86 protein-coding genes and 1 pseudogene are annotated in these 102,548 nt (G+C 65.7%); 49 read left to right on the forward strand and 38 right to left on the reverse strand.

The features are described from left to right. The 3 genes from AC1DR7_RS08330 to AC1DR7_RS08340 form a co-directional block, all read right to left on the reverse strand. The coding region (locus AC1DR7_RS08330) for a transglycosylase SLT domain-containing protein (protein WP_478076443.1) at positions 1-709 on the reverse strand (709 nt) is incomplete at its 3' end. Between the two features lie 102 nt (positions 710-811). Further along, positions 812-1,744, reverse strand: a complete 933-nt coding sequence (locus AC1DR7_RS08335) for a hypothetical protein (protein WP_457318386.1) — start codon at positions 1,742-1,744, stop codon at positions 812-814. 201 nt (positions 1,745-1,945) lie between these two features. Beyond that, positions 1,946-2,584 carry a response regulator gene (locus AC1DR7_RS08340; protein ID WP_256775283.1) on the reverse strand — a complete coding sequence of 213 codons (639 nt, stop codon included), beginning with the start codon at positions 2,582-2,584 and terminating at the stop codon, positions 1,946-1,948. A 78-nt stretch (positions 2,585-2,662) separates the two neighbouring features. Here AC1DR7_RS08340 and AC1DR7_RS08345 point away from each other — a divergent pair, with 78 nt between their 5' ends. After that, positions 2,663-6,241 (forward strand): ATP-binding protein, encoded by a 3,579-nt coding sequence (locus tag AC1DR7_RS08345; RefSeq protein WP_457318387.1) that lies wholly within the window; start codon positions 2,663-2,665, stop codon positions 6,239-6,241. Between the two features lie 3 nt (positions 6,242-6,244). Here the strand turns inward: AC1DR7_RS08345 and AC1DR7_RS08350 are convergent, their stop codons facing one another. Together AC1DR7_RS08350 and AC1DR7_RS08355 are read right to left on the reverse strand one after the other, a co-directional pair. After that, entirely contained in the window at positions 6,245-6,622 is a 378-nt protein-coding gene (locus tag AC1DR7_RS08350) for a c-type cytochrome (protein ID WP_457318388.1), read from the reverse strand. Next, the gene (locus AC1DR7_RS08355) at positions 6,622-8,298 is read right to left on the reverse strand and encodes an electron transfer flavoprotein-ubiquinone oxidoreductase (RefSeq protein WP_478052571.1); all 1,677 of its coding nucleotides are present in this window, start codon (positions 8,296-8,298) and stop codon (positions 6,622-6,624) included. The genes AC1DR7_RS08350 and AC1DR7_RS08355 overlap by 1 nt, the downstream gene beginning before the upstream one ends. Before the next feature lie 427 nt (positions 8,299-8,725). Here AC1DR7_RS08355 and AC1DR7_RS08360 point away from each other — a divergent pair, with 427 nt between their 5' ends. Beyond that, entirely contained in the window at positions 8,726-9,889 is a 1,164-nt protein-coding gene (locus AC1DR7_RS08360; protein WP_457318390.1) for an acyl-CoA dehydrogenase family protein, read from the forward strand. Positions 9,890-10,039: 150 nt separating this feature from the next. Here AC1DR7_RS08360 and trmL read toward each other — a convergent pair whose 3' ends face one another. Beyond that, positions 10,040-10,516 (reverse strand): tRNA (uridine(34)/cytosine(34)/5-carboxymethylaminomethyluridine(34)-2'-O)-methyltransferase TrmL, encoded by a 477-nt coding sequence (gene trmL, locus AC1DR7_RS08365; protein WP_256775278.1) that lies wholly within the window; start codon positions 10,514-10,516, stop codon positions 10,040-10,042. Positions 10,517-10,559: 43 nt separating this feature from the next. After that, complete coding sequence (locus AC1DR7_RS08370) at positions 10,560-11,027, reverse strand: XAC0231 family protein (protein WP_457318391.1); 468 nt, start codon at positions 11,025-11,027, stop codon at positions 10,560-10,562. Positions 11,028-11,430: 403 nt separating this feature from the next. Here AC1DR7_RS08370 and AC1DR7_RS08375 point away from each other — a divergent pair, with 403 nt between their 5' ends. The 4 genes from AC1DR7_RS08375 (at position 11,431) to AC1DR7_RS08390 (ending at position 16,797) form a co-directional block, all read left to right on the forward strand. Continuing rightward, positions 11,431-14,295 (forward strand): M16 family metallopeptidase, encoded by a 2,865-nt coding sequence (locus tag AC1DR7_RS08375; protein ID WP_457318392.1) that lies wholly within the window; start codon positions 11,431-11,433, stop codon positions 14,293-14,295. Between the two features lie 101 nt (positions 14,296-14,396). After that, on the forward strand, positions 14,397-14,714 hold the full coding sequence (locus AC1DR7_RS08380; protein WP_256775275.1) for a DUF4156 domain-containing protein: 318 nt from the start codon (positions 14,397-14,399) through the stop codon (positions 14,712-14,714). A gap of 114 nt (positions 14,715-14,828) precedes the next feature. Next, positions 14,829-15,845, forward strand: coding sequence for a 3-oxoacyl-ACP synthase III (locus AC1DR7_RS08385; protein WP_038691210.1), 1,017 nt, complete (start codon positions 14,829-14,831; stop codon positions 15,843-15,845). Positions 15,846-15,906: 61 nt separating this feature from the next. Beyond that, on the forward strand, positions 15,907-16,797 hold the full coding sequence (locus AC1DR7_RS08390; RefSeq protein ID WP_478051389.1) for an alpha/beta fold hydrolase: 891 nt from the start codon (positions 15,907-15,909) through the stop codon (positions 16,795-16,797). Between the two features lie 137 nt (positions 16,798-16,934). Here AC1DR7_RS08390 and AC1DR7_RS08395 read toward each other — a convergent pair whose 3' ends face one another. Continuing rightward, positions 16,935-17,360 carry a YkgJ family cysteine cluster protein gene (locus tag AC1DR7_RS08395; protein ID WP_137191336.1) on the reverse strand — a complete coding sequence of 142 codons (426 nt, stop codon included), beginning with the start codon at positions 17,358-17,360 and terminating at the stop codon, positions 16,935-16,937. A gap of 103 nt (positions 17,361-17,463) precedes the next feature. Between AC1DR7_RS08395 and oleC the strand changes: the two genes are divergently transcribed. The 3 genes from oleC to AC1DR7_RS08410 all read left to right on the forward strand — a co-directional run bounded on the left by oleC (position 17,464) and on the right by AC1DR7_RS08410 (position 20,343). Then, positions 17,464-19,119 carry an olefin beta-lactone synthetase gene (gene oleC, locus AC1DR7_RS08400; protein ID WP_478076444.1) on the forward strand — a complete coding sequence of 552 codons (1,656 nt, stop codon included), beginning with the start codon at positions 17,464-17,466 and terminating at the stop codon, positions 19,117-19,119. Then, entirely contained in the window at positions 19,116-20,126 is a 1,011-nt protein-coding gene (gene oleD, locus AC1DR7_RS08405; RefSeq protein ID WP_457318711.1) for a 2-alkyl-3-oxoalkanoate reductase, read from the forward strand. The genes oleC and oleD overlap by 4 nt, the downstream gene beginning before the upstream one ends. A 61-nt stretch (positions 20,127-20,187) precedes the next feature. After that, positions 20,188-20,343: a DUF1328 domain-containing protein gene (locus AC1DR7_RS08410; RefSeq protein ID WP_038691201.1), complete on the forward strand. Its 156-nt coding sequence runs from the start codon at positions 20,188-20,190 to the stop codon at positions 20,341-20,343. A 98-nt stretch (positions 20,344-20,441) separates the two neighbouring features. On the opposite strand, the gene ddlA is transcribed toward AC1DR7_RS08410, so the two are convergent. Continuing rightward, positions 20,442-21,542 carry a D-alanine--D-alanine ligase gene (ddlA, locus tag AC1DR7_RS08415; RefSeq protein ID WP_457318709.1) on the reverse strand — a complete coding sequence of 367 codons (1,101 nt, stop codon included), beginning with the start codon at positions 21,540-21,542 and terminating at the stop codon, positions 20,442-20,444. Between the two features lie 144 nt (positions 21,543-21,686). Between ddlA and AC1DR7_RS08420 the strand changes: the two genes are divergently transcribed. From AC1DR7_RS08420 to AC1DR7_RS08435, 4 genes are read left to right on the forward strand one after another with little or no spacing between them, the layout of a single operon-like run. After that, positions 21,687-22,328 carry a ubiquinone biosynthesis accessory factor UbiJ gene (locus AC1DR7_RS08420; protein WP_256775270.1) on the forward strand — a complete coding sequence of 214 codons (642 nt, stop codon included), beginning with the start codon at positions 21,687-21,689 and terminating at the stop codon, positions 22,326-22,328. Next, positions 22,325-23,983 carry a ubiquinone biosynthesis regulatory protein kinase UbiB gene (ubiB, locus tag AC1DR7_RS08425; protein ID WP_457318706.1) on the forward strand — a complete coding sequence of 553 codons (1,659 nt, stop codon included), beginning with the start codon at positions 22,325-22,327 and terminating at the stop codon, positions 23,981-23,983. Before AC1DR7_RS08420 ends, ubiB begins: the two co-directional genes overlap by 4 nt. A gap of 1 nt (position 23,984) precedes the next feature. After that, entirely contained in the window at positions 23,985-24,569 is a 585-nt protein-coding gene (locus AC1DR7_RS08430) for an O-methyltransferase (RefSeq protein ID WP_457318705.1), read from the forward strand. A 55-nt stretch (positions 24,570-24,624) separates the two neighbouring features. Next, positions 24,625-25,356 (forward strand): pseudouridine synthase, encoded by a 732-nt coding sequence (locus AC1DR7_RS08435; RefSeq protein ID WP_457318718.1) that lies wholly within the window; start codon positions 24,625-24,627, stop codon positions 25,354-25,356. Between the two features lie 229 nt (positions 25,357-25,585). On the opposite strand, the gene AC1DR7_RS08440 is transcribed toward AC1DR7_RS08435, so the two are convergent. Then, positions 25,586-26,146, reverse strand: a complete 561-nt coding sequence (locus AC1DR7_RS08440; RefSeq protein WP_457318704.1) for a DUF2059 domain-containing protein — start codon at positions 26,144-26,146, stop codon at positions 25,586-25,588. 139 nt (positions 26,147-26,285) lie between these two features. Between AC1DR7_RS08440 and arfB the strand changes: the two genes are divergently transcribed. The 7 genes from arfB to AC1DR7_RS08475 all read left to right on the forward strand — a co-directional run bounded on the left by arfB (position 26,286) and on the right by AC1DR7_RS08475 (position 35,286). Further along, complete coding sequence (arfB, locus tag AC1DR7_RS08445; RefSeq protein WP_256775266.1) at positions 26,286-26,717, forward strand: alternative ribosome rescue aminoacyl-tRNA hydrolase ArfB; 432 nt, start codon at positions 26,286-26,288, stop codon at positions 26,715-26,717. Positions 26,718-26,763: 46 nt separating this feature from the next. After that, positions 26,764-27,324, forward strand: coding sequence for a lysophospholipid acyltransferase family protein (locus AC1DR7_RS08450; RefSeq protein WP_236546331.1), 561 nt, complete (start codon positions 26,764-26,766; stop codon positions 27,322-27,324). Between the two features lie 151 nt (positions 27,325-27,475). Continuing rightward, positions 27,476-29,632 carry a peptidyl-dipeptidase Dcp gene (gene dcp / locus AC1DR7_RS08455; protein ID WP_256775265.1) on the forward strand — a complete coding sequence of 719 codons (2,157 nt, stop codon included), beginning with the start codon at positions 27,476-27,478 and terminating at the stop codon, positions 29,630-29,632. Positions 29,633-30,163: 531 nt separating this feature from the next. Next, positions 30,164-31,951: an endonuclease gene (locus AC1DR7_RS08460; RefSeq protein WP_457319329.1), complete on the forward strand. Its 1,788-nt coding sequence runs from the start codon at positions 30,164-30,166 to the stop codon at positions 31,949-31,951. Between the two features lie 70 nt (positions 31,952-32,021). Next, entirely contained in the window at positions 32,022-32,360 is a 339-nt protein-coding gene (cutA, locus tag AC1DR7_RS08465; protein WP_256775967.1) for a divalent-cation tolerance protein CutA, read from the forward strand. Next, entirely contained in the window at positions 32,360-34,732 is a 2,373-nt protein-coding gene (locus AC1DR7_RS08470; RefSeq protein ID WP_457319330.1) for a protein-disulfide reductase DsbD family protein, read from the forward strand. The genes cutA and AC1DR7_RS08470 overlap by 1 nt, the downstream gene beginning before the upstream one ends. After that, positions 34,729-35,286: a TlpA family protein disulfide reductase gene (locus AC1DR7_RS08475; RefSeq protein WP_457319331.1), complete on the forward strand. Its 558-nt coding sequence runs from the start codon at positions 34,729-34,731 to the stop codon at positions 35,284-35,286. The genes AC1DR7_RS08470 and AC1DR7_RS08475 overlap by 4 nt, the downstream gene beginning before the upstream one ends. 223 nt (positions 35,287-35,509) lie before the next feature. On the opposite strand, the gene AC1DR7_RS08480 is transcribed toward AC1DR7_RS08475, so the two are convergent. Together AC1DR7_RS08480 and AC1DR7_RS08485 are read right to left on the reverse strand one after the other, a co-directional pair. After that, positions 35,510-38,143 (reverse strand): excinuclease ABC subunit UvrA, encoded by a 2,634-nt coding sequence (locus AC1DR7_RS08480; protein ID WP_478076445.1) that lies wholly within the window; start codon positions 38,141-38,143, stop codon positions 35,510-35,512. 61 nt (positions 38,144-38,204) lie between these two features. Further along, a complete protein-coding gene (locus tag AC1DR7_RS08485; protein WP_478051280.1) occupies positions 38,205-40,769 on the reverse strand; it encodes a methyl-accepting chemotaxis protein in 2,565 nt (854 codons plus the stop codon). Between the two features lie 209 nt (positions 40,770-40,978). Here AC1DR7_RS08485 and AC1DR7_RS08490 point away from each other — a divergent pair, with 209 nt between their 5' ends. From AC1DR7_RS08490 to AC1DR7_RS08500, 3 genes are all read left to right on the forward strand, one after another. Continuing rightward, positions 40,979-41,800, forward strand: coding sequence for an arylamine N-acetyltransferase family protein (locus AC1DR7_RS08490; protein WP_478051279.1), 822 nt, complete (start codon positions 40,979-40,981; stop codon positions 41,798-41,800). Between the two features lie 149 nt (positions 41,801-41,949). Then, complete coding sequence (locus AC1DR7_RS08495; RefSeq protein WP_478051278.1) at positions 41,950-42,798, forward strand: AraC family transcriptional regulator; 849 nt, start codon at positions 41,950-41,952, stop codon at positions 42,796-42,798. Beyond that, positions 42,789-43,895 (forward strand): alpha/beta hydrolase family protein, encoded by a 1,107-nt coding sequence (locus AC1DR7_RS08500; protein WP_457321032.1) that lies wholly within the window; start codon positions 42,789-42,791, stop codon positions 43,893-43,895. The genes AC1DR7_RS08495 and AC1DR7_RS08500 overlap by 10 nt, the downstream gene beginning before the upstream one ends. 34 nt (positions 43,896-43,929) lie before the next feature. On the opposite strand, the gene AC1DR7_RS08505 is transcribed toward AC1DR7_RS08500, so the two are convergent. Beyond that, the gene (locus AC1DR7_RS08505; RefSeq protein WP_457321034.1) at positions 43,930-44,553 is read right to left on the reverse strand and encodes a M23 family metallopeptidase; all 624 of its coding nucleotides are present in this window, start codon (positions 44,551-44,553) and stop codon (positions 43,930-43,932) included. A 231-nt stretch (positions 44,554-44,784) separates the two neighbouring features. Between AC1DR7_RS08505 and AC1DR7_RS08510 the strand changes: the two genes are divergently transcribed. From AC1DR7_RS08510 to AC1DR7_RS08535, 6 genes are all read left to right on the forward strand, one after another. Next, entirely contained in the window at positions 44,785-44,928 is a 144-nt protein-coding gene (locus tag AC1DR7_RS08510) for a hypothetical protein (protein ID WP_457319600.1), read from the forward strand. After that, positions 44,925-45,104, forward strand: a complete 180-nt coding sequence (locus AC1DR7_RS08515; RefSeq protein WP_256775977.1) for a hypothetical protein — start codon at positions 44,925-44,927, stop codon at positions 45,102-45,104. The genes AC1DR7_RS08510 and AC1DR7_RS08515 overlap by 4 nt, the downstream gene beginning before the upstream one ends. Before the next feature lie 55 nt (positions 45,105-45,159). Then, positions 45,160-45,768: a biliverdin-producing heme oxygenase gene (locus tag AC1DR7_RS08520; protein WP_457319603.1), complete on the forward strand. Its 609-nt coding sequence runs from the start codon at positions 45,160-45,162 to the stop codon at positions 45,766-45,768. A gap of 188 nt (positions 45,769-45,956) precedes the next feature. Continuing rightward, positions 45,957-48,191, forward strand: coding sequence for an ATP-binding protein (locus AC1DR7_RS08525; protein ID WP_457319601.1), 2,235 nt, complete (start codon positions 45,957-45,959; stop codon positions 48,189-48,191). Further along, positions 48,188-48,661, forward strand: coding sequence for a response regulator (locus AC1DR7_RS08530; RefSeq protein WP_256775979.1), 474 nt, complete (start codon positions 48,188-48,190; stop codon positions 48,659-48,661). The genes AC1DR7_RS08525 and AC1DR7_RS08530 overlap by 4 nt, the downstream gene beginning before the upstream one ends. Then, the gene (locus AC1DR7_RS08535) at positions 48,654-51,074 is read left to right on the forward strand and encodes a hybrid sensor histidine kinase/response regulator (protein ID WP_457319602.1); all 2,421 of its coding nucleotides are present in this window, start codon (positions 48,654-48,656) and stop codon (positions 51,072-51,074) included. The genes AC1DR7_RS08530 and AC1DR7_RS08535 overlap by 8 nt, the downstream gene beginning before the upstream one ends. Before the next feature lie 245 nt (positions 51,075-51,319). Here AC1DR7_RS08535 and AC1DR7_RS08540 read toward each other — a convergent pair whose 3' ends face one another. The 4 genes from AC1DR7_RS08540 to AC1DR7_RS08555 all read right to left on the reverse strand — a co-directional run bounded on the left by AC1DR7_RS08540 (position 51,320) and on the right by AC1DR7_RS08555 (position 54,993). After that, a complete protein-coding gene (locus AC1DR7_RS08540; protein WP_478051282.1) occupies positions 51,320-52,147 on the reverse strand; it encodes a trypsin-like serine protease in 828 nt (275 codons plus the stop codon). 121 nt (positions 52,148-52,268) lie between these two features. Continuing rightward, positions 52,269-52,799, reverse strand: coding sequence for a Cif family virulence factor (locus tag AC1DR7_RS08545; protein WP_478051277.1), 531 nt, complete (start codon positions 52,797-52,799; stop codon positions 52,269-52,271). A 91-nt stretch (positions 52,800-52,890) separates the two neighbouring features. Continuing rightward, positions 52,891-53,979, reverse strand: coding sequence for a DUF5694 domain-containing protein (locus AC1DR7_RS08550; RefSeq protein WP_457320332.1), 1,089 nt, complete (start codon positions 53,977-53,979; stop codon positions 52,891-52,893). Between the two features lie 132 nt (positions 53,980-54,111). After that, the gene (locus AC1DR7_RS08555; RefSeq protein WP_457320340.1) at positions 54,112-54,993 is read right to left on the reverse strand and encodes a LysR substrate-binding domain-containing protein; all 882 of its coding nucleotides are present in this window, start codon (positions 54,991-54,993) and stop codon (positions 54,112-54,114) included. Positions 54,994-55,110: 117 nt separating this feature from the next. On the opposite strand from AC1DR7_RS08555, the gene AC1DR7_RS08560 reads away from it, so the two are divergent. Next, positions 55,111-55,986 (forward strand): aldo/keto reductase family oxidoreductase, encoded by an 876-nt coding sequence (locus AC1DR7_RS08560; RefSeq protein ID WP_457320330.1) that lies wholly within the window; start codon positions 55,111-55,113, stop codon positions 55,984-55,986. A 24-nt stretch (positions 55,987-56,010) separates the two neighbouring features. Here AC1DR7_RS08560 and AC1DR7_RS08565 read toward each other — a convergent pair whose 3' ends face one another. After that, on the reverse strand, positions 56,011-56,496 hold the full coding sequence (locus AC1DR7_RS08565) for a YybH family protein (RefSeq protein ID WP_478076446.1): 486 nt from the start codon (positions 56,494-56,496) through the stop codon (positions 56,011-56,013). Positions 56,497-56,661: 165 nt separating this feature from the next. Between AC1DR7_RS08565 and AC1DR7_RS08570 the strand changes: the two genes are divergently transcribed. The 3 genes from AC1DR7_RS08570 (at position 56,662) to AC1DR7_RS08580 (ending at position 59,866) form a co-directional block, all read left to right on the forward strand. After that, on the forward strand, positions 56,662-57,525 hold the full coding sequence (locus AC1DR7_RS08570; RefSeq protein ID WP_457321871.1) for a Smlt3025 familytype IV secretion system inhibitor: 864 nt from the start codon (positions 56,662-56,664) through the stop codon (positions 57,523-57,525). Between the two features lie 126 nt (positions 57,526-57,651). After that, positions 57,652-58,515 (forward strand): Smlt3025 familytype IV secretion system inhibitor, encoded by an 864-nt coding sequence (locus AC1DR7_RS08575; protein WP_478051281.1) that lies wholly within the window; start codon positions 57,652-57,654, stop codon positions 58,513-58,515. Between the two features lie 25 nt (positions 58,516-58,540). After that, the gene (locus AC1DR7_RS08580) at positions 58,541-59,866 is read left to right on the forward strand and encodes a Smlt3024 family type IV secretion system effector (protein ID WP_457321218.1); all 1,326 of its coding nucleotides are present in this window, start codon (positions 58,541-58,543) and stop codon (positions 59,864-59,866) included. A 187-nt stretch (positions 59,867-60,053) separates the two neighbouring features. Here the strand turns inward: AC1DR7_RS08580 and AC1DR7_RS08585 are convergent. Then, positions 60,054-60,266: pseudogene (locus AC1DR7_RS08585) on the reverse strand (S24 family peptidase); the annotation flags it as partial. A 572-nt stretch (positions 60,267-60,838) separates the two neighbouring features. Next, on the reverse strand, positions 60,839-61,276 hold the full coding sequence (locus tag AC1DR7_RS08590) for a hypothetical protein (RefSeq protein ID WP_457321216.1): 438 nt from the start codon (positions 61,274-61,276) through the stop codon (positions 60,839-60,841). A gap of 1,082 nt (positions 61,277-62,358) precedes the next feature. On the opposite strand from AC1DR7_RS08590, the gene AC1DR7_RS08595 reads away from it, so the two are divergent. From AC1DR7_RS08595 to AC1DR7_RS08605, 3 genes are read left to right on the forward strand one after another with little or no spacing between them, the layout of a single operon-like run. Continuing rightward, complete coding sequence (locus tag AC1DR7_RS08595; protein ID WP_478052939.1) at positions 62,359-64,746, forward strand: hypothetical protein; 2,388 nt, start codon at positions 62,359-62,361, stop codon at positions 64,744-64,746. Continuing rightward, positions 64,746-65,786, forward strand: coding sequence for an ATP-binding protein (locus AC1DR7_RS08600; protein WP_478052938.1), 1,041 nt, complete (start codon positions 64,746-64,748; stop codon positions 65,784-65,786). The genes AC1DR7_RS08595 and AC1DR7_RS08600 overlap by 1 nt, the downstream gene beginning before the upstream one ends. Next, complete coding sequence (locus AC1DR7_RS08605; protein ID WP_478076447.1) at positions 65,776-66,738, forward strand: TniQ family protein; 963 nt, start codon at positions 65,776-65,778, stop codon at positions 66,736-66,738. The genes AC1DR7_RS08600 and AC1DR7_RS08605 overlap by 11 nt, the downstream gene beginning before the upstream one ends. A 962-nt stretch (positions 66,739-67,700) precedes the next feature. Here AC1DR7_RS08605 and AC1DR7_RS08610 read toward each other — a convergent pair. Continuing rightward, complete coding sequence (locus AC1DR7_RS08610) at positions 67,701-68,030, reverse strand: hypothetical protein (RefSeq protein ID WP_478052401.1); 330 nt, start codon at positions 68,028-68,030, stop codon at positions 67,701-67,703. Positions 68,031-68,275: 245 nt separating this feature from the next. Here AC1DR7_RS08610 and AC1DR7_RS08615 point away from each other — a divergent pair, with 245 nt between their 5' ends. Beyond that, entirely contained in the window at positions 68,276-68,599 is a 324-nt protein-coding gene (locus AC1DR7_RS08615; protein ID WP_478052400.1) for a hypothetical protein, read from the forward strand. A 783-nt stretch (positions 68,600-69,382) separates the two neighbouring features. Here the strand turns inward: AC1DR7_RS08615 and AC1DR7_RS08620 are convergent. Both AC1DR7_RS08620 and AC1DR7_RS08625 read right to left on the reverse strand, forming a co-directional pair. Then, positions 69,383-69,763, reverse strand: coding sequence for a hypothetical protein (locus AC1DR7_RS08620; protein ID WP_457320745.1), 381 nt, complete (start codon positions 69,761-69,763; stop codon positions 69,383-69,385). A 439-nt stretch (positions 69,764-70,202) separates the two neighbouring features. Then, complete coding sequence (locus AC1DR7_RS08625) at positions 70,203-74,699, reverse strand: NACHT domain-containing protein (protein WP_478076448.1); 4,497 nt, start codon at positions 74,697-74,699, stop codon at positions 70,203-70,205. A gap of 1,110 nt (positions 74,700-75,809) precedes the next feature. Here AC1DR7_RS08625 and AC1DR7_RS08630 point away from each other — a divergent pair. Beyond that, complete coding sequence (locus AC1DR7_RS08630; protein WP_478052478.1) at positions 75,810-76,250, forward strand: hypothetical protein; 441 nt, start codon at positions 75,810-75,812, stop codon at positions 76,248-76,250. 275 nt (positions 76,251-76,525) lie between these two features. Here AC1DR7_RS08630 and AC1DR7_RS08635 read toward each other — a convergent pair whose 3' ends face one another. Continuing rightward, the gene (locus AC1DR7_RS08635) at positions 76,526-76,924 is read right to left on the reverse strand and encodes a hypothetical protein (protein ID WP_457322459.1); all 399 of its coding nucleotides are present in this window, start codon (positions 76,922-76,924) and stop codon (positions 76,526-76,528) included. Positions 76,925-77,403: 479 nt separating this feature from the next. On the opposite strand from AC1DR7_RS08635, the gene aroQ reads away from it, so the two are divergent. The 4 genes from aroQ to accC are packed head-to-tail and all read left to right on the forward strand — an operon-like array spanning position 77,404 to position 80,196. After that, entirely contained in the window at positions 77,404-77,853 is a 450-nt protein-coding gene (aroQ, locus tag AC1DR7_RS08640; protein WP_457321189.1) for a type II 3-dehydroquinate dehydratase, read from the forward strand. Positions 77,854-77,855: 2 nt separating this feature from the next. Next, on the forward strand, positions 77,856-78,272 hold the full coding sequence (locus tag AC1DR7_RS08645; protein ID WP_457321187.1) for a lysozyme inhibitor LprI family protein: 417 nt from the start codon (positions 77,856-77,858) through the stop codon (positions 78,270-78,272). 54 nt (positions 78,273-78,326) lie between these two features. After that, the gene (gene accB / locus AC1DR7_RS08650; protein WP_256775991.1) at positions 78,327-78,818 is read left to right on the forward strand and encodes an acetyl-CoA carboxylase biotin carboxyl carrier protein; all 492 of its coding nucleotides are present in this window, start codon (positions 78,327-78,329) and stop codon (positions 78,816-78,818) included. A gap of 10 nt (positions 78,819-78,828) precedes the next feature. After that, on the forward strand, positions 78,829-80,196 hold the full coding sequence (gene accC, locus AC1DR7_RS08655; RefSeq protein WP_256775992.1) for an acetyl-CoA carboxylase biotin carboxylase subunit: 1,368 nt from the start codon (positions 78,829-78,831) through the stop codon (positions 80,194-80,196). A gap of 737 nt (positions 80,197-80,933) precedes the next feature. Here accC and AC1DR7_RS08660 read toward each other — a convergent pair. From AC1DR7_RS08660 to AC1DR7_RS08675, 4 genes are all read right to left on the reverse strand, one after another. Continuing rightward, the gene (locus tag AC1DR7_RS08660; protein WP_457318166.1) at positions 80,934-81,983 is read right to left on the reverse strand and encodes a hypothetical protein; all 1,050 of its coding nucleotides are present in this window, start codon (positions 81,981-81,983) and stop codon (positions 80,934-80,936) included. A 176-nt stretch (positions 81,984-82,159) separates the two neighbouring features. After that, positions 82,160-82,897, reverse strand: a complete 738-nt coding sequence (locus tag AC1DR7_RS08665; protein ID WP_457318167.1) for an alpha/beta fold hydrolase — start codon at positions 82,895-82,897, stop codon at positions 82,160-82,162. Beyond that, positions 82,897-83,268 (reverse strand): hypothetical protein, encoded by a 372-nt coding sequence (locus AC1DR7_RS08670; protein ID WP_256776658.1) that lies wholly within the window; start codon positions 83,266-83,268, stop codon positions 82,897-82,899. The genes AC1DR7_RS08665 and AC1DR7_RS08670 overlap by 1 nt, the downstream gene beginning before the upstream one ends. Next, on the reverse strand, positions 83,265-84,221 hold the full coding sequence (locus tag AC1DR7_RS08675) for a hypothetical protein (RefSeq protein ID WP_457318168.1): 957 nt from the start codon (positions 84,219-84,221) through the stop codon (positions 83,265-83,267). Before AC1DR7_RS08675 ends, AC1DR7_RS08670 begins: the two co-directional genes overlap by 4 nt. 183 nt (positions 84,222-84,404) lie before the next feature. Between AC1DR7_RS08675 and prmA the strand changes: the two genes are divergently transcribed. The 3 genes from prmA to fis all read left to right on the forward strand — a co-directional run bounded on the left by prmA (position 84,405) and on the right by fis (position 86,685). Further along, on the forward strand, positions 84,405-85,325 hold the full coding sequence (gene prmA, locus AC1DR7_RS08680; protein WP_457318169.1) for a 50S ribosomal protein L11 methyltransferase: 921 nt from the start codon (positions 84,405-84,407) through the stop codon (positions 85,323-85,325). Positions 85,326-85,378: 53 nt separating this feature from the next. Further along, complete coding sequence (locus tag AC1DR7_RS08685; protein WP_457318181.1) at positions 85,379-86,296, forward strand: DUF3426 domain-containing protein; 918 nt, start codon at positions 85,379-85,381, stop codon at positions 86,294-86,296. Positions 86,297-86,409: 113 nt separating this feature from the next. Next, positions 86,410-86,685: a DNA-binding transcriptional regulator Fis gene (gene fis / locus AC1DR7_RS08690; RefSeq protein ID WP_038685853.1), complete on the forward strand. Its 276-nt coding sequence runs from the start codon at positions 86,410-86,412 to the stop codon at positions 86,683-86,685. Positions 86,686-86,724: 39 nt separating this feature from the next. Here fis and AC1DR7_RS08695 read toward each other — a convergent pair whose 3' ends face one another. From AC1DR7_RS08695 to AC1DR7_RS08730, 8 genes are all read right to left on the reverse strand, one after another. Next, the gene (locus AC1DR7_RS08695) at positions 86,725-87,330 is read right to left on the reverse strand and encodes a hypothetical protein (protein WP_457318170.1); all 606 of its coding nucleotides are present in this window, start codon (positions 87,328-87,330) and stop codon (positions 86,725-86,727) included. An 84-nt stretch (positions 87,331-87,414) separates the two neighbouring features. Beyond that, positions 87,415-88,398 carry a phosphatidate cytidylyltransferase gene (locus AC1DR7_RS08700; RefSeq protein WP_256776663.1) on the reverse strand — a complete coding sequence of 328 codons (984 nt, stop codon included), beginning with the start codon at positions 88,396-88,398 and terminating at the stop codon, positions 87,415-87,417. 14 nt (positions 88,399-88,412) lie between these two features. Further along, on the reverse strand, positions 88,413-89,045 hold the full coding sequence (locus tag AC1DR7_RS08705; protein ID WP_256776664.1) for a lysophospholipid acyltransferase family protein: 633 nt from the start codon (positions 89,043-89,045) through the stop codon (positions 88,413-88,415). Positions 89,046-89,081: 36 nt separating this feature from the next. Then, complete coding sequence (locus AC1DR7_RS08710; RefSeq protein ID WP_457318171.1) at positions 89,082-89,507, reverse strand: hypothetical protein; 426 nt, start codon at positions 89,505-89,507, stop codon at positions 89,082-89,084. Next, positions 89,504-90,835 carry a phosphatase PAP2/dual specificity phosphatase family protein gene (locus tag AC1DR7_RS08715; RefSeq protein ID WP_457318172.1) on the reverse strand — a complete coding sequence of 444 codons (1,332 nt, stop codon included), beginning with the start codon at positions 90,833-90,835 and terminating at the stop codon, positions 89,504-89,506. The genes AC1DR7_RS08710 and AC1DR7_RS08715 overlap by 4 nt, the downstream gene beginning before the upstream one ends. Then, a complete protein-coding gene (locus tag AC1DR7_RS08720) occupies positions 90,832-92,586 on the reverse strand; it encodes a bifunctional alpha/beta hydrolase/class I SAM-dependent methyltransferase (protein WP_457318173.1) in 1,755 nt (584 codons plus the stop codon). Before AC1DR7_RS08720 ends, AC1DR7_RS08715 begins: the two co-directional genes overlap by 4 nt. Positions 92,587-92,621: 35 nt before the next feature. Then, positions 92,622-93,227: a CDP-alcohol phosphatidyltransferase family protein gene (locus AC1DR7_RS08725; RefSeq protein WP_457318174.1), complete on the reverse strand. Its 606-nt coding sequence runs from the start codon at positions 93,225-93,227 to the stop codon at positions 92,622-92,624. 76 nt (positions 93,228-93,303) lie between these two features. Continuing rightward, positions 93,304-95,817 (reverse strand): tetratricopeptide repeat protein, encoded by a 2,514-nt coding sequence (locus AC1DR7_RS08730; RefSeq protein WP_478052942.1) that lies wholly within the window; start codon positions 95,815-95,817, stop codon positions 93,304-93,306. A 259-nt stretch (positions 95,818-96,076) separates the two neighbouring features. Between AC1DR7_RS08730 and purH the strand changes: the two genes are divergently transcribed. From purH to purD, 4 genes are all read left to right on the forward strand, one after another. After that, positions 96,077-97,660: a bifunctional phosphoribosylaminoimidazolecarboxamide formyltransferase/IMP cyclohydrolase gene (purH, locus tag AC1DR7_RS08735; RefSeq protein WP_457318176.1), complete on the forward strand. Its 1,584-nt coding sequence runs from the start codon at positions 96,077-96,079 to the stop codon at positions 97,658-97,660. 17 nt (positions 97,661-97,677) lie between these two features. Beyond that, the gene (locus AC1DR7_RS08740; protein ID WP_256776671.1) at positions 97,678-98,544 is read left to right on the forward strand and encodes a hypothetical protein; all 867 of its coding nucleotides are present in this window, start codon (positions 97,678-97,680) and stop codon (positions 98,542-98,544) included. Next, on the forward strand, positions 98,541-99,467 hold the full coding sequence (locus tag AC1DR7_RS08745; protein ID WP_457318177.1) for a hypothetical protein: 927 nt from the start codon (positions 98,541-98,543) through the stop codon (positions 99,465-99,467). The genes AC1DR7_RS08740 and AC1DR7_RS08745 overlap by 4 nt, the downstream gene beginning before the upstream one ends. An 80-nt stretch (positions 99,468-99,547) precedes the next feature. Continuing rightward, positions 99,548-100,834 carry a phosphoribosylamine--glycine ligase gene (gene purD / locus AC1DR7_RS08750; RefSeq protein ID WP_457318178.1) on the forward strand — a complete coding sequence of 429 codons (1,287 nt, stop codon included), beginning with the start codon at positions 99,548-99,550 and terminating at the stop codon, positions 100,832-100,834. 91 nt (positions 100,835-100,925) lie between these two features. Here purD and AC1DR7_RS08755 read toward each other — a convergent pair whose 3' ends face one another. Both AC1DR7_RS08755 and AC1DR7_RS08760 read right to left on the reverse strand, forming a co-directional pair. Then, complete coding sequence (locus tag AC1DR7_RS08755; RefSeq protein WP_457318179.1) at positions 100,926-101,324, reverse strand: hypothetical protein; 399 nt, start codon at positions 101,322-101,324, stop codon at positions 100,926-100,928. Between the two features lie 10 nt (positions 101,325-101,334). Beyond that, entirely contained in the window at positions 101,335-102,105 is a 771-nt protein-coding gene (locus AC1DR7_RS08760) for an RHS repeat-associated core domain-containing protein (RefSeq protein WP_457318180.1), read from the reverse strand. Positions 102,106-102,548 lie beyond the last annotated feature (443 nt).

Below are 102,548 nucleotides of genomic sequence, written 5' to 3' on the forward strand. Positions count from 1 at the left end.
CGCCGGCGGTCTGCGCCGGCGACGTGGCCGTCTGCGTCGGGGCAGACGGTGCCTGCTGCTGGGCCGGGCGCGCGTGGCCTTCGGTGAGCGGGGCGACGTGCTTTTCGGGGATGCTGATCGCATCGTACTTGCGGTCGTAGTACTGGGCGAAGCTGGCGGCCAGGTCGTGGTCGTTCATCTTGCGCATGTCGGCACGGCTGTGGCCGGTCAGCGCTTGGACGTCATCGCCGATCTGCGCCATGATCCGCGGCCGCATGTCGATCTGCTCGCCATGGCGGTCGCGCACCACGCCGAACGTGCCGGTGGCGATCGCGGTCTGGATCGAGCCGTAACCGGCCTCGCCCTGCTGGTGCGCCAAGTACAGGTCCAGCCCGGTCGGCTTGTCTTCGCCGGACAGGTACGGATGCCCGGTGCGGTCGTGCCGCTTCTGCATGTCCGTCAGGTTGCGCTGGAACATCTCCGCGGCCGCTTCGGTGTTACGGGTCGGATCGAACTCGTGACCTTTCAGGCCGTAACGTTCTGCGGTGGACGGCAGGAACTGGAACAGGCCCTTGGCGTGGGTGGTCTTGTTCTCGGCGCGCTCGTCGAAGCGGCCGCCGGTTTCGATGTGCGCAAACCGCAGGAAATCCTCGCTCGGGATGCCCTTGCGCTGTGCGACCTGCTCGATGATGTCGAGAACTTCCTTTTTACTGTAGTCACGCTGTGCCATGACGTCTTCCTCTGGGGTTGTTGGAGCGGCCTATGCCGCAGTACGCCAACCGGACTCATCCATGAGTCTTCAACATGTCGGTCAACAGGTCCTGCTTGCTGCTTACTTCTGTACGTATGCCTTGGCGGCCGGATCGTAGGCGTAGGTCGCCGTGTCCTGCGGGCCCATCGGACGCGTTGCATCCGGCCCGTCGAAGGTGGTGCCGGTGCGGGTGACGCGGATCGCGGGCAGATCGCTGCCGGCCACGGCGCTGAAGGCCAGTTCGCCATCGCTGCCGATGCACGGCATGGCCTGGCCTTCGTCGCAGGCGGCGGCGTTGTCTTCGCCGGTGGTGACCGAGCCCAGGTAGGCCCAGACGCGGTCGTCCTGTTTGTCCTGCGCGTAGTCCGGGTTGAACACCAGGATGCTGTAGCCATCAATGCTGGTGCCGGCCTCGAAGCTGCTGGTCGGTACCGCCAGCAGCAGCTTGCCACCGGCGGTGCGGTGTTCGACCGGCTTGCGCTTGCTGTCGATGGTGGGCGGGTTGCCGTAGGCGCCGACCTTGCCGATCGAGCGTTCCATGCCCTTGAACACCCAGGGCTTGTCGGCCTTGGTGCCGGTCAGGGTGAAGGTGGCTTCGGTCAGCGTTACCTGGGTCTCCGGGCCGGCCTCGTCTTCGCCCGGCTTGCCGTACTTGGCCACGGTGTTCCAGGCAAAGCCGGTGTAGTACCTGGTGCCGCCCAGTTCGAAGGCATGGCCGAACCAGAAGGTCGCGACCGCGCCATTGGCAACTTCATATGACGTCGCGCCATCGCCGTCGACCTGGTAGATGAAATACAGCACGCTGCCGGCATCGGGCGGCGTGGCGGTAGCGGCGGGAGTAAGGGTGCTCTGCATCGGGGCAACATCCTGTCGTGGCGCGGAGGCGCCCTGTGGTGACGCGGTCGAAGGCGAGGGGCTGCATGCGCTGGCGAGCAGCGCGACCAACAGGCCGACCAACGCCACGCGCACGCGCGGACGCACAAGGCTCGGACTGACGGCGGGAAGGAAGTTCATGCGCCTCTCCATGGATCTGCGGGCATCGGGCAGGAAGGCCGACGCGTAAGACGCCCCGGCCCATGACGGGGGAGCGTGGTAGATGAGCCGGCCGATTCCTTCGACCTCGCATTAGGAACTCATCCAGCGACATCATGGCATATCTGCCAACCCCGTCACAAGGGGAGGGGAATGCGTTGAGCTAAAAGTGTGACCGATTTATCAGATTTCGCCGTCGCGCAGGTAGTCAAACAGCTCGGCATCGCCCTTCAGGCCCAGCTTCAGCATGGCATCGCCCTTTTGACGGCTGATCGTGCTGACGCTCTTGTGCAGCTGCAGGGCGATCTCTTTCACGGTCAGTCCGCTGCCGAGCAGGCGCAGCACTTCGACCTCGCGGGGCGAAAGCGGTTTGGTGCTGATCTCATCGACGTTGTGCGTGCCGATCGCGTCAATGCGCTCCTTCAGCGTGCGGCTCACGTAGGGCAAGCCGCGCTGCACGGTCTGGATGGCCAGCGGCAGTTCTTCCATCGAGGAGGTCTTGTCGACCAGACCGAGCACGCCGATGGAGACCACCATGCGCAGGATCGCCAGGTTGTTGGAGACGCTCAACATCAGCACCGGCAGGTCCGGGAAACGACGGCGGATCATGCCGATCATGGCAAAGCCGTCGGCCTGTTGGCTGCCCGGCATGGAGTAGTCGGTCACCAGCACATCGCAGGGCTGGGTGGTCAATGCGGTGAGCAGTTCGTCGGCGCTGCTGGCCTCGGCCACCACCACACCCACGCCGCTGGCTTCGATCACCGCTTTGGTGCCGATACGGACCACCGGGTGATCGTCAGCGATGATGATGCGCAGGGTCATGGACTAGTATGGTCGCCTAGGCGGACGCCGCTCGGGCCGTGCCGTGGTGGAAACATCATTCTACGGAGATAAGACCGCATGCGTACTCCGGTTGCCCGCTGGCTGTTGCTGCTGGTCCTTGCCCTCGTGCCGATGCTGGCGGTGGGGGCGGACGCGCCGGCCGCGCCGGCGTCGCTATCATCCCGCCAGAGTGAATGGCTTGGTCGGCACCCTACCATCATCCTGGGCATTTACGACAGCGGCTGGCCGCCGTTCGAATCGATGCACGATGGACGTCCGCAGGGCTTGGGTTACGACTACCTGAGCCTGCTCGCGCGGCGCCTCGGGGTACGGGTGGACGTGCGCAGGTACGGCAGCTGGGCCGAGGTGCTCGATGCCGCCTGTCGAGGCGAAATCGATGTGGTGATGAACATCACCCTGAGCGCCGACCGCACCCGATGCGTGGTTTACACCCGTGCCTACATGGATGCGCCGCTGGCCGTGGTCGGGCGCCCCGATGACACCCGCACCTCCACCGACCCGGACCTGCATGGGCTGCGCGTGGTGACCGAGCGCGACTTCGTCACCAGCGACCAGGTGCGCGCGCGCTTTCCGGCCGCGTTGCAGGTCACCGCCGCCGATACGTTGACCGCGTTGAACATGGTCGGCCGCAACGAAGCCGACGTATACATCGGCAACGCGTACGTGGCCAACATGCTGATCGACCAGCACGCGATGCGCCAGGTCACCCTGCTGCGGCCCAGCGACCTGCCACCGGAGCGTCTGCACTTCGGCGTTCCCAATGCCAAGCAGCCGCTGGCCGAAGCACTGGATGGCGCGCTCAGCGAAGTCACCCGCGGCGAACACGACGCACTGGCCCAACGCTGGCTGCATCCGCTGCAGTGGTCCACCCGGTCGCGGCTGATCCTGGGCAATGCCGAGAAGCAGGTGCTGGCCACGCCGCTGCGGATGGCGTTCGCGCCCAACGCCGCGCCGCTGGCCTTCATCGATGCCGCCGGACAGCCCAGCGGCGTGGCGGGCGACTACCTGCGCCAACTGCGCATGGTCGGCGCGCACCTGGCGCAGGTACCGGCGCACGACTGGTTCGAGGTGCGCGAGCAGCTGCGCAAGGGCGAGGTCGACGTGATCATGGGCATTCCCAATGATTCGGCCTACCTCGGGCCGGACTGGGTGTTCAGCCAGCCCTTCATCACCGTGCCCAACGTGATCGTGGTGCGCGCCGACAGCCCCTCGGTACTGGCCCTGGCCGATCTGGACGGGCGCAGCATCCTCTTGTCCGATCCCGAGCGCCTGCGCGGCTACGTGCTGCAGCACGCGCCGAATGCGCGCATCGTGCCCGCGCGCAGTGCCGAGCAGGCCTTGGCGCGGCTGGCCCACGGGGACGCCGACGCCTACATCGGCAATCTGGCCACCACCGATCGCATCGTGCGGGAGAAATACCCCGCGCAGTTGCATGTGACCGCGCCGGCTGGCTTCTCCGACCGCCTTTCGCTGGCGGTCAAGCGCCAGTACGCGCCGCTGGCGACCACCTTCGACCGCGTGCTGGTCAACCTCAGCCCGCGCGAGCATGAAGCCATTCGCGGTGACTGGCTGTCGGCCGAGTACCACAGCGAGGTGGACTGGCGTTCGATCGCGCGCTGGGCGGTGCCGCTGGCGCTGGTGCTGCTGACCGCCATCCTGGTGCACGGCTGGGGCTACTGGCGGCTGCGCCGTGAGGTCGGCATGCGCCGGCGCCTGGAGCAGCGCCTTGCCGGGGTGACCGACAACCTGCCGGCCACCGTGTATCAGGCGCGGCGCGACAGCCGTGGCGAGTTCTCCTTCCCGTACATCGCCGGCGACCTGGAAGCGCTGTTCGGCTTGAGCGTGGCCGATGCGATGGCGGACGAGAAGCGGCTGATGGCCTGCATCGATGCGCAGGATCGCGAGCGTGTCCGCCAGGCGCTGGACCACGCCGCACGCGATTTCGCCGCGCTGGACATCGAGTTCCGCACCAGCCCACACGGCAGCCTTCGTTGGGTGCGCTCGCGCGCGCTGCCCTACGCGGTCGATGCCGGTGAAATCCTGTGGAGCGGGTACTGGGTGGATGTCACGGAGGCACGTGCACAGGCCGATGCGCTGGCTGCCGCCAAGGCTGCGGCCGAGCACGCGACCGCGGCCAAGTCCGATTTCCTGGCCACGATGAGCCATGAGATCCGCACGCCCATGAGCGGAGTGCTGGGCATGCTTGAAGTGCTGGCCCATACCCCGCTCGATGGCGAACAGCGGCGCATCATCGCGGTGATCGAGGACTCGGCGCAGATGCTCCGGCACATCCTTGACGACATCCTGGACTACTCGCGGATCGAAGCCGGCGCGCTGCGCCTGGAACTGCAGCCGCTGGCGCTGCGCGGCCTGCTCGACAACGTGCAGCAGCTGCTGTCGCCGCAGGCCGCGGCCAAAGGGCTGACACTGCAGCTGCAGGTCGATGTGGCGGTGGCGCCGATGCACCTGGGCGATGGCATGCGCCTGCGCCAGATCGCGTTCAACCTGCTCAGCAATGCCATCAAGTTCACCGAGCAGGGCGGCGTTGCCATCGCGCTGGGCGTGACCGACGAGGAGGATGGCGCGCAGCGGCTGCGTCTGGCGGTGACCGACACCGGTATCGGCATCTCACCGGGGCAGCGCGAGCGCCTGTTCAAGCCCTTCGCCCAGGCCGATATCGCCACCACCCGCCAGTACGGTGGCACCGGGCTGGGCTTGAGCATCTGCCAGCGGCTGGTCGCCTTGATGGGCGGCAGCCTGGAACTGCACAGCGTGCCCGGGGAGGGTACTGAAGTGGTGGTGCACCTGCTGTTGCCGCGGGTGCCGGCGATGGAGTCCGATGCGGCCCCGGCACGCGACGGCGAGCCGTTGGGTGCGTTGCCGGAGACGCTGCGGCAGTACCGCGTGCTGGTGGTGGAGGACCATCCCACCAACCAGGCGCTGATGCGCTGGCGGCTGCAGCAACTCGGCCTTGCCTACGCGCTTGCCGCGCAGGGGCAGGACGCGCTGGCGCTGCTGGAGCAGGAACACTTCGACCTGGTGATCACCGATTGCCGGATGCCGGTGCTGGACGGCTACGCCATGACCCGGCGCCTGCGCGAACGCGAACTGGAGCGCGGCCTGCCGCGGATGCCGGTGATCGCATTGACTGCCAGCGCGCTCGCCGAAGACCTGCAACGCTGCCGCGAGGCCGGCATGGACGATCTGCTGGCCAAGCCTGTCGCGCTGGCCACCTTGCGCCAGGTGCTGCTGCGCTGGCTGCCCGGCCACGAGGAAACGCCGGTGGCCGTCCCGCAGGCGACACCGTCGGGCGCGATGCCGACGCGCACGGCGATCGTGCAGCGCTTCGGTTCCGAGCATGTGGCCGGCGTGATGATCGAGAGCATGCGCAGCACCACCGAAGAGGACCTGCGCCGCGCCCAGGCGGCTCGCGCGCAGGGTGACAGTGACACGGTGGCAGAGGTGCTGCACCGCATTGTCGGCGGGCTGGGCACCCTCGGTGCCGGTGTGCTGGTGGAACAGGCGCGTTCGCTGATGCAGCAGGTCGGCGTGCACGGCGTGGATGCCTGCGGCGAGGAACTGGAGCGCTTCGATGCCGCCCTGCGCACTTACCTGGCGTCGCTGCAACAGGACTGACGGTCAGCGTGCCTGCTGCAGGTACTCGATGACCTGACGCCGCCGTTCCGCATCGGCGGTGGCATTGACCATCCGCGACCCCGGCACAACGGCGGCCGGCGCGCGCAGGAAGGTATCCAGGGTGTCCGTGCTCCAGGTGATGTCGGCCTGGCGCATTGCAGTGGAATAGGGATAGTCGGCCAGGCTGCCGGCGCGACGCCCGACCACCCCGTGCAGGTTGGGACCGAAACGATGCACGCCACCCGGGGTGACGGTGTGGCATCCGGCACAGATCGCGAACGCGCGCTGCAGCTGCTGTTGATGCACCTGCTCGGGCGTCTGCGCAGTGCGCGTGCACGCACACAGGCACAGCGCGACCCCGAGCAGGCAGGCGTGTCGCATCACATGCCCGTGTAGTTCGGGCCGCCACCGCCCTGCGGGGTCACCCAGACGATGTTCTGGGTGGGGTCCTTGATGTCGCAGGTCTTGCAGTGCACGCAGTTCTGCGCATTGATCTGCAGCTGCTCCTGGCCCTGCGCACCGACGAATTCGTACACCCCGGCCGGGCAGTAGCGCGCTTCCGGGCCGGCATACTCGGCCAGGTTGATCCGCACCGGCACGCTGGCGTCCTTGAGCGTGAGGTGACTGGGCTGGTCTTCGGCATGGTTGGTGCTGCTCAGGAACACCGAGCTGAGCTTGTCGAAGGTGAGCACGCCATCGGGCTTGGGATAGACGATCCTGGCGTGCTTGTCGGCCGCCTCCAGACAGGCGTGGTCCGGGGTGCTGTGGCGCAGCGTCCACGGCGGGTTGCGGATGCCGAGCTTGGGCAGCAGCCACTGCTCGATGCCGGTCATCAGCGTGGCCACGGTCTGGCCCTTCTTGAACCACTGCTTGAAGTTCTTGGACTGCTTGAGCTCCTCATGTAGCCAGCTGGTCTCGAACGCGGCCGGGTAGGCGCTGAGTTCGTCGTGCTGACGATCGGCGGCGAGCGCATCGAACGCTGCATCGGCGGCCAGCATGCCGGTCTTGATCGCCGCATGGCTGCCCTTGATCCGGCTGACGTTGAGGAAGCCGGCCTCGCAGCCGACCAGCGCGCCACCGGGAAACACCGTCTTGGGCAGCGACATCAGGCCGCCGGCGGTGATCGCGCGCGCGCCGTAACCAATGCGCTTGCCGCCTTCCAGGTGCTTGCGGATGGACGGGTGGGTCTTGAAACGCTGGAATTCTTCGAACGGGCTCAGCCACGGGTTCTTGTAATCCAGGCCGACCACGTAGCCGATCGACACCTTGCCGCCGTCGGCGTGGTACAGGAACGCGCCGCCATAGGTGGCGTTGTCCAGCGGCCAGCCGGCGGCATGCACCACCAGGCCCGGCTCATGCTTGGCCGGATCGATCTGCCACAGTTCCTTGATGCCGATACCGTAGGCCTGCGGGTCCTTGCCGGCATCCAACTGGTAGCGCGCGATCAACTGGCGGCCAAGGTGGCCGCGCGAGCCTTCGGCAAAGATCGTGTACCTGGCATGCAGTTCCATGCCGCGTTCGAAATTGGGGCCGGGGGTGCCGTTCTTTTCGATGCCCATGTCGCCGGTGGCCACGCCCATCACCGCGCCTTCGGCGGTGTAGAGGACTTCGGCGGCGGGGAACCCGGGGAAGATCGACACTTCCAGCGCTTCGGCCTGCTGCGCCAGCCAGCGGGTCACCTCGCCCAGGCTGACAATGTAATTGCCGTCGTTGTGGAAGCACTCCGGCAGCAGCGCATGCGGGGTGCCGCGCGCGCCGGTTTCGCTGAGGAACAGGAACTCGTCACGGGTGACTTTCTGCTTCAGCGGCGCGCCGCGCTCGGCCCAGTCCGGGAAGAGCTCGGTCAGCGCGCGCGGGTCCATGATCGCGCCGGACAGGATGTGCGCACCCGGCTCGGAACCTTTCTCCAGGATGCACACGGACAACTCGCGGCCGGCCTCGATCGCGCGCTGGCGCAGGCGGATCGCGGTGGCCAGGCCGGCGGGGCCGGCGCCGACGATCACCACGTCAAATTCCATGGCTTCACGCGGGGGCAGGACGGGGGTCTCTTCGCTCATGGGGGTGCGTAACTCTTGGGTAGTGCCGTCGGCCAAAGCCGCTGGCGGTTGCCTGGGAATCGCGCGCGCGGCAGACGGCGCAACTACTGGATCAGGTGTGCAGGGTAGCCGGACGCGGCGTTTCCGCCTAGATCGCCGACGTTGACGCCACGTGAGTGCGTGCTTCACGCATGCCGATGGTGCGGCGCACCAATGCCGATGCGCCCGCAATCTTGAGTGGGGGTAGCGCCACGTGTCGTCCGCTGCGCACGGCGCTCATGGCGCCTGCCAGCCAGCCAGCCACGCACGGCGTGGCTCTACCTGGGTGGGCCGCCGGCAGCACCTGCGGTCGCGTCATTGCCGCGGCCGTGCTGCGGCGTGCCTTGGCCGGATGCGGTGCAGCGACCACAATGGCCCCCTGTTTGATCGCCTTCATGCCCGGGTAGCCATGTCACTGAATCCGTACGACCTGTTTGATGTCCGCGCCCTGCTCACCGATGAGGAGCGTGCCGTGCAGGACACGGTGGCGCGCTTCACCGACGCGCGCGTGCTGCCGATCATCGGCGACGCGTTCGACCAGGGCCGCTTTCCGGACGAGTTGATCCCGGAAATCGCCGCGCTCGGTCTGCTCGGCTCCAGCCTGCCCGAGCAGTACGGCGGTGGCGGGCTCAACGCGGTCAGCTACGGCCTGATCTGCCAGGAGCTGGAGCGCGGCGATTCTGGCCTGCGCAGCTTCGTCTCGGTGCAGAGTTCGCTGTGCATGTACCCGATCTTCGCCTACGGCAGCGAGGAACAGCGCACGCGCTGGCTGCCGGACATGGCCGCCGGCAAGGTGATCGGCTGCTTCGGCCTGACCGAGGCGCATGGCGGTTCGGATCCGGCGGCGATGAAGACCCGTGCGGTACGCGATGGCGGCGACTGGGTGGTCAACGGCAGCAAGATGTGGATCACCAGCGGCCCGGTGGCCGACATCGCCATCGTCTGGGCGCATACCGAAGACGGCATCCAGGGTTTCGTGCTGGAGAAGGGCATGGCCGGTTTCACTACCCAGGAAATCAAGCACAAGATGAGCCTGCGTGCCTCGCTGACCGGTGCGCTGTTCTTCGACAACGTACGCGTGCCAGAGCGCAACCGCCTGCCCAACGTGCAGGGCCTGAAGGGCCCGTTGGGCTGCTTGAACCAAGCCCGATACGGCATCAGCTGGGGCCCGATCGGGGCCGCGGTGGCGTGCCTGGACGAGGCGCTGAACTACACCAAGCAACGGGTGCTGTTCGGGCGCCCGGTGGCGGCCACACAGAGCGCGCAGATCAAGCTGGCCGACATGGCCCGGCGGATCACCACGGCGCAGTTGCTGGCGCTGCAGCTGGGGCGGTTGAAGGATGCCGGGCAGCTGCATCCGCAGCAGGTCAGTCTGGCCAAGTGGAACAACTGCCGCATGGCGATAGACATCGCGCGCGAATGCCGCGACCTGCTCGGCGGCGCGGGCATCACCACCGAACACATGGCGATTCGGCACGCGCTGAACCTGGAATCGGTGATCACCTATGAGGGCACCGAGACCGTGCACCAGCTGGTGATCGGGCGCGAGCTGACGGGCATCAACGCGTTTTAAGGGTGTCGGCTTAAGGGTGTCGGCGGTGTCGGGAGCCGGCCAGCGGCCGGCACTACCGTTGAACGGGCCACTTGAGCAACGGTCAGGTGCTACGCGGCCGGCAGGTGCCTGTGTCACCGGTAGGTGCCGACCGTTGGTCGGCACGGCGTGCTATTCCCCGCCGGCGAACCCGTTCTGGCGCCATGCCTCGTACATCACCACGGCGACCGTGTTGGACAGATTGAGGCTGCGGTTGTCCGGCTGCATCGGCAGGCGCAGGCGCCGACCATCGGGGAGTGCGTCAAGCAGGTCCTGTGGCAGGCCGCGGGTTTCCGGGCCGAACAGGAAGGCATCGCCGTCTTCGAACTGCTGGGTGTCGTAACGCACGCTGCCGCGGGTACTGAGGGCGAACAGTCGCCGGGGTGCGATGGTCTGCAGGGCGGTAGCCAGGTCTGGATGCACCTGCAGTCGAGCGTATTCGTGATAGTCCAGGCCGGCGCGTTTGAGCTGCTTGTCGCTCAGGTCGAAACCGAGCGGCTCGATCAAATGCAGCCGCGCGCCGGTGTTGGCGCAGAGGCGGATCACATTGCCGGTGTTCGGCGGGATTTCGGGTTGGAACAGGATGACGTGGAACGTGGGCGCGGTCATCGCCGCAGTTTACGCGGCTGCTGCGCGTTACCGCAGCAACCGGTTACGGACGGACCAGCACCTGGACAGCGGTTTCCAGCGCCAGGGCCTGCAGATCGGCGGCCGACGGACGCACCTGCAGGGCCGGCAGGTTGACGATCACGTCGCGGGCGACGGCGGTGGCGGCGGCGGTCAGGGTGGCGACGTAATCGCGATCGTTGACCTGTTCGGCAGCCAGGGCCTGGCGCTGTTCGGCGGTCGGGCGCACTTCCACCGAGGCCAGCGTGGTGACGCGGCGGCTGCCGGCCAGTTCGGCGCGGTAGTCGGCAATCAGGCCAGCGGTCGGGCGGACTTCCACCAGGGCCAGGGTCGGGATGGCGCTGCTGCGCTCGACCTCGGCCTGGGCAATCTGGTCGGCCGACGGGCGGACCTGCAGGGTATCCAGGGTGGTGATGGCGGCGGCCTGCACGTTCGAAGCAAACGCGGAACCGGCGGCGAGGGCGATGGCGATGGCGAGGATCTTGGTGTTCATGGCGGGCCTGTTTAGTGTTGGTGGGCAGTGGTGTGGTAGTAAGGTAGTACACCGGTTCGGGGCTTGCAAGAACAATCTGCACTTTCTTTATTTTGTTCAGCGCGGAGTCAGTTTTGTTCTGTTCTTCGCGTTGCCCCACCCAGTACCAAGCAGGCGCCGTGCCAACTTTTAGTGGTTGATTTAAAAGGGTTTTGTGTTTGATTCAGGGTGTCCGCTGTCCGGACACCTGTCCGCGCCGGGCGCGCCTTGGTCCGCGGCCTGGTGCTCAGCAATGAGTGAGCAGGCCTATCAAAGGCGCCCAGGGGCAGGAAGTTCCCCGATACCGGCAATGACTGTTGGCGGATGCCGCGGGTGCCCGCCACGCGCTAGCATCGGTCTTCACTTTCATGACCAAGGAAACGGAATGACCGTCCAACTCCGCCCGCGTGCCGCGCTGCTGGCTGTAGCGCTCTCCGCCGCCCTGGGCAGCTTCGTGCCGGCGCCTGTGCTGGCCAAGCCCGCCACGCCGGCCAAGGTGGACATTCCGTTCGAGCAGTTCACCCTTCCCAACGGCCTGCGCGTGGTGGTGCACACCGACCGCAAGGCCCCGATCGTGGCGGTGAACATCTGGTACCACGTGGGCAGCAAGGACGAACCGGCGGGGCGCACCGGCTTCGCGCACCTGTTCGAACACCTGATGTTCCAGGGCAGCGAAAACCACAACGGCGAGTACTTCGAGCCCTTCAAGCAGGTCGGTGTGACCGGCCAGAACGGCACCACCAACACCGACCGCACCAATTACTTCGAGAACGTGCCGACCACCGCGCTGGACATGGCGTTGTGGATGGAGTCAGACCGCATGGGCCATCTGCTGGGTGCGATCGATCAGGCCGCGCTCGACGAACAGCGCGGCGTGGTCCAGAACGAAAAGCGCCAGGGCGAAAACCAGCCTTACGGGCAGGTCTGGGAAAAGCTGACCCGCGCGATGTATCCGGAAGGCCACCCGTACCACCACAGCGTGATCGGGTCGATGAACGACCTCAACGCGGCGTCGCTGGATGACGTCAAGACCTGGTTCCGCACTTGGTACGGCCCCAACAACGCGGTGCTGGTGCTGGCCGGCGACATCGACTTGGCCACCGCCAAGGAAAAGGTCGCCAGGTACTTCGGCGACATCCCGGCCGGTCCGAGCATGGCCCAGCCGAAGGTGGACGTGGCCAAGCGCGAGAAGAGCACGCGTGAAGTGATGACCGACAAGGTGCCGCAGGCGCGCATCTACCGCGCCTGGAACGTGGCCCAGGTCGGCACCACCGACCTGGACCAGCTGCAGCTGTTCGCCCAGGTGCTCGGCGGTGCCAAGTCCTCGCGTCTGGACCAGCGCCTGCTGCACCAGGACAAGCTGGTGGACAACATCAGCGCCGGCGCCTACAGCTCGCAGCTGGGGTCCAACTTCGTGGTGATGGCCACCGTGAAGCAGGGCGTGGACCCGGCCAAGGTCGAAGCGATCATCGACGAGGAAATCAAGCGCCTGGTCAAGGATGGCCCGAGCGCCGATGAACTGAGCCGTGGCAAGACCGCCTTCCGGGCCGGCTTCATCCGTGGCATCGAGCGTATCGGCGGCTTTGGCGGCAAGGCCGATGCGCTGGCCGAATGCACCGTGTTCGAAGGCGATCCGGGTTGCTTCCGCCGGTCGCTGGCGACCATCGATGCGGCCAGCGCCGACGACGTGCGCAGCGCCGGTGCCAAGTGGCTGGGCGTGGGCGACCACACGGTGGTGGTGGAGCCGGGCGCGCGCGTGGCGCTGGCCGAATTGCCGTCCGAATCGCCCAAGCCGTTCACCGTACCGGCCGTGGATCCCAAGTTCACCACCCTGCCCAAGCAGGTCGACCGCAGCACCGGCGTACCGCAGACCAAGACCTTCCCGGAGCTGAAATTCCCGCAGCTGCACCGCGCCACGCTCAAGAACGGCACCCAGGTGATCCTGGCCGAACGCCACGACATTCCGGTGGTGCAGTTCAGCTATGAATTCCCCGGTGGCTTCACCGCCGACCAGGGCCGCAAGCAGGGCACCGCCAACTTCACCATGGACCTGATGGGCGAAGGCGCCGGCAAGCTCGGCGCACTGCCGTTCGCCAACGCCGCCGATGCCCTCGGCGCCAGCCTGGGTGCGTCGGCATCGCTGGACAGCGCCAGCGTCTACCTGTCGGCCTTGAAGGAAAACCTGGCCCCGTCGCTGGCCCTGTATGCGGACATGCTGCGCCAGCCGCGCTTCGAGCAGGGCGAGATCGACCGGGTCAAGGCGACCTGGATCGCCGGCATCCAGCAGGAGAAGGTCAACCCCAGCGCGGCGGCGATGCGCGTGATGCCGACCCTGTTGTACGGCGCCGGTCATCCGTACGCGATTCCGTTCACGGGCAGTGGCAATGAAGCCGACATCCAGTCGCTGACCCGCCAGGACCTGGTCGATTTCCACCGTGACGCGCTGCGTCCCGAGCAGGGCACGCTGATCGTGGTCGGCGACACCACCCTGAAGGAAATCGTGCCGCTGCTGGAGCGTCAGTTCGGTGACTGGAAGGGCCAGGGCACTGCCCCGCCGGTCAAGGCGCCGGTCGACGTGGCCCGCCCGACCCACGCCCGCGTGTACCTGATCGACCAGCCCGGCGCCGTCCAGGCCAACCTGTTCGCCAGCCAGGTGGTCCCGTCGGCGATGGATCCGGGCAGCACCCGCTTCGACATCGCCAACGGCGTGCTCGGCGGCGACTTCACGTCGCGCCTGAACATGAACCTGCGTGAGGAGAAACACTGGTCCTACGGTGCCGGCAGCAGTGCCAGCAACACCCTGGGCCAGCGCCCTTGGGGTGCCCGTGCGCCGGTGCAGATCGACAAGACCGCCGAGTCGATGCGGGAAATGCAGAAGGAGATCCGCGACTTCGCCAGTGGCGCCAAGCCGGCCACTGCCGCCGAAGTGGCGCGCATCCGCAACATCCAGACGCTGAGCCTGCCCGGCGCGTATGAAACCGCCAGTGCGGTGCTGGGCACCATCAGCGGCATCGTGCGTTACCAGCGTCCGGACGACTATGTGTTCAAGCGCAAGGCCGAGATCGAGGCCATGACCCCGGCGCAGGTGCAGCAGGCGGCGGCCACGCTGGACCCGAACACCCTCACCTGGGTGGTGGTCGGTGACCTGAAGCAGACCGAGAAGGAGGTCCGCGCGCTGAACCTGGGCGAGGTCCACGTGATCGATGCAGATGGCAAGGTAGTGCCGGCCGCTGGCCGGCAACCTCGCTGACCTGCCGAAGCAGGGGGCCGGGCTTCGGCCCGGCACCCCATCACCCCCGATTCAGCCGTTTCCCGCACACTCCTTTCTCGTCGCCCAGCCAGGTCTCCCACATGCGCGTTCTTCTGCTTTCCCTGCTCACCCTCAGCGCCACCGCCTGCACGTGGGTGCCGATCGAACCGGTAGGCAAGACCGTGCGCGTGCTGCCTCCCGGCCAGGTGCCGAGCGGCTGCCAGAGCAAGGGCGAGGTGGTGGTGACGGTCAAGAGCAAGGTGGCCTTCTACAACCGCAACCCCCTGCGCGTGCAGGAAGAACTGGAAACCCTGGCACGCAATGAAGCCCCCAGCGCCGGGGCCAATGCCGTCCAGGCCAGTGGCCAGCCGGCCGATGGCAGCCAGCGTTTCCTGGCCTTCCAGTGCCCGCCTCGCTGAACCCTTCAGCGCCCGGCCGCGCACCATACGCCCAAGCGTGAATTCGTAAAGGTGCGGTGAAGGCAAGGCCGGCTTACAATAGCGCCCCCTTTGCCTGAGCCTTGGCGCTAACTGATGCTCTTCAAGAATGTCTCTATCGCCGGCCTGGCGCACATCGACGCGCCGCACACGCTGACGTCCAAGGAAATCAACGAACGTCTGCAGCCGACGCTGGATCGTCTGGGCATCCGTACCGACGTGCTCGGCGATATCGCCGGCATCCACGCCCGTCGTCTGTGGGATGCGGACATGCTCGCCTCCGATGCGGCGACCCTGGCCGCCCGCAAGGCGCTGGAAGATGCCGGGATCGGCGCCGACAAGATCGGCCTGCTGGTCAACACCTCGGTCAGCCGCGACTATCTGGAGCCGTCCACCGCCAGCATCGTCTCGGGCAACCTGGGCGTGGGCGATGAGTGCATGACCTTCGACGTCGCCAACGCCTGCCTGGCCTTCATCAATGGCATGGACATCGCTGCGCGCATGCTTGAGCGCGGTGAGATCGACTACGCGCTGATCGTCGATGGCGAAACCGCCAACCTGGTCTACGAGAAGACCCTCGAGCGCATGGCCCTGCCGGGCGTGACCGCCGATGACTTCCGCAACGAGATGGCCGCGCTGACCCTGGGCTGCGGTGCCGCCGCCATGGTGATGGCACGGACCGAACTGGTGCCCGACGCGCCGCGTTACCGCGGTGGCGTGACCCGTTCGGCCACCGAGTGGAACCAGCTGTGCCGCGGCAACCTGGACCGCATGGTCACCGACACCCGCATGCTGCTGATCGAGGGCATCAAGCTGGCCCAGAAGACCTTCGTGGCTGCACGCGAAGCGCTGGGCTGGGCGGTGGACGAACTGGACCAGTTCGTCATCCACCAGGTGAGCCAGCCGCACACCGCCGCGTTCATCAAGAACTTCGGCATCGACCCGAAGAAGGTCATGACCATCTTCGGCGAGCACGGCAACATCGGTCCGGCCTCGGTGCCGATCGTGCTGAGCAAGCTCAAGGAACTGGGCCGGCTGAAGAAGGGCGATCGCATCGCGCTGCTCGGTATCGGCTCGGGCCTGAACTGCTCGATGGCCGAAGTGGTCTGGTAACAAGACCGCTACGTTGAATCCAAGGGCCGGTACTACCGGCCCTTTTTACAGGTGCGATTGCATGCCCCAGCTTCCCGGTTACCCCGCTCATCCGCACCGCTTCGAGGTGCGCCCCGGCCTGTCGATGAACTATCTCGACGAAGGTCCGCGCGATGGCGAGGTGGTGGTGATGGTCCACGGCAACCCGTCGTGGAGCTATTACTGGCGCACGCTGGTGGCGGGGCTGTCGGACAAATACCGTTGCATCGTGCCCGACCACATCGGCATGGGCCTGTCGGACAAGCCCGATGACGCGCATTACGACTACACGCTGCAGTCGCGCGTGGACGATCTGGACGCGCTGCTCAGGCACCTGGGCATCATCGGCCCGGTGACCTTGGCCGTGCACGACTGGGGCGGCATGATCGGCTTTGGCTGGGCGCTGTCGCACCACGCGCAGGTCAAGCGCCTGGTGGTGCTCAACACGGCGGCATTCCCGATGCCGGCTGCGAAGAAAATGCCGTGGCAGATCGCGCTGGGCCGTCACTGGACGGTGGGGGAGTGGATCATCCGCACCTTCAACGCGTTCTCCGCCGGTGCCTCGTGGCTGGGCGTGGAGCGCAAGATGCCGGCCGACGTGCGCCGCGCATACGTGTCGCCGTACAACAGCTACGCCAACCGCATCAGCACCATCCGTTTCATGCAGGACATCCCCCTGTCGCCGGCCGACAAGGCGTGGTCGTTGCTGGAGCGCTCCGGCCAGACGTTGCCGTCGTACGCCGACCGCCCCGCCTTCATCGGCTGGGGCCTGCGCGACTTCGTGTTCGACCACCACTTCCTGGCCGGCTTCCAGGCCGCGCTGCCGCAGGCCGAGGTGCACGCCTTCGAGGATGCCGGGCATTACGTGCTGGAAGACAAGCACGAGGTGCTGGTGCCGAAGATCCGGGCGTTTTTGGACGCAAACCCGATTTGACCGGGGTGACGACCAACGGTCGTCACCTACCCAGCAACCGGTGGGTACCGACGTTTGATCGGGTCGGAACCCACCCGTAGAGCCGACCGTTGGTCGGCTGCCCTTCGCGCCGGGCCATCACCCCCGGACGCACACCCTCACGCCGCGATCGGCGCCTGCGGCGCCGGCGAGCTGCCGTTGTCGTCGGGATGATCATCGTCATTGTCCGCCGCGTCCCGCCAGCGCCAATCGGCCAGGGTCAGGGCCGGCATGCCGTGCGCAACCCGCGCTTTGTCACACTGTGGGCTGGCCTTGCCGTACTCCCACGAGGCGTCCACTTCGCGGCACACGCTGGGGCGGTTGGGGTGGATGCTGCAGCGCGAATAGACCCCGATCTCCGCATCCAGCGCCACGCAGTAGACCGGCTTGGACAGGGTGCCGCGCATGCACAGCCGGTGCGGGTCCAGCACCTGGGTCAGTTCGTGCGGCACGCCGCCGGGGGTGACCTCGTCCGATTCCATCCAGTGGAACGCCACACGGTACTGGGTGCAGCAGGCGCCGCAGGTGAGGCAGGGATGGGACATGGGGGACCGGCCTTGGGCGGCAATCGAGCAGGAGGGAAGGCCGCGAATTTTCCATGCCGTGGCCGCCCGCGCAAGATTTTTCTGCAGCGGCGACAATGAACGGATGAACGCCGCCACCAACATTGCCGCGCGCCTGCCCGAGCTGGCCCGTGAACGCCCCGACCAGATCGCCATCCGCTGCCCCGGAAAGCCCGGTGCAGGCGGCATGGCCGCCTACGACGTCACCCTCGATTACCGCACCCTCAACGCGCGCAGCGACGCCATGGCCGCCGGCCTGGCTGCCCACGGCATCGGCCGCGGTGTGCGCGCGGTGGTGATGGTGCGGCCCTCGCCGGAGTTCTTCCTGCTGATGTTCGCGTTGTTCAAGAACGGCGCAGTGCCGGTGCTGGTCGACCCCGGTATCGACAAGCGCGCCCTCAAACAGTGCCTGGACGAGGCGCAGCCGCAGGCCTTCATCGGCATCGGCCTGGCCCACGTGGCGCGGCTGGTGCTGCGCTGGTGCCCGGGAGCGAAGACCCTGGTGACCGTCGGCCGGCGCTGGGGCTGGGGCGGCACCACGCTGGCCCGGATCGAGGCCGAGGGCGCGCGCGCGCCGCAGCCGATGGCGTCCACCGAGGGCGACGACGTTGCCGCGATCCTGTTCACCAGTGGCTCCACCGGCGTGCCCAAGGGCGTGGTCTACCGCCACCGGCACTTCGTGGGCCAGGTGGAGCTGCTGCGGTCGGCCTTCGGCATGGAGCCCGGTGGCGTGGACCTGCCGACCTTCCCGCCGTTCGCCTTGTTCGATCCGGCGCTGGGCCTGACCTCGGTGATTCCGGACATGGACCCGACGCGCCCGGCCAAGGCCGACCCGCGCAAGCTGCTCGATGCGATCGCCCGCTTCGGGATCACCCAGCTGTTCGGTTCACCGGCGCTGATGCGGGTGCTGGCCGACCACGGCCAGCCGCTGACGGGCGTGCGCCGGGTGACCTCGGCCGGCGCGCCGGTGCCGCCGGACGTGGTCGCCCGGATCCGCCGTCTGCTGCCGGCCGACGCCGAGTTCTGGACGCCGTACGGCGCCACCGAGTGCCTGCCGGTGGCGGTGATCGAAGGCCGCGAGCTGGAAAGCACCCGCCAGGCCACCGAAGCCGGGGCCGGCACCTGCGTCGGGCGCGTGGTGGCGCCCAACCTGGTGCGCATCATCGCCATCGACGACGCGCCGCTGCCGGACTGGTCGCAGGTGCGTGAGGTGGGCGTGGGCGAGGTCGGCGAAATCACCGTGGCCGGTCCCACCGCGACCGACAGCTACTTCAACCGCCCGCAGGCCACTGCCGCGGCCAAGATCGGCRAAGTGCTCGCCGATGGCAGCGCGCGCGTAGTGCACCGCATGGGCGATGTCGGCTACTTCGATGCGCAGGGTCGGCTGTGGTTCTGCGGTCGCAAGACCCAGCGCCTGGAAACCGCGCAGGGGCCGATGTACACCGAACAGGTCGAACCGGTCTTCAATGCGCTCGACGGCATCGCCCGCACCGCGCTGGTCGGCGTCGGTGCGGCGGGTCGCCAGCGCCCGGTGCTGTGCGTGGAGCTGCAACCCGGCGGTGCCGATACCCCTGCGCTGCGCGAACGCCTGCGTCGCGAGGCCGATGCACACCCGCACACCCCCCGCATCGAACAGTTCCTGATGCATCCCGGCTTCCCGGTGGATATCCGCCACAACGCCAAGATCGGCCGCGAGAAGCTGGCTGTCTGGGCCGCAACCCACGTGGACACGCGCGCATGAGAATCCTGGTGACCGGTGGGGGTGGCTTCCTTGGGCAGGCGCTGTGCCGTGGGCTGGTGCAGCGGGGCCATCAGGTGCTCAGCTTCAACCGCGGCGACTATCCGCCGCTGGCCGCACTGGGCGTGGGCCAGATCCGCGGCGACCTGGCCGATGCCGATGCGGTGCGCCACGCGGTGGCCGGGGTCGATGCCGTGTTCCACAACGGCGCCAAGGCCGGCGCGTGGGGCAGTTATGACAGCTATTTCCAGGCCAACGTGGTCGGCACCGACAACGTGATCGCTGCCTGCCGCGCGCATGGCGTGGGCAAGCTGGTCTACACCTCCACGCCGAGCGTGACCCATCGCGCCACCCACCCGGTGGAAGGCCTGGGCGCCGATGAAGTGCCCTACGGCGAAGACTTCCAGGCGCCGTATGCGGCCACCAAGACCCTTGCCGAGCAGCGCGTGCTGGCCGCCAACGATGCCACCCTGGCCACCGTGGCACTGCGCCCGCGGCTGATCTGGGGGCCGGGCGACCAGCAGCTGGTGCCGCGCCTGGCCGAGCGTGCGCGCGCCGGTCGGCTGCGCTTTGTCGGGGACGGCAGCAATCTGGTCGATACCACCTACATCGACAACGCTGCGCTGGCGCACTTCCTTGCCTTCGAACACCTTGCCCCGGGCGCGGCGTGCGCGGGCAAGGCGTACTTCATCTCCAACGGCGAACCGCTGCCGATGAAGGAACTGCTCAACAAGCTGCTGGCTGCGGTCGGCGCGCCAGCGGTGCACAAGTCGATCAGCTTCAAGACCGCCTATCGCATCGGCGCGGTGGCCGAGCGGCTGTGGCCGCTGTTGCGCCTGCGCGGCGAACCGCCGATGACCCGCTTCCTTGCCGAGCAGCTGTGCACCCCACATTGGTACAGCATGGCGCCGGCGCGTCGGGACTTCGGCTACGTGCCGCAGGTGAGCATTGACGAAGGCCTCACGAGGCTGAAGTCTTCATCGCACGCACAGGACGCCATCACTTCCTGAACACCGCGGTTTGGTGAAGATTGCAGCACGCCAATCCGGCACGCATTACGCGAGGATCGACATGCTGCATTACGCCGTTATCTTTTTTGTCATCGCCATCATCGCGGCGGTGCTTGGCTTCTCCGGCATCGCCGGTGCCGCCAGCAACATCGCCTGGATCCTGTTCGTGGTCTTCCTGATCCTGGCGGTGGTGTCGATGTTCCGCAAGCGAGGCTAGTCCGCCGGGCAGCCCGCGCTCCCTCTCTCCGGCGCGGGTTGCCCAGCCATTGCCTTGTGACGGCCCGGCGTGCGAAAGCGCGTCGGGCCGTCGCCGTATCAGGCGGTGATCGAGCTGCGCAGCGCCTGCTCCTGCGCATGCCGTTGCAGGGCCAGGTCCAGAAGGCGGCTGATCAGGGCCGTGTAATCGAGCCCACTGGCCGCCCACAATTTGGGATACATGCTGATTCGGGTGAAGCCCGGCAGGGTGTTGATCTCGTTGATGACCACCTCGCCAGCAGGGGTCAGGAATACATCCACCCGCGCCAGACCGGCGCAATCCAGCGCCTGATAGGCGCGCACCGCGATGTCGCCGATGCGCTGCTGGTCGGCGTCGCTGATGGCCGCCGGCACCACCACGTCCGCACCGGTCTCGCTGATGTATTTGGTGTCATATGAGTAGAACGCGTCGTGCAGCACCACCTCGCCGCACACGCTGGCCTCGGGGCGGTCGTTGCCCAGTACCGCGCACTCGATCTCGCGGCCGTCGATGGCCGTCTCCACCAGCGCCTTGTGGTCATAGGACAGCGCCAGCGCGAGAGCCTCATGAAATTCCCGCGCGCTGTCCACCTTGCTCACCCCGACCGACGAGCCCTGGTTGGCCGGTTTGACGAACAGCGGCGAGCCCAGCTGCGCGACCAGCGCGGCGTAGTCGGCGTTGGCTGCGCTGGCCCGGTTGAAGCAGGCGAACGGTGCCACCGCCAGCCCGGCGTCGCGCAGCAGGCGCTTGGCCACGTCCTTGTCCATCGCCACCGCCGAGCCGAGTACGCCGGAGCCCACGAACGGCAGGTTGGCCATGCGCAGCAGGCCCTGCAGCGAGCCGTCCTCGCCCAGCGTGCCGTGCACGATGGGGAACACGACATCGATCTGCTCCAGTGCGGTGGCCGGATCGGTCGGCACCAGCTGCTGGCGCGCCACCCCGGGGCGCACGGCCACCGCAATGCCCGAGCGGTTCAGGGCGATCCGCGCCGGGTCATCGGCGTGCAGCAGGAAGGCCTGCGGGTCGCTGACATGCCACTGGCCCTGCTTGTCGATCCCGATCAGGGTCACGTCGAAGCGCGTCTTGTCCAATGCGTCCACGATGTTCCTGGCCGACTGCAGTGACACTTCGTGTTCGGCCGAACGGCCACCGAAAATGATGCCTACCCGGGTCTTGCCCATGCCTGTTGCCGCTCCTGCGCCTGGTGTGTGGGTCCATAGCATGAACCGGTCAGCGGCCTGCAGTGGAACCGGCCTTCATGCTCGCGTCAGCCTCGGCGCACGTACGGCGGTCCGGCGCTGCCATGGGCCGAGTAGAATGCAGCGATGGCCCGTTCCTTCCTCAGTTCCCTCAAACCGCTGGCCGGCAATGCGCTGCAGCTGGCGCTCAACCGCGCGCTGGCGCTGGACCCGGACACGCGCAGCGCGCTGGGTGCGCTGGATGGCCGGCACATTGCGCTGACCCTGGAATCCCCTTCGCTGGCGATGCGTATCGGGGTCGACGGTGAGCGCCTGACCGTGGGCCCGGTGGATGCGCAGCAGGAGCCGGACCTGGCCGTGCGCAGCACCCTGGGCGGCGTGCTTGCGCAGCTGCCGTTCCTGGCCAATGCGCGCCGCGGCGGTGACGCCCCGGCCGGGCGGGTCAAGGTCTCCGGCGATGCCGAGCTGGCCCGGCGCCTGCAGCAGTTGGCCAGCCGTTTCGATCCGGACTGGCAGCAGCCGTTCGTGCGCGTGTTCGGCGAGGTGCTGGGCGTGCAGATCGCCAACAGCCTGCGCTCGGCGCTGCAGCATGCGCGCCGTGGCGCGTCCGACCTGGCGCACAGCGCCGCCGAATATGTCACCGAGGAGTCCCGCGACGTGGTACCGCGAGCAGAACTGGAAGCCTTCCACGACGACGTGGATGTGATGCGCGACGATGTGGAACGCATCGCCGCCCGGGTACAGCGCCTGCGCCAGGTGCGCGCATGAAGGCGATGTTCCGCGCCACCCGCATCGGCCGGGTGATCCTGCGCTACCGCCTGGATGATCTGCTGCAGGACACCCCGCTGGAGCGCTGGCTGCGCCTGGCCAAGCCGTTCGTGCCGCGCGCCTCGGCCGATATCGCCGCGCAGTCGCGCGGTGCCCGGCTGCGCCTGGCGCTGCAGGACCTCGGCCCCATCTTCGTCAAGTTCGGGCAGATCCTGTCCACCCGCCGCGACCTGATCCCGGCCGATGTGGCCAACGAGCTGACCCTGCTGCAGGACCGGGTCAAGCCGTTTGACGGCGCGACCGCCCAGCGCATCGTCGAGCAGGCGCTCGGCCGCCCGGTCAGCGAGGCGTTCGCCAGCTTCGACCTGCAGCCGCTGGCCTCGGCCTCGATCGCCCAGGTCCACGCGGCCACGCTGGCCGACGGCCGCCAGGTGGTGGTCAAGGTGCTGCGCCCGGATATCGAACGGCAGATCGATGCCGACATCGCGCTGCTCACCTCGGCCGCTGCGCTGGTCGAGCGCGCCCATCCGCGCGCCGACAAGATCCGCCCGCGCGAAGTGGTGGCCGAGGTCGAGAACACCCTGGCCGCCGAGCTTGACCTGCAACGCGAAGGCGCCAACGCCAGCGTGCTGCGCCGCAACTGGATGGATTCGGACGACCTGTACGTTCCGGAAGTGATCTGGAGCCACACCGCCGAGCGCGCGCTGACCCTGGAGCGGGTGTGGGGCATTCCGTCGGATGATATCGTCGCGCTGGACAAGGCCGGCATCGACCGCAAGGCGCTGGCGGCCAAGGGCGTGCGGGTGTTCTACACGCAGGTGTTCCGCGACAACTTCTTCCACGCCGATGCGCACGCCGGCAACATCTGGGTCGACCTCGATCCGGCGCGCCGCGACAACCCGCGCTTCATCGCGCTGGACTTCGGCATCATGGGCCAGCTCTCGCAGGAGGATCAGTACTACCTGGCCGAGAACTTCATGGCGATCTTCAACAAGGATTACCGGCGCATGGCCGAGCTCCACGTTGAAGCGGGCTGGATGCCGGGCAACGTGCGTATCGACGAGCTGGAAGCGGCGGCGCGTTCGGTGTGCGAACCCTACTTCACCCGGCCGCTGTCGCAGATTTCGCTGGCCGAGGTGCTGATCAAGCTGTTCCGCGTGGCCCAGCGCTATGAACTGACCCTGCAGCCGCAGCTGATCCTGCTGCAGAAGACCCTGCTCAACATCGAAGGCGTCGGCCGCCAGCTCGATCCGGAACTGGACATCTGGGCGGTGGCCCGGCCGGTGCTCGAACGCATCCTGCGCGAGCGTTACAGCCCGCGCCGGGTACTGAAGGAGCTGCGCAAGCGGCTGCCGGAAATCATGACCCACACCCCGGACATGCCGCGCCTGGTACACGCCTGGCTGAAGCAGCAGGTGGAAGGCGGACACGAGCTGTCGATGCGCTCGCAGGACCTGGTCGCGCTCAACACCAACCTGCAGAAGCTGCAGAAGCGCGCGGTCGCCGCGATCGCCGGTGTCGGCCTGCTGATCGTCGCGGCGGTGCTGTACGGCATGCAGCCGGGCGGCTGGTACTTCGGTGATGCACCGGTGTGGAGCTGGGTGAGTGGCGCGGCCGGTCTGTTCTCGTTGGCCAGCGCGTGGTGGCGCCGCTGAGATGACGCTGCAGGCACTGAAGGACGAACTGGCCCGGTTCGGCGCCGACCACGATGCCAGCCATACCGAGCGTGCCCAGCGCATGCTCAACATCACCCCGGACACCGGCGAGCTGCTGGGTGTGCTGGTGCGTGCCACCGGCGCGCGGCGGGTGCTGGAGATCGGCACCTCCAACGGCTATTCCACGCTGTGGCTGGCCGAGGCCGCTGCGGCTGTCGGCGGGCAGGTCACCACGCTGGAGTACGCCGCCGACAAGATCGCCCTGGCGACGGCCACCTTCGCGCGCAGCGGCCTGGCCGCGCAGATCGAGCTTATCCACATCGATGCGGGTGTGTGGCTGGGTGCCGCAGCCGAGGCCAGCATCGACCTGCTGTTCCTGGATTCCGAACGCAGCCAGTACCTGGGCTGGTGGCCGGACCTGCGTCGCGTGCTGCGTCCCGGTGGCTTGCTGGTGGTCGACAATGCCGTCTCGCATGCCGAACAGATGGCGGCCTTCGAGGCACAGGTACGCCGCGATCCGCAGTTCCATTGCGTGCGGGTGCCGATCGGCAACGGCGAACTGATCGCGGTGCGTGACGTCGCCTGAATCGCCTTTGTTGGCGCTGCCTGCAGTGGGCGGGGATAATCGGTCGGTGAACGACATCGATACCGACACCGCAACCGACCTCGCGCCCGCAGTGGCGCCCCTGCAGTTGCTGCACCTGGACGACCGCCTGGCCGTGGTCAACAAGCCCGCCGGGCTGATGGTCCACGACAGCAAGCTGGCCCGTGGCGAAGACGACTTCCTTGCCGACCGCCTGCGCGACCAGCTCGGCAAGCCGATCTTCCTGGTCCACCGGCTCGACCGCGCCACCAGCGGCTGCCTGCTGCTGGCCTTCGACCGCGAAAGCGCCAGCGTGCTCGGCAAAGCGCTGATGGGCGGCGATGTGACCAAGGATTACCTGGCGATCTGCCGTGGCTGGCCGGCCGAAGACATCTTCACCGTCGACCATGACCTCGATGGCGGCCCCGGCAAGCCGGTGAAGAAGCAGGCCATCACCCATTTCCAGCGGGTGGCCGTGGGCGAGATCGCCGTGCCGGTGGGCGAGTTCGAGACCTCGCGCTATGCGCTGCTGCGCTGCCAACCGCAGACCGGCCGCTTCCGTCAGATCCGCCGCCACCTCAAGCACCTGTCCCACCACCTGATCGGCGACACCAGCCATGGCGATGGCCGCCACAACCGCAGTTTCCGCATGCAGGGCATCCACCGCATGCTGCTGCACGCCGAACGCCTGCGGTTCCCACACCCCGATGGCACCGCGATGGACGTCAGCGCGCCGGCGGAGGGGGAGTTCCGCAAGGCGATGGATCTGTTCGGCTGGGACGCGGCCTGACCCGCGTAGAGCCGACCGTTGGTCGGCTGCCTTACATGCGGTGCCCGGGACATCTGCAGCCGACCAACGGTCGGCATGCTTTACATGTGGTGCCCGGGATCGTGCAGCCGACCAACGGTCGGCATGCTTTACATGCGGTGCCCGGGATATCTGCAGCCGACCAACGGTCGGCATGCTTTACATGCGGTGCCCGGGATCGTGCAGCCGACCAACGGTCGGCTCTACGGGGTCACTTCTTCGCCGGGGCCGGCTTCTCGTTCATGATTTCCTCCAGGTCCTTCTGCAGGTCCACGAACAGCGGCTGCATCTTTTCCTGGATGGCCACCATCACGTTCTGCATCAGCGCCGGGGTCTTGTCGAGCAGACTCTGTCCGGCCGAGCTCTCGTAGAACTCGGCCATCGCCAGCACGTCTTCCTTGCTGAAGCTCTTCTTGTAGAGGTCCACGTACATCGGCCGCAGCTGCTGCCAGGACAGCGCCTGGCGGATGGTCTGGGTGGTGCGTGCCTCCATGCGCTTCATCTGTTCCTGCTGCTGCGCATCGAGCTGGCGCTGCTGGGCGACCTGCTGGAACTGCTGGCGCTGCATCGCCTCGATCTGCGGCAGCATGCTGTCCAGCATGGTCTGCGCGCGCGAGGCGGCCAGCAGCCGGTTGATGTCGGCATCGGACGGCGGCGCGGCGATGGCCGGGGCCACGGCGGCAAGGCCCAGGGCGAGTACCAGGCCCAGGCGGATCAGGCCACGACGGGGACGGGTCGGGCCGGTAAGGGTCAGCGGACGGATCGAAAGCATGTGCGGAGCATCCTGCGTTGCATGGAGTCCCGAGGATACCCGCCGGGATGTCATCAGGCTGCATTTTGCGGACGTTATCGGCGTCATCGGGGATGTTGGGCTCACCCTCGGCACGCGTCCTGCCTTTACAATGCCGCCCATGGGTACCGGACCAGTCACCGTCAGCGCACATCTGTCGATTCCCGACGCGGAAATCGTCGAGCGTTTCGTGCGCGCCAGTGGCGCCGGCGGGCAGAACGTCAACAAGGTGTCCACCGCGGTGGAACTGCGTTTCGACGTGGCCGGCTCGCCGTCGCTGCCCGAACCGTTGCGCTCGCGCCTGTTGGCCCGGCGCGACCGACGCATGACCGGCGAGGGCGTGCTGGTCATCGATGCCCAGCGTTTTCGCACCCAGGACCGCAACCGCGAGGATGCGCGCGAGCGCCTGGCCGAGTTCATCCAGGCCAGCCTCAGCGTGCCCAAGCCGCGCGTGGCCACCAAGCCGTCGTACGGGGCGAAGCTGCGCCGCCTGGATGAAAAAAAGGGCCGCGCGCAGATCAAGCGCGGCCGCACCACACGCAATTGGGAGTGATTGCTTGAACAACCGAAGTCCGCTGTTGCCGGCCGTTCCGCCCAACATGCCGCAGGTCAAACCCAACCGCTTCCTCCGCTGGCTGGCGCGCTGCACGTTGCGCCTGGGTGGCTGGAAAGTGGTGGGCACCTTCCCGGACGTGCCCAAGCTGGTCTTCATCATTGCCCCGCACTCCTCCAACTGGGACGGGTTCTGGGGCATGGCGGCCAAGATCGCGCTGGGCATGCAGGTCAAGGTGCTGGGCAAGGCCTCGTTGTTCTGGTGGCCGCTGTCGCCGCTGCTGCGCGCCCTGGGCGTGATCCCGCTGGACCGCAGCTCGCCGCAGGGCACGGTGGAACAGGCGGTCAGCCTGATCCGCGGCTCCGAACGCATGTGGTATGCGATCACCCCCGAAGGCACCCGCAAGGCGGTGACGCACTGGAAGGCCGGGTTCCTGAAGATCGCGCGGATGGCCGACGTGCCGGTGCTGGCGGCTTACTTCCATTACCCGGAAAAGACCATCGGGATCGGCCCGCTGTTTTATTCCACCGGCGATGATGCCGCCGACATGGCCGCCATCCGCGACTACTACCGGCCCTGGCAGGGCAAGAACCGCGGCACCGTCTGAGGCCGGACCGGGCCGGGAGACGCCGGCCCCGTTCACGGCGGGCGCCGCACAGCCATGCGCCACGTCCGGCACATGCCGCTTCCGGGCAATCGGAGTAGGGTGATCGGCTGCGGTTTTCCGCAGCCGCATCCCATTCCAAGGAGCCCGTTTCATGTCGCGTACCGTAGTTTTGGCCGCTGCCATCAGCCTGGCGCTGGCGGCTTGTTCCGGCAAGGAGTCCACCCCCGTGACCGATACCCCGACCCCCGCCGCGCAACAGCCGGCCGATGCGTCCACCAACCCCCTGTTGAGCGCCAGCACGCTGCCGTTCCAGGCGCCGCCGTTCGACAAGATCAAGGACAGTGACTACCTGCCGGCCTTCAATGAAGGCATGAAGCAGCACCTGGCCGAAGTCCGCAAGATCGCCGACAACCCCGAACCGGCCACCTTCGACAACACCGTCGAAGCGCTGGAGCGCAGCGGCGAAACCCTGACCCGCGTGTCGCGCATCTTCTTCGGCCTGGTCCAGGCCGATACCAACGAGGCGCGCCAGAAGATCCAGGAAGAAGTCGCCCCGAAGCTGGCCGACCACCAGGACGAGATCAACCTCGACCCGAAGCTGTTCGCCCGCATCAAGAGCGTCTACGACCAGCGCCAGTCGCTGGGCCTGGACCCGGTGCAGCTGCGCCTGGTCGAGCGTGACTACCAGGAATTCGTGCGTGCCGGCGCGCAGTTGAACGATGCCGACAAGGCCTCGCTGCGCAAGCTCAACGTGGAAGAAACCACGCTGGCCACCCAGTTCCACACCCGCCTGGTGGCCGCCACCGCCGCCGGTGCGGTGGTGGTCGATGACAAGGCCAAGCTGGCCGGCCTGGACGAGGATGCGATCAACACCGCCGCCGCCGATGCCAAGGACCGCAAGCTGGACGGCAAGTACGTGCTGCCGCTGCAGAACACCACCCAGCAGCCGGTACTGGCCTCGCTGAGCGACCGCGACCAGCGCGCCGCCGTGCTCAAGGCCTCCGAAACCCGCGCCGAGAAGGGCGATGCCAACGACACCCGGCAGACCGTACAGCGGCTGGCCCAGCTGCGTGCGCAGAAGGCCAAGCTGCTCGGCTTCGACAACTACGCCGCCTACAGCCTGGCCGACCAGATGGCCAAGACCCCGGCCGCCGCGCTCAAGCTGCTGACTGACACCGTGCCGGCAGCCACCGCCAAGGCGCGTGGCGAGATCGGCGAAATGCAGAAAGTGATCGACGCCCAGAAGGGCGGTTTCAAGCTGGCCGCGTCCGACTGGGACTTCTACGCCGAACAGGTGCGCAAGGCGCAGTACGACCTGGACGAGTCGCAGATCAAGCCGTACTTCGAGCTGGACAACGTGCTGCAGAACGGCGTCTTCTACGCCGCCACCCAGCTGTACGGCATCACCTTCAAGCCGCGCACCGATATCCCGACCTACCACGCGGACATGAAGGTCTACGAGGTGTTCGACAAGGACGGCACGTCGCTGGCGCTGTTCTACACCGACTACTTCAAGCGTGACAGCAAGTCCGGTGGCGCCTGGATGGACGTGTTCGTCGAACAGGACGGCCTGACCGGTGCCAAGCCGGTGGTCTACAACGTGTGCAACTTCACCAAGCCCGCCGCCGGCCAGCCCGCGCTGCTCAGCTTCGATGATGTGACCACGATGTTCCATGAGTTCGGCCACGCGCTGCATGGCATGTTCTCCAAGGTGAAGTACCCGTCCATCGCAGGCACCAGCACCTCGCGCGACTTCGTCGAGTTCCCCTCGCAGTTCAACGAGCATTGGGCGCTGGACCCGAAGGTGTTCGCCAACTACGCCAAGAACTACAAGACCGGTGAGCCGATGCCGCAGGCGCTGGTCGACAAGATCCTCAAGGCGCGCACCTTCAACCAGGGCTATGCGACCACCGAGTACCTGTCGGCGGCGCTGCTCGACCTGGCCTGGCACACCCAGCCGGCCGACGCGCCGCTGCAGGACGTGGCCCCGTTCGAAGCGGCGGCGCTGAAGAAGTTCAAGGTCGACCTGCCGCAGGTGCCGCCGCGTTACCGCACCACCTACTTCGACCACATCTGGGGCGGTGGCTATTCGGCCGGTTACTACGCCTACTTCTGGGCCGAGGTGCTGGACCATGATGCTTTCGAGTGGTTCAAGGAGCATGGCGGCCTGACCCCGGAGAACGGGCAGGTGTTCCGCGACAAGATCCTCTCGCGCGGCAACAGCGTGGAACTTGCCGATCTGTACCGCGAGTTCCGCGGCAAGGATCCGTCGGTGGAACCGCTGCTGGTCAACCGCGGGCTGAAGTAAGGGCGCGAACGATAGGGGTGGGTGCCGACCGTGGGTCGGTACACCGCCTGCCGGCGCAGGCTGAAAACGAAAACGGCAGGGGAAACCCTGCCGTTTTCTTTTGGACGGCGGCTTCGCCGGGGGCTGCCGCGCGCTCGAGGGCCCCGTAGCGACCGGTAGGCCCCTGGCGCAAATGTCCCCCGGCCTGGCGGCCTCCTCCTTKATTTTGCCCAGGMSCCTACCGGCCGCTAMGGGGCTCGGCTTGCGGTAATCARATAGAAGCCAGGCGTTTTGACGCTGGTCGGTGGGTCGGGCGCTGGGCCCCATGCCCTTGGAGGCGAAATAAAGGAGGAGGGGGCGGCCGCAGGCCGACACCGGGGGACATTCGCCGGAAAGGGCMTGGGGGCCCAGCGCCCGACCCSCCGACCGACCGCCGCCCCCCATTTTCTTGACGTACGTCTCACTGCGGAAGGCCAATCCCGACATATCGATAGATGTGTCATCTGGATTGATTAGATTCGGCCGGCGATACCCAATCACAAGGAGACGTAGATGAGGTTGCTCACACCGCTGTCCCTGGGATGCCTGCTGGCATTGGCCGGCACCGCCCAGGCGGATGTATTCATCAATGAACTGCACTACGACGACAGCACGCCGGCCGGCGATGTCGGCGAGGCCATCGAGGTAGTGGCCACCGCCGGGGAGGACCTCAGCGGCTACCGCCTGTACCTGTACAACGGCAGCAACCCGTCGGCGGCAGCGGTCTACGCCAACAACGCGATCCCGTCCGGCACCGCGGCCGGTTGCGGCAAGGCCACCCTGGCCACGGTCACCTACCCCAGCAACGGTATCCAGAACGGGTCCAACGACGGCATCGCCCTGGTCGATGCCAGCGGCAAGGTCGTCCAGTTCATCAGCTACGAAGGCACCATCACCGCCGCAGGCGGCCCCGCGGCCGGCCTGACCAGCCAGAACATCCCGGTCAGCGAGAGCAACAGCACCGCCCCGGGCACGTCCCTGCAGCTGACCGGCAGCGGCAGCCAGTACACCCACTTCACCTGGGCCGAATCGGCCGGGCAGACCTTCGGCGCGTGCAACAACGGCCAGACCTTCAGCGGCACCGGCGGCAGCGGCCCCAATACCCCGCCCTCGGTCAGCGCCACCACCCCCGAACAGGGCGCCAGCACCTTCCCGTCGGCCGCCGATCTCAGCGTGACCTTCAGCGAGACGGTCAACCTGGCCAGCGGCGCCTTCGTGCTCAGCTGCGGGCAATCCGGTACGGTGCCGCTGACCCACGCCAGCAGCGGCAGCCGGTTCACCCTGTCCACCAACACTGCGCTGATCGCCGGCGAAGCCTGCCGCTTCGACATCCGCGCCACCCGCGTCAGCGATGCCCAGGGCGCCCATCCCGCTGCCGATACCCGCATCGCCTTCACCGTGGCCACCACCACCGGCAATCCGGACCCGGGCAATCCCGGTAATCCCGGCGAGTACTACTCGCGGGTCAACACCAGCAACCCCAGCCAGCTGCGCTGCTCCCTGCACGAGACCATCAAGGGCCACACCGCCTACCCGTACAGTGGCTCCGGCACCAGCACCTGGACCATCCTGGAGATCGCCGATGAGGATCCCAACAACAGCGGCAAGATCCTCGATGCCTACCGCAACCACAGCTACACCAAGGTCAGTGGTCGGGCGGGTACCGGCAGCGGCCTGACCTACAACCGCGAGCACACCTGGCCGAACTCGCTGGGCTTTGCCAGCACCACCGGCGACAAGGGCCTACCGTATGCGCCCTACACCGACACCCACATGCTGTACCTGACCGATGCGCAGTGGAACGCCGACCGCGGCAACAAGCCGTTCGGCAAGTGCGACAGCAACTGCGGCGAGCGCGCCACCGAGGCCAACAATGGCGTGGGCGGCGGCAGCGGCGGCTACCCGGGCAATTCCAACTGGGTGCGTACCCCCGACGGCAACACCGGCACCTTCGAGGTGTGGGGCCGACGCAAGGGCGACATGGCGCGGGCAGTGATGTACATGGCGATCCGCTACGAGGGGGGCAAAGACGCCAAGACCGGCCAGTCCGAGCCGGACCTGGAACTGACCGACGACCGCAGCAAGATCGTCAAAACGGCCGCATCGCCGGCCTACATGGGCCTGCTCTCGACCCTGATCGAGTGGCATCTGTCCGACCCGCCGGATGCGGCCGAACGCGCCCGCAATGAAGTGATCTACAGCTTCCAGGGCAACCGCAATCCGTTCATCGACCACCCCGAATGGGCCACCCCGGGCCTGTTCACCTCGGCCAAGCCGACCAGCTGCCAGCTGCTCAACTGAGCCCTCCCGACCGGCGCCGCAATGGCGCCGATCGGACCATCCGGGTCTGGCGGTCCTATACTCGGCGGTCATGTCGACCGCCGATCCCGTCTTTCTGCTGTTCACCACCTGCCCCGACGCGGACACCGCGACGCGGTTGGCGCGTGCCCTGGTGGAAGAACGCCTGGCCGCGTGCGTCACCCGCCTGGACGGGGCGCACGCCACCTACCGCTGGCACGGGGAGATCAACGAGGACCACGAGGTCCAACTGCTGATCAAGACCACCGGCAGCCGCCTGGACGCGGCCATCGCGCGGCTGCAGGCACTGCATCCGTATGAACTCCCGGAGTGCATCGCGGTCGAAACCCGCGCTGGCCTGCCGGCGTACCTGGATTGGATTCGGGCACAGACCCGAGAGGAAATTGATTGATGACGCTGTTTCGTCGTGTTGCCGCGCTGTGCGCGTTGTTCGTGGTGGCCCTGCCGGCGCTGGCCGTCAGCGAGAAAGACCTGCTGCCGGTGGACGAGGCGTTCGGGCTGACCGCGCAGGCGCGTGATCGCGACCGCATCGAGGTCAGCTGGAAGATCGCCCCGGGCTACTACCTGTATCGCCACCGCACCACCGTCAAGCCCGACGCCGGCTTCAGCGCCGAGGCGCTGCAGATGCCCGCCGGCAAGAAGCACCACGACGATTTCTTCGGCGAGGTGGAAACCTACCGCGAGCGGCTGACCGCCGTATTGCCGGGCAAGGCCGAGGACGGCACCGACACGGTGACGCTGGAGATCCGTTACCAGGGCTGCGCCGATGCCGGCGTGTGCTATCCGCCGCAGAAGCGCAGCGTGAAGGTGAAACTGCCCGGCGGCACCGCCGGTGCCGCCTCTGCATCGGCCGCGACCGCGCCCGCACTGACCGCGCCCTCGCCGTTCAACAACCCGCTGGCCGGCAACGCCGGCAGCGGCCTGCGCCTGCCCGGCACCAGCAGCAGCCAGTCACTGCCGCTGCCGTCCGAGCGCGCGTTCGGCTTCGATGCGATCGTCGACGATGGCAATACCGTGCTGCTGCGTTTCAGCCCGGCACCGGGCTATTACCTGTACCGCGATCGCACCTCGCTGAAGCTGGAAGGCGCCAACGGCATCCGCCCCGACAAACCGCTGTGGCCGGCGGCCAAGTCGCACCGCGACGAGCACTTCGGCGATGTGGCGGTGTATTTCGACCAGGTCGACGTCAAGCTGCCGCTGCGCCGCAGTCGCGCCGACGCGCAGGACACCACCCTGGTGATCACCTTCCAGGGCTGCCAGACCGACGGCATCTGCTATCCGCCGATGACCCGCCGGGTGAAGCTGTCGCTGCCGGCGGGCAAGGTCAACGCCACTGCAGGCGAGGCGGCGCACACCAATGAAGTGATCGCCCCGCTGCCGGGCAAGGACAAGCGCGCGCAGGCACGTGAACGCGACAGCGCCGGCCTGGCTACCCAGCCGATGCTGATCCGCCCGAACGCCCCGGCCACCGATGCGACCACTGCCGTCGGCAGGCCCGATGCCAGCGCCGACAACGCGCAGCGCACCCGACCGCCGGGCGACGATGCCGCGCCGACCACGCTGATCGGCGCGCTGCTGCTGGCGCTGGTGGGCGGGCTGATCCTCAACCTGATGCCATGCGTGCTGCCGATTCTGTCGTTGAAGGTGCTCGGCGTGGCGCAGAGCGGTGAAAGCCGCCAGCGCGCGCGCAGCCATGCGCTCTGGTACACCGCCGGCGTGCTGGTGGCCTTCGCCGCGATCGGCGCGCTGGTGCTGGCCCTGCGTGCCGCCGGCCAGGCTGCGGGCTGGGGCTTCCAGCTGCAGCACCCGTGGTTCATCGCCGCGCTGGTGTACCTGATGTTCACCGTCGGCCTGAGCCTGTCGGGGGTGTTCACCCTGGGCGGCAGCCTGGGCGGCATCGGCCAGTCGCTGGCCTCGCGCAGCGGTCCGGTCGGTGATTTCTTCACCGGCGTGCTGGCCTGCGTGGTGGCCAGCCCGTGCGTGGCCCCGTTCATGGGCCTACCGCTGGCCTACGCATTCACCGCCAGTACGCTCCCGGCGATCCTGGTGTTCCTGGCGCTCGGCCTGGGCCTGGCGTTGCCATTCCTACTGATCGGCTTCGTCCCCTCGCTGGCCAAGCGCCTGCCACGCCCCGGCGCGTGGATGGAAACACTCAAGCACGTGCTGGCCTTCCCGATGTACGGCACCGCACTCTGGCTGCTGTGGGTGCTGGGCAAGCAGCGCGGGGTGGACGCGATGACCCTGGTGCTGGGTGGGCTGGTGGTACTGGCGCTGGCGCTGTGGTGGTTCGAACGCAGCCGCTGGCGCAGCCAACGCGTGGGCGGCCTGCTGGCGCTGCTGCTGCTGCTGGCCGCGCTGGTGCCGGTGTGGGGCGTGACCCGCCTGGTGCCGCCGGCCAAGGCCGCGGCGGTCGCCAGCGACAACGTGGTGGCCTATTCGCCGCAAATGCTCGACCGGCTGCGCCAGGACAACCGCGTGGTGTTCGTCAACATGACCGCCGACTGGTGCGTGACCTGCAAGGCCAACGAGCGCACGGTGCTGGGCACCGATGCCTTCCACGACACCCTGCGGCGTACCAATGCGGTGTACATGCGCGGCGATTACACCAACGTCGATCCGGAAATCACCGCGTTCCTGGATGAGCACAAGGCCGTGGGCGTGCCGCTGTACGTGGTGTACGGCCCCGGCGCGCCGCCGACCGTGCTGCCGACCGTGCTGACCCAGGCGATCGTCGAAGAAGCCCTGCTGCGCACCGCCCGATGAGCCTGCGGCCGCCACGCCAGACGGTGGTGGTGGCCGCGTTTGCCGCGCTGGTCGGGATCGGCACGGGGGCGTGGTTCTTCAACCGCACGTTGCCAGAGCCCCCGGCGCTGCCACCGCGCGTGGTGGCGGCAGGAGCCGGCATCGGTGATGCCCTGCCGCCCATCACGCTGCCGGATATCGATGGCCGCACGATCGACCTGGCCAGCCTCCGCGGCCGACCGCTGCTGATCAACGTCTGGGCCAGCTGGTGCGCCCCGTGCGTGGAAGAAATGCCGGCCCTGGCCACCTTTGCGGCCGGGCAACCGGCGGACGGCGTGCAGGTGGTCGGGCTGGCGCTGGATACGGCCGATGAAGTGCGCGACTTTTTGACACGGGTGCCGGTGGGCTACCCGATCGTGCTGGATACGCCCGGCCCGGCCGATGCAAGCGTGCGTCTGGGCAATGCGCAGGGGTTGTTGCCCTACTCGGTGCTGGTCGCGGCCGACGGGCGCATCGTCAAGCAGAAGCTGGGCCCGTTCCAGGCCGGTGAGATCGAGGCTTGGGCAAGGCACTGAAGGGCAACGCGGCGCATTGCAGGCGCTGGGGCCGCGATGCATGGCGTCGCGTTACCGTTTGGCCGGGTCTTGACCCCTGTCGCGACACGCCCAACAACGACGAGATCAACTCTCTTTAGCTTCTGGGCTGGGGGACGCTACGCCAGGGGCCTACCGGCTGCGACGCGGCCCCAACGCTCGCGACAGACCCGAACGAAGGCACAGCCCAGATGTAAGAAGGACCTTATTTGAACCAGCGCCGCAGGTAACGCGCGGTCGCGCCGGTGGTGGCGCGGCTGACCTGCGCGGGCGTGCCTTCGGCGACGATCGTACCGCCCTGCTCGCCCGCGCCCGGGCCGACGTCGATCACCCAGTCCGCATCGGCGACCACGCGCAGATCGTGTTCGACCACCACCACCGTGTTGCCGGCGTCGACCAGCCCGTGCAACTGCGCCATCAGCTTGTCCACATCGGCCGGATGCAGGCCGGTGGTGGGCTCGTCCAACACGTACAGGCTGCTGCCGTGCTGACTGCGCTGCAGTTCGGTGGCCAGTTTGATCCGCTGCGCCTCGCCGCCGGACAGCTCGGTGGCCGGCTGGCCCAGCCGCAGGTAGCCCAGGCCGATATCGCGCAGCAACTGCAGCGGGCGCTGCACCGGCACTTCTTCGGCGAAGAACAGCAGGGCTTCCTCCACCGTCATCGCCAGCACTTGGGCGATGTTGCGGCCGTTCCATTCCACTTCCAGGGTCTTGGCGTTGTAACGCTGGCCGTGGCAGGTCGGGCATGGCGCATAGACACTGGGCATGAACAACAGCTCGACATGCACGAAGCCTTCGCCTTCGCAGGTATCGCAGCGGCCTTGGGCGACATTGAACGAGAATCGGCCGGCGCTGTAGCGACGTGCCTTGGCCATCCGCGTGGCGGCGAACAACCGGCGCACGTGGTCGAACAGCCCGGTATAGGTGGCGAGGTTGGAGCGCGGCGTGCGCCCGATCGGTTTCTGGTCGACGTTGACCAGACGCTTGATCGCCTTGGCGCCGGCATGCAGGCGGCCACGGGTGCGTTCGATGCTGCTGGGCACCGGCAGCTCGCTGTCCACCTCTTCCACCACCGGCTCGTGGCCGAGGTGCTCGCCGACCAGCTCTACCAGTGCCTGGCTGACCAGACTGGATTTGCCCGAGCCGGACACACCGGTAACGGCAGTGAACGCGCCAAGCGGGAAGCGTGCATCCAGGCCATGCAGGTTGTTGCGGTGGATGCCGCGCAGTTCGAGCCAGCCCGAGGGCGTGCGCGGCGTGCGCCGTTCACCGCGGCCGGTCTCGAACAGGTACGGCGCGGTGACCGAGGCCTTCACCGTGCGCAGGCCGTCGGGCGGGCCGCTGTAGAGCACCTGCCCGCCATGCTGGCCGGCGCCGGGACCCACGTCGACCAGCCAGTCCGCCCGCCGCAGCATCTCCAGATCGTGCTCGACCACGAACAGCGTATTGCCACCAGCCTTGAGCTGGTCCAGCGCGCGGTACAGCGCCTCGCCATCGGCCGGATGCAGGCCGGCGGTGGGCTCATCGAGCACGTACACCACGCCGAACAGGCTGGAGCGGATCTGCGTGGCCAGGCGCAGGCGCTGCAGTTCGCCGGGCGAAAGCGTCGGGGTGGCGCGGTCCATCGACAGATAGCCCAGCCCCAGGTCCTGCAGGGTGGCGATGCGCTCGACCAGGTCGTGGGCGATGCGTTGAGCGGCGATGCGCTTTTCTTCGGACAGATCCGGGGTGCGGCGCACATCGCTCCCGCCCACGTGCGAGGGGCCACCGGCAGCCGCGCGCGCCCGCAGCGCCTTGCGACCGGCCGCGCGGCTACMGGTGGCCGCCGTGGTGGGCGCATCGAAGCGGCCTTCGGCGGCTGGGCGCAGCGCATCGGCCATGGCACTGAGCGAGAGCTGCGACAGCGCGCCGATATCCAGCCCGGCAAAGGTCACCGACAGCGCCTCGCGCTTGAGCCGTTTGCCGTCGCAGACCGGGCAGGCGGTGCCGACCATGTAGCGGGCCACGCGCTTTTTCATCATCGCGCTCTGCGTGGTGGCGAAGGTGTGCAGCACGTAGCGGCGTGCACCGCTGAAGGTGCCCATGTAGCTCGGCTCTTCCTTGCGGCGCAGCGCGGCGCGGGTTTCGGCCGGAGTGAAACCGGCATACACCGGCGCCACCGGTTGCTCTTCGGTGAACAGGATCCAGTCGCGCTGCTTCTTGGGCAGGTCGCGCCACGGGATGTCCACGTCGTAGCCAAGGGTGACCAGGATGTCGCGCTGGTTCTGTCCATGCCAGGCCGGCGGCCACGCGGCGATGGCGCGTTCGCGGATGCTCAGCGACGGGTCGGGCACCATCGACTGCTCGGTCACCTCATACACATGGCCCAGGCCGTGGCAGTTCGGGCAGGCACCCTGCGGGGTGTTGGGCGAGAAGTCTTCGGCGTACAGCATCGGCTGCCTGGCCGGATACGTGCCGGCACGCGAATACAGCATGCGCAGCAGGCTGGACAACGTGGTCACGCTGCCCACGCTGGAGCGCACGCTGGCGGTGCCGCGCTGCTGCTGCAGCGCCACCGCCGGCGGCAGGCACTCGATCGCATCCACGTCCGGCACGCCGACCTGGTCGATCAACCGGCGCGCGTAGGGCGACAACGACTCCAGGTAGCGGCGCTGCGCCTCGGCATACAGCGTGCCGAAGGCCAGCGACGACTTGCCGGAGCCGGAGATGCCAGAGAACACCACCAGCGCATCGCGCGGGATGTCGACATCGACATCCTTGAGGTTGTGTTCGCGGGCACCACGGACGCGCACGAAGGCGTCCGTGGCGGCGGAGGTGCGGGGCTTGCGACGGGTGCTCATGCACGCAGGATAGTGAGCGCACGCGCAAGCGGCCAGTGAAGGGACGTGAGTGCCGCGTGTGCTATGCCGCCGCCCTGGCGACCCGACGGGTGCCGGAACGCTCCACCACGAAGGCGTCCACCGCCTCGGACAACAGCGCCGCCTGGCGTTCCATCGCATGTGCCGAGGCCGAGGCTTCTTCCACCAGCGCGGCGTTCTGCTGGGTACTGCCATCCATCTGCAGCAGCGTCTGCCCAACCTGTTCGATGCCGGCGCTCTGCTGCTGCGAGGCGGCCGAAATGCTGGCCATGATCGCGCTGACCTGCTGCACGCTGCCGACGATCTGGCCCATGGTCGCGCCGGCCTGGTCGACCTGGCGGGTACCGGCGGCGACGGTGTCCACCGAGGCCTCGATCAGGCCCTTGATCTGCCGCGCGGCATCGGCGCTGCGCTGGGCCAACAGGCGTACTTCGCTGGCCACCACCGCGAAGCTGCGGCCCTGCTCGCCGGCACGCGCCGCTTCCACGGCGGCATTGAGGGCGAGGATGTTGGTCTGGAAGGCGATCCCGTCGATGACGCTGGTGATGTCGGCGATGCGATGGGAGGCCTGGGCGATCTCACGCATGCTGACCACCACCTGCGCTACCGATGCCCCGCCCTGTTGGGCGATACCCGTCGCCTGCAATGCCAGCTGGTTGGCCTGCTGGGCGGCATCGGCGTTCTGGCGCACGGTGGCGGTGAGTTCCTCCATCGACGAGGCGGTCTCTTCCAGATGCGCGGCCTGGCGCTCGGTGCGCCCGGCCAGCTCCTGGTTGCCGGCGACGATTTCTCCCGCCGCACCGTTGATGGCCTGCGAGGCCTGCTGGATGCGCGCGACGATATCGGTGAGCTGCTGCACGGTGGCATTGGCGTCGTCGCGCATGTGCGCGAACACGCCCTGAAACTCCCCCTGCATACGCACCCGCAGATCACCCTGGGCCAGCGCCGACAGCAGCACCTGCAACGCCGACAGGTTGCCCTGGAAGGTATCCAACAGGCGGTTGATGCTGACCGCCAGGGTCAGCAGGAAGCCCTGCTTACCGTCGGTTTGGATGCGGCCATGCAGCTGGCCCTGCGCGGCCGCGTCGACCAGCGCGGCCACTTCGGTTTCCACCGTGGTTTCCAGGGCGCGGCTGCGCCACTCCACCGCCGCACCCAACAGCTGTCCGCCGTCGATGATCGGGGTGACCACCAGCTGGTAGCGGGTGCCGGCATGTTCGATCTCATGCTGGGTGGAGGCGGTGCCGTGCAGTTCGGCGTGGATGCGGGTGAACACCGGATGCAGCGTCTGCGCCGGTTGCCCGCGCCACTGCCCTTCCGGCACTGCCAGTTCCACCAGCAGCGCATGATTGAGCAGGCTGATCCGGCCGTCCGGATCGAGCACCATCACCCCGGTCTGCGCGCTGTCCAGCGCCTGTCGCGCCCGCGCGTTGTCGCGTGCGGTGGCGCGCTCGGCCTCGATCCGCTCGCGCAGACGCTGCTGCATGTGCACCAGCCGCTGGGCCAGCTGGCCGATCTCATCATGCGGGTTGTGGACGGTCAGCACCGTGTCCAGGCGGTCTTCGGCGATGGCTTCGGCAAAACGCAGGGTGTCGGCGATCGGGCGGCGCACCGCGCGCAGCACCAACAGCAGGCTGCCGATCAGCACCGTCGCAACCAGGGCCAGGGTGCTGCCGAACAGCAGCGTCATCGCGTGGGCCTGCGATTGCTGGCGGCCACGTGCGACGTCCAGTACCGCACCCTGCGCGCGCGCCAGCTGTTGCAGCGCTGGCGCGATCTGCGCGGCGGTATCGGTCAACGCGGCGGCCTCGACATCCAGGCCGACGCGGGCGGCCGTGTAGGCGAGCAAGGCGCCCTGATAGGCGTCCATGCCGCTGCGCAGGGCGTCCTGCGTGGCAGCGGGCAGGGCGGATGCGGACAGCGCCAGCTCGAACGGCAGCTTGGTTTCGCTGGCACGGTCGGCATGCGCCGAATCGCCGGTGAGCAACAGCAGGGCCTCCTCGCGGCGCATCGCCTGCCAGTGCGCGGTCAGCGCCGCTGGGGCGGTGTCGCCCAACAGCGTGCTCACCGCGTCGGCGCTGGCATCCAGCTGCGCGCGCAGGCCGGCCTCGCCACGGCCCATCTCGTCGGCCCGCGCGTTCAATGCGGTGATGCCGTCGGCGAACGCATGCGCGCGCTCAGCGAGCGTGCGCAGGGCCGTGGCGGTGCCCGCATCGTGGGGATCGCGCTGCAATTTCGCCAACGACTGCTGCAACTGCTGCTGGGCCTGCTGCAATGCGTGGCGGTCGGCATCATCGAAGGTGGTGGCATAGCGGGTCTGCAGCCGACGGGCGTCGGCTACTTCCGTGGCCAACGCAGCCGCCAGCGCCGCATCCTGCTGGTGCGCGGCAAAGGTCGACGCGGCGCGCTCGCTGTTGTGGCCGGTCCACGCATAGACCAGTGCCACCACCAGCAGACCGCTGCCGCAGATCACCAGCGCGGCCTTGAGTTTGCGTGCGACACTGAGCCTGCGCAGAGACGCGATACCGCGTGCGAAGCGATGGAATGGGGGCCGTTGGCCCAGGCGGGCAAGCGACGCAGACAGGCGGTGGGGGACGACCGACATCACGCACTCCAGGCAGAAGGACGCATCGGTATCGGCCGGAGTTGCGTGGACTTTAGGCCTTTCTATCCAACCGCCCACGCACGCGATGGGGTGCGCCCGTTGTAACCGGCGCAGACGACGGCAAGATGACCGCAGGCGGACAATCGGCGCGCTTGACCTCAACCGCGGTTGAGCCGCCACAGTGGCGGCACCCCTACCCCGATGGCCGACCGATGGACCTGCACACCCGCAACGCCTACCTGGCCCGGCTGGGCCTGGCCGCCCCGCCGCCGCCCACCCTGGCCACCCTCGCCCTGCTGCAGGCCCGGCACAACGCCACATTCCCGTTCGAGACCCTGACCACGCTGCTGCGCGATGCCGTGGCCATCGATCTGCCCAGCGTGCAGCACAAGCTGCTGCACGACGGCCGTGGCGGTTATTGCTACGAACTCAGCGGCCTGTTCCTGGCGTTGCTGCAGCAGCTGGGGTTCGACGCGCGCGCGATCGCCGCGCGGGTGGTGATGGGACAGACCAATGACACCCCGACGCCACGCACCCACATGCTGGTGCTGGTGCGGATCGAGGCGGTGGACTACAGCGTCGATGTCGGCTTCGGTGGCAACACCCCCACCGGCCCGCTGCGGCTGGACAGCCGTTTCGCGCAACCGACGCCGCATGAGCGCTACCGGCTGGATCTGCACGATGGGGACTACCTGCTGCAGGTGGAGATCGACGGCGCGTGGCGGCCGCTGTATCGCTTCGACCTGCAGCCGCAGGCGGCGATCGATCACGTGGTGGGCAACTGGTATGTCTGCACCCATCCGCACTCCTCCTTCCCCGGGCAACTGCGGGCAGCGCTGGCCGGCCCCGGCTGGCGGCGAACGCTCGGCGCCGGTGTCTACACCGTGCACCGCAGTGGCCAGCCCAGCGAGCGCCGGCGGCTGACCGATGTGGACGACGTGCTGGTGGTGCTGCGCGATGCGTTCGGCATCACCGTGCCACCGCATCCGCGCCTGCGCGAGGCCATCGCGGCGTGGCTGCGCGGCGTGGCGTGAGCGCCTCCTGAGACCTCGGCCGACGCTGCCTGCCGCGCATTCCCTGCGCTGGCGGCGAGGCTGGCACGCACCGATGCACAGCAAGAACGGCCAAGCGCCCGTCCCCACGCTGGGCTACGCTGCGTGCCTGTGCAGCGGGAGGGAACCGCATGAGTGCGGCACGCAGGGCCCTGTGGTACATCGAAAGCCACCACGCCGCGCCGATCGCGCTGGCCGACATCGCCGCCGTGGTCGGCCTGTCGCCGTTCCACCTGTCGCGGCTGTTCCAGGCCAGCACCGGCACCTCGCTGGTGCGCTACCTGCGCGGCCGCCGCCTGAGCGAGGCGGCGCGACGATTGGCCGGCGGCGCCAGCGACATTCTGGAGGTCGCACTCGACGCGGGCTATGGTTCGCATCCCACCTTCACCCGTGCCTTCGGCGAGCAGTTCGGGCGCACCCCCGAGCAGGTGCGCGCGCAGGGGCTGGGCGATATCACGCTGGTCGAGGCGATCAAGCTCGATGACGTGCCCCAACCCTGTGTGCAGCCCCCCAACATCGTCGACGCCGATGCGCTGCTGGTCGCCGGCATCGGCGCGCGGCATCGCGGTGCATCGGTGGCATCGATTCCTTCGCAATGGCAGCAGCTGGCGATGCAGTGCCCACGGGCACCGGCGGTCAGCTACGGCGTGTGCTGCAACAGCGACGAGGAAGGCAGCTTCGACTACATCGCCGGTATCGAGGTGCCGGGTTTCGCCGACCTGCCCCCGGGCTGGCAGGCGATCCGCATCCCCGCGCGGCGCTACGTGGTGGCCTGGCATGCCGGGCATATCTCGGCCATCCGCTCGACCTGGTACTGGCTGTTGAACCACTACCTGCCGTCGGCCGGGCTCAGCCTGGCCGACGCCCCCGAACTGGAGCGCTACGACGCGCGCTTCGATGACACCACCGGCCACGGCGGCATGCAGATCTGGCTGCCGCTGGCCGACACCCCACACACCGGAGACACCGCATGCGCCTGACCCTGCCACTGCTGTTGCTGCTGCTCGCTGCCGTGAGCGCCTCCGCGGTGGCCGCGCCGCCGACGGTGCCTGTCGGCGAACGGCATGGCGTGGCCCACCTGCCCAGCGCGGCAGTGCGCGATGCCGCCGGGCGCGACGCCCTGCGCTACACCGTGTGGTATCCGGCCACGCCGGAGGCACGCGAGCGCCCGATCGTCATCGGGCCGCCGGATGCACCGCTGTTCACCGTGGGCAGCGCAGCAGCCGATGCCGGTATCGTCTCCGGCCGCCTGCCTGCCCTGCTGCTGTCGCACGGCAACGGCGGCAGCGCGCGGATGATGGGCTGGTTCGGTATCGCGATGGCGCGCGCGGGCTACCTGGTGATCGCGGTGGATCACCCCGGCAACAACGGCATCGACCCGATGACACTGGCCGGCAGCATCCTGATCTGGGAGCGCGCCGAAGACCTCAAGGCTGCACTGACCGCCGTGCAGGCCGACCCGCAACTGGGCCCGCACCTGGATGCCCGCCGCGTGGGCGTGGCCGGCTTCTCGGCCGGTGGCTTCACCGCGCTGGCCGCTGCCGGTGCGCGCGTGGACCTGGCACGGCTGATCGCGTTCTGCCGCGCACAGCCCGACGATGGCGTGTGCCGGCCGCAGCTGGAATCGCCGGACACGACCCTGGAGGCACGCATCGCCGCCGCCGCATCGCCTGCGCTGGCGCCATACATGGCGCGTGCCGCTGACGACCACGGCATCCCCGGGATCGGCGCGGTGTTCCTGATGGCCCCGGCGATCGTGCAGGCCTTCCCGCCGGACCAACTACGGAAGCTGCAGCAACCGATGTCGATCCTGGCCGGGGATGCGGATGAGGTAGCCCCGCCGGTCACCAACGCCGAGGTGGTCGCCGCGCTGAGCCCGTCTGCCGGGCTGCGCACCGCGCCCGACGTGGGCCATTACGATTTCCTGGCTACCTGCACCGATGCCGGGCGGCGGGTCATGCCTGCGCTGTGCACCGGCACGGTACCGCGCGAGGACACCCACGCGGCCGCGATCCTGCAGGCGACCCATCTGTTTGATGAAGCCCTCGTGCCGGAAGGTGCGCGATCCAACCGCTAGCACGTCGGTCGGTCAACGCCGTCGAGCCGCGCACTCATTCGCTGCGCGGTGCGGCGCCGACCGGTGCAGGTTTCCACGCGCGCAACAACGGCAGCGGGTCGTACGCGCCATCGGCACCATAGATGCCCCAGTGCAGGTGCGGCGGCGTGCCCTTGGCATTGCCGCTGTCGCCGACATAGCCCAGCACGGTGCCGGCACTGACCACCTCACCGCGCACCAACCCCTCCCGCCAGCCCTCCAGATGGGCGTAGTAGTAGCGCTCGCGCGCCGGACCCAGCACCCACACCTGGCGCCCGCCCAGGCCGCCCTCGCGGATATCCACCACGACCCCGTCGCTGGCGCTGCGCACGGCAGTGCCGCGCTTGGCGAAGATATCCACGCCGGCATGGGTACGGTCGCGCCCGCGCGGCGCGCCGAAGGTATCGGCGATGCGCCGGGCCTTCACCCCCTCCACCGGCACCGGCAGCGCACGCGGCGGCGGCAGCCGCGACAGGCTCCACAGCGCGCGCGGCACCTCTGCCCAGCGACTGTTCCACAGCATGCCCACCGCCAGCGCGCAGGCGGCCAGGACCAGCAGGCGGATCAGCCAGCGGCGCAGGCGCCGTGCGGGGGACGGGGCCGTGCTGGCGGTCGTTTCGGCGGGTTCGTCGCGGGGCATCGTCGCTCCAGTGCGGGTGCTGCGGGGCCTCGCAGCGGATCCGAACGACAATACAAAGCCAATGTGGGCCCAACATGAAGTAGTGCCGGCCGCTGGCCGGCTGCGCCTGCCGGTGGGTAGTGCCGGCCGCTGGCCGGCTGCGCCTGCCGGTGGGTAGTGCCGGCCGCTGGCCGGCTGCGCTCACGGGGAATCTGCTGAACTGCAGCTGTCGCCCGTGAACATCGACACATCATGAACACCGCATTCAAGATCTTTCTGCTGGTCGGCGCCGTCCTGTATGGGCTGCCGGGCCTGGTGTGGTGGATAAATCACCGCCGCGCCATCCGTGCCCGGCAGGATGTGCCCGCGCTGGGCGCCGACAGGTCGCCAACGTGAGCCTCACCGCCGAACAGCGCCGCATCCTGGATGACATCAACGCCACCCGGCCGATTTCCGATGAGGACGCCAACTGGGCGGTCAATGCCGGTTACGCGGCGCAGGCCGAAGATGGCGACATCGACCTCACCCAGGAAGGGCGCAAGCGGGTCGACTCCACCCGGATCGACCCGTAAAGGCGTGCCAGCGGCCTTGATACGATAGGTGTCCGCCTTCCACTCCTTGCCCCCTGTGCCGTCATCGCAGCCCACCGTCCGTTCCGTACCCGGCGCGTCATTTACGTCACGTGCGCAACGTCTGAAGGCCGCCACCGACCAGGCCCATCGGCGCGTCGATGCGCGGATCCTGGGGATGGACATCTTCGCCAGCCGCGCGGCATTCGCCCGCTTCGTCCGTGTCCAGCATCGTCTGCATGCCGACGTGCAGGGCCTGTACGCCTGCCCGGACATCCTGCAGCGGCTGCCCAGTGTGCAGGGACGGCAACGCATTGCCCTGATCGAACGCGACCTGGCCGATCTCGCCGCAGACGCGCCCGCGGATCACACGGCAGACCCGGTCGCGGGGCCCCTGGCGTACCGGCTCGGCTGGCTTTACGTCGTGGAGGGCTCGGCACTCGGTGGCGCGGTGATCCTGAAGATGGCCGCCGGGCTGGGGCTGCACCCGCACTTTGGTGCGCGCCACCTGGCGCCTGCGCAGGAAGGTGTGGCCACGGCCTGGCGCACGTTCACCGCCGAACTCGATGCGATAGCGCTCGATGAGCGCCAGGAGGCCCTGCTGCTGCAGGGGGCCGATGCCGCATTCGAACGTGTCGCCCGGTATGTCGCCGACGCGTCCGACTGAGGCCGCAGCATTTGCGCGTGCCCTGCACGCGCCTCCGCCGTGCTGCATCGTCACCGGTTCGGCAGACCTGATATGCGAAGCTATGTGCGTCGTGTCACACCAAGAGAGAGTGACCGGTGCTCGCCGGGCAATCGATCGGCGGTGTCCTTCGAGCGGTCTAGTCACGGCAATTGGTGGGGGTCAACAGCATGTCATCCTGGAAGTCCGGCGAAAAACCCCTGGATCTCAGCGGTTGCGCCAGCGAGCCGATACGCACGCCCGGCGCCATACAGCCCTACGGCCTGATCCTCGTGCTGGAGCCGGCATCGCTGGTGGTCACTGCGCGCGCGGTCGCGCGCGAAGAGCTGCTGGAGACATTCGGCGATCCGCTCGGCCAGCCCATCGACACTGTTCTGGGCGGCGCACTGGCGCGGTGCAGGCCGGCCCTGCAAGCCATCGCACAGGACACCTCGCAGTTCCTCGGCGCCCACGCGATCGGCGGGCACGGCGCGCATCATGTGCAGGCCCACCGCGTGGGCGACACCCTCATCGTCGAACTCGAAGCGCCGGTGCCCGGTGAGCCGGGCTCGCTGGAGGATCTGTATCCCTCGATCCGCCACTTCATGGGCGCGATCGAGCGCGCGGCCACGTTGGCCGAACTGTGCGATCTCGCCGCCGCGCAGGTCCGCGAGCTCACCGGCCTGGACCGCGTGCTGGTGTATCGCTTTGACGAAGAGTGGAATGGCGCGGTCATTGCCGAAGACAGGAACGACGCACTGCCCAGCTACCTGGACCTGCGCTTCCCCGAGTCGGATATCCCCGCCCAGGCACGCGAGCTGTACCGGCAGAACCGGGTCCGGCTGATTGCCGACAGCCATTACCAGCCCGTGCCGCTGGTCCGCAGCGCCGCCCTGGCCGATTCCCCGCCCACCGACCTCAGTCCGGTTTCGCTGCGCAGCGTGTCCCCCGTGCACCTGCAGTACATGCGCAACATGGGCACCGGCGCGTCGATGTCGGTGTCGCTGCTGCGCGAAGGCCAGTTGTGGGGGCTGATCTCCTGCCACAACCGGACCCCACGGCGGGTGCCCTATCACGTGCGCACCGCCTGTGAATTCATCGGCCAGATCCTCTCCCTCCAGATCGCGTTGAAAGAACGCGCGTTGGGCGTGGAACAACGCATCGCGCGCCGGGCCATCCAGGTGCGGCTGCTCGCACGCATGGCCGGCGACCAGGATTTCATGGCCGCGCTCGGTCGCGACCAGCGCAGCCTGCTGGCGCTGACCGAGTCGTCCGGCGCGGCGATCGTGCACCGGGGCGAGTGCATCCTGCATGGCGACTGCCCCAGCCAGGCACAGGTGATGCACCTGGTGCAGTGGCTGGCCGCGCAGCAGCGCGAAGGCGATCTGTTCTGTACCGAACGCCTGCCGTCCCTGTGGACGGATGCCGATGCCTTCGCCGACGTCGCCAGCGGCGTACTGGCCATTTCCATTTCGCAGGTGCATGACAGCTACGTGCTGTGGTTCCGCCCCGAGGTCATCCGTACCGTGCGCTGGGGCGGCGACCCGCGCAAGGAAGCGACCGTCGCGCTTACCCCGCGCACGTCCTTTGAAGGCTGGAAGGAAACGGTGCGCCGGCAGTCATCGCCCTGGAACGCGGTCGATCGCGATGCCGCGCTGGAACTGCGCGCGGCCATCGTGGACATCGTGCTGCGCAAGGCCGAGGAAATGGCCGCGCTCAACGAGCAGCTCCTGCGCAGCAACAAGGAGCTGGAAGCCTTCTCCTACTCGGTCAGCCATGACCTGCGCGCACCGTTCCGCCACATCGTGGGCTATTCGGAATTGCTCTGGGCCTCGGCCAGCGACAGATTGAACGATTCAGAAAAGAGATTTCTCGACACCATCGTCGAGTCTGCACAATCTGCGGGAACACTGGTGGATGACCTGCTCAGCTTCTCGCAGATGGGCCGGTCGACGATGGGCCAGATTTCCATGGACATGACCGCCCTGGTCGAGGATGTCCGGCACAAGCTGGACATGGAATATGCCGGACGCTCCATCCAGTGGGCGGTGCCGCCGCTGCCGCGTGTCCAGGCCGACCCCGGCATGCTGCGGCTGGTCTGGCAGAACCTGCTGGCCAACGCGATCAAATTCACCCGCGACACGCCCCAGCCGGTCATCGAGGTGGGGCATCAGCGCACCGACACCGAAGAGGTGTTCTTCGTCCGCGACAATGGCTGCGGGTTCGACATGCGCTACGTGGACAAACTCTTCGGCGTGTTCCAGCGCCTGCACCATTCAGACGAATACGAAGGCACCGGCATCGGCCTGGCCAACGTGCACCGCATCATCACCCGCCACGGCGGCCGCACCTGGGCCGAAGGCGAGGTAGGCGTCGGGGCGACATTCTTCTTCACCATCCCCTTCGCTACTGGAGACAAAGTATGAGAGATCTGCGACCGATCCTGCTCGTGGAAGACAACCCGAAAGACGCTGAACTGACCATGGCCGCCCTCGCCCGCTGCCAGCTGCTGAATGACGTCACCCATGTGCGTGACGGCGTGGAAGCGCTTGAGTACCTGCGTTGCCAGGGCCGCTACGCGGGCGCCATGCATGGCGGCCCGGTGGTGGTACTGCTGGACCTGAAACTGCCCAAGCTCAATGGGCTGGACGTGCTCCGTGAAATACGTACAGACGCCGCGCTGAGCAGCACGCCGGTGGTGATGCTGACCTCCTCGCGCGAAGAACAGGACCTGATCCGCAGCTACGAGCTGGGCGTGAACGCCTTCGTGGTCAAGCCGGTGGACTTCAAGGAGTTCCTGGAGGCCATCCAGGGCCTGGGCATGTTCTGGGGCATCACCAATCAACCACCGCCGCACGGGACCCTGTTCGGCGCCAAGAGCAGAAAAGATGGCTGAAGCAGCACCAGGCACGCCAATCCGCATCCTGATGGTCGAGGACAATGCGCTGGATGCCGAACTCATCACACTGCAGCTGGGCCGCGCCGGGCTGCCCTTTGCCGTTGAACGCACCTGGTCCCACCAGGGAATGCTCGATGCCCTGCGCGGCGGTGCGTTCGACGTCATCCTGGCCGACCATGTACTGCCCGGCTTCGACGGCGACGCCGCGCTGGCGCTGGCGTGCGAGGTCGCCCCGGAAATCCCCTTCATCTTCGTCTCCGGCACCCTGACCGAAGAACTCGCGGTCCAGGCGCTCAGGCGCGGTGCCCGCGACTATGTGGTCAAGTCGCGGCTGCAGCGGCTGCCCGATGCCATCGTCCGCGCCATCGGCGAGGCCCAGGAGCGACGCCGGCTGGCCCGCGTGGAGGCCGAGCTGCACGACAGCCACCAGCGGCTGCGGTTGATCACCGATTCGCTGCCGGCGCTGATCGCCTATTTCGGTCAGGACCACCGTTACCGGTTCGCCAACCAGGCCTATTTCGAATGGCACGGGCGCGACCCGGAAAGCCTGATCGGCATGCACGCGCGCGAGATCGTCGGCGATGAGGCGTTCGCGCAGATGCAGCAGCACCTGGACAAGGTGCTGCTGGGCCAGAAGGTCAGCTTCGAAACGCTGTCCCACCGCAACGGCGCCACGCCGCGCTATGCCCAGGTCGACTGCGTGCCCGAGCTCACCGCCGACGGCACGGTCATGGGGTACTACGCCATGGCCCGCGACATCAGCGAATTGAAGCAGGCGCAGTCGTTGCTGAAAGCCAGCAACGAATCGCTTGAGCGCCAGGTCGACGAGCGCACCTCGGCCCTGCACCGCAGCGAAAGCCGGCTGCAGGCGCTGTTCGAGTCCAGCTTCCAGCACCAGAATCTGCTGACCCTGGATGGCCGCATCATCGACACCAACTCCGCCTCGCTGGCCGCCATCCTGGCGACCAAGCAGGAGGTGCGCGGTGCGGTCTACTGCGAATCGGCGTGGTTTGCCGATACCGAGGGCGTACCGGCGATCGTCTGCCAGGCGGTGCTTGAGGCCGCCGCAGGGGTGGCCTCCCGGCATGAGCTGGAGCTGCGCCTGCCCACCGGCATGCGGGCCTTCGAATTTTCCTTCCGGCCGCTGCTGGACCACCAGGGCAAGGTCACCGCCGTGGTATCCGAAGCGGTGGAGACCACCGCGCGCCGCCAGGCCGAGGAAGCCCTCCGCCAGAGCCAGAAGATCGAGGCCGTCGGCCAGCTCACCGGCGGCATCGCCCACGATTTCAACAATATCCTGACCGTGATCGCCGGCAACGTGGAGTATGCCCAGCTGCTGATCGACCGGCTCGGCGACAGCGCCGGCAATGCCGCGCACTCGCTGGACAACGCACTCAAAGGCGTGATGCGTGCGGCCAACGTCACCCAGCGATTGCTCGCCTTCTCGCGTCGGCAGCCGCTGCGCAATCTGCCGGTGGACCTCAACGCGCAGGTCAGCGACATGCAGGACATGCTCAAGCGTTCGCTCGGCGAACTGGTGCAACTGGAAATGCTGCACAGCCCGGACATCTGGTGCGTGGAGATCGACCCGAGCCAGCTGGAGGCCTCGGTGCTCAACCTGGCCGTCAACGCGCGCGACGCGATGCCCGAGGGAGGACGGCTCACCATCGAGGTGGACAACGCCCATCTGGATGACGATTTCAGCAACCAGAACCCCGATGTGCCGCCGGGCCACTACGCGATGGTGCGCGTGCGCGACAGCGGCCACGGCATGTCCGCCGAAACCAGGGCGCGCGTGTTCGAACCGTTCTTCACCACCAAGGAAGTGGGCCGCGGCACCGGCCTGGGATTGTCGATGGTGTACGGGTTCGTCAAGCAGTCCGGTGGTCACGTGCTGCTCGATTCCGCACCTGGCATCGGCACCACCATCACCATGCTGTTCCCGCGTTCGTCGGCGCCGCTGCCGCATGATCGGCCGCTCGGCGAACCGCGACAGGGACTCTACGAGGTCCTGGAGGACACCACGATCCTGGTCGCCGAAGACAACGACGATGTCCGCGCCTACACCGTGGAAACCCTGCGCCAGCTCGGTTACCGCGTGCTGGAAGCGCATGACGGCCCCTCTGCCATGCGACTTCTGGAGCGTACCGATGTCAGCGTGGACCTGTTGTTCTCGGACATCGTGATGCCCGGCATGTCCGGGTGGGAGCTGGCCAAACGGGCGTTGGCGCGAAATCCCGGCCTGCATGTGCTGTTCACCTCCGGCTACCCGCGCGACCTCGATGCCAGCGGTGCGCTTGGCCGGAACATTGCGATCCTGGCCAAGCCGTTCACCCGGAGCGACCTGGCCGGATCGATCCAGACCGCATTGCAGGAGGACCCGGCCGGGTCCCTCGCTGACGCGCCATGACAAGGCGTTTGACGGGGTACGGCTCATCCCGTCCGGTGGCGGTTACGCGCGTGGCGGAAGCTTCAGCAGCGCTCTGGTGCGCGCGACGGTGTGAATGTTGCGGTGTCGACATGGAAGGCATCCTTGCTTTCGCAGGGTGATGGGGCAAGTGACCTGCAGGAAAGCGATTGCACCCAGCGAACGTCTTTGGTCTGTACCGCAGGATGGCCGCCAGTGCGCTTCACTGCCGGCATCGCGTAACGCGGTCAGTGGGCCGATCCGGATTCGCCAGAAAGTACACCCTCAATCCACCCGCGGTAGTAGCTCAAACGCACGTTGCAGCTGATCTGCCCATAACGCCCGGGCCAGGCCGTCAGCACATTGCCCTCCACGAATTTCCATGAGGCCAGCCCCGCCAGCACCCAATGGCCGCCGTCCTGCACAAGCACGGGACCGCCACTGTCCCCGTTGCCCAGCACGCCTTCCAGGGGTAGCCCCGTGGGCGGCTTGTCGAACACATAGCAGAACCAGCGGTCGTAGGCGCTGGAGACCTGGTTGAACGCGCGCCGCAACTCGCCGCGATGGCTGGCCTTGGGATCTTGCCCGGTGGCACCGGTGCCCGTAGCGCCCTTGCCCAGCATCTTAACGCGCTGGTTGTACTCTTCAGTGCCTTTGTACAGCGCGACAGGCGCCACATCGGTCACCGGGCGCGCCAACTTGATCAGCGCGATGTCATCGCCTGCTGCAAGAAACACCACGATCAGCATGGCCTCGCCGGTCGCCGTCGCCTGATCGATCAAGGCCTGCGGCAGCGGCTTGTAGCCGGCGTGCACGACAACGCGCTCTACGTCCCGGTCGACCCCGTTGATCGCTACCCGCTTGAGATCCGAGTGCTGTGGGATGGTATGGGCGGCGGTGACCACCCACTGCGGCGCAACCAGCACGCCATGGCCTTCACCGGGCATGTCGACCAACGCGGGAAACTCAGACGCCGGCACCCGGTACTGCGCGTCATCGACATCGTCTCGAATGACGATGGCATTGGCCGTTGAGGAGAACAGCAGGAACACCAGGAGCGACAGTAGTCTGTTCATATTCACGGCGGTAGACGTGCTTGAGAGCGTGATCGCCGGGTCCTGAAGATCGAACCCGCGAGGCGAGGTGTGGAGGATGCCATGGCGCGCAGCAGACCGCCGACCATCGGATTCAATGGGCTCAGCCCGCAGGATCGCTTCGCTTGTCTCTGATGGAGTAAACCACCGAGAAGATCTTCCAGCCCTGCTCGGTCCGGACCAGTTGCCACATTTCCTTCCCCCAGTTGGTCTTCGCGCCATTGGCCAGGAACGCGTAGTCAAACGACACCGACGCCACGTCGCCATCGGTGTCGATCTTCACGTTGGAGAACGTCTCCTCCCTAGGCTCCGCAGTGCCAACCACCTCATCGATCAGGGCGACAAAGTTGTTGGACGGAATGCGACGTGCCTTGATCGCGTCAGGCTTCGACGTGCGGATCTCCTTAAGGCGCGCATCCTCCGAGACGAATTGCCAGCCGACGTTCTCTGGCTTGTCGGAAAAGAACAGCGCCATATAGGCCGCCTTGTCCTTGTGGATCAGCGATGTCCGAAACGATTCCACCACCTGCTCGATGGCCCGGATGTCGGAGGCGACATTGCGCGCCGCACTTGCCGGTGCGCAGACGCTGAGTGCGAGGACGAACACAGCCAGCCAACTCATTCTCTTGGACATACGGCCTTCCTGATTCCCGACTGTTTCAGATCATAAGGTGATCGGACAGCGAGCGCTCGACGGCAAACGCTACAGCGGCGTTCCTCCTCACTCAATGCAGCACCTCCTCGGCATCCACCAGCTGCACGTCATGCATCAGGTTGAGGTAGGCCTCGTAATACGGTTTGTGCGATGCGCCCACAATGGCCAGCATGCGCGTGCCAGGCGTCTGCCCGAGCACGTCGCGGATGTTGGCAACCATGCGCAGGTTGCGGGTTTCCCAGTAACCCACGTAATTGCGCCCGAACCCCTGTGGCGATGGCTCGACCAGGGCCGCGCCGAAGTCGCTCATGTAGGTCTGCATCGCGGCCTCCGGGGCGTTGTACGCGCGGTAGATCGCCAGCATCCCGTCGGGGGTGTCCAGATGGGCGTAGAGCGGAATGTCCGCATCGGCGCGGGCCTTCGTGTACGGGTTGTCCCACGCCTTCTGGATGGCTTCACCGGCCGCCGCTTCCACCTCCTTGGGCGAGGTCGCATCGGCGGTGTGGTCATCCACCGCCCACACCCGCTCCAGCCCCAGCCGCGCGGCAAGCGTGGCAGCTACCAGCACGGATTCATCGCGGCGCTGCAGGCGCTTGTCCAGGTAGGCCACCAGTTCATCGGTCAGGCTGTCGGCCGCAATGCGCTGCTGCGGTGCCAGGCGCAACCATTGCACCACCGCCGAGTTGCGTTCACCGGCGGCCAGCCAGAGCGCGGCCAGCCGTCGCCGCTGCGCCGCACTCGGCGTGGCCGGCCAGGTTGCCAGCAGCCGCTCGGCTTCGGCGTTTGCGGCCGGCACGTCCAGGCCTGTCGCGCGCTGGGCCGGGCCGGTATCRACGCAATAGCTGCCGACGCTGTCGGCATAACGCGCGGGAGACCGGCGCATGAAGTCGCACTGCAGCCCGGATACCGCCTCGACGGCGATCGCCTCCGGCTTCCATGCGACCAGGCGCGCCAGCAGCGGTTCCAGCTGCGCCGGTGCGAAGGTTTTCGGCAGTGCCGACAGGTGCGGCGAGCCCAGCACCAGCACCTCGTTGGGGCGGCCGGCCGGCGGCCCCTTCAACTGCTCCGGGTGAAAGCCGGGTTGATAGGCCGGGCCGGCGGCGAGCGCACTGGCGCTGCACAGGCCAAGGAAGACGATGCTACCGATGTATTTGATCATGGTGCCTCCGTGCAATGGCCGGTGCCTTGCCTGTCGGCGATGCTGCTCGCGTTACCACGCGATGGGAAGCCCCGTAGGTCATGGCAACCCTTTCCGCGTTTACTGCATCGCGGCGTACGCACCGCAACACGCTCACCCGGCTTGTGCCTTGATGAAATCGATGAAGGCCCTGAGCGGCGGGGGCACGAGGGTTCGATTGGGGTAGTAAAGGAAAGGACCGGGAAATGACTGCCACCACGACTGCAGCACCGGCTCCAGTACACCGGCGCTGAGAGACGGCTGCAGCCAATCCTCGAACAAATGGATGATGCCGCTGCCGGCTGCGGCAGCCGCTACCGCAAGATCGACGCCCCCTCCAATCTCCACCAGCAGCTGCCCGCGCGGGACGATGGTCACCACTTCCCCGCCCCGCTCGAATTCCCATTCGGACACCGCGCCACTGGGAAACCGCCCGCGAATGCAGTCGTGATCGAACAGATCACGCGGGTGCGCAGGCCGCCCGCGACGGTCCAGGTAAGACGGTGCCGCTGCCGTCGCGCTGCGTTGCACCCGCGGCCCGATCGGCATGGCGATCATGTCCTGCTGCAGGCGCTCGCCATAGCGGATGCCGGCATCGCACCCCGCCGCGATGACGTCAACAAAACTCTCCTGGGTGAGGACCTCCACGCTGATGTCCGGATGCGCGGCCATGAAAGGCGGCAGGATCGCCGGCAATACCAGGCGCGCCGCACTGACCGGCACATTGAGCCGCAGCGTTCCTGTCGGCGTGCTGCGGAAGGCACTGATCGCGTCGGTCGCGGTATCCAGCTCCCGCAGGGCCGGCTCGGCGCGTGCCAGCAGCACCTTGCCCGCATCGGTGAGTCCCACGCTGCGGGTGGTGCGATTGAGCAGTCTCACACCGAGCTGGGCTTCGATGCGCTTGACCGCCTCGCTCAGGTGGGACGCGCTGAGGTCGGCCGCTCTGGCCGCTTCGCGGAAGCCCCCTGCCCGCGCCACCAGGACGAAGGCCTGCATATCGCCCAGCCGCGTGCTCATTGTTCGCCTCTCCGGACAGCCCGTTCGCTTTATATCGGATTGTCGCACAGCCGTCCCGGCCCTAGATTTTCTCCATCCCCGCCAAGAGTTCCCGCCATGACCGACCAGCCCGCTCTGCCCACCTTCACCCTTGGCGATCGTGCCGTTGCCCGCCTGGGATACGGGGCCATGCAGTTGGCAGGCCCCCACGTCTTCGGCCCACCGAAAGACCGCGATGCCGCCGTGCGCGTGCTGCGCGAGGCGGTCGAGCGGGGCGTCAACCATCTGGATACCAGCGATTTCTACGGCCCGCACATCACCAACCAGATCATCCGCGAGGCCCTTCATCCCTATCGCGCGGGGCTGACCATCGCAACCAAAGTGGGCGCCAGGCGCGGTGCCGAGGGCCAGTGGCTGCCGACGATGTCCGCCGCCGAACTCACCCGCGCCGTGCATGACAACCTGCGCAACCTGGGCCTGGAGGTGCTGGACGTGGTCAACCTGCGCTGCATGTTCAACGTCATGGCCCCGGCCGAGGGGTCGATCGCGCCCTCTCTCACGGTGCTGGCCGAGTTGCAGCAGCGCGGCCTCATCCGCCATATCGGTCTGAGCAACGTCACCGCCACCCAGGTCGCGGAGGGGCGCGCGCTCTGCGACATCGCCTGCGTGCAGAACCAGTACAACCTGGTGCATCGCAACGACGATGCCTTGGTGGATGCGCTGGCGCGGGATGGCATCGCCTACGTGCCGTTCTTCCCGCTGGGCGGCTTCAGCCCGTTGCAGTCCACCGCGCTTTCGACCATCGCAGCGAAACTGCACGCTACCCCGATGCAGGTAGCGCTGGCGTGGCTGCTGCGCCGTTCGCCCAACATCCTGCTCATCCCGGGGACCTCGTCGGTGGATCACCTGCGCGAGAACATGGCATCGGCAGACCTTGTTCTCGACGACGGGGACATCACCGCGCTGGATGCCGTCGCGCGGTTGCAGGGCTGACAGCCGTCGGCAGCGCCGCAGACGTCACTCCACGCCTGCGCGTTTCTCCGCCGCGTTCAGATTGTCCATGTCCGAGAAGATCTTCCACGGCTGGCCGGGCATGCGCTGCAATGTCAGCGTGAACTTCCCCACCTCGCCGCCTGCGCCGTAGCGGTATGCACCGATGATGTRCCCGGTGGTGGCGTCGGTGGAATAGGCCAGGGCACGCAGTTGCAATGGCCCGCCACCTTTTCCCTTGAACCCTGCCTCGTAGGCCGCGCGGATGGCCTGCTGACCGCGGATCGGCGGCCGATGGTTCTGCAGCACGAAACCGTCCTCGGCGAACAGCGCTGCAAGCGCGGCCGCATCGCCTGCCCGCCACGCATGCTCGTAGTCGCGCAGCAATCGATCCAGCGGCGATGGCAGCGCGTCGTCGGAAAGGTGGGCAGGCACCGGGACGTCCTGCGCACGCGTCGGCCCGCCCAACAGGGCGAGACCGAGAAACAGCCACGAAAGCGTTGAACCGCGCATTGGTCATGATCTCCCGGCACTGTCGATGGTTTGAATCGAAACGATTTATCGGTCGGGCGCCGCATCGCCAGCGTTGCTCCGGCGGCGCCGCCACCCGGCTTCATGGCTGGTCCGTGGCGCACAGGTTACCTATAGTTGGCGCCACACCAAGCAATGGAATGCTCAATGCGCGTAATGTCATCCGGGCGGTGCCTGGCACTTGCGCTCGCCGTCGCGGTGACCGCCACGGCCTGCACGCGTCCGCCGTCCACCGGCCAGGAGCCGGATGGAACGGTGCCCGGGGCTACGCAGATTGGCCGCACCATCAACGGCCATACCTATTCCGATGCGCCGGTGGATGTGAAGCTGGGGCCGACGACCTTCCGCATTCCCGCCAATTACCTGGACAGCCAGATTGCACCATGGCCCGGCGAAGGCGTCACGCTTGTCATTGAATGGCCGGATATGACACCAACGCCGCCAGGTGCGCGGGCGAATCCTCGGACGAATGATTTCCGGAAGGAGATTGCGGTGTCGATCGATTACATCGACCGGGTTCCCATTGAGACTTCGCTGGAACGGCTTTCCTCCAATGAGGCCATCACCGAAGCCGGCTCAGTGGAGCGGGGAAATCCGAAGAATCGGCTTGATCTGCGCGTGGCACACCCTGAGAAGTTGGGACTTACGCCCTACGCCATCGATGAAGCGAGGATGGCGGTCTACTCTAAGGCATACGAAGCCCGTTACGGAAAGCCGTACGCCCGCAACGCTGCCAGTGAGTATGACTGGTACGTTGCGCGCGATCCCAGAGGCGCTCTGACCACCTTCATCAAGTGCGAGAGCACCTCGTTCCGCGGAGACGGCGTGCGACTGGAGGGCGATCAGGTCGTTGACGAGGAAGGCACTGTTGCAGCCGGGTGCTTCCACTATTTTTCGGATGTCGAGAACAAGCTGTCCATCACCTTGAATTACAAGCGCGCCTTCCTGAAGGACTGGAAGCGCATGGAGGGCGCAGTACGGAACGTACTGGAAAGCACCAAGGCCAATTGACAACTCTAGCCACAGGGGTCCAATGCGTCAGCGCGCAGGTTATGTGCCATGACCCTGAATCCGTCGCTGTCCCATGACGGTCAGTTTGCCTATAGTTGGYTCCAAACCAAGCAATGGACTGTCCCCATGCGCGTGATGAGATCCGGGTCGTGCCTGACGCTGGCGCTTGCCGTTGCTGTCAGCGCCTGCGCGTGCGCAAGGACGCCGCCCACCGAACAGAAAGGGAGTTCAGCCATGTCGGAACCTGCACATACCGGTAGAACCATCAACGGCCATACCTATTCCGATGCGCCAGTGGATGTGAAGCTGGGCCCGACTACCTTCCGCATTCCAGCCAACTACCTGGACAGCCAAATTGCGCCGTGGCCAGGCGAGGGCGTGACCCTTGTCATTGAATGGCCGGATATGACGCCGACGCCGCCGGGGGCGCGTGCGAATCCTCGGACGAATGATTTCCGGAAGGAAATATCGGTGTCGATCAACTACATCGACAGAATTCCCATCGAGACATCCCTGTCGCGGCTTTCCTCCAATGAAGCCGTTACCGAAGCCGAATCGGTGGAGCGTCGCGATCCAAGAGACCGTCTCGACCTTCGCGTAGCCGGGCCGGAGACGTTGGGATTGACCCCCTACGCTATTGACGAGGCGAAGATGGCCGCTTACTCGAAGGACTATGAAGCGCGCTATGGGAAACCGCCTGTTCGCAATCTCGCCTATGAGGACGACTGGTACGTTGCACGCGGCGCGGAGGGTGACCTCACCAGCTTCATCAAATGCGAAAGCCCCACCTTCCGCGGGGATGGTGTGCGACTGGACGGTGGCAATGTGGTTGACGACGCAGATCCAGTTGCGGCCGGCTGCGTACACTATTTCGTGGATGTGGGAAGCAAGCTGTCGATCACCCTTAACTACAAGCGAGCATTTTTGAAGGACTGGAAGCGCATGGAAGATGCGGTGCGGGACGTCCTGACACACACCAAGGTCAGGTAGCCACAGCACCTACAGGGAGTAAGGCATGAGTGGATTGACACAGCGCGACATCAGAATCCTGAGCAGCTATGCCAGCACAGGTAATCGGGAGCTGTATTGGAACTATCTTTCACAGCTGCCCGGTTCGGATGGTTACGGCACGTTGGCACTCGGCGTTGTTCGCAACGACAGCCTGCCAGGCCGCGTAGCCAACAGTTACGCACAGGACTACGCCCAAGCGCAGCACGATAGTGGATCACGCTTCCCCAATGCCGAGTTGAGCGAGCGACAGTGGGAGTCTTTCGGGCAAACGCTGCTCAAGCAGGATCTTGCGCTACGAAAGTACTGGTCTGAGAACGAGCGTCCGGATCTGGCGCTGAATCTTCCTGGCAAGGACGTCATGGTCGCTCACGATCGCGCATTCGAGCAGCATCGCCTCGACCCCAACTGTTGGACACCCCGTGTGCTGCTGCAGGCCGCGTTGGAAAAGAGCGGGCCCCAGAAGCTGGAGCAGATCTGGTCGAACATGCTCGACAACGACTATCTCGGCGGCCCTCGCGTGCGCGACACCAGCGTTGACGCGATTCAGCAGATGGGTTGGGTAGCCGGCGGCGCGTATCTGGGCAGGCTGACCGCACATGAGGTTACGCAGGCCCTCGAAGGCCGCGCCTCGGTCGACCCCAATGTCATCGGCGGCAACAGCGCCTACGCGATGTACTTCGAACGCGACCAGAAGTGGGTCAACGTGAGCAGCGGCGGCGGTCACCTGTCCATGCGGGAGGAAACCCGCCCCCATCGCATCGCCGAACTCGATGATGCACGCGAGGTGCGCCTGGAGCGGCAGCACAAAGCCACCCAGTTCCATGCCGATGACCCCTACCGCAGCATCACCCGCAGTCCGCTGACCGCGTCGGTTGATGGCGTCCCGGGTGAGCGGCACCCGCCGACCCGGCTGGCCGACATCGGCCCGGGCCACCCCGAGTACGGCTTGCTGCAGCAGGTTCGCCAGGGCGTGGCCGCCCTCGATGCGCAGGCCGGCCGCGCGCCCGATGAGAGCAGCGAGCGTCTGACCGCCAGCGTGATGGCCCTGGCCCGCCAGAGCAATCTGGAGCGGGCCGACCACATCGTGCTGAGCGTGCAGACGGCAGACAGCGCTGCCGGGCGCACGGTCTTCGTGGTGCAGGGCGACCTGAACGACCCTGCGCACCGCCGCGCATCCATGCCCACCGACGTGGCCGTGCAGACGCCGGTCGCGCAATCACTGCAGCAGTTGGAGGTGGCCAGTGCGGAGCGCCAGCAGGCGACCGTGCAGGTCCTGGATCAGCAGCAGGACGCCCCGGCCCGCGAGAATCCGGCGGTACGCATGGGGTAGCCGCTTCCAGAGCGAGGCGTTGGCCGGCCGTCACAATCCCCCTGCCGGCCGCCGGTCCCACCTGTCCCGCCAAGCCACGCACACCGGTGTGCGACTCAGCATAGTTAGTGGGAGACCGGCCACCATAAATGGTGGCCAGTCTTTACCTAGGAGCACCACAAGGATCTCGAAGGCGTCGGGCGCCAAGTCAAAGTAACGTCCCAATCGATTCGATTAAACCGGGGCGTGGCTCCAGATGGTGCTCGAACACCTGGAGCGCCTTGCACGTAGGCTGAGTGCCGYCCCAGATGGCAATTTCCAAGTCGCCGGGTTGCGGTTGGACGGATCGGTCAATCACAAGAATGTCGYCGTCGCTGATGCCGACCCCCAGCATGGACCGACCGTCTGCGCCGTACAGGAAGGTTGCCGCCGGACCAAGAGACGGTGCAGATCGACTGCTTCGTCCATGAAGTCGTCAGCGGGGGGAGGGGAAGCCCAAGCGGGCGCGTGCGCCGGCCAAGGGAACGAAATGCGCTGGCCCGTCAATGGCGGCGGCGCCGATTAAGGTGGCGATCGTGTGGGGATTAGTGAGAGGCCCGCATGGCGGGAACTCTGGCTGGGCGTAGTCTCATCGCGAGAGACGGAAATGTTAGTAAAGTTACTAATTGACTGGATGAAAGATTCCCTCCGACGCGTGTTCCGCTGCTGGCCGATCGTGTACAGGGCGGCAGTGCTCCACGGGGCCAACGAAGGGGCGGCACATGCGTTACGCAGCCGTTACGCATGCGCAACACATTGTTCTATCCATGACCAGTCTGCGCGCCACTCGGGGGCCGACAATAGCAGGGCACCACCGACCGGAGCCTGGAAACAGGAGTGGTGCATCGAGGGATCTTTAGATCCATCCCCAGCCTGGTGCGGGATAGGCAGTATAGCTGCCGAAGAGCTTACCGATATTGAAATACCGAGGGCGCCCTACCGGGGCGCCCTTTTTTATCTCCCTACCAACTTGCGCTTGAACAGGGTGCGCACCTTGTAGAGCGCTCCGTGGGTAGGCAAGGTTTGGAGGCCCCGATCGAGCGGGTAGGACGAGATCACTCGGACCTTGATTTCCGAATCTGCATCCACCGATTTTTGGATGGCCGTGAAGACCGCCGCTCCGTCCAGCTCGGTGGTGAACCACTGCTCGCCATTGCGGCTGAAGTGCTGCCGAACGTGGCCCTCCAGGAACTGCTGCTGCATGAAGGGCACCACCTCGAAGCTCAAGGCGTGTCGCCGGCGGCAGATATACCGCCGTTCGTGCCTTACGGGGTGGAAGTGCGGCCCGTTCTCCTTCTCATCGGTAAAGGTGTGCGGGCCGAACGTATAGCGCACCGTTACAGGTGTGCCGTCTAGGTCGATCACGCATTCCACGTCGTTGAGATGGGTCAAGCCGTAGCACGTTCCGCTGTGCCAGAAATCTCTCCAAGCCAATATAAACTCCTTGCCCGCTCGCTACGGTGGCCTGCCCTCTGATTCCCAACACCGATGGTGTAGGGCCTGTCAGCGGCCGATCACGGTCCGCGTTGGGTTCATTATCCAGCCCCCTCCCCCCCAATGCGCCTACCCGCTGATGTGGTGCTTCAGGATCGAGTCCATCAGTTCTCTTGCACCAGCCACCTGTTCATCAGTGAGCGCATGCCTGGAGCCGGCGAAAACGTCTCCGAGTTGAGTGCAGGCTGGCCAGGCTCCTCCGCCAACGCATCCAAGGTTTCTGTGCGGCTCAGCATAGCTAGTGAGAGACCGGACCGGTCACCATAGATGGTGGTCAGTCTTTACCTAGGAGCACCACGAGGGTCTAGAAGGCGGCGGCCGCCTAAGTCAGAGCACCTGTGAGCATCCCAATCGAATCGAATAAACCGGATCGTGGATTAGAACCAACCACCCGCAATCCTTCCAATTTGCCAAGACAATTGATTCTTTTTTTTCTTTAATATCAGCCGCTTGCGAACACAAAGCGCGCGCCTTACTGTAGGCCTACCTGACCCAAGCCCTACGCCTCCCATGGCTGCTATTTCGGCGCTCCGCCAAGACCTTCTCACACGCTACGGCGCTCTTCTCACCTCGGAAGAAGTCGCGCGCGTGCTCAGGTTTAAGAGCAAAGATGCGCTGATGAAGGCGCGCAGAAGGGATGCGCTACCAATAGCGCTATTCAGCATTCCGGGTCGAAAGGGTCTCTTCGCCACCTCGGCTGACGTTGCGTCATGGGTGGAGAGTCTTGGCGCCAGTCATCCCGCAGCAGAGGAGACAGCGACCGAGGAGACCAAGCAATGACATAGCCACTGAAAAATCATTGGCTAAAAAAGGAAATGCCCCGGCGGCAACCGAGGCATCTCTGGGAACAGCACTTCTATCGAAGCTGGTCCAACTTTAGCCCCCAACGCATCAGGCCGCAAGTCTCGTCTCCCACGGGCCAGCTTCACCGTGCCTGATCCCAAGAACCCTTACAGCTAGTTGCTGTGGGCCGGGGTGCTATGAAGTTCACTGAAGAAGACCGGAAGGCTTATGCAGCTACTCATCAGCTGACATTTGCCGCAGCGGACTATGTCGAGAGGGCGAGCATCGGAGTGAGCCGAAACATCGGTACCGCCCCGAATCGGCCATCTATGCTCGTGGAGTTCCCGTCGTTCAAGATGGGCTGCACGATAAATCTCGAGAGTCGGCATGAACACTGTTACGCCGTAGAGCTAGAGCGCGACCGAGACGTCCTAGCCTATTACGAGCAGCCTCCAACGGTGGAGTGCGTGCGTGATACCCGGAAGGGGAAACGCCCGTACCCCTACACGCCTGACTTCATTGTGCTGGGGAAGACAGGACTATTCGTCGCACAGGTCAAGGACACCTCCGAGCTCGAAGATTTGGTGGAGACGCGCCTTTCCTGGACGAAATGTGACAACAACTATGTTGACCTGGCAGCTCGAGACCTCTTCGCGTCGATCGGCATCCGCCATGTAGTCATCCCGTCCAGCAGCCTTTGCAAGCAAGTCACCCAGAATCTTCTCACGCTCCGTCAGGTCGAGTTGGCCGCCGCAGATCCGGCGGTAGAGCGGGCTGCCCTGTCGCATGTTTTTCAGAGAAGAGTCGTGACGATGTCCGAGGTGATGCAGAAGATCCACACTCAAGATTGCACATCACTGTTACATCTTGTTGCGTCTGGAAGAATCTTTGCTGATCTTTCCAATCACTCGCTAAGCAGTCCCTCCACTTGTCTGCTCGCAGCGTCACCAGAGCTTCTGACAACTGAGCTAGTCGAGGAGATCGAGCGCTCAAGGCACATAGTTCCTTCTAGCGAAGGCACGGTGAGCAGAGACCTCATACCCAGCAGCTCGCACCTGTTGAGGGGACTCGCAAACCTGAACTTCCTTCAAGGCGCGATCCGCACAAGAAGTGAGAAGGAGCACGCAAGACGGCTCCGACTCCGCCGTGCAGATGGAGAATCACAGGGGAAATCTGCAATCGCGGCGTTGACACCCCGTTACGCATCAAGCGGAAATAGGACGCTCAAGCGGCCAGCGTCGGTCCTGCAATATGCTCGCGAGGAACTCAAGCGTTGCCTTGAAGGTAATAGTAACCCTGGTCCACTTTCGGTGTACCGCAGCTACCAGGTTCATGCGGAACTTCACCATCCGGGTCACCGTCCCGTCGGAAAGACAACGGCTCGGAAGATCATTGCCGAGCTTGAACAGGAAACGGCTGCATCCAGAGGTGGCAAGCGCCTACTGAATTCAAAGTCATCGCCGTCCCCGGTAGAAGTGCGAGCGCTAAAGGCGATGCGTCCCTTCGAACTCGCTCAATGTGACCACTATCTAGCAGACATCGAAGTGGTGGTCGGGAGAGCCAACGGCAAGACCTACACCGCGCGTCCGTGGATCACGGTCCTCATCGACTGCTACACCCAATGTGTCCTTGCATTCGGGATGTCACTACGCGCGCCCAATAAAGGCACCAGCTCACAAGTGCTGCGCGACTGTGCACGCAGGCACGATCGGCTTCCCGAAATAATCATCAGCGACAACGGATCAGACTTCACATCTGTTCATTACTCGACAATGGCGGCGCAACTGAACATGTCCATCATGTTTCGCCCACCGGGAAACGGAAGGTTCGGGTGTGAGGTTGAGCGGCTGTTCGGTAAAGCAAAAACGTTCTGGCTCGACTGCCTTCCAGGAAGCATCAAGACGATTCGCTTCTCTCGCTCCATATCCTCAGACCGACAACCATCGGCAAGGGCAGAGCTTAGTTTGGTAGACCTTTGGTACGAGATGGAAGCATTCAGTGAGTGGATCGGGAGGCGTCCATCAGGCGGCAGCAGCGAATGCCCTGATGCAAAGATGCTAAGCGGGCTACGACAGTTTCCGTTTAGCGGGATACGAGCTCAGGCCGATCTCAGCTTCCTCGTCACAACTGCAATGAATCAGAAGCCCTTGAAGGTCTCGGGGAACACGGGAATCCATGCTGGCGACTTTCACATGTGGCACGACGCCCTCGCAGCTTTCGCTGGGAGACGCGTCCCGACGCGGATCGACGGCCAGGATCCGCGAATCCTCTATGCACTGCTCGATGATCAGTGGGTTGTTTGCAAAGCATATGCTGCGCTCCAAGCAGGGCAGCAATCACATGGCGAAGCGATGGCGTATGCGGTGTGGGCGAGAGATGGTTCATCACTGAGAAAGTTGATGAAGGCTGACTCCGATAGGCAGCTCATTGCCGAGATTGAAAGACGCGAGATGTCTCGTAAAGCACCCCCTGCGAGAGAGCCCAACGAAGCTCAACTGGCGACAGATCGTCCGACTAGCTGTCCCCCGTCCCTTGGAAGCTTCAAGGCGATTAGCACTGAGCCAATGTCCGTCGAGGATTGGTAGTGGCTGAGCAAGAGAAATCTCTGGCCGAGCAGATTGACCTCGTCGTCGCCAAGCGTCTTGGACACAGAATCTACGATGAGACACGACGCTATCTGGAAGCAGCTCGGACCGCAGTGTTGACCGAGGAGGTAGTGATTCTTGTCGGACCGCCCAGGGTTGGCAAGTCTAGTGTTAGCCGACAAGTCTTTGGAGCCCACTCCAAGCAGGCCCCTGATGATCAGGATCATATGCACTCTGTTTACGTCCCGGCTGGAAACGACTCAACAGCAGGGGCCTTCTCAACGAAAGCTTTCCTAAGCGCTTGCCTAAACTCGATCCGCCATCCGCTGTTGAGCACCGACGTCGCTGCACGTGAGGGTCGACTCGGCGACTCTTTTCTTAGCCGAACCACAGAGGGTGCGATGCGTTCGGCCTTCGAGAGATGCCTCGTGGCGAGGCGTACGCAGTTCCTGGTCATAGACGAAGCCCACCATGTGTTGAACGCGAAAGGTGGGGAGAGGTCCGCCGGTGCAATCTTGGATTCATTCAAGGTGCTGGCTGCCAGGACAGGAGTTCGCCTTGTTCTAGTCGGCTCTTACGATCTTCTGACCGCGGTCAACCTGGCTCCTCATCTGATCGGCCGATCTCAAACCATCGAATTCCCCCGCTACAGGGAGTCAGAGTGGGACATGGTCGAATGGACAAGGATAGTGCGCCACTACTCGAGCCTCATCCATGAAGACGAGTATGCAATGGACGAGTACATCGAGGCACTTCATGACGGCTCATGGGGCTGCATAGGTGCGCTTTCACGATGGATCCGGAATGCTTTAGCTTCCTGCCGATCTGAAGGCCGCTCGATACCCGGACAGGGTGATTGGGCTCGGACCAGGCAGCTTAGCTCAGCGCTTGCCTCGGTTAGCGCTGAGATCCGGCGTGGAGAACTCCACTTTTCAGAAAAAAAGGTCGTCGCCATGCCCGAAGCAGGGCCGACGTTGGCATTGCGAGCGAGCAAGAAACCGGCTCCATTCAAGAGGAAAACACGCCGCAATGAAATCTGATGACGAGACCACTCCACGCCTACTTCCTTTGGAAATCGTTGGGAAGAACACTGGCGATGTCGAGGCACTGCACTCATACGTGCTCCGGCTTGCACGTCTACACAGTGTCACTCCTTCCTACCTCTTCGAGGTGATTGCAAGAAGGGCAGGCCGACACTCGGAGCTTCGTCCTGGAGACAGGATAACGGCAGTGGTAGGCCCGCAGCTGGACAGACCGCGCCCAGTGGAACACTCGGTCGTTCCGCTTCTCACAACAATGGCATCGGAGTGCGAGATTGCTCTGAAGAACTCAACCTTCATGTTCCTAGCCAAAGCGCTAAGTCGGACCGTGACCTGCTACTCCAGGTTCAGCAAATGGTGCCCTGGCTGCGTCGCGGATCAGTCTTTAGGGGGCGTCCCGATTCACCACAAGCTTGTGTGGTCCTTCTCAGCCGTCAAGGCCTGCCACGTCCACCGGATGGGACTTACCAATCAGTGCTTAGAGTGCGGCGCAAGGCCGCTTGGGGGCCCCGCGTATGCTGATTCATGTCGCGCCTGCGGGACGCGCTTTGATCAGGTTCATCCTTCTGCGCGCGTAGCAGTTGTCCATGAGGAGTATGCGCTGGATCTAGTCGAACTAGTCGATAGCTCCATGTTCCGGACTGGTGACTATCAAGTGGGAGCGATCAAGAGCTTCATCCATAGACTCATCTGCTACGTCTGGCTTGAGAAAAGAGAGCGCTACCGGTTCGAAGGGCTGCCACGTCATGAGTTCATGACATACCTACGTCGAGAGCACCCGCCGACCCTCTCCATGGTCAGACGAACGTCAGCTCGCCTCGGACTGCCGATCGATAGCCTCCTACATCCATGGGGTCCTTACACGAGAGACTTCTTTCTTCCCGAGCATGCTCATCCTGCCCTCTKATCTAACCTCATGCTCATCCTGGGTGAGTGGCCCAAGGTTTTGTAGGCAGTCATCTTCGCGTGCTCGCAGCAGTTTCCCGGAGCTCACGCGGCAGATAGCGCCCTGGCAATGCAGCCATGCGGCCCGCAACTTGTAGCCACACCAGCCGCAGCGTTGCGTCTTTGAGACGTCCAACGGTAGACTTTCAACTAAGGAGATACGTGATTTTCGCGCTAGTAACATCCCTTAGAGCAGTGTCAATGGCCGCCTGATTCCGACATCGCGCCATATTTCCCACTACCCATTCAGGCGACCAGATGATGAACAACCTGACGCTCTTTCAACAGATGAGCATCGTTGCGGGTGTGATCGTGCTCTTAATTGTCTCGCTTACGGCGGCAGCGGTTTGGCTCGCTCATCGCCAGAACAACAGGGACTGATGCCTCTATCCAGACATCAAAAGGTTAAGCACCCGTCGCATAGCAGCTGCTTTCCCGCCACTCAGCCACTCGCTGACTGCTTCGCGCCAAGGACTGCTTTCGGCCAGAAGCGGACATTCAAAGCCTAAATTAAGCTGCGCTGCGAAGCGGCGTCGATTTGAATGAATTGTTAGCAATCAACGATTTCGATCCCCCGGGCTTGACAGACGTCAATAAAGTCAACCGGATTGAATGTAATGAGCGCGTCGACCTTAATACTTGAATCTTCAAGCATGCTCCTAATCACATGATCAACCAGGCTGTAACTAGTGCCCCGCTGGTCAAGCACGTACCTCAATGAGGTCTTCTTGTACTTTGCGTCCTCTAGGAGAACAGTCGAATCCCGCTTTAGGTAGGCATTGAAGCGATCTTTGTCAGATTGCCTGCGCATAAGGCGCGTATTCAACGTTTCATACAGCGATGGCCAAGGGATGACAATGCTGTGGGCCTCAATGAACTCCTCTATTGAACAGGCACACGAATGATGAGCGTCCCGTGCGTTGAACAAGCCGATCCAGAATCCGCTATCAGCGATGATGTTCTTAGCCATTAGAAGCCATCATCTTCGATAGGCTCCTGGTGTCCGTACCCCTGCCATGGGGATGATTTCCTGTTCCCGAAAAGGAACTTTCCTCCGACGCGCTTATCTTCCCGCCTGTAAACGATGTAGATGCGATCTGTCTTGGAGAGGCGCACGCTCTCCTTGATTTCCTTTCTAACCTTCTTCTCAAGATCGCTGTCAGTGCCCGTGAATTCAACATTGAAGAACGCAACACTGTCACCGCATTCAACAGCTTTCTGATTGTCTAGGTAAGCATAAAGCGAGTCATAGTCGCCTTTCACGCCGAGATCGTAGGATAGCCAAACTGCTTTCTTCACGGATCACCTGTTGCCTGAAGTTGATTGCTAACACCTTATGTCTTGCCTTTCCCCTAGCCCAGGTGCCGAGAGCCCGGCATGCGCGCCCGCTAACGCCTCGGTGTAGCAGCACCGTAACTCAACAGGGGCCGCATGCCGGTGCTCGTGCCCTGCGCCCGGACAGTTGGCCGAGGCTTCCCTCAAACTGATAAGCGTAGGCTTGGGCGCGATGCTCTCGACCCGCCAACTCTATCGGAGGATTAGCCATGATGGCAGCGGGCATCGACGTGGGCAAGGCCTCCTTGGACGTAGCCATCGAGGAACGGGCGGGAGTGACGCTGGTGGACAACAGCGCCGCGGGCATCCGCAAGCTGGCCCGGCAACTGGCCGGCCTGGACCAAGTCCGGATCGTAGTCGATGCCACCGGATCCAGGCTAGGTTCCGCGCCGACGAGGCCGATGGCCGCTTTGGGTCGAGAGTGGAAGCTAGCATTACTGGTAACGTTCTCTGGGGCCGGCACGTCCGCTTTCGGCCAGGAGCGGACGTTAAACGCCAGAATTAAGCCGCGCCGCGAAGCGGCGTCGGCTTGAACGCATTGCTAGGGCGCACCCGCCAGTCCCAGAAACGTTTCCATCCACGTTTTTTCGGCGGCGCTCGGGTTGTACGCATAGGCGACTTGCTCGGCAGAGGGCGCCGGAACTTCTTCCCAATAGCGTGGTGTTGCAACCGTATTCAAGAACGCCAGCTCACATGTCACGTAGCACATCCACACTGCGCTAGTTATGAACTGCATGCTTAGATCCAAAGGCTCGTAGCCTTTTTCGTACGCACGTATCGGAGTGAATTGTTTGTGCAAGCTTCCAACGTGAGTGAACTCTTTGCTTAGTAGACCGCACATTTTCCCGAATGGCGGAAACACCTTCTTGGCACTGGCAATCGCTCGTGTGGACTCGAACGCATGCTCTCTATGCGCCTTTAAGTCGTCTTGGAACTGGATCAAATGAAGCACAACCGCCAAAGACTCTATAGATGAGCGGATGACTGGGCCCGGTTATAGGACGAAGCCGCCCCGCAGGAGGTACACCACAGCGGCGATGGAGTTCAGAGCGTTCGATAGAAGCTCGGCACACGCAACTCTCAGATCGTCTTCCTCTTGCGAAGCTTTGATCATCCCCGAGGTGAGCAGTCCGAAACAGTGGGCAAACTGCTCGCTAATTGCTCGCATGTTGTCGTGATGCAGGGCATCAGCTGTTCACCGGATCGAATATAACGGCACACGCGTCGGGATGGTGAGAAGTCATTTGTGTGCCCTAACACCTTGAATTAAGCCGCGCCGCAAAGCGGCGTCGGCTTGAATGAATTGTTAAACGACATTACGGAGTCCACTCCCATGTGCCGCTACCGGCTCCGTCAAAGTATGTGATGCAAATATAATCGTCAGGGTTAGGCTTTGTATTTTGGGCAACCAGGTTATCCAGAAGCTGTTCGGAAAACTGACTGGCATCAGCCCCTTGGGGTGTAGGTGAATTTACAAGCTCAATCTTCCAAACGGAGCCACCTGAGTCAATTCTTGTTGCTGTTGCGTTATGGCTAGCGAGAAAATGCGCGCCATTTCCCCTCAATCCCTCCATGTAGCGCTCTAGCGCTTGCCAAGGGTTTTGCGAGCGGTAACCGGCTTGACCGGCTGTTGCCGTTCCTGAGAGTCCCCAGTTCGCGATGACAAATGCATGCAGGTGATTTTTGGTCTTTGGCATGGAAACTCCTGTCGTCTAACTACCTAATCGACGGACCCGTGGGTCCGGTTATACAACTTACCCACAAAGCACCGTATGGCGGGCTTTCCCCTTTATCCAGCTCGATCTTAGGGTGGCGGGGTCCGGCTAACAAGCCAGCGTATAACCGGACCGAGCACAGTGCTCAGTCACCACCGCAAAGCGGTTCTGGTAGAACTGCAGATGTCCGCTTTGAGTCGAAAGAGAACTTTAGCACTKCAGGCACGCCGCGTCCGACCAAGAGTCCGCTTCCGGCCAGAAGCGGACGTCGGGAGAACTTTCGGACTAGTCTCGTTGAGAAACGCCTTTCAAATAGCGTTAGACGACATCCTGCCCTCCCTAATGATCTCTGGAAAAATCAAGATCTTCTTGCAGCGCAAGCACTTACCCAACTTAGGCCTCGCAATCGGCAGGCTCACGCTCACCAAGGTGTCTCCCAGTCGAAGCTCCTTGTTTGGTGACCGTCGAATGCAACCAAGCTTCCGAACCAACGGCGTAAGGACTGGTCGTGCCCACCTGTTGGCCAAGCGCTACGTTCCGCCGAGACGAACCAAAGGCAGCCAAGTTGGCATTTGATGAGCATGCGATCAAGCGCGTCTCTGCGGATCGTGACCGAGTACCCATCCTCATCATCTCTATGGTGAATAATGACAACCTTTCCCGTTTCATCCGCCGTTATGTCAGGAGAGAGTGGATTCGGCGGAGAAAAGTTCAGCAAGCCAAGCAGAGCGTGGCTTGGTAAGCGTAAGCTCACTCCATCTGGGCGCGATGCATCCAAGTGGCTCTCCCAATTGTATTCAATCACCGGCTGAAGTGCGGTCACTTCTCCAGGCAGTCCGCGACGAGGCGACCATTCCAAGGTGGGCCAAGTTGCTCGCCAGCCAAACTCGCCAAGATAAGGGCCGTCGGTCAACTGAAGCGGCTCCCAATTATGCGCATTGCGGTCTCTCGCCCCTACTAATGCCTCGTATGCTGACCGAAGGTCGCTCTGGGCCAAAATGAGGCAGTGAATGAACTGAAACCCCTCTCGCCTGAGGCCGACCTCCCGCCGTACAAAGTCCCGACCGGAGAATTGTTCCGCCGCCCGTTGAAAGGAATGAAGAGTAACCCACTGCTCATTCCCCTGGTCTTCACGAAATATGGCGTCTTTTGCGGAGTGCCACGCATCGTTCTGTCTCGCCCAGTTCGTGAGCTGATCGTCGGAAGTCGACCGCATGTTGAAGTCGAGCTTCCACCACTCACAGCCTGGCGAGACTTGCATGTCAGCATCTTCAGCCAGCGTAGGGTCTAGGTCTCGCTGGAATCCCGTATCGGTCGGGTAAGAGTAGCGCCTCGGTTGCTCCCCACAATTGCTTCTTAGCCAATGCGTGTCGCTCAACCAAGCCAGCAGCTCGTACAGCGCAATCCACTGGTACTTCTTACCGACGCGTTCGATCCTCGCCCTATGGCGGCTGTAGTGAGATGGCGTTCGGTCATCGCCAAATCGCGCCTTAGTCCAGCCTAGGCTGTAGGCTCTCGCAGTCACCCATCGTTGTGCCCATTCTGGATCGAAGGTGGCAGGTTCACGTTCGCCATCACTGCTGAAGAGGACGCCAAAGGCATCGCTCGCATATCGACCTCGCTCCTCATCCTTAAGCAGAGACAGAAACGCGTCTTGACGTCTAGATGCTGTTTGCGCTGCGACCTTTGACCGGCTTTTTGTGATCTTGAAACTGCCTCTGACGCTACTTAATCTGACGCTCCAGACCTCCTTGCTGGCTTTCTCAAGAATCTCGAAGGCCGTCTTACGCTCGGGACTAGTATTGACCACCTCCGCAACGAACAGATCGAAGCGATTCCGCTTCGACAATGGAGGTGGCGCATTAAGTTTTGTCGCCGAAAAATCACCAACAGCAGACGCGATTTCGTAGCGACCAAAGTCTCCGTTCGCTCCGCAGCTCCTAAGAATGCTGTGATCGCCGAGCTTCTCCTTCCGCTCCTCAAGAGCGGCCTGGCTAGGCGCGCGAAGCGCCTTGGCGGGGAATGGAGGGCGAGCTTTCGCCATCTCCACTCTATCGGGCAGTCGGCCGCGAGCCTGCGCCACTTCAAGAACCCCCAGTGCGTAGTCGCGCGCAAGCAGGTGCTGCGGGGGCGCGTTCTTGCTGAAGATCAGGTCGAACGTCGTCGCCGCCATCGTCTCGAGAGCGGGGTCATCTCCGAGCTGGCTGGCCGCCCCGTATGACGCCGCCAGCAGACGCTCCAGCACGTACAGATCATCCACGTCGACCATCAGCGTGACCAAGTCATGATGTATGGCGGGTACTCTCCGGAGGAGACGGCAAAGACCTCTCGTCGCAGTATCCCTTATGTAGCGGCTGGTACATGAGCAAAGCCAGGTCAGCGTGATTGCAACCAATTGAAGCATCTCTGGTTCTGCATGATCCAGCTTTCCGCCGATAGCCCACTTCAGAAGACGATGGACCGGATGCTCATCATCTTCTGTCGCGAAGGCGATCACCCGCGACCATTCCACGTCGCGTCTATTGAGGCCCCAACGCCAGAGGTTTCGGTGCAGCAGGTTCGCGTTCCACGGATGCCCGGGAACAGCGGCGACTTCCAGCAGGAGGCCGATGGACTCTGCCTCCGATTGGTCAATCGAGTTGAGTAGCTCAAGCGAACGGCTTGTAAATGTCGGGTGTCCAGCTTGCGACTCGATGGCTCGCCATCGGACGCTTTGTTTGAAACTTTCCTGGATACCCCACTCGTGCCACCAACGAGCCCTCCCACCCGGCAGCGCGTCCACTAGCTCCATGTCGAAGGTCTCGGGGATCTGGATCGATAGGGCTTCGAAGAGCCCCGTCCATCCATACCGTTGAGAGCTGGACGTAAGCCATTCGAGTGGGCCGCCCGCGGTGAACACGCTCGCGACATCTATCGCGCCAGAAAGGGACGCCTGAACAAAAAGGTGGTCCTGGAAACGCTGAAACGCGATTCTCGCCACATCCTCCGGAGCTACAAAGAGACCATCCCCATGGGCTGTTGGATCAGGATCAAGACGGACGATTCCACTGCGCAGTAGAACTTCAAGCCATGTCATGCCTGCTGGCGGGGCTCGAGGTGCGAACGTCTGGCTAACAATCAGGTCGGCTTGACTCCGCGGAACGTAGTCGAGCTTTGTACGGGACATTTCTCGAGCAAGTCCCTGCAGAGCGCGCCGCAGTTCGGGAGAGAGATCGGCAGGCTCGACCGACGCTGGCAGCAGGTTGCCGCCCACGCTATCGAGGTAAAACCCGAGGATATTCAGCGCCCCCCGTAAGCCTCGAGGAAAAACAAAGTTCCTCTTTTGAAGTAGGGCGTCCGAAGCCGCCTTGAGGAAGAGGGGATGCGAGAACTCCGGAGCAAGTAGTGGGCCAGCAGGTCGAACGATCCCTCGCCGATCCAAATATTGAATCGCTGCAGCTTCCTGCTCTTCGAACGTGGTGAAGCCGTGAAGATCAACCTTTGGATATGCCTCCCAGACCGGAATGGGTATCGCAAATGGAACGTACTCAGTGCGGCATGCAACAACAACCGCGATGTTCGGGTACGGATCTAGACTCTTGATGAAACCGGCCAGATGGTTCCGCCAAAGATTGGCTCCAGCACCCTCGTTAACAGCATCAACTAGTATCAGCGCCCTAGAGCCGGAAGTTTCACCCGCCGAATCTAATGCACCAAGGAGTTCATCCCGAGGCCATCCAGGCAAACCGAGTGATCGTTCACATTGGCTCCATGGGTCTCCCTTAGCGAATTGCTGGCCCAAGAAGAGTAGTGCCGGCCTGCCTTCCGCTCGCGAACGGTTGGCCTCAGAGGCGAGCAGATGAGACTTCCCCGTGCCAGCCTCACCGGTGACGAGTAGCACTCGGCTAGCATCCGCGCTGAAGGCAGTGGAGACCAAGAGACGGGCAAGGTTGCTGATTGCCTCCTCAACCCTGCGAACACTGTGCTGCAAATAACTCAGATGATCGCAGCTGGGCGTCGACTTCGCCTCGCCCTCCTTAACTGAACGGCGCTGGCTGCGAAGCTCATCACCCAAACGGCCAAGGAGTTGTTCGGCTGCTCTCACGTCTGAGAGCCACTGCTGGACATCCCATTGGGTGGTTACAGGAGCCTCGACCGCGTCGGCTATCCCGTGCACCAGCTTCAGCGCGTTTGCAGCGAGCTCCGCCGCTTCGCGCACGTCATCCGTGACGATCGCTGAGGACGGCTCAATGCGATCCGCCCAAGTAGCCTCGACCGCTCGAAGCAACCTAGCACGAAGGGCTGAAGTCCTCGCCAKACCATCGAAGGCGAGCGAGGCAGCAACGTCGACGTGTTGTGCGGGCGTGTATCGCTCACCAAGATCGGCGCTTGCTATTTCAACCTGGTCAGAGAACCAACGAAGACTCAGCGTGTCGACCCCAAACCAATACCTCGATAAGCCCGACGCGCTTGGTTGCCCCAACCAGTCGGTCAAATCTGAGGCTGTGATCGGCTCAAACGAAACGTCCCGCCCTAGGGCTAGCGCTTCCGCCCTCCACCGTTTCACATGCTCATCCCAAGCCGACCACCCTGTCCGGCCCCGCCCCTTTGCCCCGCCTTTGTCGGTCAGATCGCACGCAATCGCGACCTGGTAGACGTTGACCTCTGGGCGGCGCTTTAGTGTTGTCGCTACGCTTTCGTCGATCTGCGCCCAGTCGATGTCTCGAACGCGAAGGAAGTACTTGGCTTGAATGCCGACGGACGACCCGTCGTTCTTAAGCCACAGCGCCTCGACGCCGGCGTCGCCGCCAGCTCCCTCGATCCGCCTGAACTCCTTGGCCCCCATAGGGCGGCGGCGACGTGCGAGCTGAACAACAAGCTCCTCAAACCCGTTGTTCTGGGTCCCACGATGTGGCCGAATAGAGGCAAAGCTAACCATTCTTTATGTGTCGTCCGATTGTCGCTAGCGGCGTTGATGAAGGATCAGATTGCTCGATGTTGCGGTCGATTTTTACACGAACTTGGCGGAAGCTCGCGCTGCAGTAAAATCACACAAAGTGCCGAACGCACTACTGGTGACAATTAGATCGGTGTTCCCTCGAAGTGTCCGCTCCGCGTAGCATGATGCCTGAGGTCAAGGCCAGTCATTCTTAGCACCAGCCGATGCACTGTCACCTCTGCGATAATAATGATGATCAGTTTCCGGAGTAGACGGGAAGCTTCTTACGGGCTTGGTAGGTGACGATGTGGCGCCATAGCTTTTGCTGCGCTCAGTTCACTGCATGTGATCCATTTCACCCTCGGCGGCTGAACTACTTAACAGGAATCAGCTAAAGCAGACGCTCAAAGAAGCTGCCCTTACACCCTTCCCTTCAGTGCGAGAAACGGACGGGATTGGCACAACATCGACGCCTAGACCTGGCGCCAACTTTCCCCGTGTATATCAAGATTTGCCTCAATGAGTAAAGCACTTTCGTCCATCCCTCCTGTTACAACTTCTGCCGCGACCACCTCTGTATTTCTGCTTCTGGCCAGAAACGGCCGCGCAGTAAGCGAGTAGCCGTCCTCGACACCTCGGAGGACTACTACGAGCTTAAGATCGCTGGCTAAGTAAAGAGGATCAATTCCGTCGGTAACGTGTTGCGACAGTTGCTCGCTCGCTATTCAAAAAGACAATGCCGTTATCCCCCGGTGCCTCGGGCCAATCGGGAGGCAGAACATCGCTGGGGTTAAGAGTGATCGTTGCCAAGTCATCGATGGATCCCGTGGACAACGTGTCCACGCGGACGACACCAGGCGGGATATATGGTGGCAGATCTCCGCTCGCACAGAGCCAGGCTACCGGAAAGTACTTCGCAATGGAGAAGACAAAAGGCGTCTCCTTCCATCGATTGTCAAAGATGCGGGACATCCAGCGACCCATGACTTGACGGTGATATGGATAGAGCCAGCAATAAAGACGTAACTCTGCCGGGAAAGCCTGACTAGGTGCAAGGAAATAGTCTGATTTAGCTGCGGGCAGAGGACCTTTGCGATGCAGGCCGACTCCATGAGCGAGCAAGTGGCCGACCACAGAGCGGAAGACGCGATTCGGAAGAAGTTCGAAATCTTGAGGAAGGTAGAGTCGGTTGCGGAAAGCGACATCAACGTCCCTGCAGAACTTAATCAGGTGAGGATCGTAAGCGGCGCCAAGCAAGTCCCCGTTGCACGCACGACAAATGGAGCGATACTTGACGCCGCTCTGAAAGAGACGACTACCCTTGCCAACCTTCTCAGCGCCGAGCGCAGCTACAAGGCTGGTTGCATAGGCTTGTCCGACCCTTGGCACACCCTTGGGTGGGATGTGGTCTTCCGTCAATTTCCCGATCTTCCCGCAGATGTTGCAGGGACCGATCTCAGGACCCCKTGTTTCCAGCCGCATGCTTTTAGGCTCCGCCCGATACCTAGACAGATGATGCCACTCGCCCTGGCATGTGTGGGATTTCAGTGACCCAGCGGGATAATCGAACACGACGAAGTCTGTCAGCTGCGGCTGCAACCGTCCTGACCCCTGCGACGGCCAGGCCGACAATTACGTCATGACTAGAGAGGACGCGGGAGAGCCGCGCTGGCGCACGAAAAGGCCGAAGCTCTTCTTCGACAGGCCTGGGCGCTAGATCAGACCTTCAACGGCGACGGCAGGTACGGCGTCACGGCGGCGCGATGCTGACTGCCTTCGTCGAGAAGCTAACCGATTCGCCCCCAGCATCCCGATGGGGCGCGACTTCACTCAGTTGGACCATTGAGCCCTTTTTGTAAGCGACTGAGAGCGTAGGAGATATCCATGCCAGGCTCTGATAGGCCCTTGTCCCAGTTCCTTGGCCCTGCATTGCTCTTCATGCGGAAATGTGAGCTGGCGTTCCTGACGTGGCTACCGAACCAAACCTGCTCTGCCGACGTTTGAACCTTGCGGTCGGCATCAAGAGTTCCGTGCTTTGCGTAAGCCTTAAGCTGCGCTTTGAGCAAGACCACGCGCCCCTGGAATGGCTCAATCTCGGACTGGGATGCCGCCCCCAGCCTGCGCCCGGCTTCGCGGAGGCTGGAAATCTCCCGGTCAAGGCGGTTTAGTTCCGCGAGAATGGCTCTGGTCTCAGTGCCTTCGTACTTTGAGACGGCGTTGCTCACCAGCTCGCTCCCTTGCTCCGAAGATAGATTCTATCCTCACCATTCCCTTGAACACCCGCGCGAGTACGGAAACGGCCAAGGCTTCGCTGATCTGCCACAGGACGCGAAACCTCAGGGCGGTCCAGCTATTGCTGGGGCATACGAAGCTCGAAAGCACCGTGCGGTACCTATGCATCGAGGTCGAAGACGCTCTAGAAATCGCCGAGCAGACGGATGTCTAAACAGTGGCTAGCTCCTCGATCTAGCAATTTCGAGGAGCGTCTACTAGCAGCCCCATTACCACTAACTATGGTGAGCGCGCGTCATAGTTGGTTGGAATCCCCACCAACTATGCTGAGCCGCACAACCGGTCAACACGCCGCCGCCCCAAGCCTCCCACGCAAAATTCAAACGTTCGCTTGAAACACGCGTAACTTCGCCGAACTGGACACGATCAGCCGGTTCCGCCAGACTTCGCCCTTTCCTGCTTCGTGGCACCCATGGCGAAACTGCTGGTCCTGCATGGCCCCAACCTCAACCTGCTCGGCACCCGCGAGCCGGGGGTGTATGGGCACACCACGCTGGCGCAGATCGACCAGGCCCTGCTGGGCCAGGCGCAGGCCGCCGGGCACGCGGTGGAGAGCCTGCAGTCCAACGCCGAACATAGCCTGGTGGAACGGGTGCAGGCCGCCCGTGAAGACGGCACCGCCTTTATCCTGATCAACCCGGCCGCGTTCACCCACACCTCGGTGGCCCTGCGCGATGCGCTGGCTGCGGTGGACGTGCCGTTCATCGAGATCCATCTGTCCAACCCGCATGCGCGCGAACCGTTCCGCCAGCACAGCTATTTCAGCGACAAGGCGGTCGGGGTGATCTGCGGCTTCGGCGCGGACAGCTATCGCTATGCGATGGATGCGGCCCTGACCCGGCTGGCGGCCACCACCGCGTGACCATGCCGCGCGTCCTCGCCAGCGTCATGCTGTGGGGCGGCCTGTGCGGCGCGGCCCTGGCCGCCGATCGCAGCGCCGAGGGCATCGACTGCGCGCAGCCCGGCGGCACGATGGAGAGCGACCTGTGCGCCTCCGACGTGGCCAGCGACGCCGATACCGAACTCAACAAGGTCTACGCCCAGGCGCGCCTGCAGCTGCGCACGCAGGCCGCCGAAGGCGCCTGTACGCACTGCACCGATGCCGAAAGGCAACTGGTGCTGGCCCAGCGCGCATGGATCCAGCTGCGCAGCCACGACTGCGACGCGGTGTATGCCTTCAATGCCGATGGCACCTCCCGCAATGGCGCGCAGATGCGCTGCCTGACCACACACGCCAACGACCGCATCGCCCAACTGCGTAGTTTCTACGAATTGCGTTGACCCGAGCGCAACGCGCTTCCCACCACACTGACACCACGAGCTAAAGAGGCCCCTATGGATCTCCGCAAAATCAAGAAGCTGATCGACCTGCTGGAAGAGTCGAACCTCGCCGAAATCGAAATCAAGGAAGGCGAAGAGTCCGTGCGTCTGTCGCGCGCGCCCGTATCCGGCTACGGCATGATGCAGGCCCCGCAGATGATGATGGCCCCGGCACCGGTCCAGGCCGCTGCGGCCGCCCCGGCGATGCCGATGCAGTCGCCCACCGAAGCCTCCACCGGCGGCACCGCCAAGGCCGGTAATGCCCTGCCGGACGGCCACGTGCTGCGTGCGCCGATGGTCGGCACGTTCTATTCCTCGTCCTCGCCGGACAAGCCGGCCTTCGTGTCGGTCGGCCAGGCAGTGAAGGCCGGCGAAACGCTGGCGATCATCGAAGCGATGAAAATGTTCAACCCGATCGAGGCCGATGTTTCCGGCACCATCGTCGCCATCCTGGGCGAAAACGGCCAGCCGGTCGAATTCGACCAGCCGCTGTTCGTGATCGGCTAAGGATCCGTCCATGCTCGACAAAGTCGTTATTGCCAACCGAGGGGAGATCGCGCTGCGCATCCTGCGCGCGTGCCACACCCTGGGCATCCGCACGGTCGCCGTGCATTCCACGGTCGACCGCAACCTCAAGCACGTGGCCATGGCCGACGAGTCGGTCTGCATCGGTCCGGCACCGTCCTCGGAGAGCTACCTCAACATCCCGGCGCTGATCGCCGCGGCCGAAGTCACCGACGCCCAGGCCATCCACCCGGGCTACGGTTTCCTATCGGAGAACGCCGACTTCGCCGAGCGCGTGGAAGAATCCGGTTTCATCTTCATCGGCCCCAAGGCCGACACCATCCGCCTGATGGGCGACAAGGTGGAAGCAATCCGCGCGATGAAGGCCGCCGGCGTGCCGTGCGTGCCCGGCTCGGGCGGCCCGCTCACCGACGACATCGTGGCCAACACCAAGATCGCCCGTGAGATCGGCTATCCGGTCATCATCAAGGCATCCGGCGGTGGCGGCGGTCGTGGCATGCGCGTGGTGCATGCCGAGGCGTCGCTGAAGGCGGCCATCGAGACCACCAAGTCCGAAGCCAAGGCTGCTTTCAGCAACGATCAGGTCTACATGGAGAAGTTCCTGGAGAATCCGCGCCACGTGGAAATCCAGGTCCTCGCCGACGGCCAGGGCAACGCCATCCACCTCGGTGAGCGCGACTGCTCGATGCAGCGCCGCCACCAGAAGGTGGTGGAAGAAGCGCCGGCCCCGGGCATCAGTGCGGAGATGCGCGAGCAGATCGGCAAGGTGTGCGTGGAAGCGTGCATCCGCATCGGTTATCGCGGCGCGGGCACCTTCGAGTTCCTGTTCGAAGACGGCCGTTTCTACTTCATCGAAATGAACACCCGCGTGCAGGTGGAACATCCGGTGACGGAGATGGTGACCGGTATCGATCTGGTCTGCGAACAGCTGCGCATCGCCGCCGGCCAGAAGCTGACCATCAAGCAGAGCGACGTGGTGCTGACCGGCCACGCGATCGAATGCCGCATCAACGCCGAAGATGCTGAAACCTTCGTGCCGAGCCCGGGCCAGATCACCGCCTTCCATCCGCCCGGTGGCCCCGGCGTGCGCGTGGATACCCACATCTACAGTGGCTACCGCGTACCGCCGAACTACGATTCGATGATCGGCAAGCTGATCGTGCACGGCCCGGACCGCGAGACCGCGATCGCGCGCATGCGCGTGGCGCTGAGCGAGATGGTGGTGGACGGGATCAAGACCAACGTCGCGCTGCAGCAGCGGATCATGCGCGACAAGGGTTTCCAGGCCGGTGGGCAGAACATCCACTACCTGGAAAAGCGCCTGGCCGAACGCAAGAACAAGTCGATTGCATTGACTTGATTTAGCAGTAACGGTGGCATAGCAGAAAGGCGGGGATATCCCCGCCTTTTTGTTTGGTTCTTCGCGCATATGTAGCGCACGCACGGAGTGCGCTCTGAGCGTTTTTCGGCGCGGGAATCGGTGGGTCGGGCGCTGGGCGCCCATGCCCTTTCCGGCGAATGTCCTCCGGCGTCGGCCTGCGGCCGCCCCCTCCCCCTTTATTTCGCCTCCAAGGGCATGGGCGCCCAGCGCCCGACCCACCGACCCGCCAGAAAAGCCTGGCTTCTACCTGCTTACCGCAGCCGAGCCCCGTAGCGGCCGGTAGGCYCCTGGGCAAAATAAAGGAGGAGGCCGCCCAGCGGCCGGGGGACATTTGCGCCAGGRGCCTACCGGCCGCTACGGGGCCCACACGCGCGCGACAGACCTGGGCGAAGACAAAGCCCGATCCACACGTCGCCGGTAATCCCCGTCCAAGCGCGTAGCGCTGTTCTCACTCTGCACCGGCGCTTGCAACAAGACGCTCCCCTCAGAGGGGGGAAGCACCTTCTATTCGCCTGTTTGAAACGACACCGGGCCGCACGATGGCGGCCCGGCGGTACTTCTTGCCCGGCGGGTATCGACCGTCGGTCGATACCCGTTATCCGGCGCGCGCTACGTCAGCGCAGCAGCGCGATCAGCAGCAGGATCGGGATCGGAATGCCCAGGAACCACAGCAGCAGATACTTCATGGTGAATTCTCCTCGTTGAACGTTGGGGGCTTACAGGTCGCGACGGCGACCGCCCCAGGTGGCAAACAGGCTGGCGCTGAAGGCACCGATCAGCAGCGTGATGAACAGCCACAGCGCGGCATACGCGGTCGCCTTGCGGGCATCATCGGCGGCCTGCTTCGCGTCGGCCTTGGCCTTGTCCAGCGTGGCGCGCAGACGGGTCTGCATGTCGGTCACGCGGGCCTGCGCTTCAGCCTGGCTCATGCCGGTCTGGTTGGCCACGAGCTGGGCCAGGTACTGGGTGTCGGCCGGGTCCATGGTGTCGGACTTGAGGCTGTTGACCACGATCCGGTTGACCTCGGCGCGGACGTCACCGCCACGGCCCGGACCCGGGCCGCGCTCGCCACCCGGCATCGGGCGCGGCGGCGGCGGCATCACACCGGCTTGCGGTGCAGCCGGCGCAGCAGCCGGATCACCCGGCGGCGGCGCCATCGGCGCGGCCGGTGCGTTCGGGTTGGCGCGGAACAGGCCGTCCACCCAGTACTGCAGGTCGCCGTTGTTGTCGCCCATCGCGGCAGGACCGGCGGCCGCAGCCAGGCCACCGGCCGTGGTCGCCGCCGCGCCAGCGGTGGCACCGGCCACCTTGGCGCCGGCACCGATCACCCCACCGATGGCCGTGGTGAGCAGGCCCGCGGTCAGCAGCGTCGCCACGGCCCACGACAGGAAACCATGCGCGGTGTCGCGGAAGTAGGTCTCATCGCCGTGCAGGTTGCTCCACTTGTTGCGCAGGCGCCCGGCGATATAGCCGCCCAGGCCCGACGCTGCGATGGCGGTGACGGTCAGCCACGCGATGCTGGACCAACCGAACGTTTCCTTCGACACGCCTTCATACGCCCACGGCGATACCGAGGACAGTCCCAGGCCAACGCCGAGGATCAGCAGGACCAGTGACAGCGCCGCAGCAGCGGCGGCACCGGCGAAGATGGCGCCCCACGAGACGGCGTGGTCATGCGCGGGTGCGATCACCGGCGGGGGGGTGACCACGGCGACAGTCGCGGTGGCCAAGGGATCTTGGGAGGCGTAATCGCCACGGGTATTCATTCGACAGGTTCTCCGGCACGTGCGCTGCGGATGCAGCCAACACCCGCAGGCTGCGCGTCGCACCGTGAAATACCCGAGAGCCATAAGCGAAGGCCGCGTGGACATGGCCGCCACGCGCCGATCACACCGATGCTGCGGCAGTCCGTGACCACAGGGTGGTACGGCAAGCCGCACCCTCAATCGATGTCGTAAACGCCCCGCATGAAGCCTGCGATTACCGCAGCCGCCGCTTCCGGACGCGCCTGCAGCATCAGATGCGGCCCGTCCAGCCGCGTAGTGGCCTGCGCCGGCAACATCGCCGACAGGTGGCGCTGGCAGCGCGCAGGCAGAAGACGATCGTGCGCGGCGTGCAGGCACAGGGTGGGCAGGTCCACCGCGCGTGCCTGCGCGGCGACATCCACGCCCAGTGCCGCCACCGCACGCACGCGCAACACCTGTGGGTGCACCCGCGCCAGCGCCGACTGCAACGCGGCACGCAGGGCCGGGCTGCCCCAGCGCCCGAACAACAGCCACGACAGTGCCGGCATCGGCAACGCGCGCACCGGCGCGCGGTACAACACCGCTTGCAGCCGGCGTAGCGCAAGCCAGGGCGAGCGCGCAAACGTCGTGGACAGAATCAGGCCGCGCAACCGCAGCGGGGGTGCGGCGGCGATCACCAGCGCCAACGGGCCCGAGAACGACTCACCGAGCAGCACGTAGTCGCCGTCGGTCGGCAGCGCCTGGCGAACGACGTCCGCCAGCGCGGCGTAATCCAGCGCGCGATCCACCGGGTAGGCAATCACCGTGACCACGACGCCCATCCGCGCCATCGCGGCGGTAAACGCGACGTGCTGGGTGCCAGTCGCATCCAGGCCCGGCAGCAGCACCAGCCGCAACGGGCGCGGGGTATCCACGCCCGCCGCAGCGTCGCGCATCAGCGCGCGACGTCGGCCGCGGTGACCTGGCTGTTCTTGACCGGCGCCACACCCAGCGATGAGGTCGGATCGACGATCACCATCGTCTCGGTGGAGCCATCGGGCCAGACCACCTGAAACGTGCTGCCCGCCGGCAGCGAGGCAAACGGCATGCCGCTCTGCGCGCGGTACACCGCAGCTACCTGGCTGGCACCGGCGCGGCGCACGTCTTCGGTGGCCTTGACCGAGGTCAGCTTCACCTTGGACAGGCTGCGATAGCGGTCCTCATAGGTATCGATCATCACCAGGCCGACCGCCCCGGCAGAGTAGGCCACGAACAACGCCACCCAGAACCAGAACTTGGCACCATGCAGGAATCGACGGTAATTCATCGCCCGTTCCTCTGCTTGATCAGCATTTCAACCAACGTCTTCATTTTCCCCGCACCTTGCCGCGATACCGCAGCGTCATACACGAAAGTGGCAAAGTCCTGCCCACCGTCCTGCGAACAGATCCCTCCGTTCGCGCAGAAATTGTTCATCAACACACTGTCCGGCCCGCACGCCATGCCCAGCTCGCACGCGGCCAGGCGCCAGGCCAGTTCACTGAACTGGTCGCCGGCCACCAGCCCGTCCAGCGCGCGATCGCCGCTGGCGCGCTGGCCCATGCCGGTGGACAGCGCCATGTAGGCTTCCGGGTCACGCGAATCCATCACCCGCTCGACCAGCCCACGGCGGTAGGTCGGGCTGTTCTCCAGCGGCTGGCCTTCGGCGAACAGCGACGCCTCGGCGGCGAGATTGCCGGCCTTGGCCGCCTGCACGCGCTGGGCCAGGATCAACTGGCGGCCCAGGCCGTCGCTGCTGACAAAGCCGCCGCAGCGCCGCGCGACCCGCTCGCGGGCCTGCACCATGGTCGGTGAAGCGGTCATGCCCATGCCGGTCAGCAGCGCGTTGTCCAACTGGTAACCGCCGGGATCCATCGCGTAGGTCGCGCAGTAGTCGTAGACACGGCTGACCATCCACGCCGCCTCGGCATTGCCGTTGCCCGCCTGCAGTTGCAGGCGCTGGGCGTAGGCGTAAAGGTCGGTGTCGCCTTCGATGTCGGCGCGGATGTCCAGCGGCAGGCCCGAGGCGATGGTGGTGCCGCGCTCGATCGACAGCAACTGGCGCGCCAGCTGCTGTGCCTGCACCGGCGCCGCGGCCACCTGCGTGACCGGCACCTCATCCACGGCGTTGCCTGCCTCGGCAGGGCGCACATGACCACCGGCGCGATAGCCCACCACCCCCAGCAACGCCAGGGCCGGTACGACCAGCAACCAGGTTTTGAGGGTAGGCACGAGGGCCATGCGCGGGACCGGAGGTTGCCGGCAGGGCAACGGGAAGCCAAGTCTAGCAAGCACCCGTAGCCCTGTCTGAATCCACCGGCGGGCCGAATCTCGCCGCGGCGGGAGACGCGCCTGGGTCGCGCGGCGGGCAGCCCACCCCCACAATGGTCTAGCATTCACCGTTTTCCGCAGGTAGCCCACCCCATGCCGTTCCTGGAACTCACCCTCCGCTGCAGCGAATCCACCCAGCCCCGCTATGAGAATGCGCTGGACGATGTCGGCGCGCTGGCGGTGACCCTGCTCGATGCCGATGCCGATACCAGCAACGAGCGCGCGATCCTGGAGCCGGGCGTGGGCGAGACCCCGTTGTGGAACGACCTGGTGCTCACCGCCCTGTTCCCGGCCGAGACCAACGCGTTGGCGCTGCTGGCCGCGCTGGATGCCTTCGATCCCGGCCTGGACTGGTCCGATGCCAGCTTCCGCGCGGTGCAGGACGAAGACTGGGAGCGCGCCTGGCTGGACCAGTTCCAGCCGATGGCCTTCGGTGAACGCACCTGGATCGTGCCGTGGAATCACGACCTGCCCGAGGCCGCGCAGGCCGACGATGCCGCCGTGATCCGACTCGACCCGGGCCTGGCGTTCGGCTCGGGCACCCATCCCACCACCGCGCTGTGCCTGCGCTGGCTGGACAGCCTGGCCGCCGACGGCGTGCTGGCGGGCCAGACCGTGCTCGACTTCGGCTGCGGCTCGGGCATCCTGGCACTGGCTGCGCTGCGGCTCGGCGCCGCGCGTGCGGTAGGTGTGGACAACGATCCGCAGGCGGTGATCGCCACCGGCGACAACGCCGAGCGCAACGGCCTGCAGGATCGTCTGCAGGTGTACCTGCCCGCCGACGAACCGCCGACTACCTACCCGGTGGTGGTGGCCAACATCCTGGCCTCGGCACTGGATGCGCTGGCCGACGTGCTGGCCGCGCGCGTTGCCGCCGGCGGTCGCATCGCACTGTCGGGCATCCTGCATGGCCAGGAAGACGAGCTGCTGGTGCGCTACGCGCCGTGGTTCGACCAGCTGGAGACCGCGCAGGACGGCGACTGGATGCGCATCACCGGCGTGCGCCGCGCGTGAGGCGGCATGAACGTGCTTGAATGGGCGCGCCCCTCCTGCCCGGCCCCGACCCGATGACCGAGCCCACGCCACCGCCACGTCGCCCGCTGGCCACGTTCCTGCGTGCCAGCCCGGCAGACACACCTGCCAGCGAACCACCCGCGCAGACGCTGCCGTCGGATGCGGACGCGGACGCCCAGGCATTGCCTGCGCAGTACACGGCGCCACCGGTGACGGAGGGCAAGGACTGGACGCAGACCGTGTCGGTCTTCGACCCGCCGCCCGCCGAGCGCGTGGCGCACGTGGACCACGGCGAGCACGCAGAACGCGATGCGGCGCCACGCGAAGACGCCCGCGTGGCGGCCACGGCCGAGGCGCCCGCATCGCGCGTTGACGCCGATACCGCGCACGCATCGGCAGTGCAGGATGACGATCCGAGCGTGGCGCCGGCCGAGGCAACCCCGCCCGTGCAGGGACGTGCCACGACCGCACCGAGCTTCATGCGGCTGCCCGTGGCGCCGCTGCATACGCCGCGCTGGCAATGGGGCGTGCTGGCCGGGCTGGTGGTGCTGCTGCTGTTGCAGATCGCCGTCGCCGACCGCGCGCGATTGGCTGCCGATGCCGGCACCCGGCCGTGGATCGCCGGGGTGTGCAGCGTACTGCGCTGCACGTTGCCGGCGTGGCAGGAGCCGGCGGCGTTCAGCATGATCAGCCGCGATGTGCGTCCGGTACCGGGCCAGCCCGGTGCGCTGCAGGTGCAGGCCAGCTTCCGCAACGATGCACGCTGGGCGCAGGCATGGCCGTCGCTGCGGCTGTCGCTGTCCGACGCCGATGGCCGCGTGATCGGCACCGGCGCGTTCGCACCGCGTGACTACCTGGACCGTTCGGTCGATGCCAACAGCGTATTGGAACCAGGACAAAGCGCGCAGATCGCGTTCCGCGTGCGCGAGCCCGCCGCGTCGACCGTCGCATTCACCTTCGAGTTCCTGTAACCCCGCGTTCCAGCCCGGAGCGTGGCGGCCTGCCCACGCACGCGCTAGACTGACCCCCTACAATTCTACGCCCGGGGCTGCTGTCCGCCCCGGCATCTGCACCGGGAACCTCCTTGAACGCTGTCCTTTCTCGTCCTGACAATAGTCGTGGCGCGCCGAAGCCACCGCTGCGCGAACACGTGGCCCAATCGGTCCGACGCTACCTGCGGGACCTGGACGGGTGCGATGCCGACGATGTGTACGAGATCGTCCTGCGCGAAATGGAAATCCCGCTGTTCGTGGAAGTGCTCAACCACTGCGAAGGCAACCAGAGCCGCGCGGCGGCCATGCTGGGCATTCACCGCGCCACGCTGCGCAAGAAGCTGAAGGAATACGGCATCGCCACCTGATGGCGGTGTGGACGCAACGCGCGTCCGGCAAGGCGCGGGTCAGTGCTGTGCCAGCCATGCTTCCCAGGGAAGAGGTCTGCCAAGGTGCTCCCGCAGCCATCCGACATCGCGGACGCGCTCAAGACTATTGCGCAGCGCAAGGACCTGGCCTGGCACGCGGTCCGGATGGCCGAGGGGCCCTTCAAGTGCAAAAATCCTGAACGTGTTGCCAGGCGTTCGCTGGAAGCGGGCGATGGCTCCGTTCGAGAACAGAATCGCGCCTTCATCCATCGCCGGCACGAACCGGTAGACCTCGATTGCGTGCAGGTCTGCGAGCACGGAAAGCTCGATCAGCAGCTCGTCCACCCTGGGCATGCGCCGATACAGCCGAATCCCATCGCCAACGCACTTGCCTTGTTCCAAATAGAGCTTGTACTCAATGCCACGCGTGCGCCGCCGCTCACGCAGATCGACGAAGTACGACAGCAAGACCTCCGGTCCTGCGCCCCAGCATTCGTCCGCCTGTGCCTTCAGTGCGCCTGAGTCGCCGAGGCTGTGCCAAGGCGCCGCAGCGCGGCCATCACGCTCACATCCCAGGTAGATCGACAGGAAGCCGACGTACCCGTAGGTGCGAATCAACATGCGTATGGCGTCATGCGGGGACATCAAGGTTTCCAGGCAGAGAAACGATGCAAAGGGAATACGGCATCGCCCGCTGGTGACGCGCATCGACGGTTTGCCCGATACGCCTCACGCGCTCCAGAAGTACCGCACAAGGTGGAAGAACACCGGCGCGGCGAAGCACACCGAATCCAGTCGATCAAGCATGCCGCCGTGGCCCTCGATCATGTGGCCCCAGTCCTTGATGCCGCGATCGCGCTTGATCGCCGACATCACCAGGCCGCCCCAGAACCCCATCAGGTTGACCGCCAGCGACATCCCGAACGCCTGCCACGGCGTGAAAGGGGTCAGCCACCACAGCGCCGCGCCCAGCGCGCTGGCCGACAGCACCCCACCGATGAAACCTTCCACGGTCTTGGACGGCGACAGCTTCGGTGCGATCAGGCGCTTGCCGATCAGCTTGCCCCAGATGTACTGCAGCACGTCCGAGGATTGCACCACGATCACCAGGAACGCGAACAGCAGCAGGTTGCGCGCCGGCTCCACCCCGGCCAGCTTCAGGTTCAGCAGCGCCGGCACGTGGGAGATGCAGAACACGCAGATCATCAGCCCCCACTGCACCTTGGACGTGCGCTCCAGGTAATCGGTGGTGTCTCCGCCGATGGTGGCCAGGATCGGCAGGAACAGGAACGCATAGACCGGGATCAGCAGCGTGTACATGCCGTACCAGTCAGTCCACACCAGCCAGTACTGCCACGGCAGCACCACGTAGAAGGCGGCCAGCAGCGCGTAGTAGTCGCCGGCACGGGTGGGCGTGAGCGTGATGAACTCGCGCAGCGCGAACAGCGACACCACCGCAAACAGCACCACCACCCCGGTGCGTCCGAAGAAGAACGCCAGCGCGACCACCGCGGCCATCACCCACCACGCGCGGATGCGCGAGACCAGGTTGGCCAGCACCGTGCTGGGCGCATGGCGCGCGCGCCAGCGCAGGGTCTCGGCGATGACCGTGGCCACCACCAGTACCGCCGCGATACCGGCAAACAACAGCCGGGTCTGCGCGTGCGTGGACAGCTGCGCGATATCGCTGGCCAGGCTGGAAAACAGCAGCATCCCCTGCCCGGCCATCATGCGCGCTGCCTGCGCGGCTGCGGATCCAGCGCCAGCAGCGACACCCGGGCACGCTCCAGGAAGCGGTCCTTGTCCTCATCGGCCTTCAGCCGCAGCGGCTCGCCGAAGGTGGTGGTGCACAGCAGCGGCAACGGCAACCAGCGGCCCTTGGGCATGACCCGCTTGAGGTTGTCGATCCACACCGGCACGAACTCCAGCTCCGGGCGCTGCCGGGCCAGGTGGTAGATGCCGCTCTTGAACGGCAACACCCCCTCTTCGGTATTGCGCGTGCCCTCGGGGAACAGGATCAGCGAGTTGCCTTCGTCCACCGCCTGGCACAGGCAGGCGATGGGATCGTGGTCGCGCTTGGCCGCATCGCGCTCGATCAGCACGCCATTGAACACCGCGTGGATCAGGTAGCGGCGCAGGCCGTCGCGCTGCCAGTAATCGGCCGCTGCCACCGGGCGGACCTGGCGCCGCAGGGTGATCGGCAACGCCGACCAGATCAGCACGAAATCGCCGTGGCTGGCGTGGTTGCCGTAGTACACGCGATGGTCGCTGGACGGTGCACAGCCCTGCCACAATGCGCGCGCGCCGGTCAGTGCGCGGATCGCGCCACTGCAGCTGCGTGCCACCAGATCAGCCAGCATGTCCTGCCCTCATCGTGATTGCATCCCTTGCGTGAGTCATCCGGATATCCGCAACCACAGCGCGGCCAGCAGCGTCAGCGCCTGCAGCAGTACGCACGCGCCCTGCCCGCGCAGCAGACCGCGCATGCCCTGCCAGCGCGCAGGCCAACCACGCGTGGGTGGCACCGCATCGCGCAGGCCCAAGGCCTGCAGCGCATCGTCGATCGGTCCCGGTGCGGCATCCGGATGCGCGGCCAGCAGGCCGTCCAGCAGTGCACGGTCGAAGCCGATCCGTGCAGCGAAGTACGCCTGGCCTGCACCGGCCAGCAGCGACAACAGCGCGATTGCCACCACCGGCATACTGCGCGGCGCCAGCAGCAACAGTGCCAGTGCGGTCGCCGCAAGCAGCGTGGAAATCACCGCCGGAATGCGCGCCTGGCGCAGCAGCGCGGCCATCGCCTGCACCTGCATCGCCGTGCTCATGCCTGCACCCCCGGCGCATCGTGGGCGTGCTGCGGCTGCACCGCCAGTGCGATCGCAGCGCGATGCCGTTCATGCAGCACGATCCACGGACAATCCAAGCGGAGCAGCCGGATCGCCGCATCGGCGCTGTCGGCATGGCCGCTGCGGCACAGCCAGGTCGCCACCGCTGCGGCACTGCGTGAATAGCCCAACGCGCAGCACACCAGCACCTGTCCACGCCGATGCCCGTGCGAGATCGCATCGGCGGCGCGGCGCAGGGCGTCCGGTGAGGGCGTGGCCAGGTCCAGCATCGGCACGCTGCGGTAATGGCGCACGCTGCCGCGGAACGGCAGCTCGGCGCAGACATCGACCACGGTCGGCATCGTCAGCACCGCACCGGCATCGGGCATGCGCCCCAGCCACACCCCATCGATCACCAGCTGCGGCTGCGGCGCACGTCGCGTCCACCAGCGCGCGTTCAACCACGCCGCCAACAGGTACGGCGCCAGCAACCAGCGCGCGGCCATGCTCAGGCGCCCGTCTTCCTGCTTCTGGAATACCGCCGTGCCCAACGCCGCATAGCCCAGTGCAACCAGCGCCAGCGACAGCGCCGGCCAGCCCAGCCACAGCACCCAGCCACTGAAGGTCAGCGCCAGGGACGCGCACAGCGCGCTGCCCAGTGCGTACAGCGCGGCCAGCCGCCAGCGCGCAGCATCGGCCGTCCACTGCCAGTGGGCAAGCGGCGAGCGTCCGTGCACCGGCCACAGCCATACGCACAGCCAGCCCACGGCCACGCCGGTAGGCACATCGACGAAGTGGTGCTGCCAGGTGGTCAGCACGGAAATACCGATCAGCGCGAACCACACATGCAGTGCGCTGCGCCACCATCCACGCAGGTGCTGCTCAAAGCGCACCCACAGCACCACCAGCAGCACGATGTGCAGCGACGGTGCCTGGTTGAAGGGTTTGTCGAAGCCCAGCAGCACGTCGAACAGCCAGCCGAACACGCCGCCGGTCTCCGGGCGCTCCAGGCTGAAGCGCAGCGGCCACAGCAGGAAGCAGCCCACCGACAACAACTGCGCGGTGAACAACCGCCGCGCGTGCATGTCCAGTTCGGCGCGTTGGGTGCAGATGAAGAACGACGCCACGTAGAACAGGTCGATGGACCAGTACGGGACGATGGTCCAGGCCTGGAACGGGATCTTCGCTTCCCAGTCGAACACGATCGAGGGCACGTACGGCAGGCGCCCGGCCATCGCATTGGCCAGGCCGTAGCTGAGGAAGAAGAATGGCCCCAGCAGCGCCAGCCAGACCAGCGCGCGTCGCCATGGCCGCGCGCCCTCGGTCATGGCAGCACCCGCCGTGCCAACGAGACGGTGAAGATGCCGAAGCGGTCGATGCGCTGGGTGACTTTCTCAAAGCCGGCCAGGCGCACCAGTTCGTCCATTTCCTGCTGGGTGCGGCGCCGCATCACCCAGGCCACGCCTTCGCGGTGGCTGGTCAGCGCGCGGGCGATGAACTCCAGCTGCGGGTGCCAGGGCTGGCCGGTGTAGACCAGGTAGCCGCCTTCGCGCATCGCCGCGGCGATGCCCTGCAGCGAGCGCAGCACCGCGTCATTATCGGCAAACAGTTCATACAGGCCCGATACCGTGGACAGCGTCGGCGCCACCGGCAGCGCGGCCAGCGAGGCCGCGTCGAATGCATCGCCCTGCTCGAAAGTGGCGATGTCGTCGGCGCCGAACGCGCTGATCAGCTTGCGACCGTCGATGACGTTGCGCTCGCTGAAATCGCGCAGGGTGATCGCCTCCGCACGGTGTTCACCCTGTGCCAGCGCGTCGAGCACGTAACGACCGTGGCCGGCGGCCACGTCCAGCACCCGCACCGGGCGACCTTCGCCATGCAGGTGCAGGGCGGCCAGCTGCAGCAGCTCGCGCACGTGGGTACGGCGGATGCGGATGCCGCGCCAGCCGATCGCGTCCAGGTAGTTGCGGTCGATCATGCGGCCCAGCGGTCCGCTGCCGCGCGCCTGGTCGCGATAGATGTAGTCCAGCGTGCTGCCCGAGTCGAAGCCGCTCTCCAGCCCCAGCGCGATGCCTTCGGACAGCCTGCCGCCGAAGCGCAGCCCGGCGCGGGTGAAGCGCCAGTAGGCGTCCTTGGCGCTGTTGCGCTGCGGCGGCCAGGACAGGATTTCGGCCTCGTCGAAAGTCGGCCCGTGGCGATGCGCGTCGCGCAGGCTGGGTCGTACCAGCGGCTGGGCGAAGCGCTCGCTGATGAAACGGCGGATGGAGGCGATGGCTGGCGCGCGGTCACGTTCGCCCAGGGTGTCGTGGAAGAAACCCGGCAGCAGGTGGCGTTCCTTGATCGGCGAGGACAGGCGCTCGTAGAAGCGGTCCTGCGGCGCACGATGCACCACGAAATCCGCGCCGGACACCAGCAGCTGGGTTGGCACGGTGATCGCCTGCGCATCGCCGACCACGCGGTCGGCGGCCTCGTACAGGCCAAGCAGCACCCGGACCGAGATCGGTCGGGTGATCAACGGATCGGTGCGGTAGCTTTCCACGCGCCCGGGATCATGGGTGAGCCACTGCGGCTTGACGTAGCTGTTGACGAAGAAGTTGCCACGCAGCTTCTGCATCAGCTTCAGCCCGGGCACCGCCAGCGGCACGTACAGCTTGACCTTGAACGCCGGCGATGCGAGCACCAGCGCACGTAGCGGCGGTGCGTAATCGTGCACCCAGGTCGCAGCGACCACCGCGCCGACGCTCTGGGCGATGATCGCGATGTCTTCCACACCGATGCCATGCTGCTGGCCGATGTGCGCGATGAAGCTGTCCAGGTCACGCACCAGCGCCTCGAAGCCCGGCGCATCGCCACGCTCACCGGGCGACTGGCCATTGCCGCGCGCATCCCAGGCGAATACCTCGGTGTCGGGCAGGTCCAGTTCGTCCACCAGGTGGGCGACACGGCCGGAGTGCTCATGGCCGCGGTGCAGCAGCACCAGCGCACGGCGCGGCGCGGCGGACGAGGCAGCCGGCCAATGCCGGTAAAACAGCGGTTGGCCATCGAAGCTGTGGAATTGCAGGTGTTCCTGTACGCGCATGCCTTACTCCGTTGTGTGTCTGCCCGCAGTGCCGATCAGGCCTGCTCCGCCAATCCGTTGCGCATCCGCCGCCACGCGGTCAGCAGGCACAGCGCCGCTGCCACCCACGCCACGCCGCTCACCACCGCTCCGCCGATCCAGCCCACTGCAAGCAGCACGCCGACCAGGCCGATCACGAAGGCGCGGTCACTTTTCCCCATGGGTCCGTCGTAGCGCCGACTGGCCCCCACCATCAGCCCCAGGACGCCAGCGTACTCGCAAACCGCCGCAAGCCACGTCAGCACCCAGATCGCGGTCGGATCGACCCCGGGCAGGCTGAGCAGGCTCAGGTACAGGGCCGCATCGGCCAGGACATCGCACAGTTCATTGAGGTAAGCCCCCAGCCGCGACTGCTGGCCGAACTCGCGCGCCAGCATGCCGTCCACGGCATTGAGTGCCATGCGCAGCAGCATCCATACCGGCAACGCCAGGTACCACAGCGGCTGCGCCGGTGCCCACGCGTAGACCGCGACCGCCACGGCCAGCGACACCACGGCGGCAGCGACGGTCACCACGTTGGCGGTAATGCCCGCCCGGTACAGACCCCGTACGCCAGGGCGCAGCAGATCCTGGAAACGCCCCTTCAATGCATAGATCGACATACCGCAACCTTCTCCTGACCTGTTCCACTGTATGGGTGCCTGCCACGGCAGGGAATTGCCTCGTTGCCGGGTGCGCTCATCCTGCTGCCATAAGTTGCCGCCACAGCTGCACGAAGCGCGGTGAATACCAATAGCCTTCGTTGCGCATCAATTGGGTGGGCAGATCATCGGCGAGCCGGTAGCGGCCGTCGAAGCGCTGGCCGAACTGCTGCTTCAGGCGGGCCAGGTGGGCAGGGTCGCTGTCGAGCATCGCGCACGCCAGCAGCCCCAGCCAACCGTCCACGTCGTCCGGCTCGCGGGTGAAGGCCTGCTCGAACAGGCGCTTTGCGTCCTGCGGGCGGCCCAGGTCCAGCAGCATGAAGCCGTAGTTGCGCTGCGCGTCGATGTTGTCCGGCTGCGCCTGCAGCAACTGTTGCATGCGCAGGGCAGCCTCGCCGGTGCGGCCCAGGTGGAACAGTACGTAGCCGGCGTGCTCCAGCAGGTCCAGGTCAGGCTGCGCCTGCGGCGGCTGCGCGCGTTGCAGTGCGTCCAGGCGCACCCACGCCGCTTCGAAGTCGGGCGTGGCCGCCGCGGGGTCGCCGGCCGACAAGGCCATCGCGGCACGGTTGAACCACGGGCGGTAGTCCTCGGGCGCTTCGTCGATGGCGGCCTGCAGTGCGGCGCGGGCGCCGGCGGCATCGCCACTGTCGCTGAGCGCGCTGGCCAGGTTGAGATGGATGCTCATGCGCTGTTCGCGCTGCGCGGCAGCGTCCAGGTCAGGCGCCGACGGCAGTGTCAGCGCGGTGCGGTATTCCTGCACGGCCTTGCGCGGCTGCTTGAGCTGCTGCAGGTACAGGTTGCCCAGGTTGAAGTGCGCGTCCAGGCGCTTGGGCTGCAGCCGCATCGCCGCGCGGTAGGCCTCCACCGCCAGGGCATGCTGGCCGCTGTCACCCAGTGCACTGCCCTGGTTGAGGCGCAGGCCATAGTTGTCGGGGAAGCGTGCCACGCCGTTGCCCGCCACCACCGCCGCCTCGCGGGTATCGCCCAGCTGCAGCAGCATGGCCGCGTAGTTGATGAAGGCATCGGGCGACAGGTTGCCGGGCAGCGTCACCAGGTGGGCGTAGTAGCGCCGCGCCTTGTCGGTCTGCCCGGTGCGGCTGTAGTGGTAAGCCAGGCGCTGCTGGATGTCCAGGTTGCCCGGCTCCAGCTGCGCGGCTCGCAGCAGGTCCTTCTCGGCCGCGCCATCATCGCCGAGTTCATGCAGCACATTGGCGCGGTTGAGCAGGCCGATGGTCTTGAGCGGGGCGCGCTGGATGTAGTCGTTGAACGTGTCCAGCGCGCGTTGGTGCTGCCCCAGCCGGGCCTGCGCCACGCCCAGGTTGAGCCAGCCGGTATCCAGGCCGGGATCCAGCCGTACCGCCTGCGCGAACAGGTCCGCCGCGGCCTGCCACTGCCCCGCCCGGGTCTGCGCCTGGCCCTGGTTGAACAGCAGCTGCGCCTGGTTTTCTGCCGGCAGCGCACCGGCCTGCGCGGCCACGGCCGCACGGTCGCCCTTGCCGCCCTGGCCCAGCAGCGACAGCCGGTTGGTCAGCACCCGCGGGTTGCCCGGGTCCTTTGCCAGCGCACGGTCGTAGGCGGCCAGCGCCTCGCGGGTGTGGCCGAGCCGCTCCTGGACTACGCCGATGTTGAGCCAGGTATCGGCATCCTCCTTGCCCAGCGCCAGGGCCGCCTTGAAGTCCTGCAGCGCGCCGGCCGCGTCGCCCATGTCCAATCGGGTCACACCACGATTGTAGGGATACAGCGGTTCGGTCGGCGCCAGCCGCATGGCCTGGCCATCATCGGCCAGCGACTGGCTGGACCGGCCCAGCGCGTGCTGGGCCAGTGCGCGGTTGCCGTAGTAGCCGGCCACCTGCGGCGATTGCGCGATAGCCTGGTCCAGCAGTTCCAGCGCACGCCGTGGCTGGCCCAGGTGGTGATACGCCTGCGCGGCGTGGAAGAGGATGTCGGCCGCCTGCCCGGTGCCCTCCGGGTCATCGCGATAGGCCCGCTCGTAGGCGGCGAACACCTCCAACATGCGCGCGTTGTCGTGCTGCTGGTTGAGCAGGAACAGGTAATTGCGGAACAGGCTGCTGGCGTGACCACCGGCCTGGAGCGCCGCCGCGTAGTCGGCCAGCGCGCCCACGGTGTCACCGGCCTTGGCCTTGGCGGTGCCTTGCAGCTGCAGGCTTTCGGCGTCGCTCGGGTCGGCCCGCAGCGCCTGTGCGGCGGCGGCCAGTACCCCGGCGTTGTCGTCGGTCGCCGCGGCGATGTAGGCCTTCAGCCGGTACAGGCGGGCCTGCTGCGGATCCAGGGCGATGGCCTGGTCGATCAGCCGCCTGGCGCCGGACCAGTCCTGCGCCTCGTAGGCCGCGTTGGCCTGCTGCTCCAGATCCTCGCTGCTGGTCCCGTCGGCATCGGCCGGCGCGTCGGCGCCCGAGGCGTCGCGCGCCGACGCCGCTGCCATCGCCACGTCCACCACCCGCACCGGCGCCTCGGCCACGCTGGCTGCGTCCTGCGCCTGCGCGGCGCCCATCAGGCTGGCCCACGCCACGACGCCGGCAAGCAGCGTCACCTTCCCTGTTGCTGTCGACACGATCTGGACCTGCAAATCCCTGGCAGAACGCGCAGCCTACCCTATCGCCCCGCGCTTCCGGCCAGCGCTGGTGCTTCCCGCCGTCAGGCCACGCCGGGCCACACAGCGCCTGGCCCGTGGCCGGCCCGGCGGCTGTGCCGGACGCGGCCGGCGGCGTCGATATCCGCCGGGCGGCCCCCTCGCCGGCCCCCACGGCCTACAATATCGGCCCCGCTCCGCTGCCGATTGCCCTGTCCCCATGACTGCTGATCTGTTGCCCGTTCGCCGGGCCCTCCTGTCTGTTTCCGACAAAACCGGTCTGATCGACCTCGCCCGTGCCCTGGCCGCCCGCAACGTGGAGCTGCTGTCCACCGGCGGCACCGCCAAGGCGATCCGCGAGGCCGGCCTGGCGGTCAAGGACGTGGCCGATGTCACCGGCTTCCCGGAAATGATGGACGGCCGGGTCAAGACCCTGCATCCGCTGGTGCACGGTGGCCTGCTCGGCCGCGCCGGGCTGGACGAGGCGGTGATGGCCGAACACGGCATCGGCGCGATCGACCTGCTGGTGCTCAACCTGTATCCGTTCGAGTCGGTGACGGCCAAGGCCGACTGCACGCTGGAAGACGCCGTGGAGAACATCGACATCGGTGGCCCGGCGATGCTGCGTTCGGCGGCCAAGAACTTCGCCCGCGTCGCCGTGGCGACCGATCCATCGCAGTACGCCGAACTGCTGGCCGAGCTGGCCGCCAACGATGGCCAGCTGTCGGCGGCCAAGCGCTTCGCCTTCTCGGTGGCCGCGTTCAACCGCGTGGCCCAGTACGACGCGGCGATCAGCAACTACCTCTCGGCGGTGGCCACCACCGACACCGCCGTGCCGGTCCGTACTGAATTCCCCGCACAGATGAATGCAAGCTTCGCCAAGGTGATGGACCTGCGCTACGGCGAGAACCCGCACCAGAGCGGCGCGTTCTACCGCGACCTGTCCCCGGTGGCCGGCACGCTGGCGACCTTCCAGCAGCTGCAGGGCAAGGAACTGAGCTACAACAACCTGGCCGACGCCGATGCCGCATGGGAGTGCGTGCGCCAGTTCGACGTGCCGGCCTGCGTCATCGTCAAGCACGCCAATCCGTGCGGCGTGGCCGTGGGCGCCGGCAACGGCGATGCTTACGAGCTGGCCTATGCAACCGACCCGACCAGCGCATTCGGCGGCATCATCGCCTTCAACACACCGCTGGATGCCGCCACCGCCCAGGTGATCCTGGACCGCCAGTTCGTGGAAGTGCTGATCGCCCCGGACTTCGAGCCGGCCGCGCTGGAATATGCACAGAAGAAAGCCAACGTGCGAGTGCTGCGCATCCCGCATGGCGACGGTCGCAACCAGTACGACACCAAGCGCATTGGTTCGGGCCTGCTGGTGCAGTCCTCCGACAACCGTGGCATGAGCCGTGACGAACTGAAGGTCGTGAGCAAGATCGCACCGACCGACAAGCAGTTCGCCGACCTGCTGTTCGCCTGGAAGGTCGCCAAGTTCGTCAAATCCAATGCGATCGTCTACGCCCGCGACAACCGCACCATCGGTGTCGGTGCCGGCCAGATGAGCCGGGTGTACTCGGCGCGCATCGCCGGCATCAAGGCGGCCGATGCGAACCTGGTGGTGGAGGGCTCGGTGATGGCCTCCGATGCGTTCTTCCCGTTCCGCGACGGCATCGATGCCGCGGCCGCCGCCGGCATCAAGGCGGTGATCCAGCCGGGTGGCTCGATGCGCGACAACGAGGTGATCGCGGCGGCCGACGAGCACGGCCTGGCGATGGTGTTCACCGGCGTACGCCACTTCCGGCATTGATCCAAGGAGCGACACGGATGTCCGCATCACCCCTGAAGTCCCTGCTCGCGCTGGCCATCGGCGCCAGCGCGGTCCTGGCCGGTTGCAAGCCGGCCGCCGACCCCGCCCCGGCGCAACCGGCGGCAACGGCCGCTCCTGCGGCTGCGCCTGCCGCGCCGGTCGCCCATGTCAGCCGCACCGCGCGGCTGCAGGCATTCCTGACCGCGCGCTACGGCAAGGCCGCCCGGCTCTCCGAACAGTGGCGCGGCCAGTGGACCCAGGACGACGAGAGCCGTCCAACCGATCTGCAGGTCTGTGCCGAGCAGCCGGTGGTGAGTGGTGACAGCTGGCAGCAGCTGCTGGCGGTATGCGGCGAGCTGGCGGACGCCGGCCATGCCGACCCCGGCACGATCGATTTCTACGTGCTGCGCCCAAGCGGCGACAGCTTCGAGGTAGCCGCCGAACTCACCGGCGGCACCTACGGCAGCAGCGGCCGTCCCGGCACGGTGCAGGTGATCCGCGCCGGCAGCGACTTCTACGGCTTCCGCAACGAGAGTGGCTGGTACGGCCAGGGTTACTCCCTGGAAACGCAGACGCTGATCCTGCCCGGTCCGAAGGGCCTGGTCGACGCCGGCTCCCTGCGCAGCCATATCGACAACAGCGCCGCCTACGACTGCGACGATGCCGACTTTGCCGAAGAATGCCGCACCCGGATGTTCAACATTGCGTTCGCCTACCGTTTCGATGACAGCGACCGCAGCGCCCGCACCTGGCCGCTGGTGATCGAAGAGACCGGCAGCGGCTGTGGCGGCAAACAAGTGCGCGCCGAGCATCGCTTCAGCCTGGATGCCAAAACCTGGACCTACACGTTCCCCGAAGCGTTGCAGCGCGAAAGCTGTCAGTGACGCGCGGGCGTCGCGCATGCCGGTGGCTTCTGGCGCTCGCGCTGCCTGCGCTGCTGGCCGGCTGCGGCGACCCACCCGCCGTCAACGACACGCCCCGCCGGGTGTTGGACAGCACGGTGGCGGTGGAGGACACGCTTTACCCCAGCGGTACCGATGCGCAGCGCCTGCTGGAATTCCTGCACGATCGCTACGGCGCCAGTGCCCGGCTGGACGCGCCCTGGCAGGATCGCTGGGACGACACCGACGTGCAGGCGCAGCGCCCGGTCACGCGCCAGGTCTGTGCACGTGCCACGATCGACACAGATGGCCATGTGCAGCACCTGCTGGCGGTGTGCCAGACCCTGGATGACGCGGCCAGCGTCGAACCTGGCCGGGTGGATCTGTACGTGCTGCGCGATGGGCAGACGCCGCTGTTCGGCAAGGACGAGAACGAGCGTGCGTTCTCCGAGACTCTCGGCGTCGACCGACCGCTGTGGGTGATCGCGCAACGGCTGCAGGGCCAGTACGGCCGCAGGGGCGCGCCCGGTACGGTCCAGATCGATCAGCTCGGTCCGCAGCGCCACGCTTTCCGCATTACCCATGCCGGGCTCCATCGCGGCACCGCAACGGTATCGCGCAGTTACATCGCCGTGCACGACGATCGCCTGCGCGAGGTCGCAGTGCTGTACGAACACATCGACAACCGCGCCGCCACGGGCTGCGGGAATGCGACAACGCCCTGCGATGCCCCGACCCTCGACCTGGATTTCGCCATTGCCGTGGGCAGCGGCGCTGCCGTGGCCGGGTATTGGCCGCTGACGGTACGCGTCCGCGGCCAGGGCTGCAGCGGCGATGGACGGCAGGACCACCGGCTGGAGTACGAACCGGGCACGCGTCGCTATGCGGTGCCCGCCGACCTGCAGCGAGAGGACTGCGAGGGGTAACCACGCCCTGCCCCGGTGCCATGCAGCACCGGCCCGCACCGCGTAAAATCGCGGTCCCGCCCCCTTACGCGAGAAGTGCATTGAAGATCCTGGTCATCGGCGCCGGCGGCCGTGAACACGCCCTGGCCTGGAAGCTGGCCCAGTCCGCGAAGGTGAGCGAGGTCCTGGTGGCCCCTGGCAACGCCGGCACCGCGACCGAGGCCAAGTGCCGCAACGTGCCGGTCAAGGTCACCGACCTGGACGGCCTGCTGACGCTGGTTGCCGCCGAAGGCATCGGCCTGACCGTGGTCGGCCCGGAAGTGCCGCTGGTGGCGGGGGTGGTCGACCGCTTCCGCGCCGCCGGCCACCGTATCTTCGGACCGACCGCCGCCGCTGCGCAGCTGGAGGGCAGCAAGGCCTACGCCAAGGACTTCCTGGCCCGCCACAACATCCCCACCGCGTTCTACGCGGTGCACACCGAGGTGGAGCCGGCGCTGGCCTATATCCGCGAGAAGGGCGCGCCGATCGTGGTCAAGGCCGACGGCTTGGCCGCCGGCAAGGGCGTGATCGTGGCGATGACCCTGGCCGAGGCCGAGGACGCCGTGCGTGACATGCTCTCGGGCAACGCGTTCGGCGATGCCGGCGCACGCGTGGTGATCGAGGAATTCCTCGACGGCGAGGAAGCCAGCTTCATCTCGATGGTGGACGGCACCACCGCGCTGCCGATGGCCACCTCGCAGGACCACAAGCGGGTCGGCGACGGCGACACCGGTCCCAACACCGGCGGCATGGGCGCGTACTCGCCGGCCCCGGTGGTGACCGATGAGGTGCATGCCCGCGTGATGCGCGAGGTGGTCAACCCGACCGTGCAGGGCATGATCGCCGACGGCATTCCGTTCACCGGCTTCCTCTATGCAGGCCTGATGATCGATGCCGACGGCGCGCCGAAGGTGATCGAATTCAACGTGCGCTTCGGCGACCCGGAAACCCAGCCGGTGATGCTGCGCCTGCAGTCGGACCTGGTGGACCTGCTCGACGCGGCCATCGATGCACGCCTGCACGCGGTGGAAGCGCAGTGGGATCGGCGTCCGTCGCTGGGTGTGGTCATGGCCGCATCGCCCTACCCGGAAACCCCGATCACCGGCGATGTGATCCACGGGTTGGACGCGGTGCCGACGAGCGCCAAGGTGTTCCACGCTGGCACGGTGCTGGACGCGCAGGGCCAGGTGCTGAGCGCGGGCGGCCGGGTGCTGTGCGTGGCGGCGCTGGGTGACAGCGTAGGCGATGCGCAGGCCAACGCGTACGCCGGCGTGGCGGCGGTCAGCTGGGAAAACGAGTTCCACCGCAACGACATCGGCTGGCGGGCGATCGCGCGGGAGCGCGGTTGAGCCCTGGATAGTCTCATGCGCTGGCTTGCAGTCAGCGCATGATTTTCCGTCCCGGCGCCGACCAGACGTAGAAATCAGGAGCCACCATCCATCATGGGGCCATCCGGCCGGCGTCCTGCTCCACGCTCATCGACGCAAGGAGAGCGTCAAGGCCGACTTCGGCGCAAATCGACTGCGCGTGAGCACGTGCATCAGGCTCAAGCAACCTGCCTGCCGCCTTCAATGCTTCGGCAGAGAGCGGTGAATCAAGTACCAAGGCATTTACCACCTGCTCTTGTATCCGTCGGTGGAGCTCGACCGCGAACTTTAGCTTTGCCAACTCCGCAGGATTCAATGCACTTGAGGCCTCATGACCATCCAGAGCCTCGTAGTAGTAAAAGTTCCCGTAGCTCTCAACGAATGAACGTGCAGAAATTTCGCAACATACGAAACGCCTGACAAGCATTGTCGCGCAATAAATACTCTGTTCCACATCTTGATCGTTCAGCATCAATTTTCTCCTACTTCTTCAACGGGAGCCATGGGGTGCCGTCGGCGTTGGTGACACCCGGCACATGACCATGAGGTTGCTGTGCTCTTGGATCGGGATGAGTAGAAGGTTTGTGGCCGCCATCGATCCGAACCCCAGTCGAACTGCCGTCAGGGCCCTTGGCTTGTACAAACCGCCCATCTGGTGAGCCTTCAATCTTGCCACCCGGAGGTGTCGGGATGGCGTTGCCTTTCGAATCAACGTAAATGGTTCCCCGCTCGCCACCCGCGGCTTTTCCACTTGTCCCTCCTTCGCTTCCCGTCTTTGTGTCGCCCGCTATCGACCCACCGTCCTGAAGTGCAGGTTCCGGAGTAGCCGGCTCGGCCTTTTGCACCAAGCCCTTTATAGCCCCCTCCAACTTGTTGCCAAGTTCAGCACGTCGCTCCGGTGTCGTCGTCGCGTAGTACGTAGCGCCAACCACGATTGGTATGATCAGCAATGGCACCAAAGCTGCAGCGTTTCGCCCGTCCGGGTCTGTAAACCTGTATGGGTTCCCGTTTGCGTATCGGTACCGGTTGAACTGCACCACAGGCTGCTGATATGCAGACACGGGATCTACCGACAGGAAGACGCCCAACTGCGGATCCATGTAGCGCTGCTGCATGTAGCTCAGGCCGGTAGCCGGATCACTCACATGCCCGGTGTAACCAGGCCCATTAGGAACCTCGTCGCCCACGACCGCCCCATAGGCCTCGTAGTCATATCTCCTGGTCACATTTCCGCTTGCGTCAGACTCAGCCACGACCGAACCTAGAGCATCGGTATGTATATAGGTGACCGTCTGGGCGCTAGCAGGCCAAATCGATGACAGGACGATCACCATCGCGTAGCACAGCAAGGCGAGTAGCGAAGTCGACGCTGGAATAACCTTCTTATTTTTGGTTCTTCTCCCATCTGAGGGGAGAAGGCGCACGGCCGGCCAGCTAGATTGTGGTTGTCGAGACTACAAACCGAGGCCGGCCGTGGCCAAGCTGGATTGTATGCCGTTGCTGGGAGGCTGGGCGGGGTATCGCCTGGATGGATGGCGCCGCGAGTCACGTGGCGGAGCCACGTGGCTGGTGCTTTCGCTGTTGCCTGATTCACGCCGCCGACGCCGCTGCAGTGGCTGCGGCAAGTGGGTCGTGGCCATCCACGACCAGACGCTCCGGCGCATCCGTGACTTGCCCGTGTTCGACCAGCCGGTGG

This window comes from Stenotrophomonas sp. P5_A9 (assembly GCF_056400525.1).

Bases quoted from the DNA above. Each gene is read 5' to 3' on its own strand.
- AC1DR7_RS08335 (WP_457318386.1), bottom strand. From the start codon at position 1,744: ATGAACTTCCTTCCCGCCGTCAGTCCGAGCCTTGTGCGTCCGCGCGTG.
- AC1DR7_RS08340 (WP_256775283.1), bottom strand. From the start codon at position 2,584: ATGACCCTGCGCATCATCATCGCTGACGATCACCCGGTGGTCCGTATC.
- AC1DR7_RS08345 (WP_457318387.1), top strand. From the start codon at position 2,663: ATGCGTACTCCGGTTGCCCGCTGGCTGTTGCTGCTGGTCCTTGCCCTC.
- AC1DR7_RS08350 (WP_457318388.1), bottom strand. From the start codon at position 6,622: ATGCGACACGCCTGCCTGCTCGGGGTCGCGCTGTGCCTGTGTGCGTGC.
- AC1DR7_RS08355 (WP_478052571.1), bottom strand. From the start codon at position 8,298: ATGAGCGAAGAGACCCCCGTCCTGCCCCCGCGTGAAGCCATGGAATTT.
- AC1DR7_RS08360 (WP_457318390.1), top strand. From the start codon at position 8,726: ATGTCACTGAATCCGTACGACCTGTTTGATGTCCGCGCCCTGCTCACC.
- trmL (WP_256775278.1), bottom strand. From the start codon at position 10,516: ATGACCGCGCCCACGTTCCACGTCATCCTGTTCCAACCCGAAATCCCG.
- AC1DR7_RS08370 (WP_457318391.1), bottom strand. From the start codon at position 11,027: ATGAACACCAAGATCCTCGCCATCGCCATCGCCCTCGCCGCCGGTTCC.
- AC1DR7_RS08375 (WP_457318392.1), top strand. From the start codon at position 11,431: ATGACCGTCCAACTCCGCCCGCGTGCCGCGCTGCTGGCTGTAGCGCTC.
- AC1DR7_RS08380 (WP_256775275.1), top strand. From the start codon at position 14,397: ATGCGCGTTCTTCTGCTTTCCCTGCTCACCCTCAGCGCCACCGCCTGC.
- AC1DR7_RS08385 (WP_038691210.1), top strand. From the start codon at position 14,829: ATGCTCTTCAAGAATGTCTCTATCGCCGGCCTGGCGCACATCGACGCG.
- AC1DR7_RS08390 (WP_478051389.1), top strand. From the start codon at position 15,907: ATGCCCCAGCTTCCCGGTTACCCCGCTCATCCGCACCGCTTCGAGGTG.
- AC1DR7_RS08395 (WP_137191336.1), bottom strand. From the start codon at position 17,360: ATGTCCCATCCCTGCCTCACCTGCGGCGCCTGCTGCACCCAGTACCGT.
- oleD (WP_457318711.1), top strand. From the start codon at position 19,116: ATGAGAATCCTGGTGACCGGTGGGGGTGGCTTCCTTGGGCAGGCGCTG.
- AC1DR7_RS08410 (WP_038691201.1), top strand. From the start codon at position 20,188: ATGCTGCATTACGCCGTTATCTTTTTTGTCATCGCCATCATCGCGGCG.
- ddlA (WP_457318709.1), bottom strand. From the start codon at position 21,542: ATGGGCAAGACCCGGGTAGGCATCATTTTCGGTGGCCGTTCGGCCGAA.
- AC1DR7_RS08420 (WP_256775270.1), top strand. From the start codon at position 21,687: ATGGCCCGTTCCTTCCTCAGTTCCCTCAAACCGCTGGCCGGCAATGCG.
- ubiB (WP_457318706.1), top strand. From the start codon at position 22,325: ATGAAGGCGATGTTCCGCGCCACCCGCATCGGCCGGGTGATCCTGCGC.
- AC1DR7_RS08430 (WP_457318705.1), top strand. From the start codon at position 23,985: ATGACGCTGCAGGCACTGAAGGACGAACTGGCCCGGTTCGGCGCCGAC.
- AC1DR7_RS08440 (WP_457318704.1), bottom strand. From the start codon at position 26,146: ATGCTTTCGATCCGTCCGCTGACCCTTACCGGCCCGACCCGTCCCCGT.
- arfB (WP_256775266.1), top strand. From the start codon at position 26,286: ATGGGTACCGGACCAGTCACCGTCAGCGCACATCTGTCGATTCCCGAC.
- AC1DR7_RS08450 (WP_236546331.1), top strand. From the start codon at position 26,764: ATGCCGCAGGTCAAACCCAACCGCTTCCTCCGCTGGCTGGCGCGCTGC.
- dcp (WP_256775265.1), top strand. From the start codon at position 27,476: ATGTCGCGTACCGTAGTTTTGGCCGCTGCCATCAGCCTGGCGCTGGCG.
- AC1DR7_RS08460 (WP_457319329.1), top strand. From the start codon at position 30,164: ATGAGGTTGCTCACACCGCTGTCCCTGGGATGCCTGCTGGCATTGGCC.
- cutA (WP_256775967.1), top strand. From the start codon at position 32,022: ATGTCGACCGCCGATCCCGTCTTTCTGCTGTTCACCACCTGCCCCGAC.
- AC1DR7_RS08470 (WP_457319330.1), top strand. From the start codon at position 32,360: ATGACGCTGTTTCGTCGTGTTGCCGCGCTGTGCGCGTTGTTCGTGGTG.
- AC1DR7_RS08475 (WP_457319331.1), top strand. From the start codon at position 34,729: ATGAGCCTGCGGCCGCCACGCCAGACGGTGGTGGTGGCCGCGTTTGCC.
- AC1DR7_RS08490 (WP_478051279.1), top strand. From the start codon at position 40,979: ATGGACCTGCACACCCGCAACGCCTACCTGGCCCGGCTGGGCCTGGCC.
- AC1DR7_RS08495 (WP_478051278.1), top strand. From the start codon at position 41,950: ATGAGTGCGGCACGCAGGGCCCTGTGGTACATCGAAAGCCACCACGCC.
- AC1DR7_RS08500 (WP_457321032.1), top strand. From the start codon at position 42,789: ATGCGCCTGACCCTGCCACTGCTGTTGCTGCTGCTCGCTGCCGTGAGC.
- AC1DR7_RS08505 (WP_457321034.1), bottom strand. From the start codon at position 44,553: ATGCCCCGCGACGAACCCGCCGAAACGACCGCCAGCACGGCCCCGTCC.
- AC1DR7_RS08510 (WP_457319600.1), top strand. From the start codon at position 44,785: ATGAACACCGCATTCAAGATCTTTCTGCTGGTCGGCGCCGTCCTGTAT.
- AC1DR7_RS08525 (WP_457319601.1), top strand. From the start codon at position 45,957: ATGTCATCCTGGAAGTCCGGCGAAAAACCCCTGGATCTCAGCGGTTGC.
- AC1DR7_RS08530 (WP_256775979.1), top strand. From the start codon at position 48,188: ATGAGAGATCTGCGACCGATCCTGCTCGTGGAAGACAACCCGAAAGAC.
- AC1DR7_RS08535 (WP_457319602.1), top strand. From the start codon at position 48,654: ATGGCTGAAGCAGCACCAGGCACGCCAATCCGCATCCTGATGGTCGAG.
- AC1DR7_RS08540 (WP_478051282.1), bottom strand. From the start codon at position 52,147: ATGAACAGACTACTGTCGCTCCTGGTGTTCCTGCTGTTCTCCTCAACG.
- AC1DR7_RS08545 (WP_478051277.1), bottom strand. From the start codon at position 52,799: ATGTCCAAGAGAATGAGTTGGCTGGCTGTGTTCGTCCTCGCACTCAGC.
- AC1DR7_RS08555 (WP_457320340.1), bottom strand. From the start codon at position 54,993: ATGCAGGCCTTCGTCCTGGTGGCGCGGGCAGGGGGCTTCCGCGAAGCG.
- AC1DR7_RS08560 (WP_457320330.1), top strand. From the start codon at position 55,111: ATGACCGACCAGCCCGCTCTGCCCACCTTCACCCTTGGCGATCGTGCC.
- AC1DR7_RS08570 (WP_457321871.1), top strand. From the start codon at position 56,662: ATGCGCGTAATGTCATCCGGGCGGTGCCTGGCACTTGCGCTCGCCGTC.
- AC1DR7_RS08575 (WP_478051281.1), top strand. From the start codon at position 57,652: ATGCGCGTGATGAGATCCGGGTCGTGCCTGACGCTGGCGCTTGCCGTT.
- AC1DR7_RS08580 (WP_457321218.1), top strand. From the start codon at position 58,541: ATGAGTGGATTGACACAGCGCGACATCAGAATCCTGAGCAGCTATGCC.
- AC1DR7_RS08595 (WP_478052939.1), top strand. From the start codon at position 62,359: ATGAAGTTCACTGAAGAAGACCGGAAGGCTTATGCAGCTACTCATCAG.
- AC1DR7_RS08615 (WP_478052400.1), top strand. From the start codon at position 68,276: ATGATGGCAGCGGGCATCGACGTGGGCAAGGCCTCCTTGGACGTAGCC.
- AC1DR7_RS08620 (WP_457320745.1), bottom strand. From the start codon at position 69,763: ATGCCAAAGACCAAAAATCACCTGCATGCATTTGTCATCGCGAACTGG.
- aroQ (WP_457321189.1), top strand. From the start codon at position 77,404: ATGGCGAAACTGCTGGTCCTGCATGGCCCCAACCTCAACCTGCTCGGC.
- AC1DR7_RS08645 (WP_457321187.1), top strand. From the start codon at position 77,856: ATGCCGCGCGTCCTCGCCAGCGTCATGCTGTGGGGCGGCCTGTGCGGC.
- accB (WP_256775991.1), top strand. From the start codon at position 78,327: ATGGATCTCCGCAAAATCAAGAAGCTGATCGACCTGCTGGAAGAGTCG.
- accC (WP_256775992.1), top strand. From the start codon at position 78,829: ATGCTCGACAAAGTCGTTATTGCCAACCGAGGGGAGATCGCGCTGCGC.
- AC1DR7_RS08660 (WP_457318166.1), bottom strand. From the start codon at position 81,983: ATGAATACCCGTGGCGATTACGCCTCCCAAGATCCCTTGGCCACCGCG.
- AC1DR7_RS08665 (WP_457318167.1), bottom strand. From the start codon at position 82,897: ATGCGCGACGCTGCGGCGGGCGTGGATACCCCGCGCCCGTTGCGGCTG.
- AC1DR7_RS08670 (WP_256776658.1), bottom strand. From the start codon at position 83,268: ATGAATTACCGTCGATTCCTGCATGGTGCCAAGTTCTGGTTCTGGGTG.
- AC1DR7_RS08675 (WP_457318168.1), bottom strand. From the start codon at position 84,221: ATGGCCCTCGTGCCTACCCTCAAAACCTGGTTGCTGGTCGTACCGGCC.
- prmA (WP_457318169.1), top strand. From the start codon at position 84,405: ATGCCGTTCCTGGAACTCACCCTCCGCTGCAGCGAATCCACCCAGCCC.
- AC1DR7_RS08685 (WP_457318181.1), top strand. From the start codon at position 85,379: ATGACCGAGCCCACGCCACCGCCACGTCGCCCGCTGGCCACGTTCCTG.
- AC1DR7_RS08695 (WP_457318170.1), bottom strand. From the start codon at position 87,330: ATGTCCCCGCATGACGCCATACGCATGTTGATTCGCACCTACGGGTAC.
- AC1DR7_RS08700 (WP_256776663.1), bottom strand. From the start codon at position 88,398: ATGCTGCTGTTTTCCAGCCTGGCCAGCGATATCGCGCAGCTGTCCACG.
- AC1DR7_RS08705 (WP_256776664.1), bottom strand. From the start codon at position 89,045: ATGCTGGCTGATCTGGTGGCACGCAGCTGCAGTGGCGCGATCCGCGCA.
- AC1DR7_RS08710 (WP_457318171.1), bottom strand. From the start codon at position 89,507: ATGAGCACGGCGATGCAGGTGCAGGCGATGGCCGCGCTGCTGCGCCAG.
- AC1DR7_RS08715 (WP_457318172.1), bottom strand. From the start codon at position 90,835: ATGACCGAGGGCGCGCGGCCATGGCGACGCGCGCTGGTCTGGCTGGCG.
- AC1DR7_RS08720 (WP_457318173.1), bottom strand. From the start codon at position 92,586: ATGCGCGTACAGGAACACCTGCAATTCCACAGCTTCGATGGCCAACCG.
- AC1DR7_RS08725 (WP_457318174.1), bottom strand. From the start codon at position 93,227: ATGTCGATCTATGCATTGAAGGGGCGTTTCCAGGATCTGCTGCGCCCT.
- purH (WP_457318176.1), top strand. From the start codon at position 96,077: ATGACTGCTGATCTGTTGCCCGTTCGCCGGGCCCTCCTGTCTGTTTCC.
- AC1DR7_RS08740 (WP_256776671.1), top strand. From the start codon at position 97,678: ATGTCCGCATCACCCCTGAAGTCCCTGCTCGCGCTGGCCATCGGCGCC.
- AC1DR7_RS08755 (WP_457318179.1), bottom strand. From the start codon at position 101,324: ATGCTGAACGATCAAGATGTGGAACAGAGTATTTATTGCGCGACAATG.